Raw genomic sequence first — 115,343 nt, 5'->3', positions numbered from 1 at the left:
GTTATAGCTTTGATTCAATGGACGGTGATCCTGACCAAATTAACGAAATGGTCAATGATATGGTGAAGGAAGGCATCACGACGGTCTTTCCGACGACCATGACGCAATCTACTGAAAACATTAACCACGCGATGTCGGGTATTAAGACGGCGGCTGCAAAAAATCCCGTGATTCAGGGTGTCCACTTGGAGGGTCCCTTCATTGCGGCAATTTACAAGGGCGCACAACCCGAGAAGTATATTAAGGATCCGGACGTGACGTTATTGGATCATTGGAACGAATTGTCGGGCGGGTTAGTGAAGTTAATTACCTACGCGCCTGAAGACAAAGGAGCAGCTCAATTTGAGGATTACTGTCTTGCACACAACATTGTTCCATCAGTGGGTCATAGCAATGCAACCCGTGAGCAGATGCTGGCAAGTCGAGCAACTCACGTCACGCACTTGTATAACGCACAACGTGAATTTAAACACCGTGAGCCCGGCGTGACCGGCCACGCAATGCTTGAAGAAAATATGTACGCTGAACTGATCTGCGACGGTTTTCATATCGTCCCAGACATGATTAAATTAGCTTATGAACAAAAGGGACCAGAGCGTATTGAGTTAGTAACTGATTCCATGCGGGCGAAAGGGATGCCTGAAGGAATCAGCGAACTTGGTGGACAAAAGGTCATCGTTAAGGACAAGCAAGCCCGTTTAGAGAGCGGCAACTTAGCTGGGTCCGTTCTTAGATTTGACGATGCCTTTCGCAACATCATGAGTTTTACCGGCTGTGGCATTGCGGATGCTGTCCAAATGACTTCCGTCAATCAGGCTGAAGAATTTGGCCTGACACAAAAGGGAACCCTTGAACCAGGTAAGGATGCTGACTTCAATGTATTTGACCGGGCCCTTAATCTACAAACTACTTACAGTTTTGGTCGGCGGTTTGCGACAGATGAAACTGATTAAGTAAGTCAGAAAGGTCGTTGGTTTTATGGGATCACCAGTTTATATTCAAATTCATAATGACATTAAGCGGTCAATCGAGAGTGGTAAGTGGTCCGTTGGCGACCGCATTCCCTCTGAACGTGAACTTGCGGTTGAGTTTAATGTGAGTCGAATGACGTTGCGTCAAGCGATTCAGACGCTTGTTGAAGAGGGAATCTTGGAACGTTTTGTTGGGTCTGGCACATTTGTTGCTAACCAAAAGGTGCAGGAAAAAATGTCCGGTGTCACTGGGTTTACCGATGTGATGCTGGCTCAGGGTAAGAAACCGTCAAGCAAAACAGTTTCTTACCACATCATGAGCCCTTCATTAAGTGAAGCGGAAAAATTGAAACTCAAAGATGGTGACCAAGTACTGCGGATGGAACGAATCCGTTATGGTGATGGTACGCCAATCAGTTTTGAAGTCGCCACGATTCCTGCAACCATTGTGGAGGGCTTATCAAAGCCGGAAGTGACGGACTCCCTGTATCGGACACTGGAAACTAAGAAGAACATGATTCCAGGTCGTGCAAAACAAAACGTCTCGGCATCCTTAGCTTCAGAACGTATTGCTGAATTTCTGGATATTAAGCGCGGTGATGCCATTCTGCGACTGTGGCAAATTTCCTATCTCCAAGATGGCACGCCATTCGAATATGTGCGTACCCAGTATGTTGGGGAGAGATTTGAGTTTTATTTGGAGAAATAGCGTGCGGAGGAGCGTCCTTAAGGGGAAAAGGTTTCCTACGCATTAGCCCTGTGCCCTGTACGACTAGTTTCGACAAGGTCAGTGCCTCGCAGTATTACCGGCTTCACAAACAAATATAAAAAAGGATTGCACCGACCGATCAAAGTCGGGCGCAATCCTTTTTGCTATTCAGCAACTTCTCACACATTTCTGGGTTGCAATCCGGTCGTGTCGTGATGGTATGCCTTGATCAGAAATCATTTTTGACAATATTGACGGTGCTAGCTAAGCTTTAGGCGCCCTGTTTTGAGCGCTGCTTCTTCACTGCCCGTAAGTATTTCGGTAACGCCAGCATTCGTTTAAATCGTGTTGGTTCGCTGATCAGCCGATAGAACCACTCAATGTGATGCTTAATAAAGAATTCTGGTGCGCGTTTAGTCATGCCGCTCAACACGTCAAAGCTGCCGCCGACACCCATCCACAAACCGTTGTTTTGGTGACGGTAATCGGCAATGAGCTGTTCTTGTTTGGGAAAGCCGACAGCCAAGAAGACCATGTCCGGTTGCTTGGTGGCAATATCTGCAGCAATCGGTGCAAAGTCGTCGAAGTATCCGTTACGAATGCCCTTAACGTTTAAGTTAGGGTATTTGGTCGCCAGGATTGGCGTTAGGGCATCGATGACCGATTGTTTTGCACCCACGAAGTAGGCAGAACGATGGGCATCGTTTCCCCATTTCAACAGGTCCAACAGGACATCGTAACCGGTAATGCGTTCCGGCAGGGTCGTTCCTAAAATTGCGGCACCTTTAATGATACCAATACCATCTGGGGTCACATAATCTGCATTCTGCAGCAGCGACATGTAGTGGGCATCATCCTGCGCATACATGACGATTTCTGGGTTAGCGGTCACCACAAACGTATTTTTTCGCGTCGTTACTCGATCTTCTACCGCGCTTAGAAAGGCTTCCTGGGTCGTATTAATAAATGGTACTGTTAAAATGTCGATCGTGTTAAATGTTGTTGACAATAAAATCACCTATTCGTTTTATTATGTTTGATATCTGTCAGTTTAAATGACGGCACTCGTGATTAATGATAAAATAATGAATAATTGACGCAAACAAAGGAGTTGCAGACATGGCAAAGCAGTATCCAGATGATAGTACCACATTACACACGGATGCGTACGAGCTCAGTATGATTCAGACTTATTTCGAAAAAGGTATTCAGAATAAAAAGGCCATTTTTGAAGTTTATTTTCGAGATATGCCATTTAAAAACGGGTATGCCGTTTTCGCAGGTCTCGAACACATTATTCATTATATCGAAAATTTACACTTTACTGATAGCGACATTGATTATTTAAAGGAAAACGAGGATTTTTCGCCCGCTTTTCTTGAGTATTTAACGCATTTTCAGTTTAAGGGAACAATACGTTCCGCCGTTGAGGGTGAATTAGTATTCCACAACGAACCGATTATGCAAATCGAAGGGCCGCTGGCGGACTGCCAATTGGTGGAAACCGCGATTCTCAACATCGTTAACTACCAAACACTAATTGCGACGAAGGCCGCTAGAATTCGGTCAGTTGCCGGAAACGATGGCATCATGGAATTTGGCACTCGACGCGCGCAGGAATTTGATGCCGCCATTTGGGGCACTCGGGCGGCGTACATTGGCGGCTTTGATGCCACCTCTAACGTGCGGGCCGGCAAGTTGTTTGGCATTCCGATCAGCGGTACCCACGCTCACGCACTCGTTCAGACGTACGGTAATGATTACGATGCCTTTAAAGCATATGCTGACACACATAAGGATTGCGTTTTCCTCGTCGACACCTATGATACCATTAAAAGCGGGGTGCCATCTGCCATTCGCGTGGCCAAGGAGATGGGTGACAAAATCAATTTCCTGGGTGTTCGTATCGATTCTGGTGATATGGCTTATCTGTCAAAGCGTGTTCGTGAACAGCTCGATGATGCCGGTTTTCCAGATGCGAAGATCTATGCATCAAATGACTTAGACGAGAAAACCATCATGTCGTTGAAGATGCAAAAGGCGAAGATCGATGTCTGGGGTATTGGGACGAAGCTGATCACGGCCTTTGATCAACCAGCATTGGGTGCGGTTTATAAAATGGTTTCCATTGAGGATGACAACGGTCACTTGAAAGATACCATCAAGCTGTCAAACAACGTGGAAAAGGTCTCAACACCCGGACGCAAGCAGGTTTGGCGGATCACCAAAAAAGCTGACGGTAAATCTGAAGGCGATTACGTCGCACTTTGGGATGAAGATCCGCGGCAAGAAGAAGCGCTGTATATGTTCCATCCAAACTATACGTACATCAATAAAACGGTAACTGATTTTGATGCCCGGCCCGTTTTACAATCCATCTTTGAAGATGGACGGCTTGTCTATCAGCAGCCAGACCTGGATGATATTCGGGAGGGCTGTAAAGAAAATGAAGAATCACTTTGGCCGGAGTACAAGCGTGATTTGAACCCGCAAAAGTATCCCGTTGACTTGTCTCAAAAGTGTTGGGATAATAAAATGAACTTAATTAATGAAATTCACGAATACGTGAAGAAATTGGACTTTGGTGATTAATATCATTAGTCGTTTCCCCGCGCAAACCAGATAAGGAAGTAACCGAGTATGAGAAAATTACAGGCTGAAATTATTGATGCCTTGAAGGTCAGTCCTTCAATTGATCCGGAAACAGAAATTCGCCGCAGTGTTGATTTTTTGAAGGCCTATTTAAAAAAATCTGGTTTAAAAGGATTAGTTTTAGGTATTTCTGGTGGACAAGACTCTACGTTAGCTGGTAAACTATCTGAACTAGCCATGACAGAACTTCGTCATGAAACGGGATCGAACGATTACAAATTTATTGCCGTTCGCTTACCCTATGGTGTTCAAGCAGACGAATCAGATGCCATGAAGGCCATCGACTTCATGGACGCTGACCAGGTGGACCGGGTGGATATCAAACCGGCCACGGACGCGATGACCCAAGCAGTCGAAGCCAACTCGGAGACAATCAGCGACTTTAACAAAGGTAATATCAAGGCGCGCGAACGTATGACAGCCCAGTTTGCCATTGCCGGTGCGAACCAAGCAGCGGTGGTGGGCACTGACCACGCTGCTGAAGCCGTTACGGGTTTTTACACCAAGTTTGGTGACGGTGCCGCTGACATTACGCCACTCTGGCGGTTAAACAAGCGTCAGGGTAAACAGCTGTTAGCTTACCTCAATGCCCCAGAGGAATTGTATAAAAAGGTGCCAACGGCTGATCTTGAAGATGATCGGCCAGCATTGCCCGATGAAGCAGCACTTGGTGTGCGTTACGATGACATTGACGACTACCTCGAAGGCAAAACAATTAGCGATAAGGCAGCTGAAACGATTGAAAACTGGTACGTTAAAACCAGTCATAAACGGCATTTGCCAATCAACGTTTACGATACATTTTGGAAATAAGGTTTTAACTAACCGGTTGTGAAAGATACCCCCTGTCCATTTGACGGCAGCTCGTACCATTTTTACAACCGGTTTTAATTTAATGAGGGAGTAACCAGCAGAATTCTTCTGTGACCGACCCGTCAGCAAGAGATGCACTATCTCCGGGGAGGTCTTAAACGGTGAGACTTATAACGTCAAGTTTAAGTTAAACAGGAGGATATTTTTATGGCAGACAAACCATGGTATCAACGGACAAACGACGATATTTTTAAAACACTGGACACGGATGAACAAGGTTTAAGCGCTGAACAGGTGACTGACCGGCGCACGCAGTATGGTGAGAATCGATTGTCGGCAAAGAAGCAGTCCAGCTTGCTTGCAAAGTTCGCTGCTCAGTTCAAGGATTTTATGATCATCGTACTGATCGTAGCGGCGGTCATAGCCGGAGCTACGGGTGAATTGGTGGACGCCATCATTATTTTGGCAGTGGTTATCCTGAACGCGGTGTTCGGTGTTTTTCAGGAATCTAAAGCTGAAGAAGCCATCAACTCGTTGAAGGAAATGGCCGCGCCGATGGCCCACGTTGAACGAAACGGTGAAACAAAGACAGTCAAGAGCGATGAACTCGTACCCGGTGATATTGTGTTCCTCGAAGCCGGCGATATAGTTCCCGCTGATATTCGTCTGCTGACCGCAAACGCGATGAAGGTCGAAGAATCTGCGTTAACAGGGGAATCAGTACCTGTTCAGAAACAGGCTAACGTTCTAGAAGCAGCTGATCTGCCGCTGGGTGATCGCAGCAACATGGCCTACATGAATGCCAATGTGACAACTGGTCGCGGGACCGGCGTTGTGGTTGGTATCGGAATGCAGACTGAGGTTGGTCGGATTGCCGGTATGTTAGACCAGGCTGAAGAAACCAAGACACCATTGCAAGAGAACTTGACCCAGCTTGGAAAATGGCTGACGGTTCTCATTCTTGCCATTGCAGTTCTAGTCTTTGTGATTGGCATGCTTCGGGGTCAAGAGACGATGATCGACATGCTGCTGACCGCAATTTCACTGGCCGTGGCAGCCATTCCAGAAGGGTTGCCGGCCATTGTGACGGTCACCTTAGCATTGGGGACACAACGAATGGCGAAGCGTCATGCGCTGATTCGAAAATTACCAGCAGTTGAGACGCTGGGCAGTACTGACATTATTGCGTCCGATAAAACGGGGACTTTGACGCAAAATAAAATGACTGTAGAACAGATATACGAAAATGGTCAGTTGACGCCAGCCCGGAATGCTGCAGTAACGATGTCCGACCCCTTAGCGTTAGCCATGGTATTGAACAACGATGGCAAGCCGGATGGGGACACGTTAATTGGTGACCCGACGGAAACGGCGCTGATCCAATACTACCTTGACCGTAAAGCACCGGCTTTGGCCACTATTAAGGCCCATCCGCGGGTGGCTGAGATTCCGTTTGATTCTGAACGAAAACTGATGTCGACCTTTAACCAGAACCATGATCAGCAAATTACGCAGTATGTTAAGGGCGCTCCTGATCAACTACTGAAACGCGTGACCCGCATTGCTGATCGTGGTCAAGTCCGCACCATCACGGATGAGGACCGGCAACACATTTTAACCACGAATCATGAACTTGCGACTCAAGCGTTACGTGTGTTGGCATTTGCCTATCAACCAGTTGATGAGGTTCCAAGTGATCTGACCAGTGAAACTGCCGAACAGAATTTAATCTTTATCGGTCTAATCGGCATGATTGATCCTGAACGACCTGAAGTGGCGCAAGCTGTGGCTGAAGCGCAGTCGGCTGGGATTCGGCCAATCATGATCACCGGTGACCATAAGGATACCGCTAAAGCAATCGCAATTCGGCTTGGCATATTGACCGACACACCGAAAGCGGATAACGCAGTGATTACCGGAGCCGAACTTGATCAGCTTTCAGACGAGACCTTCACTAAACAAGTGGGTCAGTATGCAGTTTATGCGCGAGTTGCACCAGAGCATAAGGTGCGAATCGTCCATGCTTGGCAGAAACAGGGGAAGGTTGTTGCAATGACCGGTGACGGTGTCAATGATGCGCCCGCCCTGAAAACTGCCGATATTGGTGTTGGTATGGGAATCACTGGAACCGAAGTCTCAAAAGGTGCCAGCGACATGGTGCTGGCTGATGACAACTTCTCAACAATCGTCGTGGCGGTTGAAGAGGGTCGAAAAGTGTTTTCCAACATTCAAAAATCGCTTCAATATCTGCTGTCGGCGAACATTGGCGAAGTGCTGACGCTGTTTGTTATGACCCTGCTTGGTTGGCAGATCTTGGCACCGGTCCAGATTTTGTGGATCAACCTGGTCACTGATACTTTCCCGGCCATAGCTTTGGGCTTGGAACCAGCGGAGCCGGATATTATGAAACGCAAACCTCGGGGACGTGCTTCAAACTTTTTCTCGGGCGGCGTGTTTGCTAATGTGGGCTATCAAGGGTTGCTTGAAGGTGTGATGACGCTGTTTGTGTATTGGCTTGCCGTCACTTTCCCAGTTCATACAAGTCCGGAAATGATGCACGCGGATGCACTAACCATGGCGTTTGCAACACTGGGACTGATTCAACTGTTCCACGCATTCAACTCAAAGACGATCCATCAGTCGATTTTTAAAGTTGGCCTGTTCCGCAACAAGGCGTTTAACTGGGCCATCTTGGCCGCTTTCATCCTGCTAGCTGTCACCATCATCGTGCCCGGCTTAAACGGTATTTTTCACCTGACGCAGTTGAACGGTCTGCAGTGGGGTGTGGTTCTTGGTGCGGGAGTTGCCATGATTCTGATCGTGGAAGTGGTAAAATGGGTACAACGGATGACTGGAAAGGCATAAACTGTGCGATACGAGACTCTTGTCAGCTGGCGACAGAGGCAGCCGGCAGGCACAGCAGCGCGTTTCTCAGTTTGCGTCAGACGAAATTCGGTTACGGCAAATTATTATGAAACAGTATTGAAACAGATAAAGGAGTATCCAACGATGAAACCAAACAACATGGCCGGCTATTTACAAGCACTGACCAAAATTATTGAAGCCACTGATAAAACGGGCGGCGATATGAACCCGGACTTTACGAAACTGCGCCAAGCAATTGATGATAATACGGTCGCAGATCTGGATGAGACTGCCTTAACCGATATTAAAGCAACGTTTCAAACAGGGACGGATGCCTATGTCGACAACCTCAATAAGCTGCAGCAGGCCAGTGTTCCGGTTCGAATTCTTGGGAAGCACAAGCAACTGGTAGCAGCTTATCGCAACTACTCTGAAGCTTGTCAAAATATGGTGAATGCCATTGATCCGGCCACGCAGAAGATTGATGTCGACGCGTTTGACCAGTCAGAAAAAGAACAGGAAAACATGATGGAAAAGGTGACATCTGCAACCCAGCGGATCATGTCTTCAGTGATGTAAGACAACTTGTCGTAAAGGCGCTTCAGTATCGATCTGAAAATGAGGACTTATCTAAAAACCACTTCGCCTTCTGTGCGGAGTGGTTTTTAGTGTTAAAATGAAGCACATTATTTTTGAATAACTGAGGACTTGTCTGCGTAGTTAGGGGGTATTGGCGGAGGATGAAGCATAAGCGATGGGTGTTCGTGGTTGGTTGTCTGAGATTTGGTGTCGTGTTGATAGCTGCATCCTGCCTTCTCTACGATGGTTATCGCACCACTCCTTAACCGCTTTCTGCCGCACGCATAGAATTTAATAAACTCACGAAATTTTCACAATGGTATAATAAAACCACTACTCAAGAGGAAGACAATTATGGATAAAGAAATTATTAATCTTGTTAAAAAAAGTCTCACCAACTATCAAGGCCGGCAGATCGACGCCACCCTTGAGTTGTTAGGGGATAATAACACCGTCCCGTTTATTGCCCGTTACCGGAAGGAACGGACAGGTAATTTGGATGAAGTCCAGATTCGTGAGATTCAGGATGAAGCGACCCGAATTGAAAAACTCGTTCACCGGCAAGAGGAAGTTAAAAATCAAATTGAAAGTCAGGGTAAGCTGACCCCGCAATTACGAAAGACAATTGATAGTGCAACGCAGCTGCAACAGGTGGAAGATCTGTACCTGCCCTATAAACAAAAACGCAAAACGAAGGCGACAGTTGCTAAAGACGCTGGTTTAATGCCATTTGCACAGTGGTTGCTGACCTTTCCCGCCAGCGGCCTTGAAGCAAAGACACAGACGTTTATTAACGATCAGGTGCCAGACGCGGATGCTGTTTTAGCTGGTGTGCACGAAATCCTAGCTGAGGCCATTGGGGAACGTGCCGGTTTTCGCGAATGGCTGCGAAACTATGCGCGGCGCAACGGGCAGTTAACGAGTCAGGTAAAACGTAACGGGAAGGCAAACGATGAGCAGGGCGTTTATCAGACCTACTACGATTTTACCAGTCCCTATAAAGATGTGAGTGCCTACCAGACGCTTGCTGTTAATCGCGGCGAGAAGGCTGATGTCTTGACCGTAAAATTGGCAATTGATGACCAAGCGGTTGACCAGTATCTTAATTTTCAGATTATTGGCAATCGAAAAGGCCCTGCCGTTCCGGTATTGACCGCCGCTTATCAGGACGCCTATAAACGGTTCATGGGACCCGCTATTGAGCGGGAACTTCGGCGTGAATTAACAGCGACCGCAGAGACTCACGCGATTCGGGTGTTTGGCGAAAATTTGTATCATTTGCTCATGCAGGCACCAATGAAGAACCGTGTGGTTATGGGGTTTGATCCCGCCTACCGAACGGGGTGCAAACTCGCAGTGATGGACGGCAATGGCAAGTACATGGACAAGCTCGTGATTTATCCGCACAAACCGGCGAATGCAACAAAACGAGCAGCTGCAATGCCGGCGTTTCTAAAGTTCATTGAGAAGAACCATGTTGAAATGATCGCAATTGGCAACGGAACAGCTAGCCGGGAATCAGAACAGTTTGTGGCGGATGCTATCAAACAGTTGGATTGCCCCGTTCAGTACACCATCGTGAACGAAGCGGGGGCGTCCGTGTACTCAGCCAGCAAGGTTGCCCGGACTGAGTTTCCTGATTTCAACGTTGAAGAACGGTCTGCAGTCAGCATCGGTCGCCGGTTACAGGACCCGCTTGCCGAGCTCGTTAAAATCGACCCGCAAGCAGTTGGTGTTGGTCAGTATCAGCATGACGTTGCCGGCAGTGCACTGGATGAACAGCTTGACCGGGTCGTGGAAACGGCTGTCAACCAAGTGGGCGTTGATTTAAACCGGGCGAGTGTCGAGCTGTTGGCTCACATTTCAGGGTTGAATCAGACCATTGCACAAAACGTTGTTGCTTATCGAGAAGAAAACGGCGTGTTCAGCACCCGGCCGCAACTTAAAAAAGTTCCGCGGTTAGGGCCAAAAGCATATGAGCAAGCAGTTGGTTTTTTGCGGATCATTGATGGCAAAACAATTTTAGACAATACTGATATTCATCCGGAAAGCTACGCAGTTGCTAAAACTGTTCTGGACCGCCTCGACCTCAACTTATCGGATGTCGGGACGGCAAAGGTGGCTGAGGCAGTTGCCGGAGTGTCGTTAGAGACACTTAGCAATGGACTCTCCGTTGGTAATGCAACGCTGCAGGATATTTTAGACGGTCTGGCGAAGCCTGGTCGTGATTTACGGGATAATATGCCAGCGCCGCTTTTGCGAACAGACGTGCTTAAAATGAGCGATTTAAAGCCGGGGATGAAGTTGGAAGGCACTGTCCGAAACGTCGTGGATTTTGGGGCTTTCGTCGACATCGGTGTTAAACAGGATGGGCTGGTGCACATTTCGCACCTCGCCGACAAATTTGTGAGGAATCCTGCCGCTGTCGTTTCGGTGGGCGACATTGTGACGGTCTGGGTCCTTGAAGTAGATGAAAGCCGGCAACGTATCCAGCTTTCCATGGTGGCGCCTGATGACTGATCAAGAATTACAACGACTTGTGGAGACGATTTCTGAACGCGACTTTGGGAAACCTTTTCGGCACCAAGCAGTGTTTAATGCGCGGTTGAAGACAACTGGCGGCAGATATCATCTAAAAGACCATCATATTGACATTAACCCGAAAATGCTGACTGAATTTGGTGAGTCAACGCTGGAAGGCATTATTAAACATGAATTGTGCCATTATCACCTGCATTTAGCCGGTTATTCTGGCCAGCACCGTACCAAAGCGTTCCAACAACTGTTAAAATCAGTAGGAGGACTGCGTTACGCACCGAGATTGGCAACTCAAAGCAAGCGCAAGCCAAAACGCATTTTGATTTACCAGTGTGAGCAGTGCGGACAACGATTTGTGAGGCAACGGCGGGTGGACACCACGAAATTTGTCTGCAGCCGATGCCGTGGTCGGTTACTGTTGTTGCAGATTCGTGAGGCATCGTAAAAAATAAATGTATTTGATAAATAGATGAGGTGAAGGCGGTCTTGAAGAACGTTAGAATAGGGATTGTCGGCCTGGGAACGGTTGGCAGCGGCGTCGTCCGCATATTGAAAGAAGAACAAAAATTAATTGCTCAACAAACGGGATTGTCGTTTGAAATTGTGAAGGCAATAATTGCAAATCCAGATCGCAAACGGGCAGCATACTTACAGGATGTTGCTTTAGGAACGGACATTGATCAGTTGCTGGACGACAAGTCGGTTGACATTATTGTTGAGGTCATGGGCTCAGTGAACGAAGCGAAGACTTTGATTGAACGGGCGTTAACTGTCCATAAACATGTGGTGACCGCTAACAAAGATCTCATTGCCCAGTACGGTGATGAACTGGCAGAGCTTGCAACGAAAAACGGGGTCGCATTGCGCTATGAAGCAAGTGTGGCCGGTGGAATCCCGATCCTTCAGATTCTGAGAACCGCTTATAAAGCTGATCAGGTGCATACGATTGCTGGGATTTTAAACGGAACAACCAACTTTATTTTGACCCAGATGGATGAACAGGGGCTGACTTATGATCAAGCGCTGAAGGCCGCCAAGGAAAAAGGGTTTGCTGAAAGTGATCCGACCAATGACGTGGATGGCTTTGACGCCGCTTATAAGCTTGCCATTTTGACGAAGATGGCCTTTGGTATCTCGGTTCCTCAGTCAGACATTGCCATCACTGGTATTCGTGAACTGGCGATTGATGACGTGAAAGCAGCTCAGGCCGCTGGGTACGAATTAAAATTGATCGGCTTATCTGATCTGACAGCTGAGGGTATTCGGTTGGCCGTGGCGCCGATGGTGGTGCACAAGAATCAACCGATTGCGCAGATTCGCAATGAACACAACGCGGTGTTAGTCAAAAGTCAAAATATCGGAACGGCGTTGTACGTTGGCCCCGGTGCAGGTCAGCTGCCGACTGGAAACAGTGTGGTGGCCGATTTGATCCACGTTGGGCAGACCATTACTTCAAACGGGGAAGTATACCCGTTTGCACTTAAAGTGGCTGAGACACAGCCGAAACGCGTTAGCGGCAACAGCAGTTATTGGGTATTGGTCGCGACAGACGATCCAGACAGTTTGGCAGAAAACATTAAACTATCGTTCGCAGGTGCGCAGATCAGCAACGAGATGACGATTCGCGGGTTTGACCCGCACCAAGCCTGGACGAGTCTTGAAGTCACTGCGGCCAGTCTGGTGGCAGAGGCGCACTTTACAAATACAATGCAGCGTCTAGCTGATGTTAAAGCAATTTATCCGGTATTGGAGGCGTAGAAATGGGAAAAATTATTATTCGGGTACCAGCAACTTCGGCCAACATGGGTCCGGGGTTTGATTCAATCGGCATTGCGTTTCACTTGTACATGACGGTGATCGTCGAGGAAGAGACTGAGAAGTGGCGCGTTAATCATGCGTTGGGATCGGATGTTCCGACCGACGAAAACAATTTGATCGTTCAGGCAGCCCTAAAAGTTGCCCCCGATTTGAAACCGCACCAACTGAGCGTGATGTCTGACATTCCGGTCGCCCGTGGTCTCGGCAGCTCCTCAACGGCCATTGTAGCCGGGGTTAAGATTGCGGATGCTTTAGGTGAACTTCATTTGTCGCTGGCCGACCAGGTCACGATTGCAACGAGGATGGAGGGCCATCCTGATAACGTTGCCCCAGCATTGTTGGGTGATGTGGTGGTTGCCAATTTTGATGGCGAGACTGCCACGACCGTCAAATTATCGATGCCGGAACTTAAAGTATTAACGTTTATCAAGCATGAACAACTACTAACCAGTGACAGCCGAAACGCTTTGCCGGATTCGTTGCCATTAGCGCAAGCCGTCAAGGGCAGCAGTGTTGCTAACGTGGTGGTCGCCGCTTTAGCAACGGGCAACTGGGAGCTTGCCAGTCATATGATGGAACGAGATGAATTTCACGAGACCGTGCGCACAAAATTAGTGCCGGAATTACCCGTTATTCGTGAAGCTGCACATAAGTTAGGCATCTACGGCACTTATTTGAGTGGTGCTGGGCCAACCATTGCGACCTTCGGAACGGAGCCGCAATTAATTATTTTGCGCCAGAAACTCACAGACATGAATATGACCGGCAGTATGCGGATCCTAGGCATCGATCGACAGGGTACTACAGTCAACGCAGAATAGTTTTTTATACAAATTTTGCAAAAACTATTGAAAACAAGTGATATTTTTGATATATTATTTCTTGTTGATGCGGCCATGGCGGAACTGGCAGACGCGCAAGATTAAGGATCTTGTCGGGGTTTTCCCGGTGGAGGTTCGAGTCCTCTTGGCCGCATAATTAAAAACGACTTATGATTGCTTTCGAGGCGCATAGGTCGTTTTTTTAGTACGGTAACAACTTGCTTATCTAGCGTCGGAATCGATATAATACAGACAGACGACCCACGAAAAGAGAGGAACACACATGAAGACATTTATATTTGACATTGACGGGACTTTACTTGATACGGAAAGCATGTATATGAAAGCCTTAGATAAGGTCATGATTGACCACAATTTGCCGCATACATATGAAGCGCTGACCAAGACTTTCGGCATCACGAGCCTTGATGCACTTAAACAATTAAAGGTACCGGCAGAGCAGATTCCGACAATCCTGCAGGAGTGGGCCGATGAGATTCCCAATCACCAGGATGAAGTCCGGTTGTATACCGGAATCGAAGCAATGTTGAAACAGCTTCACGCCACCCCGGGAATTGACCTGGCGATTATGACCTCGAAACAAAAATATGAATTTGAACGTGATGTGACCCCGCTAGGACTAGATCAATATTTTAGTCAATTTGTGTTCTTTGAGGATACGAAACGCGGCAAGCCTGCCCCTGACCCGATTTTATTGGCGATGAAACGTGCGCAGGCTGACCCTGATGAGACCGTCTATATTGGTGACACGCAGTACGACCTGCAGGCGGCCCACGCGGCTGGAATCAAGTTTGGACTGGTGGCCTGGGGCGCAAAAAATCAGCGCGGGGTCAGCGAGGCTGACTATGTCTTGGCATTTCCAGAAGAGATCCTCAGCTTAACGACGGCTCACGCCTAAACAGATTTGCCTTGGTTACGATCCAGTTAAACCACAACTGAAAACCGTTCCAAGTCATGACTGGAAGCACTATGGTGTGATATGATTAACGAAATGATTGCGGCGTCATTATTGGCCCGCAATTAATCAATTGATACGCAGGGGAGGACACAGCATGATCGCGATGATCGTTGCGAGTCATGGTGACTTTGCAAGCGGTATTTTACAGTCAGCAACCATGATCTTCGGCAAACAAGCCAAGGTGACGGCTGTGACGTTTCAAGCTTCTGAAGGACCAGCTGATTTGAAGAAAAAGTATGAACAGGCACTTAATGCGTTTGATAAGGACGACCAAGTGTTGTTTTTGGTCGATCTTTGGGGCGGGACGCCGTTTAACGTGGCCAGCCAGTTAGTGGCTCAAGACACAGCGCGAATGGCGTTGCTGACTGGTTTGAATTTACCAATGATGATCGATGCGTACACGTTGCGTGAGCAGCCGCTCGCCGATGTTGTCACGCACCTTGAAAATAGTGGTCGCAAGGGTATTCGCCACCTCGACCTGACAAATTCTGAAGAAGAGGATGACTTACTATGACCATGGATATTCGTTTGGCACGGGTAGACAGTCGTCTGCTGCACGGGCAGGTGGCTACGGTGTGGACAAGTACTGTGACGCCCAACAGAATCTTAGTGGTGTCAGATGGCGTGGCGCAGGACAAGTTGCGCAAAACACTGATCACCCAGGCTGCGCCCGCTGGGGTGAAGGCCAACGTTATTACCGTAAACAAGATGATTCAAATTTTCCAAGACCCGCGGTTCGACGTTTTTAAATCGTTGATTTTGACGGAAACGGTTCAGGATATGGTTGCGCTAGTTAAGGGCGGTGTTGACCTGAGTCGCACTGGCGTTAATATAGGCTCATTGTCGTATCAAGATGGGATGACCATGCTAACGGATGCGATTGCGGTAGACCAAGCCGCTGTTGATGCCATCCGGTATCTCCATGATGACGCACACCTCGATGTGTACGCCCAAAAGGTTCCGGCTGATAAGAAGCAGGATTTGAGCGTTCTATTGACGAAAAAGGGTCTTTAATAGCACTAGCGTGACGGGAGGAATCATTGAATGAGCACGCTTGTAGTGGTCAGCATGTTAATAATTGCCTTTTTGGCCGGTGTGGAAGGTATTCTTGATGAATGGGGCTTTCACCAGCCGCTTGTAGCCTGTACCTTGGTCGGGATTGCTACTGGACACATTGCAGCCGGCGTGCTGTTAGGCGGCAGTCTTCAATTGATTGCGCTGGGCTGGATGAACATTGGGGCAGCGGTGTCACCGGACGCCGCTTTAGCTTCGGTCGTTGCGGCCTACCTGGTTTGCGGGCCAGCGCACGTCAGTACTGCTATGGGAATTGCCATTGCGGTTCCTGTCGCTGTATGTGGCCAGATTTTTACGAAACTCGTGCGTATCTTAGTCGTCAAACTCGTCCACGTTGCTGATCATCAGGTAGCTCGGGGGAATCTGAACAATGTTTCCTGGCTGCACCTGACAAGCTTAGCACTGCAGGGGTTACGTGTTGCGGTGCCAATGGGCGCTGTCATGCTGATTCCTACGCAGTTGATTCATACGGGACTGGATGCCATCCCAGCGGTTATTACAAACGGGTTAGCAGTTGCGGCAGGATTCATTGTGGTCGTCGGTTATGCCATGTTGATCAACATGATGGCCAGCAAGGCACTGTGGCCGTTTTTCTTCATTGGGTTTGCCCTGGCGGCAGTCAAGGCATTGAACATGGTTGCGCTTGGGGTGATTGGCGTTTGTTTAGCCATTATTTATATTCAGTTATCACCGCAGCACCATGATAATGGGACTGGCGGCGGTTCAGCTTCCGACCCGCTTGACGAAGAGCTGGATGATCTGGATCGTGAACTAGAAGACCTATAGTGAGGCATGAACATGACAAATAAACAACAAACGCCGCGGCAATTGACCCGCGGCGATTTATTATCAGTATTTTGGCGGTCAGGTTTTGAACAGGCTTCGTGGAACTACGAGCGGATGCAAAATTTAGGGTTTGCCTACGTGATGGTGCCGGCCATCAAACGGTTATACCCGGATAAACAAGATCAGATCGAGGCCATGCAACGCCACCTGGCATTTTTTAACACGATGCCGTACATGCAGTCAACGGTAACGGGCGTTGTGCTTGCCATGGAAGAACAAAAGGCAAACGGTGCATCCATTACTGGCGATGAGATCAGCAGCACAAAAATCGGCATGATGGGGCCGTTAGCCGGTATTGGCGACCCGGTTTGGTGGGGCACGTTGCGACCGGTATTAGCGGCCTTTGCAGTCGGCTTGATCAAGGGTGGTACCGGTCTGTTAGGCCCCGCAATTTTCTTCTTTGGCTGGAATATCATGCGGTTGGTGTTTCGCTGGAAGACCCAACAGCTGGGCTACCGCGAGGGGACGGATATTGTCCGGGTTCTCAGCGGCAATCTTATTCCGAAACTGACCCAGGGGGCCTCAATCGTCGGAATGTTCATTATGGGCGTGCTGGTGCCGCGCTGGACGACCATTTATTTCCCAGGGACTATCGCTCACGTCTATGTTAATGGCCATTTAAACCGTCTGACAGGGCAGGGACTGCTAGACCAGTTAATTGCCTGGTATTGTTGCACTGGCGTTGACACTGGGCTGTTTTTGGCTTCTCAGACACCGGGTAAAACCGCTTTGGCTGATTATTGCGTTATTTATTATCGGCATCCTTGGGTACTGGTCGGGGTTACTAGGATTAGCGGCCTAATGAGGTGACGAAGATGCAAAATGACAGTGAGTACGTGACGGTCAAAGCTAATTATTTCAAAACAGGGCTTCACGCGTATGCTGGTGAGCTGACACTTGGCAATCGCGGTTTAGTGTTTGACGCGCAAACAATGGGCAAAATAACCATTCCCTACGTTCAAATGCGGGTGGTGTGGGTTCAAGTCGTCCTCCGCCATTTTTATCGCGGCATTATCGTGGAAGCACCAGACGGCCGTCAATTCCACTTTGTGACCAGCCGAACCCGTCAGCTGCTGCACGTTTTGAATCACTATTTACCGACGGGCACAGTGCGGCATTACCGCGCAAAAACAAAACGTTAACCAGTGATGGTCAAGATGGTATTTTTACTGATAAGCGACTGATAAATTATGAACACAAAAAGGACTTGGAAATTGTTTTCCAAGTCCTTTTTAGTACTACAATTAATATCCGGTATACCCGTTTGTTGACCCGCCCTGAGTTGTCGTACCGGTAGTTGAGCTCGTGTATGAACTGTCATCACCAGTACCAGTGGAACTCGAAGTGAGTTTTGATGATTTTTTCAAATCAAGCGTCGTGCGAATATGGTTTGAAATTTTTTGTAATTCAGTAAGCGTTGGAATCTGGTAGGAAATACCATCAATCATGGCATCCTCTCCCTGTAAGGTTTCAGACTTAATATGGTGCGTTGCATCGCCGTAACGGCTTCTGATCGTAATCATGTCATTAAACGTCATATCTGTCTTCAAGTTACCGTTCAATGAATTCAAAATGGTCTTATACCGGGTCAATGAGGAAATGCCCATGCCCTTGATAACCAGTTTTTGAATGATTTGCCGTTGTCGCTTCTGACGGCCGTAATCGCCGAGTGGATCTTCTTCACGCATCCGTGAATAATCCAGTGCCTGTTTTCCGTTCAGGGTCACTTTCTTCCCCTTCGTCACGTTGGCAGCACCGTACTTGAAAGTCAGCGTAGGGGTGACGGTGACGCCCCCAACTGCGTTGACCATCTTTTCCAGTCCGCCCATGTTGACGATGGCGTAAAAGTCAATTGGCACATCGAGCAACGTTTGGACAGTGTCGACTGCGGTTGATGCACCGCCGATAGTGTAGGCAGCGTTGATCTTCTCATATGACTGTGAATCGCCATCGATTTGGACCCGCGTATCACGCGGGATACTGGTCAAGTAAGCCGTTTTTTTCTGCGGATTGACAGTTGCGATGATCATGGTATCGGTCCGGCCGGTATCGTGCCGGCCTAGAGCGCCAGTATCGGTTCCCATTAACAAGATTGAAAATGGTTTACCGTTTTTTAACACGGCAGAGACGTTTCGCAACTTTTTAACATTTCCTGAATCATACGTTTTGTTAAAGGTGGTCTTTGCGGTGTTATACATATGATACCCGTAAGCAATTCCACCAGTAACGACAATCAGGACGATAATGAGCAGGCTCCACAGCAAACCATGATGTTTCTTAGGCCGTCGTTTAAAGTGTTGCGTGTCACTACGTCGTGAATATTCCCCTGGATCCTGATTCGAATTATTAGATGACATATACTTTCCTCGCCTTTTAAATCTTCCTGCATTATATGGCAAAATCTTGACAGACTCTAAACATTTGGTAAAGTTTTAAAAGATTTTAACAAATTGATGCGCCTACTTGTCTAACCTTACCATTACATCATAAAACGACTGGATAGTAAATGAATCTTTAACAAGTTGAAGTGGTTGACCGAAAAATGTCTGACTGATAAAAAATGGCATTCTGGTTCATCTTTTGACTTTTAGTGTGGGGATGCGTCCTGCGTTATTATATATTAGAAAAATTCACAGGATTCTTTTGGTGCCCGCCTATCACCGTAAGCGGTTTCCCACAAAGAATTTTGCGCGGACCTGAAATCAGGTGATAGAGTTGTGCTATAATGAAAATTAATTTTTAATGTGAGAATTGATTGGAGGTGAGTCAAAAATGTTGTTGCTGTTCGCTCATAGTGTAGCGGGCGTGGTCGAAATCTTGATAATGATTGCGTTGGGCTACCTGCTGACAAACTTGGGTTGGTTTGACGAGAAGGCAAGCAAATTAATTGCCCGGTTGGTGACCCAGGTTGCGCTGCCAGCCTATATGGCGTACACGATTGTTGATAAATTTACGTTCAAACGGCTGATCAGTACGTTGCCGGATCTCCGGTTTCCTGTCCTGTCAATGATGATCTTGTTCGTAATATCGATCGTGTTTGCTCGGGTGCTACATATTAAAAAGACTCACGTGGGCCTTTTTGAATCAATGTTCTTTAATTCTAATACGGTGTTTGTCGGTTTGCCGGTCAACGTTGCGTTGTTCGGTGAAGCAAAGAGTCTGCCATACATTTTGGTTTATTACATGGCTAACACCACGATTTTTTGGACATTGGGTGTTTATTTGATTCAACGTGATGGGCAGGGGGATTACAAATTCAGTTTATCCCAAACTCTGAAAAAGGTCTTTTCACCACCATTGCTTGGATTTATGGTCGGCGTTGTGTTGGTCTTATTGAAGATTCAATTGCCCAAATTCATTATGGCTGATTTGAACTACGTCGGCGGTTTAACAGTGCCGTTATCGATGATTTTCATTGGGATTGCCGTGGCGAATGTCAGTTTGCACGATTTGACACTCACGAGAGCCAATCTCGGTATTTTATTCGGTCGGTTTCTTGCTGCCCCTGCACTGATGTCATTGTTGGTACTGCCCACTGCAATGCCGATCATGATGAAGCAGGTCTTTATCATTCAATCCGCAATGCCAGTTATGACAAACGCGCCGGTTGTTTCAAAATTATACGGAGCGGATTCAAGTTTCGCCGCCGTTATGGTTACTGAAACAACGTTATTGAGTTTGCTGGTTATCCCGATATTGATGGTGTTGTTGAATAAGTAGCGTGGGACAGCGGTTTTTTCGCTACTATGGAAAACAGCATTGTCGCTGTTAAAATAAAAAGACGACATATAATAGGGGCCATTTGGTCTTTGTTGTAGGTCGTCTTTTTATGCAGATCAGTCAACAAAATATTCCCTAGTGGACGAAATGACACCATTTTATGCCGCCTAACTTGTTAAACGCCCCTAACCCTAGTAAAATCTGTGTATGAATGAGCATTTAGAAATGAGGGAAAGAGAATGTCTAAATTAGTAATTCTACGTCACGGTGAAAGCGAAGCAAACCGGGATAATATTTTTACCGGGTGGAGTGACGTTTCCCTAACAGAGAAGGGGATTCGTCAAGCACACGAAGCCGGTCAGCTGATTGCCCACGACGGAATCATGTTTGACCACATGCACACATCAATGCTGAAACGGGCCATAATGACTGCACACATTGTGTTGGAAGAAACCAATCAGCTGTACGTGCCTGAAACGAAATCTTGGCGGTTGAACGAACGTCATTATGGTGCCTTGCGCGGGCAGTATAAGGAGCGCGTCAGAAAAGAGGTTGGCGACAAGCAGTTTAAACTCTGGCGCCGAAGTTACAAGGTCGTGCCGCCGCTCTTGGATGAACCTGATAAGGATCCGCGTTACGTCAGTCTTGGCGTCACGGAACCGCGTGGCGAGAGCCTGGAAATGGCTTATGACCGCCTAATGCCTTACTGGCAAGATCAGATTGCCCCCCGGCTGCTGGACGGTCATAATCAGCTCGTTGTGGCCCATGGCAGTACCTTGCGCGCATTGATCAAGTATATTGAACAAATTGACGATCAGGCGATTGATCATTTGGAAGTTCCGAATGGATTGCCAATCTGTTATACGTTTGATGAGCAACTCAACGTTACGGATAAACAAATTTGGGGTCAGGCGTAAACAGCATTAAAAAGGACCTGAGAAGTCGGTTGATTTCTCAGGTCCTTTTACACATCGGTTATTTGAATCGGACAACACCCAGCCACTGAGGAACGGGGGTTCTGTGTTAGCGGATACCGCAGCGTTTAGTTTGCGGCCAAGGCACCCATTGGATCCCATGGCAACAGGACAGTTGGTTCTTCGGCTTGCGCCTTTAACTGGTCTTCGCTGAAGTACTTCTTGTTTACAACGACTTGGTAACAGAATTCATCCATCCAACGGTCGCTCATAACGAAGAAGCCCTTTGAGCCGACCTTGTCGCCCCAGCTGTTTTCAACTTTCCACTTCGTTGGCTTACCGTCAACCAAGTCAACGCCAGTTAGTACCATGGCGTGGGTCATCAAACTTTCAGCGTAGTCAAGACGTTCAGCCTTGGTCATGGTAAGATCAGTGCCGAGCAGCTCGTTTTTGTTGTAAGCATTGAGGTCCATGATACCCTTTTGACGGTCAGATGATTGGCCAACATCACAGCCGAACCAGACGCTTTGACCGTCTTGAAGCTGTTTGATAGCCAAAACCTTGAAATCGGCCATGGTCACGTTTAAATGCTTCACTTCACGACCGCCAAGAACGTTGCCTAACATTTCAATTGTGTAGGTCTTGTTGTAAGGCTTGTCATCGGTTGGCGCATTGATCACTGAAACGTAATCGTTGAGATCCCAACCAACGTACTTGTCGTAGAAACTCTTTGGAGTCAAGCCTTTGTCGAGGTGGTAATTGTGATCATCGTCTCGGTATTCAAAGTCAAAGGTTTGCGCTGGTTCGCCCAGGGTGTAGCAAAGGATATTGTACACTTCCCCGAGCATGGTGTCGCGGGCGGATGCAATATCGGCATCACTAGCATTTTCTGCACTTAATTGACGCAGTTTCACTGCATCTTTGCGTAGTTTTTTGTTAAGGACCTTGTTAAGTTCGGCCGATTTAGAACTGCTGTAGGTTTCAGGCATCACTGACTTTGGCACGATGCCGTACTTTTCAATGATGGCACACAGCATGTCCCACTGACCGCCGTCCTGTTGCGGCGTGGTCATTAAAAAGGCAACCTTTCGGCTATCGAGCGGCTGATCCGCGGTGTTGAGGACGTTTTGATAGAAGTAGTTGGCCTTTTCAAACTTGTCCCAGAAGAAGGTGTAGTTTTGAGAAAGTTCAAAGTCGGTCAGTTTGAACAGATCGGCTAAGTGATGGCGCATCGTGTTCAACGCTGCGAACATCCAACAGCGGCCACTTTGCTTTTGATTGGCCACTTTTCCAGTATCCAGATCAATTGAAAAAACGGGTGACATATCCGTATCTGACGCGTAATCGGCACTGGTAGCCAAGATGCCCTGGTGGGTCACGGCACGTTCGATGACCTTCGCATCCTTGCGCTGATTAAATTGGTCTTGGTAACGTGAAATTTGATTGCTGCTGATGGCAGCGTTAGTTGAAATTTGACTCAAACGACTCACACTCCCTTATTAGTATTCTCTCATTGTACCCCAATTTGCTGGGTCATGGAACTCAATTGACGCGTCGTTTTGCGAAACGATTCGGGGTGTTTTCGTGAGGTGGATAGTGTAAGATATAGAGAAGTGTTTTGAGTTATTTCTGAGAATTGAAAGGAGTTTATGACATGACACGGGGTTTTGAAGTTGTTTCATCATACGCGGATAAGGATGTGCATGTGCCGTACCGAACGACTAAGCAGGCTGCTGGTTATGATTTTGAAAGTGCGGTCGATTTTACAGTGCCCTCTATTTGGAAACTGAATTTTTTAAGGGTGCTGTGGGCAATCCGGCACCAGAAAGATGTGATCGAGGAAGAGGCAGTCAAGGCTAGGGCGATATTAAAACCATTCTTGATTCCAACGGGTATTAAAGCCTATATGGGCGCCGATGAGGTCCTTATTTTAGCTAACCGGTCCAGCAACCCGTTGAAACGGGGACTGGTCATTCCAAACGGTATCGGTGTGATTGATGCAGACTATTACAACAATGACAATAATGAAGGCGAAATTTTCATGCAGGTCTTGAACTTCGGTCTGACTGACACACTGGTCAAGAAGGGCGACCGGATCGGCCAAGGCATTTTTCTAAATTATCTGACAGCGGACAATGAAATTCAGCCAAAACAGCAACGCAAGGGTGGATTCGGTTCGTCCGGCCAGTAATTTTAAGAAGGGCTTAAGCCGAAACGTTAACCAGCCAAGAAGCCCGATATTATGCTAAAATAGAGATTGGTTAGTAATAGTCAAAGTGGCCAAGAATGTCTTTTTAGGAGGAACCAGATTGGCAAAAGCAAAAACGCAATTTATTTGTCAAAATTGTGGGTATCAAGCGCCCCGATTTTTAGGACGTTGTCCGAACTGCGGCAAGTGGAATACACTTGTTGAAGAAGTTGTTGAATCAACCGCATCACCTGTTTCTCATGCAAGGGTGTCCGGTACTTTGACCAAACCAGAAAAATTAGCAGCCGTTTCAACTGAGAAGGAACCGCGTGTCAAAACCAAGATGGCGGAGTTGAACCGTGTTTTAGGTGGCGGTGTCGTTCCTGGGTCACTTGTCTTGATTGGCGGTGATCCGGGGATTGGTAAGTCGACATTACTATTACAAGTTTCGGGTCAGCTCAGTCAGACCGGCGGGACCGTGCTGTATGTTTCCGGTGAGGAAAGTGCTAACCAAATTAAGATGCGTGCTAATCGCTTAAGTGTCGCAAGCGACAATCTTTACCTGTACCCGGAAACGGATATGGGCCGAATCAAGGAAAATATTGCGTCGATGAAACCGGATTATGTCGTCATTGATTCTGTGCAGACGATGTCGGAACCAGATATCCAGTCGGCTGTCGGGTCGGTTTCACAAATCCGGGAGGTCACAGCCGAACTGATGCGGATCGCAAAAACGCAAGGGGTGACCATCTTCGTTGTTGGCCATGTGACCAAGGGCGGCGCGATTGCCGGACCAAAGATCTTGGAGCATATGGTGGACACGGTGCTCTACTTTGAAGGGAATCTGCACCATACCTACCGAATCTTACGGGCCGTTAAGAACCGGTTTGGTTCAACTAACGAACTCGGCATCTTTGAGATGCAGGAGGATGGGTTGAAAGAAGTTAAGAACCCGTCAGAAATTTTCCTTGAGGAAAGATTGGCGGATGCCACTGGCTCATCAATCGTTGTTTCCATGGAGGGGACACGCCCAATCTTAGTTGAAATTCAAGCGCTGATTACACCGTCTGTCTTTGGCAACGCCCAACGCACAGCATCGGGTGTTGACCGTAACCGAGTTTCCCTGATCATGGCTGTTCTGGAAAAGCGTGCAAGCATTATGCTGCAAAACCAGGATGCTTACATCAAGGCCGCTGGTGGGGTCAAACTGGATGAACCAGCAATTGACCTTGCGCTGGCAATCAGTATTGCCAGTTCATACCGTGACCAAGGGACCAACCCGGATGAATGTTACGTTGGCGAGATTGGGTTGACCGGGGAAATTCGGCGGGTAAATCGAATTGAAACTCGGATCAACGAAGCCCAGAAACTCGGGTTCAAAAAGATTTATGTGCCAAAGAACAATTTGAAGGATTGGACCACGCCGACCGGCATTGAAGTTGTTGGTGTCACAACGATCAGACAAGCATTGAAATTGATTTTACCAAAATGATAATACGGAGGTGCATTCATTGAAGGAAAAGAAGTCGAATAAAGTACGACTCATTATTCAAATAGTTTTTGCAGTGGTCGGGCTTGGTATTGGTGCGGTATACGTACCCGTTATTTGGGCAATCGCCGGCCAAGCGGCCAATAGTTGGTACAATAACGTCTTAACAAACTCATTGATTGGGGCACTAGTGTTTTGGCTATTATCCCTATTATTATCAGGTTTCATCGAACGCCTGATCAATGATTTTGAAAAGACACTCTCGTCAAAGAGCCCAGCTTACCTGTTCTTTGGCAGTGTCTCAATGATTATTGGGTTGGTGTTAGCCATTCTGATTTCAACCCCACTGACGCGAATTGATTCTCCGCTCTTCAGCGGTATCATTCCAATCGTGTTGATGATGCTTTTTGGCTATCTCGGTTTTCGGATCGGGACGACCAAACGTGATGAATGGCGGCGCCTGTTTCAATTTCGAACACGGAAGGGTCCGGAGGGTGTCGCAGATGGCAGTGAAACAATCATTGATAAACCCATTGATAAGAACTACCACCACTACAAGATCCTCGATACGAACATCTTGATTGACGGCCGAATCTACGACCTCGTCAAAACCGGGTTCATCGAAGGCACGTTACTGGTGCCGAACTTTGTCCTGTACGAACTGCAGTACATTGCTGATTCCAGTGACAGCATCAAGCGGGTTCGTGGCCGTCGCGGTTTGGACATTTTAAACAAACTCCAGAATGAAAATATCGTCCCGATTGAAATGTACGAGGGCGATTATGATGATATTTCAGAAGTGGACAGTAAACTGATTCGGTTGGCAAAGGATGTCAACGGCATTATTGTGACCAACGATTATAACCTGAACAAAGTCATCGAGTTCCAAAACGTCCAAGTTCTGAATATTAACGCATTGGCGAATGCCTTGAAACCGCGGGTCATTCCTGGTGAACACCTGAATGTGATGGTGGTTAAGAATGGGACCGAACGGCAACAAGGGGTCGCTTACCTTGATGATGGGACCATGGTGGTCGTAGAAGACGGCCGATTCTACCTGAGCCAGCACTTAGACGTAGTAGTTACTTCAGCCATTCAAACCGATGCTGGGCGGATGATTTTTGCTAAGCCTGCCCATTCTCAAAATGAAATTACTGAGAAGTCAGAGGGTGAGAAAAAAACGACTCACCAGCAAAATAATCGGAAACAAAATGGCAAGAAGCAGGGGAAGTAACTTTTCTTTTTTAATATTCCATTGTACACTGTTATTTGATGTGACAAATTAGCGGTGAATAACCGAGAGATTAATAAATTGAGAGGCGGAAACTACATTGGCAAAAGATTCAATTCGCGTTCGTTATGCACCTAGTCCAACTGGTCACTTGCATATTGGTAACGCCCGAACAGCGCTGTTTAACTATTTGTTTGCACGGCACTACAAGGGAAAGTTCATTATTCGTATCGAGGATACCGATACGAAACGAAACGTTGCAGATGGTGAAAAAAGCCAGCTGGACAACCTGCGTTGGTTAGGTTTGGACTGGGATGAAGGTCCCGACAAACCTGGTGATGTTGGTCCCTACCGGCAATCAGAACGGACAGAAATCTACAAGCCTTACATTCAACAGTTATTGGATGAAGGAAAAGCCTACAAGTCATACAAGACTGAGGACGAATTGGAAGCTGATCGTGAAGCGCAACGCGCACGTCACGAAATGCCGCATTACGAATACGAATATGCTGGCATGAGCGATGACGAGATCCAGGCTAAGATGGCTGAAGCAGAAGCTAACGGCTTAAAGCCTGTCATTCGTTTCCGTGTTCCAGAACACAAGACCTATTCATGGGATGACATGGTTAAGGGCAAGGTGTCCTTTGAATCGGATACCATTGGTGGTGACTTTGTTATCGTGAAGGCGGATGGCATTCCAACCTACAACTTTGCGGTTGTTTTGGATGATCATTTGATGAAAATCAGCCATGTTTTCCGTGGCGACGATCACGTCGCCAACACCCCTAAGCAATTGATGGTGTACGAAGCATTCGGCTGGGAAGCACCTAAGTTCGGCCACATGAGCCTGATTATCAGTAAGGACACTGGTAAGAAACTGTCCAAGCGTGATGAAACGGTGCTTCAATTTATTGAACAATACCGTAAACTCGGTTACTTGCCAGATGCGTTGTTGAACTTTATTATTCTCTTGGGCTGGTCCCCAAAGGGCGAAGAAGAGATCTTCTCCCTGAAGGAATTTGTGAAGATGTATGATGAAAAACGGTTAAGTAAATCACCAGCAACTTTTGATAAGAAGAAGCTGGAATGGATCAACAACCAGTACGTGAAGTCCTCAGATGAGGATGTCGTCATGGATCTGGCACTTCAACAATTGATTGAAGCCGGAAACATTGAGGAGAACCCAGATGCTAAGACCGTTGAATGGGCTCGTAAACTCATCAATGTCTACAAGCAGCAAATGAGTTACATGGCGCAGATCAACGAAATGGCTGATGTGTTCTTCCATGAACCTGCTGAAGTTTCTGGCGACGCTTTAGCGGAAATTTCAAACGAGACGGCGCCGGTTGTCTTGAAGGAATTTTCAAAGCGTATCAAAGACTTACCGATCTTTGATAAGGTGAAAATTTTGGCTACTATCAAAGCAATCCAAAAGGACACCGGTATTAAGGGCCGTCAGCTCTGGATGCCGATCCGGATTGCTGTGACACACGAAATGCACGGGCCTGAATTGCCAGAATCAATCGAACTGGTTGGTCGTGACAAGACCCTGGAACACGTTGCGCAAACTTTGAAACAATTAGAAAATCTGTAAACTTTTGAGATAATTTTAGGGATATGAAAAGAATCCGTTGCCGAATGGTGCGGGTTCTTTTTTTGGGGAGCGGGGAGGGCAGCTTTAAAGACAGAGTGTCACTTAACGAATGGTGGACCCATCGTGTCAGTGCCTCATATTCAACTGCTGGCGGTTTTGGGACTAGTGAAGCGCCCGGTCACAACATGGGGTGCTTAACATGGGGTGCTTAATGTGACGTTGAACTGTTTTCAGGGAAACAAAAGGCTCCCGTATAAGCAGCTTTAGCTCTAAAAGACAAGTTCGAGATTTTAACTCTGAAGTTACTAGTACACCGCCCTTTAAACGCGCCCTTCCAAACGCCGTCTCCTTTCACACTCCCACACATTATGCTAAAATGAATTTACGATTAATCGGAAGGGGAACTGCGTACATGTTAAAAGTTTTTAATACGCTCACAAGGCAAAAAGAAGTGTTCACACCCATTACCTCTGGAATCGTGAACATGTACGTCTGTGGGCCCACAGTCTACAATTACATTCACATTGGCAACGCGCGCAGTGCGATTGCCTTTGATACGATTCGCCGTTATTTTGAATATAAAGGATACCATGTCAACTACGTCTCAAACTTTACAGATGTTGACGATAAAATGATTAAAGCTGCTAAGGCCGCTAATACCACTGTCCCGGCCATTGCTGAAAAATATATTAATGCGTTTATGGAAGACACGAATGCACTGAACATTGAGCCGGCAACGAAACACCCGCGCGCGACAGAAAACATCAAGGATATTATTGCTTTCGTGCAGGCACTGGTTGCAAAGGGTTATGCTTACGAAGCTGAAGGGGACGTGTATTACCGAGCCCGCAAGTTTAAGGACTACGGTAAGTTGTCTCACCAAAATATCGATGATCTCGAAGTCGGCGCAAGCCAGCACACTGATCCCGAAGAAGTTGCCCGCAAAGAAGACCCCATTGATTTTGCACTCTGGAAGGGTGCAAAGGGCGACGAGATCTCCTGGGATTCACCTTGGGGCAAAGGGCGACCCGGCTGGCATATTGAGTGCTCAGTAATGGCCACCAAATACCTAGGGAATAATTTCGACATTCACGGTGGCGGGCAGGACTTAACCTTCCCGCACCATGAAAATGAAATTGCCCAGAGTGAAGCAAAAACTGGCGAAAAGTTTGCCAATTATTGGCTCCACAATGGGTTTGTGACCGTGGGTGACGATAATGAAAAAATGAGTAAGTCACTGGGTAATTTTGTGATGGTCCATGATCTGCTCAAAAAAGAAGATCCGCAAGTATTGCGGTTCTTCATGGCGACCACACAGTATCGGCGTCCTATCCAATACACGCAGGCTAACCTAGAAGATGCCAATAATAATTTGAAACACCTTCAGACGGCGTTCAACAATTTGCACTATCGCCTTGATGATGCAGAAGAAGGCAACGACCCGAAAACAGAACAGGAAATTCGTCAGATCGAAGCTGATTTTATTGATGCGATGGACGACGATTTTAATGTGCAGAATGGCATTGCTGAGGTTTATGAACTTGCTAAATTGGCCAATGTTTATGCGGAACGGCCGGTTGTGTTCAAGGACAGCATCGCTTTTATTTTGAAGACGCTGACAGAATTAGTAAATATTTTCGGCATTAAATTAAAAGCCGAAACACTGAATGATGATGGGGTCGAATCCCTGATTCAGGAACGCATTGACGCGCGTAAAAATCGCGATTTTGCGCGCAGTGATGAAATTCGCGCACAGCTTAAGGCCCAGGGCATTATTCTTGAAGATACGCCTCAGGGAACCCGTTGGCATCGCGAATCGTAGAAGGGGACAGTATGAGCGAGGAAACACAAGGTAATTATCAGCAGCTTAACGGTATCGCGTTAGCTTACATGGGCGATGCCATCTATGAAGTTTTTATTCGGCGGCACCTGATTGAAGCAGGACTAACCAAACCGACTAAATTGCATCATCAGGCAACGAACTATGTGTCTGCTAAAGCACAGGCTGCGCTGATCGATAAGATGACCCAGGATGCCATTTTGACCGACACAGAGCAGGATTATTTTCACCGCGGACGTAATGCTAAAAGCTACACGCACGCCAAAAATACAAGTGTGTTAACGTATCGCGTATCCACAGGGTTTGAAGCCCTGTTCGGGTACCTTTACCTTAGTGAGCAAATGGATCGCCTTAACTGGCTGGCACACTGGTGTATTGAACAGGTTGAATCAGGGAGCTTAGTAAATGAAGACTAATAACGAAAAACCAGCAAAAAAGCCAGTCGAACCCGTCGCCGAAACCGAGGAACAGACCGATTTTATTATTGGCCGGCACCCAGCGGTATCAGCTTTGAAGAGCGACCAAGACATTAATAAGGTCTTTATTCAAGAGGGCTTGAAGAACGATATTATTGACGACATTATTAAATTAGCTAAGAAGCGGAAGCTCATTGTTCAAATGGTACCAAAGTCAAAGCTTGAGCGACTAGTCCCCGGTGAAAACCATCAGGGCGTTGTTCTGGCGGTGGCAGCGTATCATTATGCCACGATCGATGACCTTTTTGACAACGCAGCCAAGACTGACCAGCCACCGCTTTTCCTGATTCTTGATGACATTAATGATCCGCATAACTTAGGGTCAATCATGCGGACGGCTGACGCGGTTGGCGCTCATGGCATCATTATTCCAAAGCGCCGGGCTGTCGGGTTGACCTCGGTGGTTGCCAAGACATCGACCGGTGCTATCGAATACATGCCAGTTGCCCGGGTCACCAATTTAGTGAATACGGTCAAGGAATTAAAGGACCGCGGTTTATGGATCTTTGGAACCGACATGAAGGGAACGGATTATCGGCACTTTGATGCGAAGGGTCCGGTCGGCATCATCATTGGCAATGAAGGCAAAGGTATTTCACCGTTGTTGAAAAAATCAGTGGACGAAATGCTGACCATTCCGATGGTCGGCCACGTTCAGAGCTTGAATGCCAGTGTGGCAGCAAGCCTTCTAATGTATCAAGCCTTTCAATCTCGAAACCCGCTTTAGGTGAATAGAATTGAACATATGGCGCGTTTGGAAGCAGAAATTCGGCGAGAATTTTTGCTTCTTTCGCTATCTTGACTAAATATTTCGGGTCTTAAAAGTGATGAACAGAAAGCAGGTGAGACAATGAAAAAAGACGTTTTGATTGTTGATGCGTATAACATGATTGGTAACTGGCCGGATTTAAATCGCCTTAAACAGGCAAACCGGATGGAGGATGCAAGAGATCAGCTGCTCGCAACGTTATCGGAGTATCGTAAGTATTTAAAAACAACCATCATTGTGGTGTTCGATGCAATGTACGTTCCTGGTATTTCTCAAAAATATGATCATTACGGCCTGCAAGTCGTCTGGACCGGTCAGGATGAGACAGCCGATGAATACATTGAATCGTTGACTAAGGAAAAACAAACGCGGTTTACTCAGGTAACGGTTGCTACCAGTGACCAGGCAGAGCAGTGGACGATCTTTTCTGAGGGCGCGCTGCGGATTCCCGCGGGCGAATTATTGACGGACATTAATCGGACCCGTAAGGAAGTGCACACTCAAGCGGTTAAGTATGCTGATTTGGGCCAGGTCAGAAGGTCACCTTGGAGTCAGGGACAACTGCTGAAATTAGAAAAATTACGAGACCATTTGGGTGATGATGATCAGCCCGGTAAGTAAAGATTATGTAAAGGTTTCGTAAATATAAGCGTATTGCTCTTTATTGGTATAGGCCATAATCGGCAAAATTGCTGATTATAAGACAATCCCAATTAAATTGGTTTATCTTTACAATTGAATATGTCGTGCGATGTTCGCTTTTAATAATGTCAAGGCTTGATATAGTGATGCCATACATTAAAAACGGAGGGCACCAGCATGGACTACTTGAAACTCACGGATTGGCATCTTGTTACTCTGGCCAGGGATAATGATGTCAATGCATTTAACGAACTTGCAGCGCGCTATCGGCCATTGATTGTTAGTATTCATAGTAAGACACACGTCCTTGAACTTGATTTTGACGACTGGTTTCAAGAGGGTATGATGGTGCTGTGGAAAATTGTCGGGCATTTCAATGTCGCACGCGAACGTGCTTTTGGGACGTACTTAAAGCGCGCTTTGATCAACCGGCGGCGAGACCTTGTACGCCGTGAAAATGCTCAGAAACGTAAGGCAGACGAGCCCTTATTATCACTGGATTCTTTCGGCGAAGGCATGACTATCTTGGCGGATGACGCGCTTGCACTGCCTGATGAAATTGCAATCGTTCGGGAAAATAATATTAAGGTGTTACGTGATCTTTGCTCGAAACGTGAACGCGCACTGGTGGTGTTAACGATTCTTGGAAAGAACGATGACGAAATCATGCTGACACTTCATTTAACAAAGGATCAATTGCACAATACTCGTGAGCGTGTGAGGCGTAAATTTCACCAGTAATCGTGTATAATAGATTTTGATGTTTGACTGTATTTCGTGTGCATGATAGAATCGAGTTTGCTGTAAGGAGGTGTTCTCGTGGCTCAGAGAAAAGTTGCGTTAGCATGTTCTGTTTGCGGATCGCGGAACTATACCATTCCCGCTAATCCCAACCGAAAAGTAAGACTAGAAGTTAATAAATATTGTAAATATTGCGGTAAACACACACTGCATCGAGAGACCCGTTAGGCCAAGGTGTACGGTGTATCAGGAGGTTCCTATGCGATTTTTTAGATTTTTAGTGGCGGTCAAAGACGAAATGAAACAAGTGTCTTGGCCAAATGCTAAACAAACTCGAAAAGATGTCAGCAGCGTGCTTTGGCTCGCGATTTCAATGGCTATCTTTTTAGGGTTAGTTGATTACTTGGTTCAAGCAGGACTGAAGATATTAGCTTCATAAATTTAAAATTTATGATATAATAGTTTTGTTGAGAAACTTCGCGCGTTGTCGAAGTTTTTTTATTTTGACTAATTTTTGAGATGTAAACAGGTTTTAACGAGAGGATGACAACAGACATGGTTGAATCAGCTGAAAAGCAATGGTACGTCTTACATACTTATTCCGGTTATGAGAATAAGGTTAAGATGAACTTGGAATCACGGGCCCAATCAATGGGAATGGCCGACTTTATTTTTCGGGTCGTCGTTCCTGAAGAAGAGGAACGTGAAGTGAAGAACGGTAAGGAAAAAATCAAGATGGACAAGACCTTCCCAGGCTACGTCCTTGTTGAAATGGTCATGACCGACCAAGCTTGGTACATCGTCCGGAACACACCCGGTGTTACAGGGTTTATCGGGTCCCATGGGCAAGGCTCAAAGCCAACACCGTTATTACCAGACGAAGTTGACCTGATTCTGAAACGCTTAGGGATGAGCAGCCGTCACGAAGACCTTGATGTGGACGAGGGCGACACTGTGAAAATCGTCGATGGCGCTTTCTCCGGTTTGGAAGGTAAAATTACCGAAGTTGATCACGAAAAGATGAAGCTGAAGGTCAACATTGATATGTTCGGCCGTGAAACCAGTACAGAACTGAACTTCGACCAAGTGGATCCTGTCGTTTAAAACGGGTATTGCCGAGGATGTTTTCCAGATTGTTAAAGAAAACCCTTGGCTTTTGTAATGAGTTGTGGTAATTTGTATTAGTATGCGTTGCATACGGATGTGGGAGGAGAAATCAGCTCTCCATTTACCACAACACGGACTCAAGGAGGTATTGTCTCGTGGCTAAAAAAGTAGCTAACATTGTTAAATTGCAAATTCCTGCGGGTAAAGCAACACCAGCCCCTCCAGTTGGACCAGCATTGGGCCAAGCCGGAATTAACATCATGGGCTTTACGAAGGATTTCAACGCTCGTACAGCCGATCAAGCTGGGATGATTATTCCAGTTGTCATTACGGTATATGAGGATCGTTCATTCGACTTCATCACCAAGACACCACCAGCCGCCGTTCTTTTGAAGAAGGCTGCCGGTGTTGAACATGGTTCAGGCGAACCTAACACGAAGAAGGTTGCTACGGTAACCAAGGCTCAAGTTAAGGAAATTGCTGAAACCAAAATGCAAGACCTAAACGCCGCTGACGTTGAAGCAGCTATGCGCATGGTTGAAGGTACTGCTCGTAGCATGGGCTTCACTGTAGAAGGTTAATCCCAGCTATTAACACTACGGATACTTTGTAAAAACAAATGTATCAAGTGGGAGGATATTCCGTTATCACCACACTTGCAAGGAGGAAAACACAATATGGCTCATAAAAGAGGTAAAAACTATCAAGATGCTGTCAAGAATGTAGATGCCGACAAGCTTTACACGATTGAAGACGCAATTGATCTAGTAAAGAAGATCGACTTTGCTAAGTTCGATGCAACCATCGAATTAGCAATGAAGTTAAACGTAGATACGAAGCAAGCTGACCAACAATTACGTGGTGCCGTTGTTTTACCAAACGGAACTGGTAAGGATCAGACTGTTATCGTGTTTGCTAAGGGTGACAAGGCTAAGGATGCTCAAGCTGCCGGTGCTGACTTTGTTGGCGACGACGACTTGGTTGCTAAGATCCAAGACGGCTGGTTGGACTTTGACGTTGCTATTGCAACGCCAGACATGATGGCCCAAGTTGGTCGTTTAGGTCGTGTTCTTGGACCTAAGGGCTTAATGCCTAACCCTAAGACTGGGACTGTTACCATGGACGTAACGAAGGCTGTTAACGATTCTAAGGCTGGTAAGGTTACTTACCGGACTGACCGTGACGGTAACGTTGCTGTTCCTGTTGGTAAGGTATCATTCGATGCCGACAAGTTAGTTGAAAACTTGAAGACGATTGCGAACGTTGTCATTTCTGCACGGCCTGCAGCCGTTAAGGGGACTTACGTTCAACACGTTTCCATCGCTTCAACCTTTGGCCCAAGTGTCAACGTTGACGTTGCCACTCTGTAAGCCAACCCGTTAAATTAAAAATCCCATATTGACTTTTAACTGTGAATCAAGTATTCTAGTTAAGTTGATGTTTGTTCTGCCCAAGACTCAGGTGGCGAAAGCCTTAATTTACCTGCCGAGGAAGAGTTTCAGGTTTATCCTGACTTTCTCTCTATGTCTGGCGGACATAGGGATTTTTTATTCCCAGATAAAATAACAGGAGGTGACATTAATGAGTAAAGAAGCTATCGCAGTTAAAGCACAAGCCGTTGACGCCGTCGTTGAACGTTTCAACGCCGCTACCTCAGCCGTTGTGGTTGACTACCGTGGTTTAACCGTTGAAGAAGTCACCGACTTACGTAAGCAATTACGTGAAGCTGGTGTTTCAATGAGCGTTATCAAAAACAAGATCTTGACCCGTGCCGCTGACAAAGCTGGTTACGAAGGTCTTGAAGACGTCTTCGCTGGTCCTACAGCCGTTGCATTTTCTGATGAAGATGCTATCGCTCCTGCTAAGATCTTGAAGAAGTTTGCTGATAGCCACGACGCCCTTTCGATTAAGGGTGGTATCATCGAAGATAAGGTTGTTTCTGTTGACGAAATTAACACTTACGCTACGATGCCAAGTCGTGAAGAATTGTTGTCAATGCTTGCTAGTGCATTGTCAGATCCTATGCGTAAAATTGCTCGTGCCGTTAAGGCAGTTGCAGATAAAGGCGAAGGCGACGCAGCCTAAGCTACACTACTAAATCCCAATTATTGGAGGAAAATATAATGGCTTTTGATAAAGATTCTATCATTGCTTCATTAAAAGAAGCATCAATCTCAGATTTAAACGACCTTGTTAAGGCAATCGAAGAAGAATTCGACGTTTCAGCTGCTGCTCCAGTTGCAGTTGCTGCTGCAGGTGCCGATGCTGGTGCTGCTAAGGATTCATACGATGTTGAATTAACTGAATCAGGCGACCAAAAGGTTAAGGCTATTAAGGCCGTTCGTGAAATCACCGGTCTTGGTTTGAAGGATGCTAAGGGTCTTGTTGACTCAGTACCTTCAGTTATCAAGGAAGGCGTTACTGAAGACGAAGCTAACGACATCAAGGCTAAGCTTGAAGAAGTTGGTGGCGTGGTTACTCTTAAGTAATTACGTTTTAAAAAGATCCCGTTTGGGGTCTTTTTTTTTGCGCCAATTAACTTTTGCGGCAGGAGTAACTGCACAAATTGGCGATTTTAAGGACGGGCAAGTGCGACACGGTAAAAAAAGAAAATGATTAGAAAACGCTTTCGTGATTCTAATAATGAAATTCCCTTATTAGGGCATTTTTAATAATAAAAATGAGAATCATCTTTTTAACATTAGGGTTAACTAAAAACAGGGCTAAATCCGCGTCATGATGGCGATTGTCAGCTAAAATTAAGATAGTTCAATTTAAAACTATTGCACACTAGTTAAGGTACTAACAATCGCTGCGTCACCCTGAAAGGAAGCCTTTGAAATGAAGATTTTCGTTTATAATGTCCGTCCCGATGAAGTTTCATTCATTAAGGAATGGCAAACCAATCATCCCGATGTCGAAGTGGCAACAACACAAGATTTTTTTACTGTTGATACGATTGATAAGGCGGCAGGTTACACGGGCATTTCAGCCTTGCAAACGATCCCTTATCCGCGCGAACTCTTTAAAAAAATGGCCGCTATGCATATCACGTTCTTAGCTTTGCGAAACGTTGGGGTTGATAACCTTGATCTTCAGGCAGCCAGTGATTACGGCATTAAGATCAGCAACGTCCCAGCATATTCGCCGTATGCGATTGCTGAATTTTCAGTTACTCAGGTTCTCAATTTGTTACGGCGGACAAAATATATTGACCGTCAGCAGTTAGCGGGTGATTTTCATTGGTCACCGGATTTTATGGGTCATGAACTGCGTAAACAGACAGTCGGCGTGATTGGTACTGGTCGTATTGGCCGACATGCGATGGCTATCTATCAGGCGTTTGGGGCTTCGCTAATGGCTTATGATCCGACGATTGAAGCAGGGGACCATGATGGGGTGACCTACGTGGCAACACCCGAAGAAATTTTCAAGGTTGCGGACGTAATTACACTGCATGCACCTGCCGTTAAGAGCAACTTTCATTTGATCAACGCAACGACACTCAAAATGATGAAACCGACTGCCATAATCGTGAACACAGCCAGAGGTGCGCTGATCGACTTGGACGCACTGCAGAAAGCTTTGGCTAATCACGAAATTGCCGGTGCTGCGCTGGATGCTTTCGAAAATGAAACGGCCGCCATGCAACAATTCGACACCACTGAAAAATTAACGGATCCGCAACTCATCGCACTTGGGAAACTGCCTAACGTTCTGTTGTCACCACACATGGCATTCCATACAGATGTTGCGGTCAACAACATGGTAAACGGGTCATTGAATAGCCTGTTAGAATTCGGCCGTCAAAATCAGTCTGAATTTCAAGTAGGTTAGTGAGCGCTGCAGCCTATTACCGCTAAAGTGTTGGTTTAAAGGTCATATTACCTGTAAGCATGGATTACTTTATTATTGCCGGTTTATTTTAGCCTAAATGTGCAACAAAATACGACCCTTGGCCATATAAGAGCGCCCAATTAACAGTCCGAATTTGGACGATTAGTTGGGCGCTCTTAAATTCTGGAAACAAACTGTCTTTATTCCAATTTATTCTGGTAAGAGGCTAAAGTCAACAACGCGCTTTCTAGGCAACTGAGTCGAAATGAATGCCACAAACCAAAGATTGAAATAGATCAAATTGTTAATTTGTCTCCTGTTAATTCGTATATTTATCTGGCAACACATGTTTAAAGTTATCGAAGAAGGCGACCATGTCTTCAAGCGAATCCGTGCTGAGATACAAGGCACGGTTGCCGGCCGGCGCAAAACCGGCATTGTAGCTGTTTTCCAGCATCGCCGTCATTGGGTTGAAAAATCCGTCAACATTGTATAAGACGATTGGGTCTTGATGCAGATCCATCTGGCTCCATGACAGCAGTGAATTGAACTCCTCAAGGGTGCCGAACCCGCCCGGCAGTACAATAAAGGCATCGCAAAGCTGCATCATTTTTGTTTTACGTTCATCCATCGTATCGGTTTCAATAAACTCGGAAATATGCTGGTCACTGATGCCGCGTTGAATCAGGAAACGGGGCATTACACCAATGATCTTACCATTGCGGGCTGATGCAGCCGTGGCAACGGTGCCCATAAGCCCCTTACTGCCGCCACCATAGACCAGCGTGTCACCATGGTCGGCGATGTAGGTACCAACGACCTGCGCAGCATCTGTGAAGTGGGGGTTCAAACCGTGATTGGAGCCGCAAAAAACACCAATATTCTTACCAGTTTCTGACATACACATAACCTCCAAATATTAAACGTCGCTGGTGCAACAGCCAACGACTCGTTTTCATTTAGCTTACGTTGCACTCGAAAAATTTGCAAGCGTTGAAAGAGACACCTATCAATTAGGACATGTCAGGGTTGTCCATGGCAATAAAACGGGCCCATTATTGGGAAAATGGCCGTCTGATTGTTTTTACACTCAACATCACTTCATTGATCAGTTCATCTAAAAAAAGCGCACCTAAGCCAATTTTAAGCGCAATCATCCAGACAAACAAAAAGTCGCCTAAGAAATTATCTCAAGCGACTTTTTAAAATTATGAGTTAAATATCGTAATCTGAATCATTCATTGCTTCAACGTTGCCTAACAAGTACCCGTTCCCAACTTGCGAGAAGAAATCGTGGTTGGCCGTTGAAGTCGAAATCCCATTCATGACGATTGGGTTTACATCTTCCGCAGTATCAGGGAAGAGCGGGTCTTGTCCCAAGTTCATTAGGGCTTTGTTGGCGTTGTACCGGATAAAGGTTAATACTTCATCGGTCCAGCCGACTTGGTCGTAAACAAGGTGGGTATACTTCTCTTCGTTTTCGTATAGTTCATACAAGAAGTTATACATCCAGTCCTTGATTTCTTGCTGTTCGTTATCGCCCATTTGGTTGTAACCTAATTGGAATTTGTAGCCGATGTAGGTGCCATGGACGGATTCATCACGCAGGATCAACTTGATGATCTCGGCGACGTTTGGCAGCTTGTTATGTCCCAGGTAGTAGAGTGGGGTGAAGAAGCCGGAATAGAACAGGAAGGTTTCCAAGAACACGTTGGCAATCTTTTTCTTCAGCGGATGATCGTCATCGTGGTATAAGTTTCGAATGCGAATCGCTTTATTCTGTAAAAATTCCTCAGAATCGCTCCAGTCGAAAATTTCATCGATTTCATCCGGGGTGTTTAACGTAGAGAAAATAGACGAATAACTCTTGGCATGGATCGATTCCATGAATTGGATATTATTTAAAACGGCCATTTCATGTTGGGTCCGAGTGTCTTTACGCAGGGATGCCATCCCATCTTGGGACTGCAGGGTGTCCAAAAGTGTCAGGCCGCCAAAAACGTGGCCGACGACCCAGCGATGCTTATCGTCCAACTCACGCCAGTCATCCAAGTCGTTTGACAGGGGAATTCGTGTATCCAGCCAGAATTGTTCCGTTAATTTTTCCCAGGTAGCCTTGTCGATCTGGTCATCGATGGCATTCCAGTTAATTGCATGATACTGCTCAGTCATAGTGAGACTCCTTTGTATAGTTGACTAAATAACACAAGATTCACACTGGTTTGCACCGATTTCATCTTCGTCATCGGTAAAGGTCCGGACGTAGTAAATCGACTTGATGCCCTTTTTGTAGGCATAGTTGCGCAAGATGCTCAAATCACGAGTGGTCATCTTGTCAGTCCGACCATCTTTCCATTCATATAAACCGGCTGGAATCGTTGAACGCATAAACAGCGTTAAACTCATGCCTTGATCAACGTGTTTTTGCGCAGCAGCGTAAACGTCGATGACCTTCCGCATGTCAGTATCATAGGCTGACTTGTAATAAGGCATGGTATCGTTTGACAGGTATGGGGCTGGGTAATAAATGTTACCGATCTTCTTTTCCTGTCGTTCTTCGACCCGGTTAATGATGGGATGCAAACTAGCAGTTGTATCATTAATATACGAGATTGAGCCGTTCGGTGCAACTGCCATCCGGTTCTGGTGATAAAGGCCATCGGTCATGATTGCCTGTTTCAAGGCTTCCCAGTCATTCTTTGACGGCACAAAAATTCCTTTAAAAAGTGTTTTCACCTTATCGGATTTTGGTTCAAAATTGTCGCTGTCGTTTAAATACTTATCAAAGTATGATCCGTCAGCGTAAGCACTCTTTTCAAACTTGTAGAACGTTTCATGACGTTCCTTCGCAATTTCGTTTGAAGCTTTGAGGGTCCAGTAATTGAGCAGCATGAAGTAGGTGCTGGTAAATTCCAAGGAATCTTCATCGCCATAGTTCATGTGATTCTTGGCAAAGTAGCTGTGCAGCCCCATGGCACCAAGACCAATCGTGTGTGACAGGTGGTTGCCCCGTTGAATAGATGGGACAACATCGATGTCTGAGTGGTCGGTGACAAAGGTCAGAGCCCGAACCATCGTTTCAACGGAGTGTCCAAAATCAGGACTCGCCATTAAGTTAACGATGTTTGTAGAGCCCAAATTGCAGGAAATGTCTCGGCCAAGGGTACTGTAATCTTGCTTGTTATCCACCGTTGACGGCGTTTGGACCTGAAGAATTTCAGAACAGAGGTTGGACATCACGATCCGTCCATCAATTGGGTTAGCCCGGTTGGCAGTATCAATGTTAATGATGTATGGGTAGCCGGACTCTTGTTGCAGTTTACCGATTTCAGTTTCCAGTTCCCGCGCCATCAGTTTCTTTTTCCGGATGTTCTTGTTGGCAACCATGTTGTCGTATTCTTTTGAGATATCAACATAGGAGAAAGGCGTGCCGTATTCGCGTTCCACGTCATATGGACTGAAGAGGTACATTTCTTTGTTATCGCGAACGAGTTTGTAAAACTTGTCTGGCACGGTGATTCCGAGTGACAACGTCTTCAAGCGGATCTTTTCATCGGCGTTTTCCTTCTTTGCAGATAGAAAGGCGACAATATCAGGATGGAAAACACTTAGGTAAACCACGCCGGCACCCTGTCGTTGGCCTAATTGATTAGAGTACGAAAAACTGTCCTCCAGCAACTTCATGACCGGCACAACGCCGCTGGCAGCTCCTTCGACATGTTTGATAGGGTCGCCGGCACCACGAAGGTTTGAGAGGTTAATACCGACACCGCCGCCGATACGGGATAATTGCAGCGCGGAGTTAATGGTCCGGCCAATTGTGTTCATGTCGTCAGTGGATTGAATCAGGAAACATGACACTAACTCACCACGCTGTTTCCTGCCCGCACTTAAAAAGCTTGGGGTTGCCGGTTGATATCGTTGGTGAATCATTTCGTCAGCCAGATCCATGGCTAATTTTTCGTCACCATCAGCGAAGTACAGCGCGTTCATAGCAACACGGTCAATGTAGTTTTCAAGGTAGAACTCGTTGTCGTTTGATTTGAGCGCGTACTGCGCATAAAATTTGTAAGCAGCCATAAAGGACTTAAAGTGGAAATCTTGCGACTTTAAATAGGCGTAGAGCTGCCCCACAAATTCAAACGAGTACTGGTCCAGAAATTCAGCTTCAATGTAATCGTTATCGATCAGGTAATCGAACCGCTCACGTAACGTTTTAAAAGTTTTGGTATTAGGTTGGACGTTTTCCTTCAAAAAAGCTGCTAAGGCTTCTTGATCCTTATTCAACGGAATTTGCCCATTGACTGGAATGTTAATTTCGTTGTTCAGATCGTAGTAGGTGACGTCTTTCAAATCTTTCAGAGACATTTGGTAAACTCACTCTTTTCTTTAGTTGATCAGTTCGTTAAAATAGATTAGTCGATTAGAATAGAAAAGTGACGACTCATCAAAGTTCATCGTCACCTTAGCTCGGTTCAATTATATAGGTACTAAACGGCTAATTGTTGTAATTTAGCTGGTTGGAAACCACTGAATTGAAGATCACCATTGGCTTCAACGACTGGTAATGATTGAAAGCCATGTTCCTTAAGGTAATCTACATATTGGGGTTCCTCATTGATGTTTCTTTCATCAAAATCAACGTGGTGTTCCATGAGAAAACGCTTTGTCATCTTGCATTGCATGCAGTTGTTACGTGAATATACTGTTACTTTTGCCATTCCTATCACACTCCTATGTGCTATGTAGCTTGTTAATAATTAGAGTTTACACCAGATATAGAAAATAGCAACTATTCTAACACCATATTTAGTGTATTTTCTGATTGTAGCCCGTATAAATAGCGTGCCAACTGTATTTTAGTAAGTAAATTACTTTTGTGTGTCAAAATCGGCGTCGTGATCAAAACCGTGAGAAGAGGATAACTCATTGAGAGCTGAAGACGAAAATTTTATGAACGCAGCGTTAGAAGAAGCCGACAAAGCGGCGCTTATCGGCGAGGTACCGATTGGGGCAGTGATCGTGCATGACGGTGTTATTATTGGCCGCGGGCACAACCTTCGCGAGCACAGCCAAGATGCAGCAGACCATGCGGAAATGATTGCGATTCGTGAAGCCAACGCTGCGTTACACAGCTGGCGACTGATCGATTGTACGCTGTATGTGACGCTGGAACCCTGCGTGATGTGCAGCGGCGCAATCATCAATGCCCGCGTTGATCGGGTCGTTTTTGGAGCCCGAGATCCCAAGGCCGGCGGAACAAAGAGTTTATATGAAATTTTAACCGATGACCGCTTGAACCACCAGGTCAGCATTGAAGAGGGCGTTTTAGCGAATCGTGCATCCCAGCAGCTCAAACGTTTTTTTAAAGCGGCGCGCAAACGGCGAAAAAAAGTGAAACAGGAAAAAAGGGCGCGGGAGAAAAAACAGGACTAGCGTTCACATCATAACTGTGTTATTCTAGTAATTGCCGTAAGGCCTTGAAGCAAGGGCGGACTAACGAATCGTGTCAGGTCCGGAAGGAAGCAGCACTAAGTTTGCTCTGCTTTGTGCTTCAAGTTGATATGATCTTAAACGAGAGCTGACCCAATAATGATTGTGGTTGGCTCTTTTCTTGTGGTATAACCCACATTGACGACTAACGCGTACTGGTTGGGTGCAGACAGACAAACGATTCAAATACAAAATGCGCATCGAAAAGTCAATCGTTATGTTAAAGTTAAATCTAAATGCAGTTTGGGGTCACGAGTAGAATTTTTGGCATAAACACTATATAATGAAAGTTCAAGAAATAAACTAAGAAGGAATGTAGTCATGAGTTACCAAGCCTTATATCGGGTATGGCGGCCGCAACGTTTTGATGAAGTCATTGGCCAGTCGCTGATCACACAAACGTTGAAGAACGCAATAAAAACGCATCAAACAAGTCATGCATATTTATTTGCCGGCCCCCGTGGGACAGGTAAAACTTCCATGGCGAAAATTTTTGCGAAGGCCGTCAATTGCCCTAATCAAAAAGACGGTGAGCCCTGCAATGAGTGTGATATTTGTAAATCAATCACTCGGGGGACACTAAACGATGTTATTGAGATTGATGCTGCATCCAACAACGGCGTCGAAGAAATTCGTGATATTCGTGATAAGGTGAAGTACGCGCCGACCGAAGCCGAATTTAAAGTCTACATTATTGATGAAGTCCATATGCTGTCGACTGGTGCGTTCAACGCATTGTTAAAAACGCTTGAAGAACCACCGGCAAACGTCATTTTTATTCTGGCCACCACAGAACCGCACAAGATTCCGGCGACCATAATTTCCCGGACCCAACGCTTTGATTTCAAACAGATTCAGGCTAAGGACAGTCTGGCACGAATGACCTATATCTTGGACGAAAAACATGTCTCTTACGACGAAGAAGCCCTAAAGGTGATCGCCAAGGCTTCCGAGGGTGGGATGCGTGATGCGTTGAGTATTCTCGATCAAGCAATTTCGTTTGGTGATGATACCGTTACCGTTGACAACGCCCTGTTGGTTACCGGGTCAGTACGGAAAAAATTACTGGTGCAGTACCTGGATCAGGTTGCTGACAATGATACTCAAAACGCGCTCGTCACGATTCAAGATGTCCTGGCTGACGGCAAGAATCCCGAACGGTTTACGGAAGACTTGGTCAATCTGACCCGCGATTTGCTGCTGTATCAGCAGTCACCAGAATTGGTTGCGGAGATCGAACTCGATCAGGTTGATGATCAGTTCAAGAACTTAGCCGGTAAACTCACACCGCAACGGCTGTACGAGATGATCGATGCCTTAAACGACATTCAACAGCAAATGCGATTTACGACTCACGAGGACGTTTATCTGGAAGTGCTCACGGTGAAACTTGCTGGTATTCGCGGGGCACAATCCGTTGCTGATCAACGGACTGCCACGGCTCCAGCTGACCTAGATGTCATTACACAGTTGCAGCGTGAAGTGCAAAATCTAAAGCAAACAGTGACAGCTCTGCAGCAACGGCCAGTCGGCACTGCCCCAGCGACAGCGCAAACAGCCGCACCAACACCCAATAAACCAGCACATCGGGCCGGGGGATTCCATATCAATTTGGAAAAAATTTATCCGATCCTCGGCTCGGCGACTCGGACGGCACTGTCCGAGCTTCAGAGCAACTGGCCCGACCTGATTCAATATTTTGACAGCCCTCGAAAACGGGCAATGATGAAGATCGCAAAGCCCGTTGCAGCTAGCGAGAATGGCGCAGTTATTGCGTTTGATGACAGTTTCATCGTTGAGCGCGCTGATGATGACAACACGTTTAAGGATGATATTGAAAACGCCATGGACCGGGTGACTGGGCACGTCCCGGACATCGTGTTTGTCCCAACTGGCGAATGGCCGACGATTCGAAAGACCTATCTGAAACAACACAAGGTTCACCAAGCGGATAACGCGGCCGGCGACACGTCAACAGAAGCTGACAACCAAGAAAATGGATCGTCAAAGGACGCTGAACAGCAACCGGATAACGACCAAATGGTCAACGAAGCGCAACAGTTGTTTGGCGAAGATATCAGCGACATAATTGAAGTAAAACAAGACTAATAAAGGTGGTTAATACAATGATGCGTGGTATGGGCAACATGAATAATATGATGAAACAAATGAAGAAAATGGAAAAACAACTTGCTGAGGAGCAAAAAGTCATGGAGGCCAAGGACTTCACCGGTGCATCACCAGATGACATGGTTAAGGTCACTTTCACCGGTAAACGGGTTATGACCGATATGACCATTGATCCTAAGGCCATTGATCCAGATGATCCTGACATGTTGAGTGACCTGGTGTTAGCCGCGGTCAATGATGCATTAGGACAAATTGACGACGAAGGTAAGCAGACATTAAATAAGTACAGCAACGGCTTACCAAAGTAAGTTAAGGCAAATCGAGGTTAGTATATGCAATATCCAGAACCGATTGCCCAACTGATCGACAGTTATATGAAACTTCCCGGTATTGGTCAAAAGACCGCGACCCGACTGGCGTTTTTCACCATTGATATGAACGGTGACGACGTGACCCGGTTTGCAAAGTCTTTGATTTCAGCAAAACGGGACCTGCATTTTTGTTCGATCTGCGGCAACATTACCGAATCAGACCCCTGCGATATTTGCAGGGACAAGACCCGTGACCAGAGCCAAATCTTGGTGGTTGAACAAGCCAAGGACATCATGGTGATGGAAAAGATGAAGGAATATCACGGGCTGTACCATGTGCTTAATGGGGTATTATCTCCAATTGAGGGCAAAGGACCGGAAGATTTGAACATTTCCAGCCTGTTGAAACGTCTGCAAACCAACGAAGCTGTAAAGGAAATCATCATCGCAACCAATGCCACGCCTGAAGGTGAAGCAACGGCAATGTATCTGTCAAGGCTGATCAAACCAGCGGGCATTAAAGTGACCCGGTTGGCTCATGGTCTGTCTGTCGGTACAGACATTGAGTACGCGGACGAAATGACGTTGTTTAAGGCGGTTGAAGGCCGTACTGAAATGTAACGAAGGGACGTGTCACAATGTTTGGGTCACGAAAACAAAAAATTCGCATGCAGTTCGATGGTAAACTTTTAGCGTCAATCGATCTGGCCAAGCAAGAATGGGATCACGCAAAGGAAACCGAAGAGGCAGTATCGGACGTGGACGAAGAAATTACTGCTCAGACAGTACTAGCGCGCCAAAAGTACCTGTTTCTATACCGGGAAGCCCGTTTGCGGCAGGTGCATGGTCAGCATATTCAGTCATCGGTGTTTGACCACTAAGAGACTGAGACAAGGTGCTTAAGAGGTGGCATCGACTCGTTGTATGGTTAATCTTGACTAATATTGAGTTGAACTGCTTAACACCGGGCTGGGCAAATCTAGGGAGTCATTGTTCGCTTATTTAGATGCCAAACTGTCCTGTAACTTTATGAACACACAAAAATCCACAGTAAGACCAAGCTCCGGTGATGCAGTTGCCGTCGGGGGTTGGTCTTATTGTTTGCTTTGGAATTGATGGGGCGTGCTTTACGATGGAGCTGGTTTAAGGATAAGAGGCGGTTTCGGACTGTCTGATCTGGGGTTTATGCTTCATTGCTTAACCGCCTTTTTGCACATTAGTCTGACTCGGTTATATTTGCAAAAGACCCAATTTGTATTGGTGTTTTGCGACTATGGCGACTAAACGTGTTCCAGGAAGCAAGGGACTCCTGTGTAAGCAACTTCCGGTTCAAAATCCAAGTACGGGATTTTAAACCGAAAGTTACTTACACTCCGCCCCTTAAACGCTTCCTTCCACACTCTCTGGACTCGATTTCCTGTGCCAAAAGCCCGTCTTCCTTGGTGTTTTGCGCCTATGGCGACTAAGCGCCTTTCTCCACACTCTCCAGTTGTGCTCTCCCCCCCAATCAAGTACAATAAATCTAAATCAAAAAATTGGAGTTAAGACCATTGTCCGGATTATTTATTTCATTTGAAGGCCCAGACGGCGCGGGGAAGACCACCGTTTTAGAGGCCGTTACCAAGACGGTTCGTGCCCAGTTAGGGGACCAGCTGCTGGTTACCCGTGAACCTGGCGGCAACCAAATTTCTGAAGCTATTCGTCAAATTATTTTGAACCCAGAAAATACGGAAATGGACCCGCGGACTGAGGCGTTATTATACGCGGCGGCTCGGCGTCAACATTTATCTGAAACGATTTTACCGGCTTTGAAGCAGAACAAGGTTGTCCTTTGTGACCGTTACGTTGACAGTTCAGTGGCCTATCAAGGCGCCGGTCGTCAAATTGGGGAACAAGCCGTTTACGACATGAACACGTTTGCGACCAATGGGCTGTTACCTGATTTAACACTTTACTTTGACGTCCCATCGGAGGTCGGCATTGCGCGAATCAAGGCGCACCGGCAAAACGATGTGGATCGGTTAGATCAAGAAGCACTTGCTTTTCATAAATTAGTGCGGGCAGGATACTTACGGTTACGCGATGCTGATCCAGAGCGGATCACGACTGTCGATGCAACGCAACCGCTGGATACTGTTATTCAGACCGCTACTGATCTGGTCAACCGGGCAATCGCGAGCCGCTAACACAGGAGGAACGAATATGAAATTAATTATTGCAGTCGTTCAAGACAAAGATTCAAACCGTCTTCGAAATGAATTTATTAAAGCCAACATTGGGGCTACACGATTGTCAACGAGCGGCGGCTTTCTGAAGTCTGGTAATACAACTTACATGGTTGGGATTGCGGATGACCGAGTTCAAGAAGTACTTGATATTATTCACGAAACGTCACGGACGCGGCAACAGTTCATGACCCCACAGGTTAACTTGGATGCTGAAGACACAACGGCCAGTTATCCGGTAGAGGTTCAAGTTGGCGGTGCCACTGTCTTTGTCGTGCCAGTTGACCAATTTCACCAATTTTAGTAGGGGGTCGTTGTGATTACAAAAACGACGATTAACGAAGCACAAGAAAAACAACCAAAACTCTATTCTCACTTCCTGCATCTCGTTCAGCAGACAAGGCTGAGTCACGCTTATCTGTTTGCGGGACTAGCGGGATGCGGCAAAAAGGCAGTTGCACAAGTTGTTGCCATGGCGCTGTTTTGTGAGAATCCAGGTGCCGATGGTGCGCCATGTGGCGAATGTACAGAATGCCAGCGAATCTTAGCTGGTGATAACCCGGATGTGGTTATGGTTGCCCCGGATGGTCAACGTATTAAGGTTGACCAGGTGCGTTATATTAAGGATGAATTTGCCAAAAGTCCGGTTGAGGGCAATATGAAAATCTTCATTATTGAAGGTGCTGATACCTTGACCACCAATGCGGCCAACAGTTTGCTGAAATTTATCGAGGAACCAGTCGCAAACCGGGTGATTTTTTTGCTGACAACGAATAAAAGCCTGATTTTGCCGACGATTATCTCGCGGACGCAACTGGTGGAATTTTCGCCAGTTCCGGCTGATGTTTTTGCGACTGAGTTGGCCAGCGAGGGCATTTCCCAAAAACAAACGGTGCTGCTGAGTCAATTAACCAATAGTCTTGAACAGGCTAAGCTATTGACGACGGATGATTGGCTGGGGCACTTGCAACACGAATTGGCACGATGGTTTGCGCAACTCGCTAAACGGGATGCAACAGCGTTTGTGACGGTTCAAACCGGCTTAATGCCACTGGGACCCGATCGCGACAAACAAGGCATCATTCTCGATGCAATCATTATTTTATGGCAGACAACGCTAATGGTGAAGTACCAGCAACCCAATCTGGATCAGCCGTTTCCGGACAGTCAGGCGGATATGGAAGCGGTGGCGCAATCAATTACCCAACAAGATCTGCTAGCTATTGTGACCCAGGCGCTGGCAACTAAAAAGGCGTTGAATGGGAACATGAATTTTCAGAGTATTGTTGAAACACTATCATTATCTGCACTGGACGATTTAGCCGAATGATAAAGGAGCGTGCCAATTTGGAAAATCAGGATGTTTATGATTACATGAAAAATATGCAGTCCGAAATGGCGCAAATGACCACTAAATTCGCGGACTTGCAGGATAAAGTGACAGCAACTTTGGAACAAAATGCAGAGTTGCAAATTGAGAATCAGCATTTGCGAGATTTGATCAAGTCGACCCACGATGCTGAAACACTCACTGAAAATGGGAAAGAACCGCAGTTATCAAAATCGCGTCAGAACCTAGAAAAATTATACGAAGAGGGATTCCACGTCTGCAACTATGAGTATGGCAAGCGGCGAGAAAATAACGAACCCTGCGCGTTTTGTGTGGAAGTCATTTATGGTGAACGATAGGGAAGGAGACTGGGGTTTGCAGTCACAATTAAGTTTTCAAAAACGCGACACCGGGACGCTTTTTCTGGTGCCGACACCAATCGGCAATTTAGGCGATATGACCTATCGCAGCGTTGAAACGCTGAAGAACGTGGCGCTCATCGCAGCGGAAGATACAAGAAACACGCAAAAACTGCTGAACCACTTCGAAATCGAGACACCCCAAATTAGTTTTCACGAGCACAACACGCAGGAGCGCATCCCGCAGTTGCTTGCCAAACTTCGAGCGGGGGAAGACATTGCTCAGGTCAGTGATGCTGGCATGCCTTCAATCAGCGATCCCGGCCAGGAACTTGTGAAGGCCTGTGTGGCGGCTAATTTAACTGTTGTTCCGCTGCCTGGTGCCAATGCTGGGCTAACGGCATTGATTGCCTCGGGAATCACGCCGCAGCCGTTCTATTTTTATGGTTTTTTAGACCGTAAACCCAAGCTGCAACGTGAGGAGCTGACGGCTCTGGTCAACCGGTCAGAAACATTGATCTTTTATGAAGCACCGCATCGTTTGGCCAAAACATTGACTAACATTTCCCAATCACTGGGTGAACAGCGGCCCGCTGCACTGTGTCGCGAACTGACCAAGAAACACGAAGAATTTATTCGCGGGACGCTTTCAGAGCTAGTAACTTGGGCAACGACTGATCAGGTCCGCGGTGAATTTGTCATCATTGTCAGCGGCAATCCGAACCCGGAAATCGAAACGCCAGCTGATGATTTTAGTCAGCTCACGATTGAAGCACACGTTGACCAACTGATTGATGGCGGGTTACGCACAAATGATGCAATCAAACAGGTGGCTCATTTACGTCAGTTAAAAAAGCAAGATGTTTACAACACGTACCACCATATCGAAAAGAAGTAGAGGAAATCAGATGCCAGCTAAGGAATTTGAAGAAACACACCGCGTGACTTTTTATGAAACGGATGTTACAAATACGGTAACACCAGCTATGCTGATCAACATGATTATTTTGGCGTCTGAGGACCAGACCAACTCATTGGGCGTTGGTGCAAAAATGGTCACGGAACTGGGCATTGGCTGGGTGGTCACGCAGTACAAAATTGATATTACGCGGATGCCGACAATTGATGAGACCATCAAATTAAAGACCCAGGCAAGCTGTTACAACCGCTACTTTGCCTTTCGGGAATTCTGGGTGCATGATGCCTCAGGTGCCGAGTGCGTTCACATTGAGAGTATCTGGGTGACGATGAATCACCATACTAGAAAAATCGTTTCGATTCCGGAAGAGGTTATTACGCCGTTTGAAACGGAGCAGGTCAAAATGATTCCCCGGCTTGGTCGGCCTAAGCGTTTGGACGATGCCGATCAATTAATGACCAAAGATTACCGGGTCCGTTTTTTCGACATTGATGGCAACGGTCACGTGAATAATTCACGGTACTTTGACTGGTTATTGGACGCGTTGCCGATGAGTTTCCTGACACGTCATCGCTTGGTCTCAATGAACATTCGCTTTGAAAACGAAGCTCAGTATCACCATGATGTGAAGAGCGAAGCGGCGCTGGTCACTGATAGTAATGATCCGATCGTTACTAAGCACCACATCCTGCTGGATAATGGTGACGTGGCGACTGAGGCTGAATGTCATTGGCAGCCGATTATGAATTAATACTTGTTAAAGTCGCGGTCGTCCAGAGATGGGGGACGGCGGTTTTTATCATCTGGCATCCGTTGTCCAGAAAGCACTTAGCCAGTGGGTGTCAGAAACGGCATTCAGCTCGGATGCTTTCATTAGCATATAGGTAGTGGATTATGGCATCCACCGGCTTGCCGGCTGTACTCTTCTTTGCTTCCCACTAGGCAGGGTGGTATGATAGTGGCTGGATAATTACAAGAAACGAAGGGACTTAACGACTAACTATGAAACTATTAGCATTGGATACGTCCAATCAACCGTTAAGTGTGGCACTAATGGATGATGATCAGCTGTTGGCGCAGACCACAGTGACGGTTCACCCGAAACACGCGTCGTATTTGCAACCAATTATTGAATCATTGATGACTTCTGTGCACCTTGAACCAGAAGATTTGGACCGCGTTGTTGTAGCCGATGGTCCCGGTTCATACACGGGTCTGCGGACGGCAGTGACTACTGCAAAGACGCTGGCAGCAACCTTAAATATTGATCTGGTTGGCATCTCCAGCATTGCATCTATTGCTGCAAATGTCTTCACGGAAGGGCAACTTGTGACCGTGTTGTTTGACGGTCGAAATGATAAAGTCTTTACCGGGCTGTATCGCATTCAAAATGGGGTACCAGTTCAAGTCATTGCCGATCAGCATACGGCATTTGACCAATGGTTACCACAATTAGCGGCAACTGGCGAACCGGTCGTTGTTTTAGGTGATTTAGCTAATTTTCGGGATCGGCTAGCAGCCGAATTGAAAACAAACTTTATGAGCTTGCCGGCGATCATGAGCATCCCGCAAGCACAACAGATTGGGCGGCTAGGATTGAACATGACCCCAGTTGCGAATATTAACGGTTTCGTCCCCCGGTATCTCCGGTTGACCAAGGCTGAGGCGGATTGGCGCCAACAGCATCCAGAAGAGGATAGTGGCAACTATGTTGAAAAAGTTTAAGCACTGGTACCGCCAACTCTTTCAGGTTCAAGAGGCGAAGTACCAAGACATTTTAGATATTAAAAACCACCAGGTCACGATTCAGGATGTGGATTATTTTTTGGCGAAGGCTCAATTTACGGATATTCCAGAAATGCTGGGGATCGAACGTGCCGTATACGGCGGTAAGACGCCGTGGGATTCTTCGGCGTTTGCCAGTGAACTGAAACGCGGACAGGATCGCCTGTACTTAGTTGTTCGCCGGCATGACCGCTTATTGGCGTTTATTGGCTGTACCTTTAATGAGGTCAAAAGTGATGCGCACATTACGAATATCGCGGTTGTACCAGACTTTCAAAGTCGTGGACTGGGACACTACCTGATTGCCATCATGGTCAAAAAGGCGCGCAATCTGTCATTGAAACAGGTCTCACTGGAAGTTCGAGCCAGCAATACGCGGGCTCAACAACTTTACCAGGACTTGGGCTTTGAAAAAAAGGGTCTCAAGAAGGGGTACTACTTTGGTGATCACGAAGACGCTGTTGACATGGTCTTAATGACCGGAGCGGAGTCAAGTGATGACTAATGCACAAACACAAGTGATCAGTGCGCCGAAGTTAGGCCAGATGCCTGACTTAGCGAAGCGGTGTGCGGCTATCGCGCAGGCTGCTTATCCAAAGGATGCTGCCTGGTCACAAGCAGTATTTGCCCAGGATCTAACGACGGAAAAGCGCGTGTATGCGCTGACCTATTACGAGGGGCGGCTGGTGGGGTACCTCGGTGCTATTAAGGTGCTCGACCAGGTTGACATCACGGGTATCGCGATTCATCCTGAGCTGCAGCGGCGCGGGCTCGCATTTAAACTGATGGCCGCCTTTTTAGCAACGCTTGAATCAGCCACCGAAGTATTTTTAGAAGTACGCGTTTCAAACGTACCGGCCCAGGGTCTCTATCGTAAACTTGGGTTTAAAAAAATCGGCGTACGACCAGAGTATTACACACACCCAGTGGAAGACGCACTATTAATGAAAGCCGTCATTAGCGGCGATTAGAAAGGATCTCATACACGTGGAACGCAATTTAATTTTATCGTTTGAATCCAGTTGTGATGAAACCAGCGTGGCCGTCATTGAAAATGGCGACCATATTTTATCAAACATTGTGGCGACCCAGATTAAAAGCCACCAACGCTTTGGCGGGGTGGTACCAGAAGTTGCCAGTCGTCATCACATCGAACAAATTACAAGCTGTATTGAAGATGCCTTGACTGAAGCCCAGGTTGGCTATGACGACCTTGATGCCGTTGCGGTCACGTATGGGCCAGGGTTAGTCGGCGCATTATTGATCGGTGTCACCGCAGCAAAGACGGTGGCGTTTGCCCATCATTTACCGCTCGTTCCAGTAAATCACATGGCCGGTCACATTTACGCGGCCCGTTTTCTGAAGCCCATTGAATTTCCAGCTATGGCGCTGCTGGTTTCCGGCGGTCACACTGAGCTCGTCTACATGGCGGAACCCGGGAAGTTTGAAATCATTGGGGAGACCCGTGATGACGCTGCCGGTGAAGCTTATGACAAAATTGGGCGGGTACTGGGCATCAACTATCCGGCTGGAAAAGAAGTCGATCGGTTGGCTCACCTTGGAAAAGATACCTTTGATTTTCCACGGGCAATGGATCAGGACGATTCCTTTGACTTCAGTTTCAGTGGCTTAAAGAGTGCCTTCCTCAATACAACTCACCACGCTGACCAAATTGGAGAAACGCTGAGTCGAGAAGACCTCGCCGCCAGTTTTCAACAAGCGGTCGTGGACGTTTTAGCAGACAAAACGGTGCGCGCCTTGCGTGAATTTCCGGTTAAGCAATTGATCCTGGCCGGCGGTGTCGCTGCTAACCTTGGTCTTCGCGAACGCTTGACGACGGAACTTGAAGCTTTTGACCAAACGGAATTGTTGTTAGCACCGCTGAAGCTGTGTGGTGACAACGCGGCCATGATTGGTGCCGCTGGCTACGTCTTTTATAACCAGCAGAAGTTTGGGGATGCCAGCTTGAATGCCGATCCTAGTTTGGAATTTGATTGGCTAGCAAGCGGTGCAACCGTCTAAGCCCGAAGGTTAACTACACAATCTAATAACATCAAAAAAGCCACCGTGATAAGCGATGGCTTTTTTAGTTGGAAAGTGTGATGATACGAACGGTGCACAGGGAAACAAGACGGTACCTGTTTCACGGCTAACCCTGCATTTCTTCAAGTTCCATCGAGACTTCTTCCCACTCAGTTTCCGTGGCACTGATTTTGTCATTAACATCAGTCAGCTGTTCTTGTAGCTTGGTGAGTTTTTCGATATCGGAGAAGACATCCGGTTGCGTCATGGTGGTCTCTAATTCATCTTTTTTATCGGATAACTCAGTCAGCTGCTGCTCCAATGCATCGGCTTGGCGGGAGAGTTTCCGTTCCTTCTTCTGCTGGTCCTTTGACTGCTGGTATTGCTGTTTGTTCTGACTGGTCGTTGAAGTTGGGGCATCGAGTGGTTTACCCGCGGCTTCAGCCTCTTCTGCAGCTTTTTGGGCAGCAAGTGCTTCCTGTTCCTCTTTTTTATCGATGTAGTAGTCGTAATCACCTAGATACAGCTCGGAACCCGCTGCCGAGAGTTCAACTACCGAAGTCGCAACTTGGTTAATAAAGTACCGGTCATGGGAAACAAAAAGCACGGTGCCCTCGAAATCATTTAACGTATTTTCCAGCACTTGCCGACTGTCGATATCCAAATGGTTGGTCGGTTCATCCAAAATTAGAAAATTATCGTGGCACATTGCCAGTTTTGTTAACAGCAGGCGGGCTTTTTCACCACCACTTAGGCTGTGAACCATCTTATCGACGTCCTCGCCGGTGAACAGAAAACTGCCAAGGATTGTGCGGATATCGCCTTCCGGGGTTGTTGGGTGATCATCCCAGAGTTCGCTTAAAACGGTTTTTTCACCATGCAGTGATTTTTGCTCTTGATCGTAATAGCCAGTTTCAACGCCGGTTCCGAAACGTACCTCACCTTTGACTGCTGGAATTTTACCCAGGATTGTTTTAAGCAGGGTGGACTTGCCGACCCCGTTTGGTCCGACAATGGCAATTGCCTGATGCTTATTTACATCCAAGTTCACGGGCTGCGCTAAAATATTATCCGGCGTATACCCAATCGCGAGATCAGTCGTTGTCAAAACAATATTGCCGCTTTCCTTTTTGGGGACAAATTCAAAATGGGCAACTTTATCCGCGCCCTCTGGCCGGTCGACCCGGTCCATTTTGGCCAGTTGTTTGCGTCGGGCTTGCGCCCGTTTTGTTGTTGACGCGCGAACAATGTTGCGATTCACGAAATCTTCAAGTTTGGAAATCTTGGCTTGTTGTTTGTCGTATTCTTTCCACTCACGCTTTAACTTAGCGGCTTTTTGATCCACGTAATTTGAGTAGTTGCCATGGTAGTGGGTGAGCGTCCCAGATGACATGTCATAGACTTCGTTGACGATGCGGTCCAAGAAGTAACGGTCATGAGAAACAATCAGCAGGGCACCCTTATAGGACTGAATATAGCCTTCCAACCACGTTAACGTTTCAACGTCCAAGTGGTTCGTTGGTTCGTCCAAAATCAGAAGATCCCGTTTTTCCAACAATAATTTAGCTAATGCAAGTTGCGTTTTTTGGCCGCCGGATAATTCATTCACAGAGCGGTCATAATCGGGTTCATTAAAGCCGAATCCGTGCAGAACACCACGGATTTCAGCGCGATAACCATACCCGTTTTTAGCTTTGAAATCACTTTGCAGGCGATCATACGTTGTTGTAACCTGTTCAAATTGCTCAGTATCAGCTATAATGTCAGGGTCGCTCATTTGTGCTTCAAGTTCATGCAATTGATTCTCCTGAGCTTGTAAAGCGGCGAACACGCTGGCCATTTCTTCCCAAATTGACTTGTTGGAATCTAGTCCTGTATCTTGGGCCAAATAACCCATGGTCAATTTCTTACGGGTTACAATCTGGCCTTCATCAGGAGCATCAATTCCGGCAATGATGCGGATCAGTGTTGATTTACCGGCACCATTGCGACCAACAAGTGCCACCCGGCCATTATCCGGGATATCCATATTGACGTCGGCGAAGAGCGTTTCAGCACCAAAGCGCCGCGTCACTTGCTGGACTTGTAATAACATACGAATCACTCTACCTTTCTTCGTGAAACTATTTTACCATAATAGGCGTTGATAAACCGGTAAATAAGAGTTTTCACAGTCTTTTTATTGAAAATTATTTCACAAGATAAGGCATTATGCTATAATGAACGTGGATGGCTATTTCACAAGCCCCAGAATTAAGAGTAGAATACACGCACTTATTCTAATTCAATTCATTCACATTACTAAAATTCACAAGGAGGAGTTACTGTGGCAGAAACAAAGATTCCAAAGGCAACTGCTAAACGCTTGCCGATCTACTACCGCTACTTAAACATCTTAAAAGATGCAGGCAAGACCCGTGTCTCGTCAACTGAATTATCAGAAGCCGTTAAGGTTGATTCAGCTACGATTCGTCGCGATTTTTCATACTTTGGTGCCCTGGGTAAGCGGGGGTACGGTTACGATGTTGATAGTTTGTTGAAATTCTTCAAGAAGATCCTTAACCAGGATAAATTGACTAACGCCGCATTGATCGGGGTTGGGAATCTTGGGAACGCGCTGTTGAACTTTAACTTCCATCAAAACAGCAATGTACGCATTAGCGCAGCATTTGATGTGAAGTCAGACTTGGCCAACACGGTGAAGAGCGGCGTGCCAGTTTATCCAATGGCCGAACTCGAAAAGCAATTGAAGGACCAGCAGATCCAGGTTGCGATTATTACGGTGCCGGCCGACGTGGCTCAATCTGTAACGGATGAAGCCATCGCAGGCGGTATTCGCGGCATTTTGAACTTCACGCCATTGCGCGTATCCGTCCCAAACAACGTTCGCGTGCAAAACGTCGACTTGACTAACGAATTGCAAACATTGATCTACTTCTTAGATCACTACAACGAAGAAGCATAATAAGAACTGACTGATTACATTGATGTGATTGGTCAGTTTTTTTAGAGTGTGGAGAAAGGTGGTTAAGGAGTGGAGCCTAGTGGACTTTGCCCGCAAAAGCCCGGGCCTGGCTTTTGCGGGCGAAGTCCACTAGGTGCAACTCCTTGCCTTTCGTAACACGTTTCGACGCCGGAGAAGGGCACCCACAATGTTGGCCGGGGTCTTTAGGGAAAGTGGTCGAAGTCCACTAGGTGCAACTCCTTGCCTTTCGTAACACGTTTCGACGCCGGAGAAGGGCACCCACAATGTTGGCCGGGGTCTTTAGGGAAAGTGGTCGAAGTCCACTAGGTGCAACTCCGTGCCTTTCGGAACACGTTTCGAAGCCGGAGAAGGGCACCCACAATGTTGGCCGGGGTCTTTAGGGAAAGTGGTCGAAGTCCACTAGGTGCAACTCCGTGCCTTTCAAAACACGTTTCGACGCCAGAGAAGGGCACCCACAATATGGACCGAAATCTTCAGGGAAAAGGCCCGCTGCATCAGAAAACTTCATAAACGTGCGCATTACATAAATAACATCTGGTGCCAATAAATGAAAACGAGGATTGAAGACAATCCCCAAAGTGTCGTTTGCTTCTACAAAAAGAAAAAGAGTAAAAAGAAAAAGAGTGACATTTTTGCGTTTACCAAATGCCTCTTTGACATCGTTCATAGATGTTTCGAAACAAGTGTGATGGCAAAAAAACTTTCGAAATGTGTTTGAAAAACGAAGAACTCCTCCATTAATGGCTTCAACTCCAAAGACAAAACCGATTTTTTAGTCAAGCTTACCTAAGCGTCAACCATTTAACTGCTTTTCACCACACTCTTTTCAACTTTCTAGTCAATATAACTTGCAATTTACCCAGATTAATTTTATAGTATTAATTGTTGATTAGCACTTGTGTTAGATGAGTGCTAAGAGTGCTAAATCTTTAGATTTATTGGAGGGATTCAAGTGTTAAAACCATTAGGAGACCGTGTGATCTTACAAGCTCAAGAAGAAGAAGAAACCACTGTTGGTGGTATCGTATTAGCAAGTAACGCTCAAGAAAAGCCGCAAACTGCAAAGGTTGTAGCTGTTGGCGATGGCCGTGTACTTGATAACGGAGAAAAGGTTGCCCCAAGTGTTAAGGAAGGCGACACCGTATTGTTTGACAAGTACTCAGGGACTGAAGTTAAGTACGAAGATGCTTCTTACCTTGTCGTTCACGAAAAAGATTTAGTCGCAATTGTAGACTAAAACTGGTCAGCCTGAAAAAGGCAGACACCAAACAAAAATTAACAATTAATCATATGAGGTGAAAAATTAATTATGGCTAAAGAGTTAAAGTTCTCTGAAGACGCCCGTGGCGCAATGCTTCGCGGTGTAGATAAATTGGCAGATACTGTTAAGACCACCATTGGTCCTAAGGGTCGTAACGTTGTTTTGGAACAATCATACGGCAACCCAACCATCACTAACGATGGTGTGACGATTGCTAAAGCAATTGAATTGTCCGATCACTTTGAAAACTTGGGTGCTAAGTTAGTTGCCGAAGTTGCTTCAAAGACGAACGACATTGCTGGTGACGGTACAACTACTGCTACCGTTTTGACCCAAGCAATCGTTAACGAAGGTATGAAGAACGTTACTGCCGGTGCCAACCCTGTTGGTATTCGTCGCGGGATCGAAAAGGCTACTAATGCTGCTGTTGAAGCATTGCACAAGATGAGCCACAAGGTTGCTACTAAGGACGATATCGCCCAAATCGCTGCCATTTCTTCAGCAAGTGAAGATACTGGTAAGCTGATTGCTGACGCCATGGAAAAAGTTGGTAACGATGGTGTTATCACCATTGAAGAATCACGTGGTGTTGAAACCAGCCTTGACGTTGTTGAAGGGATGCAATTTGATCGTGGTTACATGTCACAATACATGGTTACTGACAACGATAAGATGGAAGCTAACCTTGATAACCCATACATCCTGATCACTGTCAAGAAGATCTCAAACATTCAAGATATCTTGCCATTGCTGCAATCCGTTGTTGAACAAAGCCGTTCACTGTTGATCATCGCTGATGACATCACTGGTGAAGCACTGCCTACCCTTGTTTTGAACAAGATGCGTGGGACGTTCAACGTGGTTGCTGTTAAGGCACCTGGCTTTGGTGACCGTCGTAAGGCGCAATTACAAGATATCGCTGTATTGACCGGTGGTACTGTAATCACCGACGACCTTGGCTTGAACCTGAAGGACGCTACCATTGATCAATTAGGTCAAGCTAACAAGGTTAACGTCACTAAGGACAACAGTACGATCGTTGAAGGCGCTGGTTCCAAGGAACAAATCGAGGAACGTGTTGCCGAAATTAAGACTCAGATCGATGCCACTACTTCAGACTTTGACCGTGACAAGTTAAAGGAACGTTTGGCTAAGTTGGCCGGCGGTGTTGCTGTGGTTCGTGTCGGTGCTGCAACTGAAACCGAACTGAAGGAACGTAAGTACCGGATCGAAGATGCCTTGAACGCGACTCGCGCAGCCGTTGAAGAAGGCTTCGTTGCTGGTGGTGGTACTGCATTCATCAACGTGATCGGTGATATCGATAAGGTTGAAGCCGAAGGTGACGAAGCGACTGGTGTTGCCATTGTCCGTCGTGCTTTGGAAGAACCTGTGCGTCAAATCGCTGAAAATGCCGGCGTTGAAGGCTCTGTTATCGTTGAACACCTGAAGGGCTTGGAAGCCGGTGTTGGTTACAACGCCGCTACAAACAAGTTCGAAGACATGGTTAAGGCCGGAATCGTTGACCCAACCAAGGTTACTCGTTCAGCCTTACAAAACGCTTCATCAGTATCAGCATTGCTGTTGACAACTGAAGCCGTTGTTGCTGACGAACCAAAAGATGATTCAGCTGCACCTGCAGCACCAGCCCAACCAGGCATGGGCGGCATGATGTAATCTTGTCTCATCCTAAATTAAATTGACTTTAGAACGCTGCGAGTTGATTACAACTTCGCAGCGTTTTTTGTATACTCAGACCATGGTTGGCGTTTCTTAGGCGCCAAATAACTTCAGCCGAAATTTCAGTGAATAATGAGATGAGGGGATTTTGGAAGTTGTTTGTGAGAGAATTCTGAGGTACTGCCAAGCATGATACTTTCCGTATGAATTGGCAATTGATAGCGTTATCGAAAACATAATGTGACATCTCGGTGTAAATTTAGCTCTTTTCAAACTCTCATTTACATGATACAGTAGAGACACATACGAAACAGACGAAAAAACAGAAGGATAAGTAAGTCTTTTCGACCTGACAGTGAATCGGGGTTAGTGGAAAACCGATGAGGTATCGAAAAAACTGAATAACACTTTCTGAGATTGCTACCCCAAATGGCGTTGCCAAAGTAGGCGTAGACGTGACCGGCCCGTTATTGTCCGGAGGCGCATGATTGTGCGTCGTAAGGTGGTCTATTTAAAATAGACAAACTGGGTGGTACCGCGAAAAGTCTTTCGTCCCTTTAGCTGGGGACGGAAGGCTTTTTTCGTTTCCCAGTGTCGTACAAAATTTCAAAGGAGTTTTTTGTTATGCATTTGATTGTCCCAAAGGATTATGATCCGAAATTATCTGTTAAAGATACTGAAGCTGCTATTCGTTACATTCGTGAAACATTCCAGGATGAATTTGGAAAAGAAATGGGTCTGCAACGGATGTCCGCGCCAATGATGGTTGAAAAATCAACCGGACTAAACGACAACTTGAACGGTGTTGAATCACCGGTTTCGTTTAAGATGAAGGACGTGCCGGGTGAAACGATGGAAATCGTGCATTCACTCGCAAAGTGGAAGCGGATGGCATTACACCGTTACGGTTTTAAGATGCACGAAGGCCTATATACCAATATGAACGCCATTCGGAAGGACGAAGATCTGGATAATTTCCATTCGATCTACGTGGACCAGTGGGACTGGGAAAAAATCATTGCTAAAGAAGAACGCAATACGGATACGTTGAAGACCACTGTGCGACGCATTTTTAAGGTCATTAAGCACATGGAAGACGAGGTTTGGTATAAGTACCCAAAGGCGGTTCATCACCTGCCTGATGACATTAAATTTGTCACGACACAGGAGCTGGAAGACCGCTGGCCTGATAAGACCCCTAAGGAGCGCGAGGACGCCATCTGTAAAGAAGACGGGGCAGTCTTTTTGATGCAGATCGGCGGCCCGATGAAGTCTGGCAAACGCCATGATGGCCGGGCACCTGACTACGATGACTGGAAGTTAAACGGAGATATTCTGTTCTGGTATGAACCGTTGAACTGTTCGCTTGAAATTTCAAGTATGGGTATCCGGGTGGATGAGACAGCAATGAAGGCTCAACTGAAAGCAGCTGACGCTGAAGACCGCGTCAACCTGCCATTCCATAAAAAACTGCTCGCTGGTGAACTGCCATACACCATTGGCGGCGGTATTGGTCAATCACGGCTGTGCATGCTGCTATTAGGCAAGGCACACGTTGGCGAAGTTCAAGCCAGTGTTTGGCCACAGTCTATGTTGGACCAGTGTGACGCGGCAAATATTCACTTACTTTAATTTAACACAATAAAATGCACTAGGAAGCCTCTACGGTACCGTCAATAAACTAACGGTCCCGTAGAGGCTTTTTTTCGGTAAAGCCCTTGAAAGACTTGAAGCTACCCGTCAGTTTTGTTAAGTTGAAGGCGGATGTTTGATAAATTTAAAACCGCGTCTCTTTTTTTTGAAAGATAACCAAAAAGAAGCAGACATGAAGCCGGTTTCTTGCCCTTTTAGGACTGGATAGTGGTAAAATTTGCGTATGAGCATCTTACTCAAAATGCCGATATAGCGGGCTTTAGTGTTATTATCTTTGACAAATTCTCATATGGTTCCCATTCTTTTTAAAATAAATAGTAATTAATGGTGGAATGGTGTACAATACCTAATGATTTTGCGTGATTATTATTCGTGCAGAAATAATAGATATCGAATATTGGGGATTAAAAAAGCTATCAGTTATGCTTCTTTGTAGTTGATAGCTCTTATTAGTCGGAAAAGGAGTAAAGAAAATGTGGCGTTATTTGAAACGGTTGATAATTGGGAAACCGTTAAAGACCACAGATGAAGGCGGTCAGGCTTTGACGAAGTTCAAAGCTCTTGCATTACTTTCTTCTGACGCACTTTCATCAGTGGCTTATGGGACCGAACAAATTACGACAGTTCTGATCACATTATCCGCTGCAGCCTTAATGTATCAAATGTGGGTTGCACTGTTAGTGCTGGTTTTACTGTTTGCTATCACACTGTCTTACCAACAGATCATTCACGCATATCCATCTGGTGGTGGGGCTTACGTGGTTGCGTCAACTAACTGGGGGACTTCGGCTGGCTTGGTGGCCGGCGGGTCGCTGCTTGTTGATTACATGCTGACCGTGGCGGTATCTGTCACCTCTGGTGTTGATGCCATAATTGCTGCGATACCGGCTTTGAGTCATTATCAAGTCATTGTTGCCATTATTATTGTGTTGGGTATCATGGCCATTAATTTGCGAGGGATGCGGGATTCTGCTTCCTTCCTCACGTTCCCAGTTTACTTCTTTATCGTTATGATCATTGGCATGGTCGTCTGGGGTCTGTTCCGGATTGCCACTGGGCAGATTGCATACCATGCTTCGGCGGGGCTGACAACGTCCGTTAGCGGCATGTCTGTTGTTTTGTTCCTGCGGGCATTCTCATCCGGGTCATCTTCTTTGACCGGTGTCGAAGCCATTAGTAATGCGGTACCAAACTTCAAGAAGCCAAAGAGTCACAATGCTTCCGCCACTTTGGCCATTATGGCGACCATCTTGGCCTTCTTCTTTGCCGGTATTACCTACTTAAGTTACTACACAGGAATTCGGCCGGTGGCTGACAACACCGTGCTATCGCAAATCGCACAGACGGTGTTCGGACACGGGTTGATCTATTACTTGATTCAACTGTCTACCGCCCTGATTTTAGCGGTGGCTGCCAATACCGGGTTCTCTGCCTTTCCGATTCTTGCATACAATCTTGCAAAGGATAAGTTCCTGCCGCATGCTTACTTAGATCGTGGCGACCGTTTGGGCTATTCGAATGGGATTATTTCATTGGCGGTCGGTGCCATCGTTTTGATTATTATCTTTAATGGGAAAACGAGTTTGCTGATTCCGCTGTATGCCATCGGGGTGTTTGTGCCGTTTACCCTCTCACAATCAGGGATGATCAAGCACTGGTTCCGCGTTCGTGAGGGTGTTTGGCAGGTCAAGGCCATGATCAACTTCCTTGGGGCCTTTATCTCAGCCTCTCTGGTTGTTTGTCTGTTCTTCCTGCATTTCGGCAACGTATGGCCTTACCTGATCGTGATGCCATTACTCTACTACATGTTCTACCGGATCCACTTGCATTACGATAACGTGGCGCATCAGCTTCGAGTCAGCGAGAAATTTACTCCTGAAAATCACCACTATGATGGGGCAACTGTGATCGTCCTTGTCAGCAACGTGACGAAAGTGACCGCCAACGCGATCGATTACGCGCGGTCAGTCGGCGACTACGTGATTGCCATGCACGTTTCCTTCGATGAAAATCCGCGTAAGGAACATAAAACGGCTCAGGAGTTTAAGGTGAAGTTCCCAGACGTTCGTTTTGTGGACATTCATTCTTCTTACCGGTCCATTGTCACACCGACCATGCGGTTCTGTGATGTGATCGCAAAACGGGCCGCTGAGCGAAACTTTACGACAACGGTTCTCGTCCCGCAGTTCGTGCCGCGTCACCCATGGCAAAATGTTTTGCATAACCAAACCGCACTGCGTCTGCGTGGTGCTTTAAATACACGTCAAAATATTATTGTTTCTACCTATAGTTATCACCTGAAACGATAGTTGTTTGGCAAAAAAGCTCTGGATCAGCTGATCCAGAGCTTTTTTATGGACTGAATTGGGGAGTCAACTAATTTAACACGGTCAGTGGGTTAAACAGGAGTGCGGTGTGTCTGCAGCGTTTAATGGGGAATACACTGAGAAAATGAATGGAACGCGTTACCATCACATAGTTTGAAAGCGGTGATTGTAAGACGAGCCGATCGGTTGAGACAAGTGTGGTTGATTCTAGCCATATTGAGATGAGACAGGTCAACCAGTTCCTTGCACAAGGCCCTAGTTGTCAGTATCAACAACCTAATACTTAAAAGGCTGATTACGGCCGTGTACGACCACCGGGAGAATCGTTGGGCTGACCAATCTGATAAGTCAATGAAGTGGGCGTAACGCATTTTTATGCTCCATTTAAGGTAGTCTCGGTATCCTGAAACAGGATCAGGACAGCGGGAAACATACATAAATAGGGGAACATAAAAAAGCCCCGAACCGAAGTCCGAGGCTAATATGACGTTCAAATAAATGCGTTTTTAGAACAGGTGCATCATTGATGCAAATGGTGGAACCACGATATCAACAACGATTGAAATAACAACAACCGCGATAGAAGCCATGGCACCTTGGACAGAACCTAATTGAACGGCTTTGGCAGAACCAACGGTATGTCCGGCAGTCCCTAAACCTAAACCAGCACCAACAGGGTCGCTGTTCAAACGGAAGACCTTGATCAAAACGTCAGCTAAGGCGTAGATCAAGACGGCGTTTAAGATACATGCCATCGCGGTAACGGCTGAGTTCCCACCAACAGCGGCGGAAATAGGCATTGCGACGGCGGTAGTAGCAGCTTGTGGCAACATTGATGAAATCATTGCGTTGTTCAGACCAGCAGCCTTGGCAACGAAGTAGATAACGACCAATGAAATAACCATCCCGACGATTAATGATAGCACAATTTCAAGCCAGAACTTCTTGAAAACATCGTTCCGACGATAAAGCGGAATGGCAAACGCAATGGTGGCAGGGTTCAAGAACCAGAACAGGATGTCACCACCTGGTTTGTAAGCTGCTTGATAGAAGGTTGGCAGTGAAACGCCGAACCACTTTGATAACAGCCACAGAATAAAAATACCAAGTACCATACCAACGAACAAAGGTTGGCATAAGAAGAAACCATTAGTAATTTTGAACAACCATTGCCCAATTAAGAAGACAACGAGCGATAGGAAGATACCGAAGAAAGCAATCCCACCGACTTTCGGGTCTAAGGCATTACCGAAAAAGTTAACCCAAGTCATTTAACTCAATCCTTTCTATATTGAGAGCTATCGAAAAACTACTGAACATCAGTACTCTTGTGGAAGACCTTCCGGCTGATCCACATAAAGCATGCAGTAGTGTAAGCGATAACGACTAACAAGATGATGGTTGCTAAAACAATAACAACGATCAACATAACCCCAGTCAAAGCACCGTCGTCGGTGAAGACGTTAAGGGAATTAGCCATTTGCACCCCAGATGGGACGAATAAGAAGGCGATTAAACTAATTAAGAAATCAGCCATCTTTTCAACTTGGTAAAGCTTAATCGCGTGTGATGCCAATAAAACGTACATGAGAACCAAACCAATAACCGGTGTTGGAACAGGGAACGATGCCGGGAATAATGGTGAAATTAATGATGACACAAACAGAACGCAGGCGAAAATCGCCATTTGTTGTAAGATCGGTGCTGGTTCGTGCTCAGCCTCCGTTGTCTTGGCACTTTGTTGATTGCTTGCCATGGAAAAACACTCCTTTCAAAAATATATAAAACACTTTTCACAAACTTGCAAAGCGTTTTCACTTCACAGGTAAATTATAATAAGTTTTCGTTAAAAAGGCAAGGGGATAGTGATAAACAGTTAACAAAGATACTAATTTCAATTGTGAAAAAGGTTGCTATATCAACATGTTTGCTCAAAACATAATTAACAAAAATAAGATTTATTGACTGGAAGATTGTCTTTACTGAAAGCGATTTGTATAATAGGAGACAGTATTTCACAGAAAGGAAGACGCTATGAAGTTCGAGATTATTGTCAGTTTGATGGCAACGATGATTTTTGCTGCCATTTTGACACCGTTCATTCGTAAACTGGCATTTCGGGTCGGGGCGGTGGATAAACCTAACGCCCGCCGAGTCAACAAGGTACCCATGCCGACAATGGGGGGCTTAGCCATCTTCCTGGCGTACACTTTTGCAACCGTGTTTTTATTGCGCCAACAGATTCCTACTAAACAACTGTGGGGGGTCTTCGGTGGCGAATGTATCATTATTTTGACGGGGATCATTGATGATATTTTTGAATTGAAACCACGGCAAAAAGTGCTAGGCATTTCAATTGCTGCTTTAGAGGTTTATTTTGTGGCCGGCGTAAAAATGGCACACGTTACGTTACCTTTTTTGGGTAATGTTTCACTTGGCTGGTTAAGCTTACCCGTCACTTGGATCTGGATTCTAGCCATTACCAACGCCGTCAACCTGATTGATGGACTTGATGGGTTGGCAACCGGGGTCGGCATCATTGCGCTGTCGACAATGGGTATTACTGGGTTCTTCTTTTTAAATGTTGCCAATACATTTGTCAGCATCAGTATCTTTGCCCTCGTGTTCGCGATGGTTGGTTTTCTGCCATATAACTTCTTTCCGGCACGGATTTATTTAGGCGATACGGGATCACTATTCATTGGTTTTATGATTTCAGTGTTTTCACTCTACGGCTTGAAAAATGTCACATTTATTTCAGTCATCATTCCAGTTATCATTTTGGGTGTCCCAATTACGGATACGGTGTATGCCATCCTGCGACGGATGTTGAATCGACAGCCGATTTCGCATGCTGATAAGCATCACTTGCATCATCGGCTGATGCAGTTAGGCTTGACTCACCGGCAAACGGTGATGGTCATATACGGTATCGCGCTCATTTTCGCGTTCATTTCATTACTGTACCCCATTTCCCCAATGTGGGGTGCCATCCTGCTGACAATTGCCAGTCTGGTTGGCTTGGAGTTGTTTGTTGAAGCAATTGGCTTGGTGGGTAAAAACCGTCAGCCGCTGCTGAACTGGATCAATAAAATGGTTAAAAATACGACTTCTAAAAATTCGCACTAAGAGCACGCCACGCCCCTCATGATGAGGAATAGGTGACGTGCTCTTTTTGAACGCTTTAAAGGACATTCCTTGTTCCAGAAATGAAAGGGGACTCTGTCATTTAAAACGATATATTTTCGTGCGTGCGCTAACACAACACCGGTAAGAATAATCAACAGAACGTGGCGTAAAAGCGTAACGCACCCACTGAAAATTGCGATTCAATTTTCAGTGGGTGCGTTAATTTGGTTCTGGATTTCCCAACGTCTAAACGGGATAGTTTAATAGTTTATACGATGAACATGACAATTTCTTCTCGAATATGGTTTTATTCTGCCGCACTAATGGCCGTCCCGATACACGGGGACGGCCACCTCATTATACCGCATATCACCCAGTTCAATAAGAACCTGACCGGCCAAACGATTGGTGATCGCCGCTTGAACCGTTTCAAGCTGGTCAAGGTTGATGGCAATGTGGACGGTGACATCTGTTCCGTATTCGGTACTAGCTGTCGGTAAGTCTTGCTGCGTCAAAAAGTAAGAAAGTTTATCAAAATTAGCATAGGAGACCGTCACTGTTAGGTCACGCTGCATCACTTTTTTTACGAGCCCGACTTGTTCGATTGCCCTGGATGTTGCGTTGCTGTATGCCCGAATCAGGCCGCCTGCGCCAAGCTTGGTGCCGCCAAAGTAGCGGGTCACAACAGCACAGACATCGTGCAGGTGCATCATTTTAAGAACCTCTAGGATGGGCACGCCCGCTGTTCCTGAAGGCTCGCCATCATCACTTTCACGTTGAATTTCATCTTTTTGTCCGATCATATACGCAAAACAGTTGTGATTGGCTTTTGGATTGTCATCCCGAACGGTTTGAATGAACGCATCCGCAGCTTCTTTGCTGGTAACGCGTTCAAGACTGCAAATAAATTGTGATTTTTTTATTTCAATTTCATGTTGGCCAGAAGCTTTAATCGTTAAATAATCTGAACTCATGAAACAAAACCTCTTTTTTTCATAGTTATTGGTATCAAGGAGGAACTTATGTTAATTCAAGATATTGAGCAGCTATACGGCAGACAACTGCCAGAACCGGATCTGCACCCGAAGATGTGCACTTTGCCCCAGCTTGAGCGGCGGCCTGCAGTCATTAACGTCGGCAAACAATTTAAGTGCCAGCGCTGTGGTCAGCTGATTGAGCGCCGGGAAACGCTATTGCCAGATGGCAGCTGCTACTGTGCGGCATGCATCCAATTGGGTCGGATGCGGTCAACTGAACAGCTTTGTACGCTGCCGGAACCAAATTTATTCCCGCAAAATGGCGCGCCGCTCACGTGGAAGGGACAGCTGACAGCGTCACAAGCTAAGTGCAGTCGGCAGATTGTTGCCCAGTTCAAGGCGCAAAAGGACCATCTCATGTGGGCGGTAACCGGTGCGGGTAAGACAGAAATGCTGTTTGAGGGCATCGCATGGGCAATCGCTAACGGGTTGCGCGTTGCGATTGCCTCGCCGCGAGTCGACGTTTGTTTGGAGTTAGCGCCACGGTTAAAACAAGCTTTCTTAGAAACTGATCAAATCGTGTTGTACGGCGACATGCCGGATGAGTACCGCTACTGCCAACTGACCATCTGTACAACACACCAGCTACTACGATTTTACCATGCTTTCGATGTTTTAGTGATCGATGAAGTGGATGCCTTTCCGTTTGCAGCAGACCCAGGATTGCATTTTGCAGTTGAACAAGCCAAAAAGCTAACCGGTGCTGCTCTGTATTTAACCGCCACTCCCAGTCGACAATTGCTGCGTCAGGTGAAACGACATGAGTTAGCAGTCAGTTACTTGCCGATGCGTTACCATGGTCATCTGCTGCCTACTATTCGCGTCACATCAGTGGGACAATGGCGTCAGAAATTGGCCAAGCACCATTTGCCAAACGCGGTGATGCGGCAACTAAAGCAGGAATTTGTCCGTCACCGGCGTTTCTTGATATTTGTCCCGCACATCAGTGATCTGGACCCGATTGCGAAGGCTATTGAAGCACAGTTTGAAGGACAGCGGGCGACCACTGTCTATTCTGCTGATCCGGATCGGCATGAAAAGGTGCAGCGGATGCGAGACGGGCAGATCAATTTTTTGCTGACAACTACGATTCTAGAACGCGGGGTGACTTTTCCAGACATTGACGTGCTTGTAATCGGCGCCGATAATCGGGTGTTTTCGACGGCTGCGCTGGTGCAGATCGCTGGTCGGGTCGGACGGAGCGCCGAGGCACCAAAGGGGTTGGTCCAATTTTACGTTTCCGCAAAAACGGCCACGATTCGCCATGCTCAACAGCAAATCGACTTTGTTAACAGAAAAGCGCGGAAGTTACTGACGGAGGTGGGGCAAATATGACGAGTTGTCTCCTTTGCGGCAGCCAACTGATGCCAGTGATTGATTTACGAGTGCTGTTATCCTTTTGTCCGTTACAGAAATCGGAAACCTGTCAGCGATGCTGGCAAAAATTTACCCCGATTCAACAAACACATTGCTGCCCAGAATGCGGTCGGCAACAGTCGGGCACAACGCAATGTTCGGACTGCCGGCGGTGGGGGAGAACTGACGGTTTTGTCAATCGGGCGCTCTTTGCGTACGATGAGGTCATGCAAGCCTTCATGGTTCAGTATAAATTTCGCGGTGATTATCGGTTACGGCGGGTTTTTCAGTCCGCGTTCATCGATGCTGTTAAAACACTTGAACCAGACTTGGTCGTTCCCATTCCTGTGCACCCAGATACATTACGTACACGTGGTTTCAACCAAGTTGCGGGATTTCTCGAAGGTGTGTCTTGGCGTGATATGCTGACAACGGTTGCCGAAATAAAGCAAACGCCCCAGTCAAGTAAGCAACGAGCGGATCGTTTGGTGACGCCTCAGCCGTTTAAATTAAAAGATGAGCAAAAAAATATATGTGTTGGCAAGCGTGTTTTGGTGGTCGATGATATCTACACAACCGGTACTACAATAAGGTTTGCAGCCGATATCTTACGTCAAGCAGGTAGCCTCGAGGTCCATGGATTGACCCTTGCCCACGGATAAACTTTTATGCAATTCATTGTTAATTGTAGCGTTTTCATTTATAATAAATATAACAAAACAACATTAAGCTGAGTTAACATACTTGCTTAAATTAGCTTTTGTTTGTGTGGAAGGGAGAGAAGTTCTATGCTCACATTCAATATTCGTGGAGAAAACATCGAGGTTACACAATCCATTCGCGACTACGTTCAAAAACGGATCAGTAAACTCGAAAAGTATTTTGAGCAAAGCGTTGATTCGACTGCTCACGTTAATTTAAAGGTTTATCAAAATAAAGATTCGAAGGTGGAAGTTACAATTCCACTACCTTATTTAACGCTGAGAGCCGAAGAAACTTCACCAGATCTGTATGCTAGCATTGATTTGGTCACCGACAAACTTGAGCGTCAGATTCGCAAGTACAAGACCAAGGTGAACCGCAAATCTCGTGAAAAGGGCTTTAAGAACTTTGAGTTTACACCAAGTGAAGCAGCCGACACTGATAACAAGGATGAAGAATCCAAGTTAGAAGTTGTTCGGACGAAGCGGGTCTCTTTGAAGCCAATGGATAACGAAGAAGCCATTCTGCAAATGGACATGCTTGGGCACGACTTCTTTATCTATGAAGACGCTGAGACCGATGGCGTCAACATTGTTTACCGTCGTAACGACGGGCGCTACGGCTTGATTGAAGCCGATAATGAATAATTGTTAACGAAAAACACTCAGGACATTTGTTCTGGGTGTTTTTTTAGCGCGTGAAACCCGGTATCAACGACAGATGTTCGCTGTATGCAAGCTTGTATCCATGATACCAATAGCAAATTTTTTTGTTTGATTTTCTAACCAATTATATGATATCTTAAAACAACAACGTGCGTATAACTGATCAGCGCGGGGACTTTATTGTCCTCGCGCTGATTTTTTTGCCGCCAAATGAAAGGATGAGTTATTTGAGTTACACACAACGTTTGCCGCAAACTGGCAAAGAAACAGTTTTATTTATGGGCATCATTTCTCTGATTTCGGTCAATCTGATTGCGCCGGTCATTACCGGTCTCGAGGTTGGGTTTTCACTTGCACACTGGCTGATGGTTTTACGTCAGCTGCCGCTTTTGTGGCTCTGTGTGATTGTTTTAGTGGTGGTGACCCAACGACCGGCCCAACGACTTGCTGGTTTGTTGCTCGAACGCAATGATGGGTTTAAGGCCACCATGCTGATCACCGCACTATGCAACGTCTTTTTGATGTCACTGGTGTTGACCATCGTGGGTACTTGGATTGGAACCGGCGCGATAACAGTGTCGCCAATCGTTCATTTTTTTGCGAAATGGCCACGAAATTTCACGATTGCGTTTATTGTTGAGGGATTTATTGCCCAGCCGTTTGCACGCAGCGTCATGGCTTGGTATCACCGTTCAGCCCAAACGGCATAGAACTCGCCGGTGACTTGTGACGGGGTGGACGTTACAGCCAAAGAGAAAATTTGGGGTGACAAAATGGGGCCAAGTATGAGTCTGCGAAGATGCCCCAAACGTCGTATGCTAAGCGCTTTCTTTCACTCATTGACATTAAATTTATCTTACAAACTAATCCAGATGAGTTTTCAATCTGGGCTATAAATGTTAAACTTATTGCTAGTATGCAATAAAACTCAAATTCAGCACAACATAAGTTAAAAACGAGATTAATTTTGGAAGGAACTTAATATGCCTAACGTTTTAAAAAAATGGGTCGAAAGTGATAAGCGCGAACTTCGGCGAATCAGCAAATGGGCTGACCAAGTCAATGACCATGCTGAAGAGTACGCAGCACTTTCTGACGAAGATCTACAAGCAAAAACCCCTGAATTCCAACAACGCTATCAAGATGGCGAAACGTTGGATGACTTATTACCAGAAGCTTTCGCCGTTGCTCGTGAAGGCGCTAAGCGGGTATTAGGCCTCTATCCATTCCACGTGCAAGTCATGGGTGGAATCGTTCTTCATGAAGGTAACATTGCCGAAATGAAGACTGGTGAAGGAAAGACCTTAACCGCAACCATGCCCGTTTACCTGAATGCCATTTCCGGTAAAGGCGTTCACGTTGTTACGGTTAACGAATACCTATCTTCACGTGATGCCACTGAAATGGGTGAACTCTACAAATGGTTAGGTCTGACAGTTGGGCTGAACCTGACTGAAATGTCACCCGAAGAAAAGCGGGACGCCTATAATTGTGACATCACCTATTCAACCAACTCAGAAATTGGGTTTGATTACCTGCGTGATAACATGGTCGTCTATAAGGAAGATATGGTTCAACGACCATTAAACTTTGCCATTGTCGACGAAGTGGACTCCATTCTGATCGATGAGGCCCGGACACCGCTGATCATTTCTGGCCAATCAGAAGGTACTTCACAGCTCTACATTCGAACTGACCGGTTTGCAAAGACCCTTCATGAAGATGACGATTTCAAGATCGACTTGGAATCAAAGAGTGTTGCGCTGACTGAACAAGGTATCGAGAAGGCTGAAAAATACTTCAACTTGGATAACCTGTACGACACGGACAACACTGCCCTGACCCACCACATGGATCAGGCGTTGCGTGCCAACTTTATCATGTTGCGTGATAAGGATTACGTGGTTGATGATGGCGAAGTTAAAATTGTTGATTCCTTTACTGGCCGGGTGATGGAAGGCCGTCGTTATTCTGATGGCTTGCACCAAGCTATTGAAGCCAAAGAAGGCGTGGACATTCAAGAAGAGTCAAAGACCATGGCGAACATTACGTATCAAAATATGTTCCGGATGTACCAAAAACTTGCCGGGATGACCGGGACCGCTCGGACAGAAATTGAAGAATTCCGGGAAATTTACAACATGGAAGTTATTTCAGTGCCAACCAACAAACCCGTTGTGCGGATTGACGAACCTGACGTGCTGTACCCAACGTTGAAGTCAAAATTCGACGCTGTTGTTAACCGTATTCGTGAGCTTAACGAAAAGGGTCAACCCATCTTAATTGGGACGGTTGCCGTTGAAACGTCTGAATATTTGTCTGACCAGCTTGATCAGGCGGGTATCGACCACGTTGTTTTGAACGCCAAGAACCACGCCAAAGAAGCCGACATCATTATGAACGCCGGCCAACGCGGCGCCGTTACGATTGCCACCAACATGGCTGGTCGTGGGACTGATATTAAGCTTGGACCTGGTGTCCGTGAGCTTGGCGGTCTCGTTGTTTTGGGGACTGAACGACATGAATCACGACGGATCGATAACCAGCTTCGTGGCCGTTCCGGCCGTCAAGGTGACCCTGGTTTGACCCAGTTCTACCTGTCACTTGAAGATGATCTGATGCGGCGTTTTGGGACTGACCGGGTCAAGGCGTTCTTGGAACACATGAACGTGGAAGGCGAAGATGCAGTTATCAAGAGCCGAATGATCAGTCGTCAGGTTGAGTCTGCGCAGAAACGTGTTGAAGGGAACAACTATGATTCCCGGAAGAACGTTTTACAGTATGATGACGTAATGCGGGCACAACGTGAAGTTATTTACGGCCAGCGTCAGCAAGTCATCGACGAAACGGATTCCTTGAAGTGGGTCATGATGCCAATGTTCCAGCGGACGATTGACCGGGTCGTTAACCTGCATACACAGGGTGAAGACAAGGATTGGGACTTAAGCACGGTTCTCGATTTCGCCATTTCTGCTTTGGTCAGTCCTGATAAGATCAAGTTAGATGATCTGAAGGGTAAGACGGCCGATGAGATCAAGGCGTTCTTGATGAGCTTAGCTGAAGGTGTCTACGAAGAAAAGAAGCAACAACTTTACGATCCGGCACAGATGCTGGAATTCGAAAAGGTTGTTATTTTACGGGTGGTCGACGCACACTGGACCGATCATATTGATGTCATGGACCAATTACGTACTTCAATTGGACTGCGTGGTTATGGCCAATTGAACCCACTGGTTGAATACCAACAAGATGGGTACCGGATGTTTGAAGAAATGATTGCCGACATCGATTATGATGGTACACGGCTGTTCATGAAGTCAGAAATTCGTCAAAATATTACCCGTGAATAAGACGACAGACTAAACAAGAAGGGGTTGGGCAGGTTGAACAAGGCCGCCAACCTCTTTTATTGAATAATGGAGTGACAACACATGGAAATCAGCGACATTAAACGCGAATTAAAAGCCATGGCAGACGAGATTGCCGGCTTTGGGAGGTCGCTTTGACTTAGATGCCCTCAATGAGAGTATCTCGATCAATGAATCAAAGATGGCCGAACCCGGCTTCTGGGACAACCAAGCGGCTGCTCAAAAATTAATTGATGAAAATAATCAACTTAAGAGCAAGGTGGATGCGTACCATGATCTGACGGATCAGCTGGAGAACATCCAGGTAGCCATTGAGTTATTAGAAGATGAAGCCACCCCAGATCCGGATATGAAGGCGGAGCTTGATGAGAGCTTTAAAAAGTTGCAGCACGATCAGCAGCAATATCGTTTAGGCTTATTGTTAAACGGACCATACGACCATAACAATGCCATTCTGGAAATTCATCCGGGCGCAGGCGGCACTGAATCTCAAGATTGGGGTTCTATGCTGTTGCGGATGTATACGCGCTGGGGCGAACAACACGGATTCAAGGTCGAGACACTGGACTATCAAGCTGGTGACGTTGCCGGTATTAACAGCGTTACGTTGCTGATTTCCGGTCATAATGCCTATGGGTATTTGAGGTCAGAAAAGGGCGTTCATCGACTGGTACGAATCTCACCATTTGATTCGGCAGGTCGTCGGCACACGTCATTTGCATCCGTGGATGTGTTGCCGGAACTTGACGACTCGGTCAATATTGATATCAATCCGGCAGATTTAAAAGTCGATGTGTATCGGGCTAGCGGAGCCGGCGGGCAACACGTCAACAAAACCTCCTCCGCTGTTCGAATCACCCACCTGCCTACCGGCATCGTGGTGGCCAGCCAAGCCCAGCGGTCGCAGCTCCAAAACCGGCAAACGGCATTGGGCATGTTGCGGGCAAAGTTGTACGAACGTGAAGAAGAGAAAAAAGCCAAGGAAAAAGCGGCGCTGGAAGGCGACCAAATGGACATTGGCTGGGGCTCACAAATTCGGTCATACGTCTTCCATCCCTATACGATGGTCAAGGATCACCGAACCAACTATGAGACTGGAAATGGACAGGCTGTGATGGATGGAGATCTGGATCCGTTTATTAATGCTTATTTGCAGTATCAGTTGGAAAAGGATAACCCGAGGTAGAGCATTAAGGAAAGCGTTTGGGGGTGTAGGGAAACTCAAGCCTAACCACTGCCACTGCTTGGAAACCTGCTTTCGGTTTAAGAGCACCAACCCACAAATATAAACATGTGTGTAATAAACTAGCCTTTAATAATAGCCAATCAGAAAAACACTCCCGCAATTTTCGTCGCTGATAGACGTTTTTGCGGGAGTGTTTTTTATCTGTATCCATTCTGGTGGGTATTGTTTGGTTGGTTGCTCGAAGTATTCTACAAGATTTCAATGATGAAGTGGTTTTGCTAATTTAACTTGTGAAGATTCGTCAACTATCCCGCTTTTTAAAACAATAGTCGAAACGTGTTCCAGGAAGCAGGGGGCTACCGCGTAAGGGTCTTCCGGCACAAATTTCAAGCCCGGAAATTTCTGCCGGAAGACCCTTACACTCCGCCCCCAAACGCCTCCTTCCACACTCTGCGTGGCTCGTGAACTTAAGCTAATTCGTCAACTATCCCGCTTTTTAAATCAATAGTCGAAACGTGTTCCAGGAGGCTGAGGGCTACCACGCAAGGCAACTCTGGCACAAAGCCAGAACCCGGGCTTTCTGCCAGAGTTGCCTTGCGCTCCGCCCTCAAAACGCCTCCTTCCACACTCTGCAGACTATTTCAACATAGCAAGAACATCAGCTATCCCGCACTTAATATCAATAGTCGAAACGTGTTCCAGGAAGCAGGGGACTACCGCGTAAGAGCCTTCCGGCACAAATTTCAAGCCCAGAAATTTCTGCCGAAAGGCTCTTACACTCCGCCCCCCAAACGCTTCCTTCCACACTCTGCACTTGGTTCCCCCTCAATTTACTGGTATCATGATGTGGTATAGGCAATAACATAACTTAAATAAAATGTAGGTGTGGTCAGTGATGAGGATAATTTTACTAGTCTTGACCCTAGTTGCCCAGCCCGTTTGGTGGCTTGGGTTGATTCGGGAGTGGTTTACGGCGGATCGGCGGCTTACCGCTGAACGTCGGTTTTTTGGGAGCGCAGTTTATCAGGATAAGTTTGAAGTGCGGCACTTTGTTTTACTCAGTTTGAGTTACGGTGTTTTAGCGTCTGTTATTTCAGTCGTTTTAGGCATTACGATTCCGCTGAGCTGGGCTTTGGGTTACGTGGTCTTGAGCGCAATTGCAGTGTTAATAGGTCCGGCGGCGGGGGTGCCGGTCACGGTGATGACACTTGCGGTTTTGATTTATCAAGTCTTTGATCCGGTCAAACATTTTTCAGGAATTAGCGGCACGTTGCGAGATGCGGGTATTCGCACTGCAAGTACCCCGATGATTGGATTATTAGCAGTGATGGTCATGAGCCTGTTCATTGGCGGCCTGTGGTTGCGCCGAATCGGTGGTCGCTTTGAGGCACCGCGCATTTACGCGCAACGGCGTGGTAAACTGATTGCGGGTTACCGTTTTAATGAATTATTGGTCGTCCCGATGCTGGTTCTAGTACCCGGTAACTGGTTTACCAGCCACTTTGCGTTTTGGCCGGTCTTAACTATCAATCACCAGTCAGTGACTTTTCTGTTTTTACCGTTGCTGATAGGGTTACGGATGACTATTTTTAAACAGATGCAGCGCGTTGCCATTGGTCGGTTGGCCAAATGGGTGCTCATGTTAAGCGGTTTGGGCGTTTTAATGCTGATTCTAACTTACTTTTACCCAGCAGCCTTTTTACCGGCAATCGTCGGTCTTTATCTGTTTTATTTACTGCTCATCGTTTGGACACGGTGGCACGACCGGCACCAGTCCTTCTGGTTTTCTAAAGTGGATCGGGGTGTGCGGGTGCTTGGCATAAAACCTGAGACGCCAGCAGCTAAAATGGAAATTGACACAGGTGACATCATTATTGAATGCAACCACGAGTCAGTAAACTCTGAAACAGAATTTTACGAAGCACTGTTAAGTAATTCAACGTATTGTCATCTGCGACTGCAAACGCCAAATGGGGATTTGAAAGTTACCGAAACCGCTATTTTTGCTGGGTCGCCACATGAAATCGGTATCGTTGTTTTTCGAGATAAGACTTATTAGAATAGATATGTAGTGTCGATTCAAAAACTGATTTTTTAGGAATTTCGCCTAGGAGGGCCCTTATGCAGAAAATTTTAGTTGTTGATGATGAACCGGCAATTGTGACGTTGCTCAGTTATAATTTGACGCAAGCAAACTACGACGTTGAATCCGCGACGAACGGAAACGATGCTTTGGCACTGGCGACCAGTCAATCCTTTGATGCAATCCTGCTTGACTTAATGTTGCCAGGAATGGATGGCGTTGAAGTCACTCGCAAACTGCGTCAGGAACGGATTGCAACGCCAATTATCATGATTACGGCTAAGACAGATGAATTTGATAAAGTTTTTGGATTAGAAATTGGGGCCGATGATTACATTACGAAACCGTTCAGCCCCCGAGAGGTCGTTGCTAGGCTTAAGGCAGTACTGCGCCGTTATCAAAATGTGCCTGATGATCAAGCCGCCAATTTGTCCTCTGAAATGATTAAAATTGGTGACATTGTCATCGATCAATCCAAGGTGACCGTTCGCCGCCGCGGTGAACGGATCCAACTCACCCCTAAAGAGTATGAGCTCTTGCTGTACTTGGCAAAGCGGCCCCATCAAGTACTTAAACGTGATCAACTGCTTGAAGGGGTTTGGGGGTTTGATTACGCTGGGCAAACTAGAATGGTGGATGTGCATATGTCACACTTGCGGGACAAGCTGGAACCGGATCCGAAAAATCCCATCTATATCCAAACGGTGCGTGGTTTTGGTTATCGGTTAGAGGCACCTAACAATGATTAAGCGCATTTCAGCAGCCTATGCTATTTTTCTAGGCAGCGATTTGATTATCAGCTGGTTCATTATCGGTATGGTCCTTCGTGAACACTTAACGTGGCATGAGTGGGGCCAAATATTAGCAATCAACCTTGTGATTGCCCTTATCGAAATGGTTGGTGCAGTCCGGATATTGCACGTGCGAGAACTAAAAATTACCGCCATGACGCGCAAGGTTCAGGGGATGCTCCGAAACGAAGAACCGGCACATATTTTATTGAAAAAAACGGATGAGTACTACGCGCTGACGATGGCCATTAATCAGTTACAAACGCACCAGCAGAAGTTACTCCGGGCAAAAGCGCAACAGGGCGAAGAATTGAAGCTCCTATTATCTTACTTGCCGATTGGTGTCATGGTGATCGATAACTATCGAAAAGTTGAATTGGCGAACCCGGCAATGGCAGAACTGTTGCAAACGCCAATCAGCAGCCATCGTCACCCGTTTGTCCAAGACATTCAACAATTTGAATTGGTGGCGTTGATCAACAAAGTTTTTGAAGATAAGACTACGCGCCGGCAGGTCATTACATTACCGGGCATGCCCACTGAGAAACGGGTGGAGGCCACAGTCGTTTACACGTCGACTAGTGAAGATTTCTTTCAGATTCTCGTGTTGCTGTATGATATTACGGAAATTTCGACCGTCGAACAAATGCAAATGGATTTCTTAACAAATGCATCGCATGAATTGAAGACACCCGTGACAGCCATTAACGGGTTTGCTGAAACGTTATTGGCAGGTGCCAAAAATGATCCGGCAACACTGGACCAATTTTTGAATATTATTCAACAAGAAAGCCAGCAGCTTTCTGAATTGGTTCAGGATATTTTGTCATTATCGCGCATTGAATCTCAGTCAGTGACCCAGCACGACTTAACTTCAGTCAACCTGGCCGATTTAGTTGACGACCAGTTAGCGGTCCTGCAGCAACTTGCTGGCGTTAAACAAGTGACGTTGCACAATGAGGTTCCCGCTGACAGTCAAGTCACAACCGATCAGAAAAAAATGGTCGAAGTGCTAAAAAATTTGTTGTCCAACGCGATTAAATACAATCAGGATGCGGGCCAAGTTGTGGTGACTTTTGAGCAGTCGGCCACTAGTTGGCAGCTCCACGTTAAGGATTCTGGGATCGGCATTAGTCAAGAGGACCAGAGCCGCATCTTCCAACGTTTCTACCGTGCGGATGATTCAAGAACCAAGCAGGTCGTTAGCGGTACTGGACTTGGCTTAGCCATCGTAGCGGAGCTGGTCGCTGCGATGAATGGTCAGATCAGTGTGAAGAGTCAAAGAGGTGTTGGGAGCACCTTCACCATTGAGATGCCGAATAATGGGTCAAAATAGTGGCCGATGGTGACTGCGTACTGGGATCACCCAGATAAAAAAATTAAAGCAAATAACCGTTTTACATGCTGTCATTGAGCCCCGATTCAGGCGCCTCAATGGTGGCATTTTTTTGGCGACGAATTTGCAGTGTTTTGCTTGATGGTAAAGCACAGGTTACGAAAGAGTTTCTGAATTTGGTTTTATTTCTTTAGCAGATGAAGGATTCAAAAATGGAATTTATTGGCAAAAATACCGCTATAACAGTGCTTTCAGCAATAGTATGCTCACTACTTCTCAAAAATCTTTACACAACCTTTACATAGATATGTAGTAGACATTTACAAAGTGCCGATATACTTAATCTTGAATGAAAGAAAGAGCGGGAGGTCGCGGAGATGAAAAAACGGTGGCTAGCAGGGTTACTGGTTGTCATTTTGATCGTATTAGGCGTTGTTGGGTACCAGAATCGCCAGGTCACTAAAGCCGATATGTCCATTACTGCAGTGGGATCAACTGCTTTGCAACCACTGGTGGAAGCGGCCGGTGAAGACTATAGCGGTACCCAGCTTGGAAGTTTTATTAACGTTCAAGGTGGCGGTTCAGGTACTGGTTTGAGTCAGGTCCAAGAAGGCGCCGTTGAAATCGGTAACTCCGATGTATATGCAGAGGAACAAAAGGGGATCAATGCCGCTAAACTGGTGGACCACAAAGTCGCCGTAGTCGGTATCACGCCAATCGTCAATAAAGAAAATGGAATCAAAAATTTAACAACAAAACAACTGATTGCCATTTTTACCGGTAAAGTCACCAACTGGCGACAGGTCGGCGGCCACAATCAGAAAATCGTGATCATCAACCGTGCACAGGGAAGCGGTACGCGGGCCACGTTTGAAAAATGGGCGCTGAACGGGCATCAAAGTGAACCTGCGCAGGAGCAGGATTCGTCAGGTATGGTTCGGCAAATTGTCGGCACGACTCCAGGCGCAATCAGCTACGTTGGGTTCTCTTACGTCAATAAGACGGTGCAAGCGGTGAACATCAACAACGTTGCCCCAACCGACAAGAACGTTGAAACGAATAAATGGCCGGTTTGGTCTTATGAACACATGTATACTCAAAAAAATGCCAATCAACTGACTCGGCGATTTATTAAATACGTTCAATCCAGCAAAATACAACATACGCTGGTGCGCCAATTAGGCTACATCAGTATGGATCAAATGGACGTCACAAGAACTGTTCAGGGACATGTGCGGAAAGTAGAGGGAAGCCATGAATAAGCAGTTAGCAGAACAGTTACGAAAACGGTCAAAAGCCGCGTGGCTGGAACGCATCGGAAAAATTGTCAGTTTTTCGGCACTGGCTTTGATTACGCTGACCGTTTTTGCCATTATTATTTTCGTGGCATCTAAGGGGTTGGCAACGTTCTTTGATAACCACGTGAATTTTTGGAATTTCTTAACGGGCAAGAATTGGAACCCGACAATTACAGATAAAAGTGGTCAGCCAGAGGTCGGCGCCTTGCCAATGATCACCGGCTCGTTTGTGGTCACACTCCTGTCAGCGTTGTTGGCCACACCGTTTGCCATTGGAACAGCCATCTTTATGACGGAAATTTCACCTAGACGCGGGGCACGGATCCTTCAACCCGTCACTGAACTATTAGTTGGGATACCCTCCGTTGTTTATGGCTTTATTGGTCTTACGGTGGTCGTACCAGTTATTCGGACGATCTTTGGGGGCAGCGGTTTTGGGATATTGGCAGGAACCTTTGTCCTGTTTGTAATGATTTTGCCAACGGTCACGTCAATGAGTGTCGACGCTTTAAAAACGGTTCCCAGATATTATCGCGAGGCTGCCTTAGCCTTAGGCGCGACCCGCTGGCAGACGATTTACAAAGTCATTCTGCGGGCTGCAACACCCGGCCTTCTAACCGCCATTGTTTTTGGGATGGCGCGTGCGTTCGGCGAAGCGCTCGCCGTTCAAATGGTGATCGGTAATGCAGCTTTGATGCCAAGTAGCTTAGTGTCACCATCTTCGACCCTGACGTCAGTGCTAACAACGGGCATCGGCAACACGGTCATGGGGTCACTGGACAACAACGCACTTTGGTCGTTGGCACTGGTACTGCTGGTAATGTCACTGATTTTCAACCTCATTGTCCGCTTGATAGGCCGGAAGGGAGCGATGCATAAATGAATCCGAAAACCGCAAACAAAATTGCCACGGGTGTCCTTTATGGTACCGCTGGAACGATTGTTTTAATATTGGCCGCTTTATTGGGTTACATCATCGTGACCGGTCTGCCGCATATCAGCTGGCATTTTCTTACGTCGCCCTCCAAGGCTTTTACAGCTGGCGGCGGGATCGGCATTCAATTGTTTAACTCTTTTTACCTATTAGTATTAACGTTGTTGATTTCGTTTCCAATCGCGTTGGGGGCTGGCATTTATCTGAACGAATACGCGCCCAAAAACGCACTCACGAGTCTGATTCGAACAGCTATCGAAATTCTGAGTTCATTACCATCCGTTGTTGTCGGGTTGTTCGGATTTTTGATCTTCGTTGTTCAGTTTGGTTTCGGATTTTCGATTCTGTCCGGAGCGTTTTCACTGACTTTCTTCAACCTACCGTTGCTGACGAGAAGTATTGAAGAGGCACTTGCAGCAGTGCCGGAGACACAACGAGAAGGTGGGCTTGCGCTGGGCCTTTCACGCTGGGAAACGGTGATTTATATCATTTTACCAGCAGCTTTGCCAAGCATTTTGACTGGGGTTATTCTCAGCGCGGGCCGAATTTTTGGGGAAGCCGCTGCCTTGATTTACACAGCGGGTCAAAGCGCTCCTGCACTGGACTTTGCAAACTGGAACCCGTTTGACATCAGCAGCCCGCTCAATCCGATGCGGCCGGCAGAAACGTTAGCGGTCCATATTTGGAAAATTAATTCTGAGGGCATTATGCCGGATGCGAAAGCTGTCTCATCGGGGGCATCAGCAGTGCTTGTCATTGCTGTGCTTCTATTCAACCTATCTGCGCGTTACATTGGTCGACGGTTGTTTAAAAAATTAACTGCGGCTGATTAAAGCCGAGTATTGTTAGCAACGTATTTCACACTGCAGAAAGCGGGGAACCTAAATTGTTCATTAATCCAACAAGTCAACATCAGCATAACGATAATACGGCGTGGCTTGACCGCAATATTGTGGCACCGGCAGCAACCGCTGAAACACCCGTTGTGCTGGAAACTAAGGGGATGCACGTTTATTATGGCGGCAATGAAGCTTTGTACGAGGGCGACCTGCAGTTTTTGGAACATCAAATTACGGCACTTATCGGCCCCAGTGGTTCGGGAAAATCAACTTTTCTGCGTTCGCTGAACCGGATGAACGACAATGTGGCGAAGGTCACGGGTCAGATTCTCTATCGCGGCGTGGATGTCAACCAGCCCGACATTGATGTTTATGAAATGCGGCGACGCATCGGAATGGTGTTTCAACGACCTAATCCGTTTGCAAAATCAATCTACGAAAATATTGTTTTTGCGCTGCGACGTCGGGGCATGACTGATAAGAAGCAGCTTGACGAGATCGTGGAGACCAGTCTTAAACAGGCGGCCATTTGGGAAGAAGTCAAGGATAAACTCGATCAAAGCGCCCTTGCATTGTCCGGAGGCCAACAGCAGCGGTTGTGTATCGCGCGGGCACTGGCGGTAAAGCCGGATATTTTACTGCTGGACGAACCGGCTAGTGCATTGGATCCGGTATCAACCAGTCAGTTGGAAAATACGTTACTCAAGTTGAAGGCGTCCTATACCATCATCATAGTCACCCATAACATGCAGCAGGCGGCACGAATTAGCGATTACACCGCATTCTTCAACTTAGGCCGGGTGCTTGAATATGATGAGACGTCAAGAATTTTCACCTCGCCAAAGGTACAGTTGACGAATAACTACGTTGCCGGCGATTTCGGATAGGGGGCTACACAAGTGACAGCATTAATTTCAACTCAGGGTCTGCACGTCTATTATGGTAACAATGAAGCCTTGAAGGGTATTACTTTGGATTTTCCAGCAAAGGGGATTACAGCCCTGATCGGCCCTTCAGGCTCAAGCAAATCCACTTATTTGCGGACGCTGAACCGGATGAATGATTTGATTCCAAACGTGACGATTACGGGTAAAGTCACCTTTAAGGGTCAGGACATTTATGCGCCCCAAACCGACATGGTAAATTTACGCAAACAGATCGGCATGGTGTTCCAGCAACCCAACCCATTCCCGTTTTCAATTTATGACAACGTGGCGTTCGGTGTAAAAATTGCCGGTAAAACCAGCAAGGAAGAAATGGATCAGATTGTCGAAACGAGTTTGCAGGAAGCAGCGGTTTGGGACGAGGTCAAGGATCACCTGCATGAGAGTGCGCTGTCGTTATCTGGCGGCCAGCAACAGCGGGTCTGCATTGCCCGGGTGCTTGCCGTGTCACCGGAAATTATTTTGTTAGATGAGCCAACAAGCGCCCTTGACCCAATTTCCAGTAGTCAAATCGAAGCAACTTTGCTAAAATTAAGAACCAACTACACGATTATTACCGTGACCCACAACCTCCAGCAGGCATCTCGTATTGCTGACAGAACCGTTTTTTTCATGAACGGGGAAGTGGTGGAAGCTGACGACACAAAGCGAATCTTTATGAACCCAGCCAAGAAGGCAACCGAGGATTATATTAGCGGCCGATTCGGCTAGCGGAGGAGGCATACGATATGCGACGACTTTTTGATGATGAATTAGATGAGCTGGATAATGGCTTTACCGAAATGGGGGTCCTGGTTAGCCACACGGTTCAAAAAGCCGTGGCGGCCTTTATCAACCACGACCGGGAAGCGGCCCAGCAAATTATTGCTGAGGATCACCAGATTAACGACCGAGAGATTGACTTGGAATCAAAATCCTTTGAAATGATTGCGCTGTACCAGCCAGTGACGACTGATCTGCGGGAAGTAGTCACAATATTAAAGGCTGTGTCAGATCTGGAACGCGCTGGCGACCACGCCCGTAATATTGCCCACGCAACCATTGAAGTGAAGGGCCAGCACCGGTCCCCAGAAGTGGAGAGCCAACTGGCAACCATGGGCGAGCAGACCACGGAAATTGTGAAACAGGCCATTCAAGCCTATGTCAATAAGGATGAACAAGCTGCCCGTGATCTAGTGGCAATCAACAACCAGCTTGCAGCCATTAACGAGCGGCTATTGCGCGAGGTCTATAATCAGGCACAGGCCGATAGCAATGTGATTCTTGCAGCAATGAAGTATAGCGCTGTGGCAGCGGATTTGTTACGGATTGCCGACTACATGATCAACGTTGGCGAATGGATCGTCTACCTTAAGACGGGTCAGATTGTTGAATTGAAGTTGATGCAAAATAACGATTAAACCGGTGACAAGACTTTTGACAAGACCCTGAACCGATTATTTGGCGAGTCGAATTGCCATCCACAACAACGTGGACGCCTGAACATTGTTAACAACAATGAACCAAGTTTGCCTAGACTGATTAACAGTTTTGTCAGTAAACAGTCATGGCAGCAAATTATTACCAAAAATTAAATCATTCATCGGGGTTGGAAGCTTGATTTCAGCCCTTTTTTTCTCTATTCTGGTAACAGAAAGTTTCTGTATGACCCATTTTAGAAATGAGGTGGACAAATGAGTCAACGTCGACGTTTAACACGGTCGTCCAATAAAATTATCAGCGGGGTGCTTGGCGGGATCGCTGAGTACTTCGGTTTTAGTGCAACCATTTTACGGGTGGTTTTTGTCATTCTAACGATTTACCCTGGACATATTTTGTTTGGGTTACTGGTGTACCTGCTGTTGATGACCCTGATTCCCCGCGACACGGATCATCATGGTTCGAACCAGCCCCATAACCCGTTCAGCGGTTTTGGCGGCGGTTCTGGTAAACAACCGCGCAAGACACTTCACGATGTATCTGAAGAAGATTCTGATGAAAGATGAGTGGTGGTAGATGAAATTTTGGGTACGTATACTCGTGAACGCTGTTTTATTTGTCGCCTTAGCCGGCTTCTTTCACAGTAGTTTTTACGTTGCCAGTATCTGGGTGGCGTTGCTGGCAAGCGTCGTTTTGGCGATACTGAACGCAGCGGTCAAACCATTTTTGATCCTGTTGTCACTGCCAATCAATATTGTGACCCTTGGGCTGTTCAGTATTGTGATTAATGGCTTTCTCTTACAGCTGACCGCTTTTTTTGTCGGCAGTAATTTTCACTTTTCCTCGTTTGGCATGTCAATGCTGATCGCGGTCATCATGTCGCTCTGTAACGCCATTATCTCCAGTTACTTTGGCGGCCGGTCAAGTGATTAATGTAAGAGCTATCATAAAAGGGGTTATAAGTGATAAACTAGACTCAATAGTGTGACAAGGAGGGATTCAAATGGCAGATAGCGTGACGGTTGCTGATCTGGTCGACAACATTCGGCTGGACGTGCTGTACGGCGAGAATTTGCTGGCCGACCGCAAGATAACTACCAGCGACATTTCACGGCCCGGCCTGGAACTAACGGGGTATTTTAACTATTATCCAGCCAAACGGGTCCAGTTACTCGGGATTACGGAAACGTCCTTTGCGAAGGGCATGACAAGTGAAACATTATTACAGGTCATGCGTCAGATGTGTCAACCAGAGACACCGGCGTTTGTGATTTCGACGCAGCTTGAACCGCCGGAAGAGTTGCTGCAAGCAGCCCAGGAAGCTAAGATTCCGGTGCTGGGGACGAAAATGACGACTTCTCGTGTTCTGAGCAACATGACCAACTACCTTGAAGGCCAATTGGCCGAACGCCAGTCCCTGCATGGGGTTCTGGTGGATATTTACGGGGTCGGCGTTTTAATTACCGGCGACTCAGGTGTCGGCAAAAGTGAAACTGCGTTGGAACTCGTTAAACGGGGCCACCGGTTGATTGCCGATGACCGGGTCGAAGTTTACCAGCAAGATGAACAGACGTTAGTGGGTCAAGCACCCGCAATTTTAGCGCACCTGTTGGAAATTCGCGGCATCGGAATTATTGATGTGATGAATCTATTTGGTGCCGGCGCGGTCCGCAGTGAGACCGATATTGACCTCATTGTGCACCTGGAGTCCTGGTCTCCCGAAAAGCGGTTCGATCGGTTGGGCAACGGTGATGAGACTCAGAAGATTTTTGACGTCATCGTGCCAAAAATTTCCGTTCCCGTTAAAACTGGGCGGAACCTTGCCATCATCATTGAAGCTGCATCCATGAACTTTAGAGCCCGTTCCATGGGTTACGATGCGACGAAGGTGTTTGATGATAATCTGAACCGGTTAATCAAACAAAATTCAAAAAATAACAAGTGAGGGGTGGAACCTTGAGGGGAATGTTAGCTGCACTTAATCCAATCGCCTTTCATTTAGGCCCCATTCAGGTGCATTGGTACGGCATTTTCATCGCGAGTGCGGTTGTGATCGCAGTCACCCTGGCTGTGCGTGAAGGAAGACGTCGGGGCATCGATCCCGACGATATTTATGACATGATCCTGTGGGCACTGCCCGCTTCGATCATCGCGGCGCGGCTTTACTACGTCGGCTTTGAGTGGTCCTATTACTCACAGCATTTGAACGAAATAATTGCGGTCTGGGACGGCGGAATAGCCGTTTACGGGTCGTTGATCGGGGCAGGTCTGGTGGTCTACTTCTTCTGTCGATCGCGGTTTATCCCGGTTTGGCTGATGTTGGATGTGGCTGCACCGACCGTCATTATGGCGCAAGGAATCGGCCGCTGGGGCAACTTTATGAATCAGGAAGCCTTTGGTCAAGTGACCAGTTTGAGTTTCTTGCAAGGGTTGCATTTACCTCATTGGTTGATCTCCCAAATGTTCATCAGCGGCGCATACCGCCAGCCCACATATTTATATGAATCAGTATGGGACATTTTAGGATTCATCTTCCTGATGTCTCTGCGGCATCAAAAAGGGTGGTTCAAGCAGGGTGAAGTCTTCTTGGGCTACGTGATGTGGTACTCGTTTGGCCGGTTCTTCACTGAAGGCATGCGGACAGATAGTCTCATGCTGTTTGGCAACATTCGAGTGTCGCAGTTGTTATCAGTCATTTTGTTTATTGGTGCCATCGTTATTATCATTTACCGGCGACGGTTGGGCAATCAAGTGCCCATGTATCTTGACGGTAATCCATTTCGCAAAAAAGCCCAAGTGGCAAAAAAATAAGGAGTAATCACTATGTCTGAAAAAATTGCAGTTTTAGGTGCGGGGTCTTGGGGCAGTATTTTAGCAAACTTACTCGATGAAAACGGCAACCAGGTTTCTCTGTGGTCGTACAACCCAAAGCAGGTTGAAGAACTCAACACCAAGCACACCAACACCCACTACATTAAAGACTTTACCTATTCCGAAACTTTGATTGCTTACGCGGATCTTAAAGAAGCATTGACTGATGCAACCACGATCCTGTTTGTCGTCCCAACTAAGGCGGTTCGTTCTGTTGCAGGCCAAGTGAAGGCCGTTTTAGCAGAAACACATGCTAAGCCAGCATTGATTCATGCCAGCAAGGGAATCGAACAGGACACCTACAAACGGGTTTCCGAAATTTTAGCAGAAGAAATCCCGGCCGAAAACCGCAGTTCGATCACGGTGCTTTCTGGACCGAGTCATGCGGAGGACGTTGCAAAACGGGATATCACGTTGATTACAGCTGCCAGCACCGACTTAGACGCTGCTAAACACGTACAGAACCTATTCATGAATCACTATTTCCGGGTCTACACGAACAGTGATGTGATTGGCGTGGAAATTGCGGCGGCGTTGAAGAACATCATTGCGTTAGGTACCGGTGCTTTACACGGGCTGGGCTACGGCGACAACGCTAAGGCTGCGTTGATGACGCGGGGATTAGCTGAAGTATCCCGGTTAGGCGGTTCTTTTGGTGCCAACCCGCAAACCTTTATGGGCCTCGCCGGTGTCGGTGACATTATCGTTACTGGGACCAGCTCTAACTCACGAAACTGGCGCGCTGGCGATCAACTTGGTAAGGGCAAGTCCCTAGACGAAGTTATCAAAAACATGGGCATGGTCATTGAAGGGGTTGCCACGACAAAGGCGGCGTATGAATTAGCTAAACAACGCGGCGTTGATATGCCGATCACCGAGGCCATCTACCAAGTCCTGTATGAAGGTAAGGAGATTCGTCAAGCCATCTCCGACCTGATGCAACGTGAAGGGCGTTCTGAATTTTAGTGATAGAAACAAACTACTAGACATTTTTACTGATTTATAGTAAGTTAGTCAAAGATTTTATTTGCCAGCTCGTATCGTTGGCTAAGAGAGAAGGAAAACGTATGGCAAAACAGTATGATGTGATCGTTGTTGGGGCTGGCCCTGGCGGCATGACGAGTGCTCTCTATGCATCCCGGGCTAACTTGTCAGTGCTTTTACTCGACCGTGGGATCTATGGCGGCCAAATGAACAACACGGCCGCTATCGAAAACTACCCTGGGTTTTCATCAGTTCTTGGCCCAGATTTAGCTAAGGATATGTACGATGGTGCCACGCAATTTGGTGCTGAATATGCTTACGGCAACGTTCAGGGTATTGAAGACAAGGGCGCCGTTAAGGTCGTCACGACCGACACTGAGACCTATGAGGCTAAGGCAGTTGTGCTCGCTATGGGGTCTGAATACCGGAAACTCGGTGTACCCGGCGAAGAAGAATACGGTGGCCGGGGTGTGTCCTACTGTGCAGTCTGCGATGGTGCGTTCTTTAAGAACCGCGAAGTCATCGTGGTCGGCGGTGGTGATTCCGCCATTGAAGAGGGCCTTTATTTGACCCAGCTGGCTTCAAAAGTGACCGTTATTCATCGGCGCGACCAATTACGGGCTCAAAAGATCATTCAAGATCGGGCCTTTGCTAATGACAAAATGAACTTTGTTTGGAACAGCAACGTCACCGAAGTGTTAGGTGATGATCAAAAAGTCACCGGTGTTAAGGTGGTCAACAACCAAACAAATGAAGAAACAGTTATCGATGCCAGTGGCGTCTTCATCTATGTTGGTATTCTGCCTAAGACGGAAGAAATTGCCAGCTTAGGTGTTACTGACGCAGATGGCTGGATCGCAACCAACGACAAGATGGAAACTAAGGTTCCCGGAATCTTCGCCATCGGCGATGTCCGCGCCAAGGATCTTCGTCAAATTACTACCGCTGTTGGCGATGGCGGTGTTGCGGGACAACAAGTGTTCAAGTACATTGAATCACTCAGCGACACAGGTGTTAAAGCATAAAAAAGATAAGTCCACACCGGGTGAGGTGTGGACTTTTTTTGTCCTGATACAGGTCATTTTCTTCAGTGACTTTGGGCCGTGTCGTTATTGAGGGCGCTCCGCTATCTAACAACAGACCCTTTATTTGGTTTTTTGCGCATTCGGGAGCTGGTTTCGTTGACTGACACCCACATTACACTAGCGTTATTCGGTCGTTCAGTAGTGACAGTTAATCAGTGCAGAACATTGATTGTTTGCTCACCACCTGTTCGGGCACTATAATATGAAGATAAAGAAAAGTGAAACGAGGTATTCTAATGGCATCTCAGTTAGCAACATCATTAAATCAGCAGGTGGCTTATCAAGTTCGCGTTTTGACCCACGAAGACGATGACCAAATATACGCACTTCAAAAGGCAAATCAAGCGTTCTTTAGTTTGTTCATGGATCATCATTTGACTCAAAAAGAGGCCGTTGCTGATTTGGACAACGTGGCGACCCAAGCAAAGCAGGAACAAAAACACTACCTTGGTTTTTTTGACGGTGATACACTGATTGCGAGCTTGGATTTGACCATTGATTATCCAGGACCCAAAATCGTGTGGGTCGGGCAGTATTTGACGGATGAAGCAGTGTTGACAGACGCGCAGAAGACAGACTTGCTCAATCAGGTTTTGGAAACTTTGCGGCAACTTGCTGCGCAAACCGTTCAGTTAATTTTGCCAAAACGTGATAAATCTGGTCAAAAATTTTATGAAGGATTAAAATTTGAGACCGTTTCAGAAACTAAAGCGCCGTTGGCTGGGAGCAGTGTTGACGTGGTCGTTTACCAGCGGCAATTATCGTAAATGTCCTTGGTGGCGAAACTATGTTCGGTGTGTTAGAATAGACAAGCATTGCGTAGGGAGGCAGTTGCTTTCCTACTTTTTGAGTGTTTAAAAAAGGGGGATTTAGGATATGATCGAACGTCAAGAAGATCGAAAGTTTGACCTGGTGTCAAAATACCAGCCGACTGGTGATCAGCCGCAAGCCATTGAAAAATTGACCAAGGGTGTTGAGGCTGGCAAGAAAGCCCAGATTTTGCTGGGGGCTACTGGGACCGGGAAGACCTTTACAATCTCAAACGTGATTAAAAATGTCAATAAACCGACCCTGATTCTGTCACACAACAAAACGCTGGTTGGCCAACTGTATGGTGAATTTAAGGAATTCTTCCCGAATAACGCGGTGGAGTATTTCGTGAGTTACTACGATTACTACCAACCAGAAGCGTACGTGCCGTCAAGTGACACCTACATTGAAAAAGATTCATCGGTGAACGATGAAATTGATAAATTGCGGCACTCGGCTACGAGTTCTTTGTTGGAACGAAACGATGTGATCGTAGTGGCATCCGTCTCTTCCATCTTTGGTTTGGGGGATCCTAGCGAATATAAAAACCACACCGTTTCGTTACGCGTGGGTCAAGAAATGGAACGTAATGATCTTATGCGCAAACTAGTGGATATTCAATTTGAGCGCAACGACATCGACTTTCAACGGGGCCGGTTCCGGGTACACGGCGACGTTGTGGAGATCTTCCCGGCGTCTCGTGATGAACGCGCCTTACGCGTTGAGTTCTTTGGTGATGAAATTGACCGGATCCGTGAAGTAGACGCGTTGACTGGTGAAATTATCGGTGACCGTGACCACGTGGCCATTTTTCCGGCGACCCACTTTATGACCAATGATGATATTATGTCACACGCCATTGATGGTATTGCGGATGAACTGAAGTCGCGTCTTGCCGAACTGGAGGGTGAAGGTAAATTACTGGAAGCTCAGCGGCTCAAGCAGCGGACGACTTACGACATTGAAATGCTGCGGGAGATGGGGTACACCAACGGTATCGAAAACTATTCACGGTTTATGGATGGTCGAAAACCCGGTGAACCGCCCTATACGCTTCTAGATTTCTTTCCAAAGGACTTCTTGCTGATCGTGGACGAATCGCACGTGACGATGCCGCAAGTGCGCGGTATGTATAAGGGTGACCGGTCACGGAAACAACAGCTGGTTGACTACGGTTTCCGGCTTCCCAGCGCGTTGGATAACCGGCCGTTACAACTAAATGAATTCGAGAAGCACGTTAACCAAGTGATTTACATGTCAGCAACACCCGGGGACTATGAAATGGCCCAGACGAAGGATGTCATCGAACAAATTATTCGGCCAACTGGACTGCTGGATCCCACCGTTGAGGTTCGGCCTATCATGGGACAAATGGACGATTTGGTTGGTGAAATTAATAAGCGTATCGATGCCGACGAGCGGACGTTTGTCACGACGTTGACGAAGAAGATGGCGGAAGATCTGACCGACTACCTTAAGGACCTCGGTATCAAAGTCGCGTACCTGCATAGTGATATCAAGACGCTGGAACGAACGCAGATTTTGCGAGATCTCCGGTTAGGCAAGTACGATGTGCTGGTCGGCATTAACCTGTTACGTGAGGGTATCGACGTTCCGGAAGTCTCGTTAGTTGCCATCTTGGATGCCGATAAGGAAGGCTTCTTGCGTAACGAACGGTCCTTGATTCAAACTATGGGACGGGCGGCCCGTAACGTGCACGGGTCGGTTATTATGTATGCCGATTCGGTAACGGATTCCATGCAAAAGGCAATGGATGAAACGGCCCGTCGTCGTGAAATTCAAGATAAATATAATAAGGAACACGGCATCACACCAACGACCATCAAGAAGGAAATTCGTGACCTGATCAGTGTGACGAAAACCGATGAGCACAGCGGTGAAAAGGACGACTTTGTCGAAAGCGACTTTGAGGCCATGAGTAAAAAAGATCAAACGGCCATGGTTGCCCGATTGGAAGACGAAATGCGGGCAGCAGCCAAGAAGCTGGATTTCGAACACGCTGCCACACTGCGTGATACCGTACTTGAACTGAAAGCAGAAATGGACGCTTAGCGGCAGACCCGCGGCAATTGCTGATACCGAAGGAGGATTCGTTCTTGGCAAACGATTATATTGATATCCATGGTGCCCGAGCGCACAACTTAAAAAATATTGATGTTAAGATTCCAAAAAACAAACTGGTCGTTGTGACCGGTCTATCAGGGTCAGGGAAGAGCTCCCTAGCCTTTGATACCCTTTACGCGGAAGGCCAACGCCGTTACGTGCAGAGTCTTTCTGCCTATGCACGGCAATTTTTGGGTCAAATGGATAAACCGGATGTGGACTCGATCGAAGGGCTCTCACCAGCGATTTCCATTGATCAAAAAACGACCTCCAAGAACCCGCGGTCAACTGTGGGAACCGTTACTGAAATCAACGATTACTTGCGGCTGCTGTGGGCACGGGTCGGCACGCCAATCTGTCCCAATGACGGGACGGAGATCACCAGTCAGAGTGTTGAACAGATGGTTGATAAAGTTTTATCACTACCGGAACGCACGAAGCTGCAGATCTTGTCGCCAATTGTGCGTGAGAAAAAGGGTCAGCACAAGAAAGTCTTCGATAAAATTAAGCGCGAAGGTTTTGTTCGGGTTCGCATCGATGGTGAAGTTCATGATGTTGACGAAGAAATAGATTTAAACAAGAATCAGATGCACTCTATCGATATCGTTGTGGACCGGATCGTTGTTAAAGATGGCATTCGGTCACGTCTGTTTGATTCTTTTGAAGCGGCCTTGCGGTTGAGCGGCGGATATGCCGTTGCTGATTTGATTGACGGCGAACCAATCCTGTTTTCAGAACACTATGCTTGCCCAGTTTGCGGTTTTACCGTTGGCGAATTGGAACCGCGCTTATTCTCATTCAACGCACCGTTTGGCGCCTGTCCTGACTGTGATGGTTTGGGTATGAAGCTTGAAATAGATCCTGATTTGATTGTGCCAGACGACACGAAGACACTGAGTGAAGGTGCAATTGCGCCCTGGAACCCAACCAGCTCGAAATACTATCCGGACATGCTGGCTCAAGCTTGCGCCCAGGCCGATATCGACATGGACACACCTTGGAAAGACCTATCAAAGGATGATCAACACTTTGTGCTGTACGGCTCATCAAAAGTGATGCACTTTGAACTGAACAGTGATTTTGGCGGTGTTCGGGAAACGGATACGGCATTTGAAGGCGTTATTAACAATGTTGACCGGCGTTACCACAATGGTTCTGACTTTACACAGGGTCAGATGCAGCAATACTTCCGTGAATTGACCTGCCAAACGTGCCACGGCTACCGGTTGAACCGCAAGGCGTTGGCAGTTAAAATCGGCGGCAAACACATTGGCGAAGTGTCGAACTTTGCGATTGGTGATGAACTGCCATTCTTTGACCAGCTGAAATTCAGTGACCAGGATCAAACGATTGCGAAACCGATTCTGAAGGAGATTCGTGACCGGTTGACCTTCCTTGAGAATGTTGGTCTGGATTATTTGACCTTGAGTCGGGCCGCCAGGACACTTTCTGGTGGTGAAGCACAACGGATCAGGTTGGCCACGCAAATCGGGTCAAATCTGTCTGGTGTGCTCTACATTTTAGACGAACCATCCATCGGGTTGCATCAGCGCGATAACGATCGGTTGATTGCTTCATTGAAAAAAATGCGTGATCTCGGGAACACGCTGATTGTGGTTGAACACGATGAAGATACAATGAAAGCTGCCGACTATTTGATTGATATTGGACCCGGTGCCGGTGAACATGGTGGTGAAGTGATGGCGGCAGGAACGCCTAAGCAGGTGATCCGAACCAAGAAATCACTTACCGGCCAATACCTGTCTGGCAAAAAGTTTATTCCGGTTCCGACGACGCGAAGCAAGGGTAACGGCAAGAAGATCACGATTAAAGGTGCTGCCGAAAACAACCTCAAGAACATTGACGTTGATTTTCCTCTGGGCGAATTTGTGGTGGTTACCGGCGTTTCTGGTTCTGGCAAGTCAACGCTTGTTAACACGATTTTGAAGCGGGTTCTAGCCCAAAAAATTAATCATAATTCTGAAAAGCCCGGAAAATACAAGTCAGTTTCCGGTATTAAAAACATTGAAAAGGTCATCAATATTGATCAAAGTCCAATTGGCCGGACACCACGTAGCAACCCTGCAACCTATACCGGCGTGTTTAATGACATTCGCGGCTTATTTGCGCAAACGAGCGAGGCTAAACTGCGTGGTTATCAACAGGGCCGTTTCAGTTTCAACATCAAGGGTGGTCGTTGTGAGGCCTGCCATGGTGACGGGATTCTAAAAATTGAGATGAACTTCCTGCCTGATGTTTATGTGCCTTGTGAGGTTTGTCATGGTAAACGCTACAATTCTGAGACCCTTGAAGTGGAATATAAGGGGAAGAATATTGCTGAAGTCCTTGATATGACTGTTGATCAAGCATTGGACTTTTTCAGTGCCATTCCAAAGATCACCCGCAAGCTGCAGACCATTCATGATGTTGGTTTGGGTTATGTCTCATTGGGACAATCAGCCACAACCTTGTCTGGTGGGGAAGCTCAACGGATGAAGTTGGCTTCTGAATTACAGAAGAAGGCTAACGGCCAGAACTTCTATATTTTGGATGAACCAACGACTGGGTTGCATGTCGATGATATTAAGCGACTGCTGGATGTTTTGCATCGGCTAGTGGACAACGGTAACACGGTCTTAATTATTGAACACAACCTGGACGTTATCAAAACGGCTGATCATCTGATCGACCTTGGACCTGAAGGCGGTGATGGCGGCGGCCAAGTGGTCGCGACTGGAACGCCTGAGGAGATAGCCGCGGCAAAGGGCAGTTATACCGGGAAATACCTTGGCCCCATTTTGGAACGGGATAAGGCGCGGGCTGCTGGAAAAACTGTTTCCCATGTGTAGTGCCTGATACTTTAAGGACACTAGTCGCTTGCGAGTCTTGTATGATGGTCGCATGATATAGACAAGTAACGATATGATATTTAAATGAGTTGCACCACGATTTCTACAAAATTGGGTCCCGTTGACAAAGCCAACTTGGCATTTTGTCAATGGGACCTCTTTTTGCGAATGAAAATCATTTAGTAATGCTGACAAATCATGGCAGCCGACTACAACAGTATCGTAATTAGAATCAACGCACTGGCGACCTGAACAATCAGCACCCCACCGCCAAAGTACGCAAGTTTACGACCGGCCTTGATAAAGGCGGCAAAGTTTAACCGCAGACCGATGGCAGCTAATGCGGTTACCTCGCACCAGCCGCTAAGCAGGTGGGCGCCGTCTGATATGATTGGGTTAAACGTTAGCCACGAGTTAAGTGCACACAGGGCAACGAAACCGACAACGTACCATGGTAACGCCCGCTTGGCACTATCAGCGATACTGATTTTTTGATGATCCTGAGGCTGGTTGCGACGGTGAATTTGGCTGAAAATCAGGACGACAGCAATCAGCATGATGATCCGTAGAATTTTAAACAGTGTCGCAAAGGTCGTGGTCTCTTGATTGACCATGGTGGCACTAGCAATGACTTGGCCAACGGACTGAACGGTGCCGCCGATGAGGGCACCGCGAAGGAAGTTATCGTGGTGGAACGCCAGCAGGCTGATCAGTGGCAGGGTGAGCATGAGAACCGTTCCCATTAAATTAACCAGGGTGATGGCCAGTCGTTTGTCATCGTCCTTGGCTTCAATGGTCGGCGCAATGGCGGCAATCGCTGAGGAGCCGCAAACGGCGTTACCACCAGCCATCATGAGGGTCATGCCCTCCGAAAAGTGCAGTCGTTTGCCTAGTAATAGGGCAAACACAATGGTAATGGTCATCTGAAGTAGGATAAAAACGATCCCGCTGCCTTTTAATTGTTGAATCGTTTGAAATGTAATGGTGGCACCCAGCAGCATCACGGAATATTCCAATAACCGTTTCTCTGACCAAGCTGTTCCGCTATACCACAGAGGTTGACGGATAATCGTATTTCCAAGCAAGACGCCAATCAGCAGGGCAACAGTGGGGGCACCGATGCCTTTGATGAAGTCGGCGTTGATCCACTGACTAATGATGGCAATTAAAAAACTTAAGCTGAATCCCGGCAATACGGCACGAACAGGTTTCATAATCATCTCTCCCTTATCGTTTCTCTCTTTTAAGCACCCAATCAGTATACCGGCTTATTTGCCATTAATGAAATACTGATTTATAATGAAAACTATTAATATTTTTAATTGAAAGGAGTGAGTTGATGGAGAAAGATGTGCAAGCATTTATGGCAGTGTATGAGACGCGCAATTTTTCGGTGGCTGCTCGACAATTGTTTATTTCCCAACCCAGCGTTTCCGTGCAAATCAATCGTCTGGAGCATTCACTGGATATGACGCTGTTTGTTAGGAACGGCCGACGTCAAGTACAGCCGACACCGGCTGCAGATCAACTTTATCTTGCCTATAAACGTCTCAATGACGAATGGCAACAAACGTTTATGGCAATCAAACAGTTGAGTGAGCACCCGCAAATGCCGGCACCGCTCGGATTTTCTCAGACAACAGCCGTGACCGTGATGCCTGCGTTGATGGCCATATTATTACCACATACCAACTACCAGTTTGATGTCCAGACGATGAATTCAGAAGCTGTGTTAAACGGTGTGGTGAGCCATAAATTGGCCTTTGGGTTAATTGAAAAACCTATGCTAGCAGATACCGTCAGTCAAAGTGAGCTGCCGGGCGATCAACTCGTCTTGGCGGGGCAACCGAACGCAGATCTCTGGTTACTGCGTGAACCAGGTTCAGGAGTGCGGCACTATACGGATGCCTACCTGCGTCAGCAAGGCATCACGCCCGCACACAGTCTGGTGGTTGATACCAATCAGAGCATCATGGGGTTATTACAGGCAGGCATTGGGAAAACCATTTTTTCAGAGGCACTAGTCCCAAGTGGTGTGCCGTATACGGAAATTGGGGCGGCCTTTCACCGCAATTTTTACTTGATTGGCCTTGAGCAGCAGCCAAACGCAACGTTGCGTGAACTGCGAGTCCTGATTGAAAACACATTAAAATCGGCAAATCTTAAGTGATTGTTGCTTTGTTAAAAATTCAGTTTAATGCTGATCCCATAGCTTGTGTTAACAGTTTTAAATCGGTATGATGGATTCAGAATAGGTAAAGAAAATGAGGTGAGTGTCATGTTTAGTATGCGTCCTAGATGGGGCTTTGACTGGCATGAATTGATTACTGGAATTCTGTTTATCTTGGCAGCTCTGGTACTCTTGTTTGAACCGCATGTCGGAGTGACTGCACTAGCCATTGTATTTGGTTTTGTAGCCATCATCAGTGGGTTAACAACGATTTCGGGTTTTTCGAAACTGCGTGATCTTGTGGGTAACGTTGCCATCTTTGCGCTGGTGATCGGCATTATCGATTTATTGATCGGGCTATTATTTATTATCAAACCGACCAGCGGCATTATGACCATCGGGTATCTGTTTGCCTTCTGGTTTATTCTGGATTCCATTGAACGGTTGCTGGTGATTGGTCACCTGCGGCAGTTTGGAACCGGGTACTACTGGGTGTCGTTGATTTTGGATATTTTGTCGTTACTGCTGGGAGTCCTGTTATTAGTCAACCCCGTTGTAGCTGCAATATCAATGACTTGGATGATTGCAATCTACCTGATTATATTTGGCGTGAACGCAATCGTGCTGGCATTTGCACGCCGGTAAGCGAGTGACTGACATGATTTGAAGCTTGGCTGAATAGGCTGGGCTTTTTTTTGTTTGGTTTTTAGGCTGATTTTATTCGGGATTGTTGTTGCATATCGAACACAGTGGTTATCGGGTTTTACTTTGTTGTGTCACTCTTGTTTGATTAGCTCCAACTGTATAGGGGTTAGTCTACCGAGTGGCTCGGCTTTATTTTAATTTTTCAAAGATCCGGTCACTCGTGGTACACCACTGGTTAACTCGGGTCTCTTTTATTTTCTAAAGGCCCCGTCCACCGAGGCGCTTTGCTAATTTGGCGTCGAAACGTGTTCCGAAAGGCAAAGGGCTCCTGCGTAAACAATTTTTGGCACGAAATCCAGACCGGGGATATTGCGGTCAGATATATTTGACCTATCGGCTTAGTGGGGCGGCACTGGTTAACTCGGCTCGGTTTTATTTTCTAAGGGCCCCGTCCACCGAGGCGCTTTGCTAATTTGGCGTCGAAACGTGTTCCGAAAGGCAAGGGGCTCCTGCGTAAACAACTTTTGGCACAAAATCCAGGCCCGGGATTTTATGCCAAAAGTTGTTTACGCTCCGCCCCTTATGCGCCTTTCTCCACACTCTCTTACAACACACCCGGCAATTATTGTAAATGGCACACCAGGTATGTTACACTGTAAGTCTTAGTGCAGAAAGATAATTGATGGGAGAATGCCATGACCGATAATGAAAAAATTAAATTAGTCATTATTTCAGGGATGAGTGGTGCCGGGAAAACCGTTGCCATGCAGGCTTTTGAAGACTTAGGATACTTTTGTATTGATAACATGCCGCCTTCGTTAATGACCAAGTTTTGGGAACTTGTTCAAGAATCTGGCAACATAAAGAAGGTTGCGGTCGTGATCGATCTTCGGTCGCGGGCCTTTTATGATGAAATCATGCAGATGACTAATGATATCTCTGACCTGACGAATGCCGACCTTGGTCAAGTGGTCTTCTTGGAAGCTGACGATGAGACGCTGGTTTCACGTTACAAGGAGACACGGCGGTCACACCCGCTTGCCCGAAACGGCCGCGTTGTCGATGGTATTAAGGCTGAGCGCAAACTGCTGGCACCTCTTAAACAGGCGGCTCAGCTGGTGATAAACACTTCGAAGCTCACACCGCGTAACCTGCGGGAAGAAATCTTTCACAACTTTGAGACGGGTGATACGGAGACTTTCCACATTGAATTGATGTCGTTTGGCTTTAAATATGGATTACCGATTGATGCCGACGTTGTGATGGATGTCCGTTTTCTGCCGAATCCTTATTACTTGCCGGAACTCCGGCCACAAACCGGGAAGGACAAAGCCGTCTATGACTACGTTATGGCGCAACCCGAAACTGAGCAGTTCTACACGCAATTTTTAGGGTTGCTTCAGACAACGGTTCCCGGGTACAAGCGCGAGGGCAAGACCAATTTGACCATCGCCATTGGCTGTACCGGTGGCCAGCACCGTTCCGTTGCACTCGCGGAGCGTTTGGGGAATGATCTCGGGGAACAATATCCCGTTCACGTGACCCACCGTGACATTGATAAACGAAAGGAATCACATTAGATGAGAACAGAGGAAAGACGCCGGCCTAAGATTGTCGTCATGGGTGGTGGGACAGGACTGCCCGTCATCTTGCGCAACCTTAAGGATCAGGACGTCGACATTACAGCGGTGGTCACCGTTGCGGATGACGGCGGTTCATCCGGCATTATTCGAAATTACGTTAACGTTGTCCCGCCTGGCGATATTCGAAACGTCATGGTGGCACTATCCGCACTGCCAAAAGTGGACCTGGATCTTTTCCAGTACCGTTTTGATAGCAGTGATCAATTCTTTGCCGGTCACGCCATCGGTAATTTAGTTATTGCCGCCTTATCAGAGATGCGAAACGGTATTTTTGGTGCCGTACAGGAACTGTCATCAATTATGAAAGTGGAAGGGCATATTTATCCGGCAGCCAATGAACCACTGGAGCTTAACGCTGAATTTTCAGACGGGTCTACGCTGACAGGTGAGTCAGAAATTACGGCTGCCCATAAGCTGATCAAACATGTGTGGGTGACACCCAGCGATAAGAATGGCCAGAAACCTCAAGCTGTTAAAGAAGTCATTGATGCCATTATGACGGCCGACCAGATCGTCCTTGGACCTGGGAGTTTGTTTACCAGTATTTTGCCTAACTTGATGATCAGCAACGTGGGTGATGCGCTTCGCCGAACACCCGCTGAAGTTATCTATATTTGTAATATCATGACCCAAAAGGGTGAAACTGAGAAATTTACCGACGCCGACCACGTTCGGGTGCTTAATGAACACCTGCAGCAAAACGTCATTAACACGGTATTAGTCAACACACAAAAGGTCCCTGACGAATACATTGATTATCAACGTTGGAATGAAATGTCGCGGCAGGTCAACCACGATTTCAAAGGGTTGCGTGAACAGGGCTGCCGGGTTGTTTCCGCAGATTTTCTGGAATTGCGCGACAACGGGGCCTTTCATAACGGCGAATTAGTCGTTAATGAGTTAATGAACTTATTGGGACAGGTTGATTCACGAAATACCGAGGGGAGGTAACGCCATGTCATATGCCAGTGATGTAAAAAAAGAACTGACGATGTTGGAAGTTCACCGGGAAAACGCCAAGGCAGAGTTAATTGCTTTGATTCGGATGAACGGCGCCATGTCGCTTGCAAACCACCATTTCGTTTTGAATATTCAAACGGAAAATCCTGCCATTGCCAGACGCATCTACCAGCTGCTCAAACAGTTTTATGATTTGGAGAGTGAACTGCTGGTGCGGCGCAAGATGAAGCTGAAGAAAAACAATTTGTACATCGTGCGGGTCAACGCGGGGTCAGAAATGGTCTTGAAGGACCTGGGTATTTTCAAGGACGGTCAACTGATAGAAGAAGTACCGGCCAGTTTATTTGAAAACGACGGACAGGTTCGTTCCTATCTTCGTGGCGCTTTTCTCGCTGGTGGGTCCGTCAACAATCCGGAGACGTCCCGGTACCACTTGGAAATATACTCTCTGTATGAGGGACACAATGAAATGATTGCCAACATGATTAACAAGTATGACCTCAACGCCCGGACGACCGCACGACGGGGCGGATTTATTACGTACCTTAAAGAGGGCGAACGAATCGCTGATTTTCTCTCACTGATTGGAGCGACCAGCGCCATGCTGAAGTTCGAAGATGTCCGAATCATGCGCGACATGCGTAATTCGGTTAATCGCTTAGTGAACTGCGAGAATGCCAACCTGGATAAAGTGGCGAACGCGTCTAGTAAACAGATCGAAAACATCAAATTTATTGACGAGATGGTCGGCTTGGGCCAGCTGCCGCCAAAGTTACGTGAAGTCGCCGAAGTGCGCCTAGCTAACAAGGAAGTCAGCTTAAAGGAACTCAGTACCATGATTCCCAGCGGAACAATCTCCAAATCAGGCATCAATCACCGACTGCGTAAGATCAACGAATATGCTGATAATCTGCGTGGTGCGGAAGCGATGTAACTAAAAAAAGATGATTCAGCAGTCAGCTGAATCATCTTTTTTTATGGTAACGGGATGAATAAAATGATCCACATCCTGAAAGGCAAGCAAACGGGGATGCTGCCCAATTGCTGGGAAGTGACGATTTTGCCACAAAAAAACGATTCAGACAATTGTCTGAATCGCTAAAGATTGCAATTACTTGCGTTCTTTTGAGCTGGTCATGATGGCATCGATCAAACCGTAATCCACGGATTCTTGTGCAGATAAGTAGTGGTCACGTTCGGTGTCAGCATTGACACGTTCAATTGGTTGACCGGAGTTGTCAGCCAAAATTTGGTTGATCAACTTACGAGTCTTCAAGATTTCAGTAGCTGCAATTTCAATTTCAGTTTGTTGACCTTGGGCACCACCAGATGGTTGGTGAATCAGGACTTGTGAATGCGGTAAAGCAAACCGCTTGCCCTTAGTACCTGATGAAGCTAAGACACTGGCCATTGAAGCGGCCATACCCATAACGATGGTTTGAACGTCAGATTGGATGAAGTTCATGGTATCGTAAATGGCCATCCCAGAGGTAACCACACCACCAGGAGAGTTGATGTAAAGATAAATATCCTTCGTTGAATCTTGCGCGTCCAAGAACAAAAGTTGGGCGATGATGGCGTTGGCCATGTCGTCTTCGATTGGACCGGAAAGCATGATGATTCTGTCCTTTAATAGGCGAGAGTAGATGTCGTAAGCACGTTCGCCACGGCTGGACTGCTCAATAACTGTTGGGACTAAGTTCATAGCTTTGCAGCCTCCTTATTTCGCTTTATTGTTAGTATAACTTTGCTAACTGAATTGTAGTTTAAACCAATGGTCAAAAAAGGTCAAACAAAAAGGCCTCAGATTTTTAACCAACAATCAGCAAGGTTAAACCAGCTAATTCTAGAATACCATAAAAACTGGAAGTCTGGGGGTTGGAATCCCCTCGAGGACAGAGTCCCTTTCGGTTTTGCTGGTATGAGAAACGTCTTGCAATTCTTATCTAAAAAGGCATTGGTAAACATAATTACCCGTTTTTGTAGTCTGAATTAGAAATGGACGCAGCAATGTTACAAATTAAAAACAAATTAGTGAAAACGATAACAATATTCTTGACTTGGTGTGCAAAATCAGTTATTATAACGACATCGCAAGGATAATCAATTTAGGTTTTATATGTTGATTGCATTGCTATAACACACTTTTCTGAAGGGAAGCCTGCCGCTCACAGACTTTCTTTTTTGTTATAACAATTTGTGATTTAATTAACTTGATAATTCAATTGATTAAAACGAAGGGCCTTTATTTTCATTTTTCGGGTTTGTAATTTGGCACGGTTAGGTGATTTGTTTAGTTGCTACTGAATAAAATGATAATTGTCTGCAAGCTGCCGTCTGTTCATAACGGGGCGCTGAATTCGAAACCAAATGCATTAATTAAGACCAAAAAAATAGGAAGCCGACCAGCTGGTCAGCTCCCTTGCACCGCTTTGTTCTCTTATGCGCCCGGAGGGAATCGAACCCCCATTTCAAGAACCGGAATCTTACGTGCGATCCATTACACTACGGGCGCAAAGCAAATATGTCCTTTCGAACACTAAATTACTATAACTGAAATTGGATAATAATACAAGGGAAAAACCAAAATATTCTGAAAATCGGTTGTAAAATAACTTTACCAATATTTTACCGGCATACCGTTTGCAATGGCACAAGGTGCCTGTTATAATGCACTTGTGGGTGAAAACCCATTGTTTTTTGACCTTGATGGGTCACAATAAGCATCGCTGGGACAATTGCTGTCCCAGCAACCATAAGAGAGTTGGTTAGAAGATGAACATCGAGTGGAGATGGGTTAATGCGGTCGTGCCAAAAATGACCCAGGAACTAATCGACCGTTACTCGTTGTTACGAACTATCAATTTGATGCAGCCGGTTGGTCGCCGGCTTCTCGCCGAAAAATTAGGGGTTTCTGAACGGAGTGTTCGGACCGACTTGGAGGCACTGGAGGGCAGCCAGTTGGTGGCGATGCAGTCAAAAGGGGTTGTGTTAACGCCTGATGGCGAGCGTGCCGCGGACCAGCTGCTGCCGCTGATCCAGAATCTTACCGGGATTCATAAAAAAGAGGAAGCCTTGAAAACCAGACTTGGTTTGAAGGGCTGCCGAATCGTGAGCGGTGATTCTGATAATCAGCCGGAGATCAAAACAGCCATGGGTAAACTCACAAATGAGTTAATGCAGGCAGACATGCCGCTGGGGCCAAGTATCGTTGCTGTAATGGGCGGTACCACTATGGCGGCCGTTGCCTCAACACTGACTCAGGAGTTGTCGGAACAGCGCCAACTGACGTTTGTGCCGGCTCGTGGCGGCATGGGAGAGTCACCTGACATTCAGGCGAATACCATTTGTGCCAAAATGGCTGCGCGAACTGATAGTACGTTTCAAGCGCTGTACTTGCCGGAGTTGGCCTCGGGTTCCACATACGCTACGTTGCGTTCTGAACCAATGATTGCTAAAACACTGGCAACCGTTGATCAAGCCAACGTAGCACTGCACTGTGTGGGCGATGCGATGGCCATGGCAAAGCGGCGTCAAATGCCAGCCGACGTGATTGCAACCTTACGGGAACGACACGCGGTAGGCGAGGCGTTTGGTGACTTTTTTGACGAGCATGGTCAAATTGTTTACCAGGTACCAAAACTTGGGCTCTCCATTTCAGATCTAGAGAGAATGGATCTGGTTGTGGCAGTTGCGGGTGGTCACACCAAGGCAGCCGCCATCGAGGCCTATTTCAAACTCCCGCCGGCACCAACATTTTTGGTAACTGACGAGGGAACTGCTGACACGATTTTAAAGAAGTGATACTATATTATCTGGTATTACTGCTTAAAATATATTTTTTTATTTCCTAAAGGAGGAAATCACAGTATGACTGTAAAAATTGGTATTAATGGTTTCGGACGCATTGGTCGTTTAGCGTTCAAACGGATCCATGAACTACATTCTGACGACATTGAAGTCGCTGCTATCAACGATTTAACTACTCCTTCAATGTTAGCTTACCTTTTGAAGTATGATTCAACCCATGGTCGTTTCCCTGGCGAAGTTTCTGCTACTGATAAGGGTATCGTTGTTGACGGTAAGGAAATCCCTGTATATGCAGAACCAAAGGCTCAAAACATTCCTTGGGTTAAGAACGACGGCGTTGACTTCGTTCTTGAATGTACTGGTTTTTACACTTCAGAAGAAAAGTCACAAGCTCACTTGGACGCTGGCGTTAAGCGTGTCCTTGTTTCAGCTCCAGCTGGTGATGTCCGGACTGTTGTTCCTGGTGTTAACTTGGATACCTTACAAGCTAGCGACAAGATCGTTTCTGCCGGTTCATGTACCACTAACTGTTTAGCACCTATGGCTTACTTCTTGAACGAAGAATTTGGCATCAAGGCCGGTACTATGACTACCATTCACGCCTTCACTGCTACTCAACAAATTCTTGATGGCCCTCGCGGCAAGAAGATGCGTAACAACCGTACTGCAAGCATCAACACCATTCCTCATTCAACTGGTGCTGCTAAGGCTATCGGTTTGGTTATCCCAGAATTGAACGGTAAGTTACAAGGCCATGCACAACGTGTTGCCGTTGTTGATGGTTCATTAACTGAATTAGTTTCAATTCTTGACAAGAAGGTTTCAGCTGACGAAATTAACGCAGCAATCAAGAAGCACACTGAAAACAACGATGCTTTTGGTTACAACGATGACGAAATCGTTTCAACTGATATCATTGATGACCCTCATGGCTCAGTATTCGATCCTACCCAGACTGAAGTTACAACTAATGGCGATGCCCAATTAGTTAAGACTGTTGCTTGGTACGACAACGAATGGGGCTTCACTTGCAACATGGTACGTACATTGTTGCACTTCGCTTCACTTTAAGATTAACCTTAAACGTTAATAGTTGAACCAAATAAAAGGCGGAGGGAGGATACTTCTTCCGCCTTTTATCATTTTTCGCAATTAACACTTAAAATTTGGTGTTGTTTCAGTCTGAAACGACACCCACTCGTACCCAGGAGGGATTTAGAATTGGCTAAATTAACTGTTTCTGATTTAGACTTAGATGGTAAGAAAGTCCTCATGCGTGTCGACTTTAACGTCCCGATCAAGGACGGCGTTATTGGTAACGACAACCGGATCGTGGCTGCTTTACCAACAATCAAATACGTGATCGAACATGGTGGCAAAGCCATCTTGCTCTCTCACTTAGGCCGGATCAAGAAGGAAGAAGACAAGCCTGCCTTGTCAATGCGTCCAGTTGCTGAACGTCTTTCTAACTTGTTGAACAAGCCGGTTACCTTCGTGCCTGTAACTGAAGGTGCACAACTTGAAACCGCCATCGATAAGATGAACAACGGTGACGTTCTAGTAATGGAAAACACCCGTTATGAAGACGTTAAGGACGGCGAAAACGTTAAGCGCGAATCAGGTAACGACCCTGAATTAGGCAAGTACTGGGCATCACTTGGTGACGTCTTTGTTAACGATGCCTTCGGGACTGCTCACCGGTCACACGCGTCAAACGTTGGGATTGCTTCCAACATGCCGCAGACCGCTGCTGGCTTCTTGATGGAAAAGGAAATCAAGTTTATCGGTGGTGCCGTTTCTAACCCAGAACATCCATTTGTTGCCATCTTAGGTGGTGCCAAGGTTTCTGATAAGATCGGTGTTATCGATAACTTGCTGGACAAAGCCGACAAAGTCATTATTGGTGGTGGGATGACCTACACCTTCTACGCCGCAAAGGGTATGAAGATTGGGAACTCACTCGTTGAAACTGACAAGATCGACTTAGCTAAGGAAATCATGGAAAAGGCTGGCGACAAGCTGGCACTGCCTACTGATTCCGTTGTTGCGGCTAAGTTTGATAACGATGCTGACCACAAGACTGTCGATGGCGACATTCCTGATGGTTACATGGCGCTTGATATCGGCCCTAAGTCAGTTGCTGAATTCAAGGATGTTTTGAAGGATGCTAAGTTAGTCGTTTGGAACGGCCCAATGGGTGTGTTCGAAATGTCCAACTATGCCGAAGGAACCCTCGAAATTGGTAAGTTCTTAGGCACTTTGAGCAATGCGACAACCATCGTTGGTGGTGGTGATTCAACAGCTGCTGTTCAACAATTAGGTGTCGGCGACCAATTGACCCACATCTCAACTGGTGGCGGTGCTTCCCTTGAATACCTCGAAGGTAAGACTTTACCTGGGATTGCTGCAATCAGCGATAAGTAAACTTTTTTGAAGCTGGGGCCCGTGTGTCCTGGCTTCTTTACTATCAGTTTCATCAGCATGATAAGATTTGAAAATGGTGTTTACTAGTAAAACCGGTTTCATTTCGATAGAATAGGTCATGTGAAATTGATTTAAAAAGGAGCGTTCAACTGTGCGAATACCACTAATTGCGGGTAACTGGAAAATGAACAAGACGATTGATGAGGCGAAGGCCTTCATGCAGGCCGTCTCGGACCAGGTGACTGATCCGGCAGAAGTCGAAACGGCAATTGCCGCGCCGGCCATTCTGTTGTCCACCATGTTAGCCAATAATCCGGGTCACAGGTTGCGAATCGCAGCTGAAGACTGTTACTGGGAAGACTCTGGCGCCTTTACGGGAGAAACGAGTCCCCAGGCGCTGGCTGCAATGAAGATCACCTACGTTATTGTGGGTCATTCTGAACGGCGAGCCTACTTCAACGAAACTGATGACACTATCAATCGCAAGGTACATGCTGTGTATCGTAACCAGATGACGCCGATTCTTTGCTGTGATGAAACGATGGGCCGTTTAGAAGCCGGTGAGAAGATCCACTGGGTCGTTAGTCAGGTGACTGGCGCCTTGAAGGGCATTACAGAAGAACGGGCACGGCAGTTGATCATTGCTTATGAGCCCAGTTGGGCAATCGGCAGCGGCAAGTCTGCTTCGGCTGAACAAGCTGAAGAGGGCTGTTACCTCATTCGGCAGACGGTTGCTGATTTATACAGCGATGACGTCGCCAATGAGATGCGGGTGTTGTACGGCGGCAGTGTGAATCCGGAAAACATCGATTCAATCATGGCTAAGCCAAACATTGACGGTGTGTTAGCTGGCGGTGCCAGTTTGAACGCCGAAACTTATTTGCAATTGGTACACTACCAAAAATAAGTGAAATAGTAATTGCAAGTTCAAGAGTAAACTTATAAAATAGACACGGGGAAAATTGTTTCCCGTTAGGTAAAACTTTCATAAGGAGAGAATATAATGTCAATTATTTCTGATATTTACGGACGTGAAGTCTTAGATTCACGTGGTAACCCAACTGTTGAAGTCGAAGTCTACACTGAGGCCGGTGCAGTTGGGCGCGGTATCGTTCCTTCAGGTGCCTCAACTGGTGAACACGAAGCTGTTGAATTACGTGACGGCGACAAAGACCGTTTCGGCGGCAAGGGTGTTACTAAGGCTGTTGACAACGTTAACAACATCATCGCTAAGGAAATCGTTGGCTACGACGTCACTGACCAAGTGGCTATCGACAAAGCTATGATTGCCTTGGACGGTACCCCTAACAAGGGTAAGTTAGGCGCCAACGCTATTTTGGGTGTTTCATTAGCTGCAGCCCGTGCTGCTGCCGATGAATTGGAAGTTCCTTTATACAACTACCTTGGCGGCTTTAACGGCCACGTACTGCCAACGCCAATGATGAACGTTATCAATGGTGGGAAGCATGCTAACAACAAGGTTGATTTCCAAGAATTCATGATCATGCCTGTTGGTGCGCCTTCTGTTAAGGAAGCTATTCGGATGGGTGCAGAAACTTTCCACGCCTTGAAGGCTATCTTAAACGACCGCGGCTACTCTACTGCCGTTGGTGACGAAGGTGGTTTTGCTCCTGACTTGAAGAACAACGAAGAACCATTCGAAATCTTAGTTGAAGCTATCAAGAAGGCTGGTTACAAGCCAGGCAAGGACGTTGCTATCGCCTTTGACTGTGCCTCATCAGAATTCTACAACACTGAAACTAAGACTTACGACTTAGTTGGTGATGGCAAGTCATACACTGCTGACGAATTTGTTACCTTACTTGAAGGTATCGTTGACAAGTACCCGGTTATTTCCATCGAAGACCCATTGGATGAAAACGAATGGGAAGACTGGCAGATGGCCACTGAACGCCTTGGCAAGAAGGTTCAGATCGTGGGTGATGACTTGTTCGTTACCAACACTGACTACTTGTCAAAGGGTATCAAGATGGGCGTTGCCAACGCTATCTTGATCAAGTTGAACCAAATCGGGACCTTGACTGAAACGGTTGAAGCCGTTGAAATGGCCAAGGAAGCAGGTTACACTGCTATCATCTCACACCGTTCTGGTGAAACTGAAGATACCACTATCGCTGACTTGGTTGTTGCATTGAACGCCGGCCAAATCAAGACTGGTTCAATGAGCCGTGGCGAACGTATCGCTAAGTACAACCAATTAATGCGGATCGAAGACCAACTTGGTTCAGTTGCAGACTACAAGGGCATCAAGTCCTTTTACAACTTGAGCGAACAAGCTCGGGATGCTATCCAAGCAAAATAATAATCGACATTAAATCTCGATTTATCAAACCGTCCAGTTATGCTGGGCGGTTTTTGTTTGGTTCTTTTGCGACTGAATTTCAGTGCCCAGAATCGAACTGTGAGACAGATTGCTTAGCTAAGCATTGTTCCCCGCCACATTCAGATTTTTCACAAGGCACTGAATATGCTAAACTTAACCATAGTATTTTGCGGAAAAAGAGGTTATGTAATGGAATCAAAAGAGGGAAGACAGCGGGATTATTCGCGGTTGGCTGCCGTGGGCCGCGGACTTGTGATCGGATTATTTGTCGGTGTTGTCATTAGTTTATTTCGGTTACTGATCATGAATGGCTTGCTGCTGGTGCAATGGTTCTTTGGTCAGGCACACCACCATGTGTGGCTGTTAGGCGTGTGGGTCATGATTAGTGTCGCTTTGACCTTAATTACCGGCGTTCTTATCAAACAAACCCCGGAAATTAAGGGTTCGGGGATCCCACAAGTTGAAGGGCAGCTCATGGGGGAACTTGATTATCACTGGTGGCCGGTTCTTTGGAAAAAATTCGTCGGTGGTGTCTTAGCTATCGGGTCCGGACTGTTTTTAGGACGGGAAGGCCCTTCGATTCAGTTAGGTGCAACAGTTGGGCAGGGCGTGGCTGCGGTCACGCATAACACCGGCAGTCAACGGCGACTGATGATTGCTAGCGGGGCGTCGGCTGGCTTGTCAGCGGCCTTTAACGCACCGATTGCCAGTACCTTATTTATCCTAGAAGAGGTTTATCATAACTTTTCCACGTTGATCTGGTTATCGGCGTTGGCTAGCGCGCTTGCAGCCAACTTCGTGTCGACGGCCGTTTTTGGCCTCACACCGGTTTTACATATTAGTTACTTTGCCTCGTTACCGCTCAGACAATATGGCTTGTTAATCGTTCTTGGCATTGCCCTGGGGCTTTTAGGACGGTTGTACCAGAGCGTTGTCCTGCGGGTTGGGGATTGGTATCATAAAATAACCTGGCTCCCCGACCAGTATTACAGTATTATTGCGTTGATTTTGCTCATGCCGGTTGCTTGGTATCTACCTAGCGTGCTCGGCGGTGGGAACGGGCTGATCGTGTCTTTAGGTATGCATACCCCGACCGCACTTATTTTGCTCGGTATCTTTGTGCTACGGTTTGTTTATTCAATGATTGCTTATGGGACGGGGCTGCCAGGTGGCATTTTCTTGCCAATCTTGACCCTGGGAGCGGTATTTGGCGCCTTTTTCGGTAAATTGATGGTGCTCTGGCAGCTGACGAAGCCGGAATACGTCCCAATATTCATTATTGCAGCGATGGCGGGTTACTTTGCGGGCATTAGTAAAGCCCCCTTTACCGCAATCCTATTGATTACTGAGATGGTGGGGTCACTCCACCATTTGATGCCGTTGGCTGTAGTCTCACTGATTGCCTACATGACAGTGGACCTGTTAAACGGGGCACCCGTCTATGCGGCCATGTTGGAGAAAATGCAGACGCCTGCGCAACGGCATCTGACTGACGAGGTGGGGCACATGGAGATTCCTGTGTTTGCCAATTCGGTCTTAGATGGCAAACAGGTGCGGGAAGTCAATTGGCCACAGGGTGCGTTGCTGACGGAAATTCAGCGCGGCGAACGCCGTATCGTACCGCGGGGGGATACCCTGGTTCGAGTGGGCGACTTGTTAATCGTCCATACGCCGTTAGATCAACATGAAAACGTACGTCAGGCGCTGTTAAAAATGAATGGCAGTTAAATCTTCTGCGCGCACGGGTGGTAATTACTTGCGTTTTATGATAAATTGTATAAAGGTATTGTCGGAGAAATGTGTAATATAGGAGGCAATTTCTTGAGTAATTTATTGTTAACAGGACTGATGATTGATAGTGTCCTTATCATTGTCGCTGTGTTGATGCAACCTTCTAAGCAAGATGACGCGATGTCCGCTCTTAGTGGTGGCTCACCGGATCTTTTTCAACAACAAAAAGCACGTGGATTTGAAGCCTTTATGCAACGGGTAACTGTCGTATTAGGTGTTATTTTCTTCGTTTTAGCGTTGGCTTTAGCTTACTTATCATCACACTAGCAATTGGATCCTCCTGTGAATTCGCAGGAGGATTTTTGTGAATTTTTTGAATCTTTGGCGTAGTTGTTATTGGAGGTGAACACCATGATTCAAATGCCAAAACCGTTTTTCTTTGAAAACGACGGCCCGAAAGCCATCGTTTTGATGCATGCATATGCTAGCAGCAGTAACGATGTCCGGATGTTAGGTCGTCATTTGCAGAGTGAAGGGTACACCGTGTTAGCATCCATGTTTACAGGTCACGCAACGGGAGAGCCAAAGGATATTTTGACCCAGGGTTCACCTGCTGCTTGGTGGCAAGACACACTTGCTGCCATTCAACAATTACGCGACAAAGGGTATCAGCAGATCAGTATCTTTGGGTTGTCACTCGGCGGCATTTTTGCCATGAAGGCACTGGAAACTGATCCGGATCTCATTGGCGGCGGCTCGTTTAGTTCCCCAGTCGTCCGTTCCCGGGGGTCTAACCTGGTACCGGAATTCATCAAGCTAGCCGCGGCAACTTACAAGTACACTGATTTGACTCAGGATGAGATTAACGCTGATCTGGACTGGTTAAGGGCCAATGTTCCAGCTCAACTAGCGCAAGTGAACACGTTTGCCCAAACGGTAACGGACGATTTGCCCGCCATCCATAAGGCCGTTTTTGTAGCGCAGGGCGGCGAGGATGAACTCATCGACGCTAACTGTGCTTACGACCTGAAAAAGGCGCTCACAAACGCCCAGGTCGACTTTCATTACTATGAGCATGCTGGCCACGTCATTACGGTCAACAGTGCCCGCCATGAACTCATGGCAGATTTAGATACTTACTTAACGACAATCTATAATTAAATGAGGAATAAACTTTGGAAGATAACAACTTAAAGCAACAAATTGAGGATCTGCTGCGCGCAAATCCAACCAAAAAATTTCGCGTTGAAGATGTTTCTGACGCCCTGCACTATCACGGCTCAGCGGCTTTTAAACTGATCGTGCAGGAACTCGCACGTCTCGAACGTGACAAGGTGGCAGTGGTCACCGGCGACTCTGAATTTCAATTAGACCCGAAGGCTCGCGTGCTGACTGGGATTTTTCACAGTAACGACAAGGGCTTTGGCTTTGTTGCTTACGATGATGACTTGCCAGATGCTTACATCGCACCAGATAACACGAAGTTAGCGCTGAACGGTGATGAAGTTGAGATGGAGATCGTACGTCCAGCTGACCCGCGTTCTGACCGCGGTCCTGAAGGAAAAGTTACCGGTATTGCAACCCACCACTACACCCAAGTTGTAGGTGAATTCTTGCAGACGGATGACGATAAGGGCTATTACGGTCAGGTTCGGTTAACTGACAAGAAGTTGAAACGGTACAGTTTCTACGTTGTAGATACCGGATTAAAGCCTACTCCAGGGGAAGTTGTCACAGCGGAAATCACTGAATTTCCAACTACGGAACACCCACTGGCTATGGTGGGAATCGCAAAACAGATCATTGGGAGTGTGGACGATCCCGGCATTGATATTCTGTCGATCGTATACGCCCATGATATTCCGTCTGAATTCCCAGAAGACGTTTTGGAAGAAGCTGACGCGATTCCAGACCATGTTACTGATGAAGAATTAAAGGGACGCGAAGACGTCACTGACCAGAATTTGGTCACCATTGACGGCGAGTCCTCAAAAGACTTGGATGATGCCGTTACCGTTTGGAAAATGGACAACGGCAACTACCACTTAGGGGTGCATATTGCTGACGTTTCGCACTACGTTAAAGAGGGCACACTGCTTGATCAGGAAGCCTACAAGCGAGGTACCAGTGTCTACTTGACCGACCGTGTGATTCCAATGCTCCCGCGTCGTTTATCAAACGGTATTTGCTCGCTGAACGAAGGCGTGCTGCGGCTTTGCATGTCCTGCGAAATGGAAATTGATTCTGAGGGGAACGTGGTTAACCACCGCATCCATCCTAGTGTGATGAAGTCTAAAGCACGGATGACCTACACCGATGTCAACAAGATACTGGAAGCCCACGATGAAGCAACCCGTGACCGCTACGGCGAATTAACGCCAATGTTTGACCAAATGGCTGAACTGCACAAGATCTTGTACAAGTCTCGTAAACGCCGTGGTGCGATTGACTTTGATGACACCGAAGCAGAAATCATTGTTGACGACAAGGGCCACGCAATCGATATTAAGCTGCGGGTCCGCGGTGTCGCTGAACGGATGATTGAATCCTTCATGCTGGCTGCAAACGAAACCGTTGCTGAACACTATAACAAGGCCAAAGCACCATTTATTTACCGGGTCCACGAAACGCCAGATGGCGAACGTGTGAAGAGCTTCTTTGAGTTCCTGACGGCGTTTGGTATCAACGTCAAAGGTGATCCAGATCACTTGCGGCCAAAGATGCTGCAAAACGTGTTAAAGGGCGTTGCCGGCCAACCGGAAGAAGCCGTTGTTTCAGTAATGATGCTGCGGAGTTTGAAACAAGCCAAGTATACTGACCAATCCCTGGGTCACTTTGGGTTAGCAGCTAAGTATTACACCCACTTTACATCGCCAATTCGGCGTTACCCTGACACCATGGTGCACCGGTTGATCCACTACTACGAAGACCATGGTATCAACGCTGAATCTAAGGCACGCTACGCCAACCTTTTGGAAGAAATTGGTGTGCACAGCTCTGAAATGGAACGGCGGGCAATCGATGCCGAACGTGACACGGATGCTATGAAGAAAGCTGAATACATGGCTGATCACATTGGCGAAGAATTCGATGCCACGGTCAGCTCTGTCATGAAGTTTGGGATGTTCATCGAACTGCCAAACACCGTTGAAGGTTTGATTCATATCAGCCGGATGCAGGACGACTATTACGAGTACGTTGAAAAGTTCCTGGCACTTGTTGGCCGGACAACGAAGCGGACTTACCGGATCGGCCAACCAGTTCGGGTGAAAGTCGTCAACGTCGATAAGGAACAAAGCCAAATTGATTTTGACTTGGTCAACCCTGAAAAGGCGCCAACGTCTGATCTGCTGCCAAAACGTGAGTCACGCAGTCGCGGTGGTCGTAACGGCGGTTCATTTGGACATGGAAATAACCGTAACGGTAATAACAATAATCGCAACCACAGCAACAATAACCGTGGAAGCAACAATCGTGGCGGCAATAACCACGGCGGCGGTAACCGTAACAGTAATGGCAGTGGAAATAACCGCAACCATAACAATGGCGGCAACCACAACAATAACAACCGTAACCAGCCACGAAAGCACAACTAAACTTAACGATAAGTCAGGTGAGGATTGATGGCTAAAAAGAAAAAGACGCCTAACGATAAAAACGTGATGGCGCAAAATAAAAAAGCCCGTCATGATTATGCGATCCTCGATACGTACGAAGCCGGCATGGTCTTAACGGGTACCGAGATCAAATCGGTCCGGGCAAGACGAATCACCTTGCAGGATGGATTCGCCCAGATTCGCAATAACGAAGCATGGTTAATGAACGTCCACATCGACGAATATGCCGAGGGGAACCGGTTTAACCACGACCCGTTGCGGAACAGAAAACTCCTGCTGCATAAAAAAGAAATTAAGAAACTGCAGGATGCTGCATCTGATAAGGGTATCACGCTGATTCCATTGCGAGTTTATCTGAAAAATGGTGTCGCAAAGGTGTTGATTGGCGTCGCGAAAGGGAAGCACGAGTACGATAAACGCGAGACCTTGAAGCGAAGAGATCAACAGCGGCAGATTGATAGGGTGATGAAGAGGTACTAGAGCATGGAGCAAGGCGCC

108 protein-coding genes, 2 tRNA genes, 1 other RNA gene, 1 pseudogene and 2 other annotated features (1 of these 114 cut by a window edge) are annotated in these 115,343 nt (G+C 46.8%); of the genes and pseudogenes, 97 read left to right on the top strand and 15 right to left on the bottom strand.

All coding sequences use genetic code 11. The features are described 5' to 3' along the window. Together nagA and FC82_RS09435 are read left to right on the top strand one after the other, a co-directional pair. Positions 1 to 953 carry the 3' portion of an N-acetylglucosamine-6-phosphate deacetylase gene (gene nagA / locus FC82_RS09440; protein ID WP_056996847.1) on the top strand. The gene continues 193 nt to the left of window position 1, outside the view, so 953 of the gene's 1,146 nt are visible here — the last part of the coding sequence; its start codon lies beyond the left edge, outside the window; it ends in the stop codon at positions 951 to 953. Between the two features lie 25 nt (positions 954 to 978). Then, positions 979 to 1,680 carry a GntR family transcriptional regulator gene (locus tag FC82_RS09435; protein ID WP_056996846.1) on the top strand — a complete coding sequence of 234 codons (702 nt, stop codon included), beginning with the start codon at positions 979 to 981 and terminating at the stop codon, positions 1,678 to 1,680. A gap of 271 nt (positions 1,681 to 1,951) precedes the next feature. Here FC82_RS09435 and FC82_RS09430 read toward each other — a convergent pair whose 3' ends face one another. Further along, positions 1,952 to 2,689, bottom strand: a complete 738-nt coding sequence (locus FC82_RS09430; RefSeq protein WP_056996845.1) for a WecB/TagA/CpsF family glycosyltransferase — start codon at positions 2,687 to 2,689, stop codon at positions 1,952 to 1,954. Positions 2,690 to 2,799: 110 nt separating this feature from the next. Between FC82_RS09430 and FC82_RS09425 the strand changes: the two genes are divergently transcribed. The 15 genes and pseudogenes from FC82_RS09425 (at position 2,800) to FC82_RS09355 (ending at position 17,807) form a co-directional block, all read left to right on the top strand. Continuing rightward, positions 2,800 to 4,272, top strand: coding sequence for a nicotinate phosphoribosyltransferase (locus FC82_RS09425; protein ID WP_054760035.1), 1,473 nt, complete (start codon positions 2,800 to 2,802; stop codon positions 4,270 to 4,272). Positions 4,273 to 4,320: 48 nt separating this feature from the next. Beyond that, positions 4,321 to 5,145, top strand: a complete 825-nt coding sequence (gene nadE, locus FC82_RS09420; RefSeq protein WP_056996844.1) for an ammonia-dependent NAD(+) synthetase — start codon at positions 4,321 to 4,323, stop codon at positions 5,143 to 5,145. Between the two features lie 207 nt (positions 5,146 to 5,352). Further along, positions 5,353 to 8,010, top strand: a complete 2,658-nt coding sequence (locus FC82_RS09415; RefSeq protein ID WP_054760038.1) for a calcium-translocating P-type ATPase, PMCA-type — start codon at positions 5,353 to 5,355, stop codon at positions 8,008 to 8,010. A gap of 144 nt (positions 8,011 to 8,154) precedes the next feature. Next, positions 8,155 to 8,589: a hypothetical protein gene (locus tag FC82_RS09410; protein WP_054760040.1), complete on the top strand. Its 435-nt coding sequence runs from the start codon at positions 8,155 to 8,157 to the stop codon at positions 8,587 to 8,589. A gap of 354 nt (positions 8,590 to 8,943) precedes the next feature. Continuing rightward, positions 8,944 to 11,109, top strand: a complete 2,166-nt coding sequence (locus FC82_RS09405; RefSeq protein ID WP_056996843.1) for a Tex family protein — start codon at positions 8,944 to 8,946, stop codon at positions 11,107 to 11,109. Continuing rightward, complete coding sequence (locus tag FC82_RS09400) at positions 11,102 to 11,572, top strand: SprT family protein (protein ID WP_056996842.1); 471 nt, start codon at positions 11,102 to 11,104, stop codon at positions 11,570 to 11,572. The genes FC82_RS09405 and FC82_RS09400 overlap by 8 nt, the downstream gene beginning before the upstream one ends. A 41-nt stretch (positions 11,573 to 11,613) precedes the next feature. Next, positions 11,614 to 12,885, top strand: a complete 1,272-nt coding sequence (locus FC82_RS09395) for a homoserine dehydrogenase (RefSeq protein WP_065101460.1) — start codon at positions 11,614 to 11,616, stop codon at positions 12,883 to 12,885. A gap of 2 nt (positions 12,886 to 12,887) precedes the next feature. After that, positions 12,888 to 13,766 carry a homoserine kinase gene (thrB, locus tag FC82_RS09390; RefSeq protein ID WP_054760046.1) on the top strand — a complete coding sequence of 293 codons (879 nt, stop codon included), beginning with the start codon at positions 12,888 to 12,890 and terminating at the stop codon, positions 13,764 to 13,766. A 69-nt stretch (positions 13,767 to 13,835) separates the two neighbouring features. Further along, a tRNA-Leu gene (locus tag FC82_RS09385) sits at positions 13,836 to 13,920 on the top strand. 129 nt (positions 13,921 to 14,049) lie between these two features. Beyond that, positions 14,050 to 14,685 (top strand): HAD family hydrolase, encoded by a 636-nt coding sequence (locus tag FC82_RS09380; RefSeq protein WP_056996841.1) that lies wholly within the window; start codon positions 14,050 to 14,052, stop codon positions 14,683 to 14,685. Positions 14,686 to 14,839: 154 nt separating this feature from the next. Next, positions 14,840 to 15,259: a PTS sugar transporter subunit IIA gene (locus tag FC82_RS09375; protein ID WP_054760050.1), complete on the top strand. Its 420-nt coding sequence runs from the start codon at positions 14,840 to 14,842 to the stop codon at positions 15,257 to 15,259. Then, complete coding sequence (locus tag FC82_RS09370) at positions 15,256 to 15,759, top strand: PTS sugar transporter subunit IIB (RefSeq protein WP_054760051.1); 504 nt, start codon at positions 15,256 to 15,258, stop codon at positions 15,757 to 15,759. Before FC82_RS09375 ends, FC82_RS09370 begins: the two co-directional genes overlap by 4 nt. A 30-nt stretch (positions 15,760 to 15,789) precedes the next feature. After that, the gene (locus FC82_RS09365) at positions 15,790 to 16,605 is read left to right on the top strand and encodes a PTS mannose/fructose/sorbose transporter subunit IIC (RefSeq protein ID WP_056996840.1); all 816 of its coding nucleotides are present in this window, start codon (positions 15,790 to 15,792) and stop codon (positions 16,603 to 16,605) included. A gap of 12 nt (positions 16,606 to 16,617) precedes the next feature. After that, positions 16,618 to 17,467 (top strand): annotated as a pseudogene (locus FC82_RS09360) (PTS system mannose/fructose/sorbose family transporter subunit IID). Between the two features lie 13 nt (positions 17,468 to 17,480). Then, a complete protein-coding gene (locus tag FC82_RS09355; RefSeq protein WP_054760053.1) occupies positions 17,481 to 17,807 on the top strand; it encodes a DUF956 family protein in 327 nt (108 codons plus the stop codon). 102 nt (positions 17,808 to 17,909) lie between these two features. Here the strand turns inward: FC82_RS09355 and FC82_RS09350 are convergent, their stop codons facing one another. Then, positions 17,910 to 19,022: an LCP family glycopolymer transferase gene (locus tag FC82_RS09350; RefSeq protein ID WP_056996839.1), complete on the bottom strand. Its 1,113-nt coding sequence runs from the start codon at positions 19,020 to 19,022 to the stop codon at positions 17,910 to 17,912. 415 nt (positions 19,023 to 19,437) lie between these two features. Here FC82_RS09350 and FC82_RS09345 point away from each other — a divergent pair, with 415 nt between their 5' ends. Together FC82_RS09345 and FC82_RS09340 are read left to right on the top strand one after the other, a co-directional pair. Further along, on the top strand, positions 19,438 to 20,385 hold the full coding sequence (locus FC82_RS09345) for an AEC family transporter (protein WP_153020988.1): 948 nt from the start codon (positions 19,438 to 19,440) through the stop codon (positions 20,383 to 20,385). 239 nt (positions 20,386 to 20,624) lie between these two features. Beyond that, positions 20,625 to 21,302: a 2,3-bisphosphoglycerate-dependent phosphoglycerate mutase gene (locus tag FC82_RS09340; protein WP_054760055.1), complete on the top strand. Its 678-nt coding sequence runs from the start codon at positions 20,625 to 20,627 to the stop codon at positions 21,300 to 21,302. A 125-nt stretch (positions 21,303 to 21,427) separates the two neighbouring features. Here the strand turns inward: FC82_RS09340 and FC82_RS09335 are convergent, their stop codons facing one another. Further along, positions 21,428 to 22,780 carry a C1 family peptidase gene (locus FC82_RS09335; protein WP_082620282.1) on the bottom strand — a complete coding sequence of 451 codons (1,353 nt, stop codon included), beginning with the start codon at positions 22,778 to 22,780 and terminating at the stop codon, positions 21,428 to 21,430. A gap of 173 nt (positions 22,781 to 22,953) precedes the next feature. On the opposite strand from FC82_RS09335, the gene FC82_RS09330 reads away from it, so the two are divergent. The 17 genes from FC82_RS09330 to FC82_RS09255 all read left to right on the top strand — a co-directional run bounded on the left by FC82_RS09330 (position 22,954) and on the right by FC82_RS09255 (position 37,213). Further along, entirely contained in the window at positions 22,954 to 23,490 is a 537-nt protein-coding gene (locus FC82_RS09330) for a dCTP deaminase/dUTPase family protein (protein ID WP_056996838.1), read from the top strand. Between the two features lie 118 nt (positions 23,491 to 23,608). Next, positions 23,609 to 24,979, top strand: coding sequence for a DNA repair protein RadA (radA, locus tag FC82_RS09325; RefSeq protein WP_056996837.1), 1,371 nt, complete (start codon positions 23,609 to 23,611; stop codon positions 24,977 to 24,979). Positions 24,980 to 24,998: 19 nt separating this feature from the next. Continuing rightward, entirely contained in the window at positions 24,999 to 26,210 is a 1,212-nt protein-coding gene (locus FC82_RS09320; RefSeq protein ID WP_054760057.1) for a PIN/TRAM domain-containing protein, read from the top strand. A 97-nt stretch (positions 26,211 to 26,307) separates the two neighbouring features. After that, positions 26,308 to 27,801, top strand: coding sequence for a glutamate--tRNA ligase (gene gltX, locus FC82_RS09315; protein WP_054760059.1), 1,494 nt, complete (start codon positions 26,308 to 26,310; stop codon positions 27,799 to 27,801). A gap of 412 nt (positions 27,802 to 28,213) precedes the next feature. After that, positions 28,214 to 29,623, top strand: coding sequence for a cysteine--tRNA ligase (cysS, locus tag FC82_RS09310; RefSeq protein ID WP_056996836.1), 1,410 nt, complete (start codon positions 28,214 to 28,216; stop codon positions 29,621 to 29,623). A gap of 11 nt (positions 29,624 to 29,634) precedes the next feature. Continuing rightward, positions 29,635 to 30,057, top strand: coding sequence for a Mini-ribonuclease 3 (locus tag FC82_RS09305; RefSeq protein WP_054760061.1), 423 nt, complete (start codon positions 29,635 to 29,637; stop codon positions 30,055 to 30,057). Further along, entirely contained in the window at positions 30,047 to 30,844 is a 798-nt protein-coding gene (rlmB, locus tag FC82_RS09300) for a 23S rRNA (guanosine(2251)-2'-O)-methyltransferase RlmB (RefSeq protein WP_082620281.1), read from the top strand. The genes FC82_RS09305 and rlmB overlap by 11 nt, the downstream gene beginning before the upstream one ends. Positions 30,845 to 30,967: 123 nt before the next feature. Further along, positions 30,968 to 31,507, top strand: a complete 540-nt coding sequence (locus FC82_RS09295; RefSeq protein ID WP_056996835.1) for an NYN domain-containing protein — start codon at positions 30,968 to 30,970, stop codon at positions 31,505 to 31,507. A gap of 198 nt (positions 31,508 to 31,705) precedes the next feature. Then, positions 31,706 to 32,269: a sigma-70 family RNA polymerase sigma factor gene (locus tag FC82_RS09290; protein ID WP_054760063.1), complete on the top strand. Its 564-nt coding sequence runs from the start codon at positions 31,706 to 31,708 to the stop codon at positions 32,267 to 32,269. Between the two features lie 78 nt (positions 32,270 to 32,347). Beyond that, positions 32,348 to 32,497, top strand: coding sequence for a 50S ribosomal protein L33 (gene rpmG, locus FC82_RS16520; RefSeq protein WP_082409422.1), 150 nt, complete (start codon positions 32,348 to 32,350; stop codon positions 32,495 to 32,497). A gap of 31 nt (positions 32,498 to 32,528) precedes the next feature. Further along, entirely contained in the window at positions 32,529 to 32,708 is a 180-nt protein-coding gene (gene secE, locus FC82_RS09285; RefSeq protein ID WP_054712617.1) for a preprotein translocase subunit SecE, read from the top strand. Between the two features lie 116 nt (positions 32,709 to 32,824). Then, a complete protein-coding gene (nusG, locus tag FC82_RS09280) occupies positions 32,825 to 33,373 on the top strand; it encodes a transcription termination/antitermination protein NusG (protein WP_056987372.1) in 549 nt (182 codons plus the stop codon). 158 nt (positions 33,374 to 33,531) lie between these two features. After that, a complete protein-coding gene (gene rplK, locus FC82_RS09275) occupies positions 33,532 to 33,957 on the top strand; it encodes a 50S ribosomal protein L11 (protein WP_056946227.1) in 426 nt (141 codons plus the stop codon). Between the two features lie 96 nt (positions 33,958 to 34,053). After that, complete coding sequence (rplA, locus tag FC82_RS09270) at positions 34,054 to 34,746, top strand: 50S ribosomal protein L1 (RefSeq protein WP_056996834.1); 693 nt, start codon at positions 34,054 to 34,056, stop codon at positions 34,744 to 34,746. A 61-nt stretch (positions 34,747 to 34,807) separates the two neighbouring features. Beyond that, positions 34,808 to 34,934, top strand: a sequence feature (ribosomal protein L10 leader region). Between the two features lie 23 nt (positions 34,935 to 34,957). Continuing rightward, positions 34,958 to 35,461, top strand: coding sequence for a 50S ribosomal protein L10 (gene rplJ, locus FC82_RS09265; RefSeq protein WP_054760066.1), 504 nt, complete (start codon positions 34,958 to 34,960; stop codon positions 35,459 to 35,461). A gap of 38 nt (positions 35,462 to 35,499) precedes the next feature. Then, positions 35,500 to 35,865: a 50S ribosomal protein L7/L12 gene (gene rplL, locus FC82_RS09260; protein WP_054760068.1), complete on the top strand. Its 366-nt coding sequence runs from the start codon at positions 35,500 to 35,502 to the stop codon at positions 35,863 to 35,865. Positions 35,866 to 36,217: 352 nt separating this feature from the next. Beyond that, a complete protein-coding gene (locus tag FC82_RS09255) occupies positions 36,218 to 37,213 on the top strand; it encodes a D-2-hydroxyacid dehydrogenase (RefSeq protein WP_056996833.1) in 996 nt (331 codons plus the stop codon). A 319-nt stretch (positions 37,214 to 37,532) separates the two neighbouring features. Here the strand turns inward: FC82_RS09255 and FC82_RS09250 are convergent, their stop codons facing one another. The 4 genes from FC82_RS09250 to nrdH form a co-directional block, all read right to left on the bottom strand. Beyond that, positions 37,533 to 38,114: an LOG family protein gene (locus FC82_RS09250; protein WP_056996832.1), complete on the bottom strand. Its 582-nt coding sequence runs from the start codon at positions 38,112 to 38,114 to the stop codon at positions 37,533 to 37,535. A gap of 314 nt (positions 38,115 to 38,428) precedes the next feature. Next, the gene (nrdF, locus tag FC82_RS09245) at positions 38,429 to 39,385 is read right to left on the bottom strand and encodes a class 1b ribonucleoside-diphosphate reductase subunit beta (RefSeq protein ID WP_056996831.1); all 957 of its coding nucleotides are present in this window, start codon (positions 39,383 to 39,385) and stop codon (positions 38,429 to 38,431) included. Positions 39,386 to 39,409: 24 nt separating this feature from the next. Further along, on the bottom strand, positions 39,410 to 41,581 hold the full coding sequence (gene nrdE / locus FC82_RS09240) for a class 1b ribonucleoside-diphosphate reductase subunit alpha (RefSeq protein WP_056996830.1): 2,172 nt from the start codon (positions 41,579 to 41,581) through the stop codon (positions 39,410 to 39,412). Between the two features lie 122 nt (positions 41,582 to 41,703). After that, the gene (gene nrdH / locus FC82_RS09235; protein WP_054760072.1) at positions 41,704 to 41,934 is read right to left on the bottom strand and encodes a glutaredoxin-like protein NrdH; all 231 of its coding nucleotides are present in this window, start codon (positions 41,932 to 41,934) and stop codon (positions 41,704 to 41,706) included. A 208-nt stretch (positions 41,935 to 42,142) separates the two neighbouring features. On the opposite strand from nrdH, the gene tadA reads away from it, so the two are divergent. The 16 genes from tadA (at position 42,143) to tsaD (ending at position 53,787) form a co-directional block, all read left to right on the top strand. After that, the gene (gene tadA / locus FC82_RS09230; RefSeq protein WP_268873500.1) at positions 42,143 to 42,649 is read left to right on the top strand and encodes a tRNA adenosine(34) deaminase TadA; all 507 of its coding nucleotides are present in this window, start codon (positions 42,143 to 42,145) and stop codon (positions 42,647 to 42,649) included. Positions 42,650 to 42,685: 36 nt separating this feature from the next. After that, positions 42,686 to 42,785, top strand: an RNA gene (gene ffs, locus FC82_RS16515) — signal recognition particle sRNA small type. A gap of 242 nt (positions 42,786 to 43,027) precedes the next feature. Next, positions 43,028 to 44,815: a DNA polymerase III subunit gamma/tau gene (gene dnaX / locus FC82_RS09225; RefSeq protein WP_056996829.1), complete on the top strand. Its 1,788-nt coding sequence runs from the start codon at positions 43,028 to 43,030 to the stop codon at positions 44,813 to 44,815. Positions 44,816 to 44,832: 17 nt separating this feature from the next. After that, positions 44,833 to 45,144, top strand: coding sequence for a YbaB/EbfC family nucleoid-associated protein (locus FC82_RS09220; protein ID WP_054760074.1), 312 nt, complete (start codon positions 44,833 to 44,835; stop codon positions 45,142 to 45,144). A gap of 24 nt (positions 45,145 to 45,168) precedes the next feature. Next, positions 45,169 to 45,768, top strand: a complete 600-nt coding sequence (gene recR, locus FC82_RS09215) for a recombination mediator RecR (RefSeq protein ID WP_054760076.1) — start codon at positions 45,169 to 45,171, stop codon at positions 45,766 to 45,768. 17 nt (positions 45,769 to 45,785) lie between these two features. Further along, positions 45,786 to 46,028, top strand: coding sequence for a YaaL family protein (locus tag FC82_RS09210; protein ID WP_056996828.1), 243 nt, complete (start codon positions 45,786 to 45,788; stop codon positions 46,026 to 46,028). A 669-nt stretch (positions 46,029 to 46,697) separates the two neighbouring features. Next, complete coding sequence (tmk, locus tag FC82_RS09205; protein ID WP_054760078.1) at positions 46,698 to 47,333, top strand: dTMP kinase; 636 nt, start codon at positions 46,698 to 46,700, stop codon at positions 47,331 to 47,333. Positions 47,334 to 47,349: 16 nt separating this feature from the next. After that, positions 47,350 to 47,676: a cyclic-di-AMP receptor gene (locus FC82_RS09200; RefSeq protein ID WP_054760080.1), complete on the top strand. Its 327-nt coding sequence runs from the start codon at positions 47,350 to 47,352 to the stop codon at positions 47,674 to 47,676. Positions 47,677 to 47,688: 12 nt separating this feature from the next. After that, a complete protein-coding gene (holB, locus tag FC82_RS09195) occupies positions 47,689 to 48,702 on the top strand; it encodes a DNA polymerase III subunit delta' (protein ID WP_056996827.1) in 1,014 nt (337 codons plus the stop codon). 17 nt (positions 48,703 to 48,719) lie between these two features. After that, a complete protein-coding gene (locus FC82_RS09190; protein ID WP_065101459.1) occupies positions 48,720 to 49,061 on the top strand; it encodes a DNA replication initiation control protein YabA in 342 nt (113 codons plus the stop codon). A gap of 16 nt (positions 49,062 to 49,077) precedes the next feature. After that, positions 49,078 to 49,959, top strand: a complete 882-nt coding sequence (gene rsmI / locus FC82_RS09185; RefSeq protein ID WP_056996826.1) for a 16S rRNA (cytidine(1402)-2'-O)-methyltransferase — start codon at positions 49,078 to 49,080, stop codon at positions 49,957 to 49,959. A gap of 10 nt (positions 49,960 to 49,969) precedes the next feature. Then, on the top strand, positions 49,970 to 50,731 hold the full coding sequence (locus tag FC82_RS09180) for an acyl-[acyl-carrier-protein] thioesterase (protein WP_054760084.1): 762 nt from the start codon (positions 49,970 to 49,972) through the stop codon (positions 50,729 to 50,731). Between the two features lie 251 nt (positions 50,732 to 50,982). Continuing rightward, positions 50,983 to 51,705 carry a tRNA (adenosine(37)-N6)-threonylcarbamoyltransferase complex dimerization subunit type 1 TsaB gene (gene tsaB, locus FC82_RS09175; protein ID WP_054760086.1) on the top strand — a complete coding sequence of 241 codons (723 nt, stop codon included), beginning with the start codon at positions 50,983 to 50,985 and terminating at the stop codon, positions 51,703 to 51,705. Further along, positions 51,689 to 52,270 (top strand): ribosomal protein S18-alanine N-acetyltransferase, encoded by a 582-nt coding sequence (gene rimI / locus FC82_RS09170; RefSeq protein WP_056996825.1) that lies wholly within the window; start codon positions 51,689 to 51,691, stop codon positions 52,268 to 52,270. The genes tsaB and rimI (FC82_RS09170) overlap by 17 nt, the downstream gene beginning before the upstream one ends. Continuing rightward, positions 52,263 to 52,736, top strand: a complete 474-nt coding sequence (gene rimI / locus FC82_RS09165) for a ribosomal protein S18-alanine N-acetyltransferase (RefSeq protein ID WP_056996824.1) — start codon at positions 52,263 to 52,265, stop codon at positions 52,734 to 52,736. Before rimI (FC82_RS09170) ends, rimI (FC82_RS09165) begins: the two co-directional genes overlap by 8 nt. A gap of 10 nt (positions 52,737 to 52,746) precedes the next feature. Then, complete coding sequence (gene tsaD, locus FC82_RS09160) at positions 52,747 to 53,787, top strand: tRNA (adenosine(37)-N6)-threonylcarbamoyltransferase complex transferase subunit TsaD (RefSeq protein ID WP_153020986.1); 1,041 nt, start codon at positions 52,747 to 52,749, stop codon at positions 53,785 to 53,787. A gap of 127 nt (positions 53,788 to 53,914) precedes the next feature. Here tsaD and FC82_RS09155 read toward each other — a convergent pair whose 3' ends face one another. After that, complete coding sequence (locus tag FC82_RS09155) at positions 53,915 to 55,882, bottom strand: ABC-F family ATP-binding cassette domain-containing protein (RefSeq protein ID WP_056996822.1); 1,968 nt, start codon at positions 55,880 to 55,882, stop codon at positions 53,915 to 53,917. Positions 55,883 to 56,113: 231 nt separating this feature from the next. On the opposite strand from FC82_RS09155, the gene FC82_RS09150 reads away from it, so the two are divergent. Further along, entirely contained in the window at positions 56,114 to 56,752 is a 639-nt protein-coding gene (locus FC82_RS09150) for a redox-sensing transcriptional repressor Rex (RefSeq protein WP_056996821.1), read from the top strand. Positions 56,753 to 57,149: 397 nt separating this feature from the next. On the opposite strand, the gene FC82_RS09145 is transcribed toward FC82_RS09150, so the two are convergent. Beyond that, positions 57,150 to 57,440, bottom strand: a complete 291-nt coding sequence (locus FC82_RS09145) for a hypothetical protein (protein WP_054760090.1) — start codon at positions 57,438 to 57,440, stop codon at positions 57,150 to 57,152. A gap of 285 nt (positions 57,441 to 57,725) precedes the next feature. On the opposite strand from FC82_RS09145, the gene groES reads away from it, so the two are divergent. From groES to FC82_RS09125, 4 genes are all read left to right on the top strand, one after another. After that, a complete protein-coding gene (gene groES, locus FC82_RS09140; protein ID WP_054760092.1) occupies positions 57,726 to 58,010 on the top strand; it encodes a co-chaperone GroES in 285 nt (94 codons plus the stop codon). A 72-nt stretch (positions 58,011 to 58,082) separates the two neighbouring features. Then, positions 58,083 to 59,708 (top strand): chaperonin GroEL, encoded by a 1,626-nt coding sequence (gene groL / locus FC82_RS09135; RefSeq protein ID WP_056996820.1) that lies wholly within the window; start codon positions 58,083 to 58,085, stop codon positions 59,706 to 59,708. 321 nt (positions 59,709 to 60,029) lie between these two features. Then, positions 60,030 to 60,271 (top strand) — a binding site (T-box leader). Between the two features lie 64 nt (positions 60,272 to 60,335). Next, on the top strand, positions 60,336 to 61,343 hold the full coding sequence (gene asnA / locus FC82_RS09130) for an aspartate--ammonia ligase (protein ID WP_056996819.1): 1,008 nt from the start codon (positions 60,336 to 60,338) through the stop codon (positions 61,341 to 61,343). Positions 61,344 to 61,837: 494 nt separating this feature from the next. Next, positions 61,838 to 63,673, top strand: coding sequence for an APC family permease (locus FC82_RS09125; RefSeq protein WP_054760094.1), 1,836 nt, complete (start codon positions 61,838 to 61,840; stop codon positions 63,671 to 63,673). A gap of 524 nt (positions 63,674 to 64,197) precedes the next feature. Here the strand turns inward: FC82_RS09125 and lrgB are convergent. Both lrgB and FC82_RS09115 read right to left on the bottom strand, forming a co-directional pair. Then, positions 64,198 to 64,962, bottom strand: a complete 765-nt coding sequence (gene lrgB, locus FC82_RS09120; protein WP_054760096.1) for an antiholin-like protein LrgB — start codon at positions 64,960 to 64,962, stop codon at positions 64,198 to 64,200. 38 nt (positions 64,963 to 65,000) lie between these two features. Further along, complete coding sequence (locus tag FC82_RS09115) at positions 65,001 to 65,447, bottom strand: CidA/LrgA family protein (RefSeq protein ID WP_054760098.1); 447 nt, start codon at positions 65,445 to 65,447, stop codon at positions 65,001 to 65,003. Positions 65,448 to 65,725: 278 nt separating this feature from the next. Here FC82_RS09115 and FC82_RS09110 point away from each other — a divergent pair, with 278 nt between their 5' ends. Beyond that, positions 65,726 to 66,820, top strand: coding sequence for a glycosyltransferase family 4 protein (locus FC82_RS09110; protein ID WP_056996818.1), 1,095 nt, complete (start codon positions 65,726 to 65,728; stop codon positions 66,818 to 66,820). A 320-nt stretch (positions 66,821 to 67,140) separates the two neighbouring features. Here the strand turns inward: FC82_RS09110 and FC82_RS09105 are convergent, their stop codons facing one another. Then, the gene (locus FC82_RS09105) at positions 67,141 to 67,794 is read right to left on the bottom strand and encodes a YigZ family protein (RefSeq protein WP_056996817.1); all 654 of its coding nucleotides are present in this window, start codon (positions 67,792 to 67,794) and stop codon (positions 67,141 to 67,143) included. A 48-nt stretch (positions 67,795 to 67,842) separates the two neighbouring features. On the opposite strand from FC82_RS09105, the gene FC82_RS09100 reads away from it, so the two are divergent. The 24 genes from FC82_RS09100 (at position 67,843) to uvrA (ending at position 95,501) form a co-directional block, all read left to right on the top strand. Then, entirely contained in the window at positions 67,843 to 69,192 is a 1,350-nt protein-coding gene (locus tag FC82_RS09100; RefSeq protein ID WP_056996816.1) for an ATP-dependent helicase ComFA, read from the top strand. Beyond that, on the top strand, positions 69,189 to 69,875 hold the full coding sequence (locus tag FC82_RS16510) for a ComF family protein (protein ID WP_054760100.1): 687 nt from the start codon (positions 69,189 to 69,191) through the stop codon (positions 69,873 to 69,875). Before FC82_RS09100 ends, FC82_RS16510 begins: the two co-directional genes overlap by 4 nt. 126 nt (positions 69,876 to 70,001) lie before the next feature. Then, on the top strand, positions 70,002 to 70,562 hold the full coding sequence (hpf, locus tag FC82_RS09090) for a ribosome hibernation-promoting factor, HPF/YfiA family (RefSeq protein ID WP_054760102.1): 561 nt from the start codon (positions 70,002 to 70,004) through the stop codon (positions 70,560 to 70,562). A 245-nt stretch (positions 70,563 to 70,807) separates the two neighbouring features. Continuing rightward, a complete protein-coding gene (locus FC82_RS09085; RefSeq protein WP_056996814.1) occupies positions 70,808 to 71,290 on the top strand; it encodes a DUF2798 domain-containing protein in 483 nt (160 codons plus the stop codon). 273 nt (positions 71,291 to 71,563) lie between these two features. Continuing rightward, a complete protein-coding gene (gene secA / locus FC82_RS09080) occupies positions 71,564 to 73,930 on the top strand; it encodes a preprotein translocase subunit SecA (RefSeq protein ID WP_056996813.1) in 2,367 nt (788 codons plus the stop codon). Positions 73,931 to 74,011: 81 nt separating this feature from the next. Then, positions 74,012 to 75,134, top strand: a protein-coding gene (gene prfB, locus FC82_RS09075) for a peptide chain release factor 2 (RefSeq protein WP_169790576.1) whose coding sequence is annotated in 2 segments (ribosomal slippage) — positions 74,012 to 74,083 and positions 74,085 to 75,134 — 1,122 coding nt in all. Because the reading frame shifts where the segments join, the coding sequence is not laid out codon by codon here. An 895-nt stretch (positions 75,135 to 76,029) separates the two neighbouring features. After that, positions 76,030 to 77,193, top strand: coding sequence for a PDZ domain-containing protein (locus FC82_RS09070; RefSeq protein ID WP_065101458.1), 1,164 nt, complete (start codon positions 76,030 to 76,032; stop codon positions 77,191 to 77,193). A 62-nt stretch (positions 77,194 to 77,255) separates the two neighbouring features. Further along, the gene (locus FC82_RS09065) at positions 77,256 to 77,966 is read left to right on the top strand and encodes a response regulator transcription factor (RefSeq protein WP_054761129.1); all 711 of its coding nucleotides are present in this window, start codon (positions 77,256 to 77,258) and stop codon (positions 77,964 to 77,966) included. Next, on the top strand, positions 77,959 to 79,344 hold the full coding sequence (gene pnpS / locus FC82_RS09060; protein ID WP_056996810.1) for a two-component system histidine kinase PnpS: 1,386 nt from the start codon (positions 77,959 to 77,961) through the stop codon (positions 79,342 to 79,344). The genes FC82_RS09065 and pnpS overlap by 8 nt, the downstream gene beginning before the upstream one ends. A 377-nt stretch (positions 79,345 to 79,721) precedes the next feature. Beyond that, the gene (locus FC82_RS09055) at positions 79,722 to 80,606 is read left to right on the top strand and encodes a phosphate ABC transporter substrate-binding protein PstS family protein (RefSeq protein ID WP_056996809.1); all 885 of its coding nucleotides are present in this window, start codon (positions 79,722 to 79,724) and stop codon (positions 80,604 to 80,606) included. Then, the gene (pstC, locus tag FC82_RS09050) at positions 80,599 to 81,525 is read left to right on the top strand and encodes a phosphate ABC transporter permease subunit PstC (protein ID WP_054761133.1); all 927 of its coding nucleotides are present in this window, start codon (positions 80,599 to 80,601) and stop codon (positions 81,523 to 81,525) included. Before FC82_RS09055 ends, pstC begins: the two co-directional genes overlap by 8 nt. Then, the gene (gene pstA / locus FC82_RS09045; protein ID WP_056996808.1) at positions 81,522 to 82,409 is read left to right on the top strand and encodes a phosphate ABC transporter permease PstA; all 888 of its coding nucleotides are present in this window, start codon (positions 81,522 to 81,524) and stop codon (positions 82,407 to 82,409) included. Before pstC ends, pstA begins: the two co-directional genes overlap by 4 nt. 116 nt (positions 82,410 to 82,525) lie before the next feature. After that, the gene (gene pstB, locus FC82_RS09040; protein ID WP_054761196.1) at positions 82,526 to 83,302 is read left to right on the top strand and encodes a phosphate ABC transporter ATP-binding protein PstB; all 777 of its coding nucleotides are present in this window, start codon (positions 82,526 to 82,528) and stop codon (positions 83,300 to 83,302) included. A 12-nt stretch (positions 83,303 to 83,314) separates the two neighbouring features. Next, positions 83,315 to 84,070 carry a phosphate ABC transporter ATP-binding protein PstB gene (gene pstB / locus FC82_RS09035; protein WP_054761136.1) on the top strand — a complete coding sequence of 252 codons (756 nt, stop codon included), beginning with the start codon at positions 83,315 to 83,317 and terminating at the stop codon, positions 84,068 to 84,070. Positions 84,071 to 84,087: 17 nt separating this feature from the next. Further along, positions 84,088 to 84,759: a phosphate signaling complex protein PhoU gene (gene phoU / locus FC82_RS09030; RefSeq protein ID WP_054761138.1), complete on the top strand. Its 672-nt coding sequence runs from the start codon at positions 84,088 to 84,090 to the stop codon at positions 84,757 to 84,759. Between the two features lie 273 nt (positions 84,760 to 85,032). Continuing rightward, positions 85,033 to 85,344: a PspC domain-containing protein gene (locus FC82_RS16505; RefSeq protein WP_082620279.1), complete on the top strand. Its 312-nt coding sequence runs from the start codon at positions 85,033 to 85,035 to the stop codon at positions 85,342 to 85,344. Between the two features lie 10 nt (positions 85,345 to 85,354). Next, positions 85,355 to 85,711 carry a phage holin family protein gene (locus FC82_RS09020; RefSeq protein WP_054761140.1) on the top strand — a complete coding sequence of 119 codons (357 nt, stop codon included), beginning with the start codon at positions 85,355 to 85,357 and terminating at the stop codon, positions 85,709 to 85,711. A 70-nt stretch (positions 85,712 to 85,781) separates the two neighbouring features. Further along, on the top strand, positions 85,782 to 86,723 hold the full coding sequence (gene hprK / locus FC82_RS09015) for an HPr(Ser) kinase/phosphatase (RefSeq protein ID WP_056996807.1): 942 nt from the start codon (positions 85,782 to 85,784) through the stop codon (positions 86,721 to 86,723). A 20-nt stretch (positions 86,724 to 86,743) separates the two neighbouring features. Continuing rightward, the gene (gene lgt / locus FC82_RS09010; protein WP_056996806.1) at positions 86,744 to 87,589 is read left to right on the top strand and encodes a prolipoprotein diacylglyceryl transferase; all 846 of its coding nucleotides are present in this window, start codon (positions 86,744 to 86,746) and stop codon (positions 87,587 to 87,589) included. Positions 87,590 to 87,601: 12 nt separating this feature from the next. Beyond that, on the top strand, positions 87,602 to 88,615 hold the full coding sequence (locus tag FC82_RS09005; protein ID WP_056996805.1) for an NAD(P)H-dependent glycerol-3-phosphate dehydrogenase: 1,014 nt from the start codon (positions 87,602 to 87,604) through the stop codon (positions 88,613 to 88,615). Positions 88,616 to 88,716: 101 nt separating this feature from the next. Continuing rightward, positions 88,717 to 89,658, top strand: coding sequence for a thioredoxin-disulfide reductase (gene trxB, locus FC82_RS09000; protein WP_054761147.1), 942 nt, complete (start codon positions 88,717 to 88,719; stop codon positions 89,656 to 89,658). A 296-nt stretch (positions 89,659 to 89,954) separates the two neighbouring features. Next, complete coding sequence (locus tag FC82_RS08995; RefSeq protein ID WP_054761149.1) at positions 89,955 to 90,485, top strand: N-acetyltransferase; 531 nt, start codon at positions 89,955 to 89,957, stop codon at positions 90,483 to 90,485. Between the two features lie 109 nt (positions 90,486 to 90,594). After that, a complete protein-coding gene (gene uvrB / locus FC82_RS08990; protein WP_056996804.1) occupies positions 90,595 to 92,601 on the top strand; it encodes an excinuclease ABC subunit UvrB in 2,007 nt (668 codons plus the stop codon). Between the two features lie 44 nt (positions 92,602 to 92,645). Next, entirely contained in the window at positions 92,646 to 95,501 is a 2,856-nt protein-coding gene (uvrA, locus tag FC82_RS08985) for an excinuclease ABC subunit UvrA (RefSeq protein ID WP_056996803.1), read from the top strand. 209 nt (positions 95,502 to 95,710) lie between these two features. Here uvrA and FC82_RS08980 read toward each other — a convergent pair whose 3' ends face one another. Continuing rightward, positions 95,711 to 96,721 carry a YeiH family protein gene (locus tag FC82_RS08980; protein WP_420806430.1) on the bottom strand — a complete coding sequence of 337 codons (1,011 nt, stop codon included), beginning with the start codon at positions 96,719 to 96,721 and terminating at the stop codon, positions 95,711 to 95,713. A gap of 119 nt (positions 96,722 to 96,840) precedes the next feature. Between FC82_RS08980 and FC82_RS08975 the strand changes: the two genes are divergently transcribed. The 5 genes from FC82_RS08975 to whiA all read left to right on the top strand — a co-directional run bounded on the left by FC82_RS08975 (position 96,841) and on the right by whiA (position 101,853). Continuing rightward, entirely contained in the window at positions 96,841 to 97,671 is an 831-nt protein-coding gene (locus FC82_RS08975) for a LysR family transcriptional regulator (protein WP_054761151.1), read from the top strand. Between the two features lie 108 nt (positions 97,672 to 97,779). After that, positions 97,780 to 98,316 (top strand): HdeD family acid-resistance protein, encoded by a 537-nt coding sequence (locus FC82_RS08970; RefSeq protein WP_054761153.1) that lies wholly within the window; start codon positions 97,780 to 97,782, stop codon positions 98,314 to 98,316. Between the two features lie 695 nt (positions 98,317 to 99,011). Beyond that, positions 99,012 to 99,896, top strand: coding sequence for an RNase adapter RapZ (rapZ, locus tag FC82_RS08965; RefSeq protein WP_056996801.1), 885 nt, complete (start codon positions 99,012 to 99,014; stop codon positions 99,894 to 99,896). Then, the gene (locus FC82_RS08960; RefSeq protein ID WP_054761155.1) at positions 99,897 to 100,910 is read left to right on the top strand and encodes a gluconeogenesis factor YvcK family protein; all 1,014 of its coding nucleotides are present in this window, start codon (positions 99,897 to 99,899) and stop codon (positions 100,908 to 100,910) included. 4 nt (positions 100,911 to 100,914) lie between these two features. Then, positions 100,915 to 101,853, top strand: a complete 939-nt coding sequence (whiA, locus tag FC82_RS08955; RefSeq protein WP_054761157.1) for a DNA-binding protein WhiA — start codon at positions 100,915 to 100,917, stop codon at positions 101,851 to 101,853. 177 nt (positions 101,854 to 102,030) lie between these two features. On the opposite strand, the gene clpP is transcribed toward whiA, so the two are convergent. Together clpP and FC82_RS08945 are read right to left on the bottom strand one after the other, a co-directional pair. Continuing rightward, positions 102,031 to 102,624, bottom strand: coding sequence for an ATP-dependent Clp endopeptidase proteolytic subunit ClpP (gene clpP / locus FC82_RS08950; protein ID WP_054761159.1), 594 nt, complete (start codon positions 102,622 to 102,624; stop codon positions 102,031 to 102,033). Between the two features lie 738 nt (positions 102,625 to 103,362). Continuing rightward, positions 103,363 to 103,434 (bottom strand) — tRNA-Arg (locus FC82_RS08945). Between the two features lie 302 nt (positions 103,435 to 103,736). Here FC82_RS08945 and FC82_RS08940 point away from each other — a divergent pair. The 10 genes from FC82_RS08940 (at position 103,737) to smpB (ending at position 115,325) form a co-directional block, all read left to right on the top strand. Next, on the top strand, positions 103,737 to 104,723 hold the full coding sequence (locus tag FC82_RS08940) for a sugar-binding transcriptional regulator (protein ID WP_162260939.1): 987 nt from the start codon (positions 103,737 to 103,739) through the stop codon (positions 104,721 to 104,723). Positions 104,724 to 104,789: 66 nt separating this feature from the next. After that, positions 104,790 to 105,800, top strand: coding sequence for a type I glyceraldehyde-3-phosphate dehydrogenase (gene gap / locus FC82_RS08935; RefSeq protein WP_054761167.1), 1,011 nt, complete (start codon positions 104,790 to 104,792; stop codon positions 105,798 to 105,800). A 150-nt stretch (positions 105,801 to 105,950) separates the two neighbouring features. Beyond that, positions 105,951 to 107,153: a phosphoglycerate kinase gene (locus tag FC82_RS08930; protein ID WP_056996799.1), complete on the top strand. Its 1,203-nt coding sequence runs from the start codon at positions 105,951 to 105,953 to the stop codon at positions 107,151 to 107,153. A 151-nt stretch (positions 107,154 to 107,304) separates the two neighbouring features. Further along, on the top strand, positions 107,305 to 108,060 hold the full coding sequence (gene tpiA / locus FC82_RS08925; RefSeq protein WP_054761168.1) for a triose-phosphate isomerase: 756 nt from the start codon (positions 107,305 to 107,307) through the stop codon (positions 108,058 to 108,060). Positions 108,061 to 108,156: 96 nt separating this feature from the next. Further along, a complete protein-coding gene (eno, locus tag FC82_RS08920; protein ID WP_054761171.1) occupies positions 108,157 to 109,476 on the top strand; it encodes a phosphopyruvate hydratase in 1,320 nt (439 codons plus the stop codon). A 210-nt stretch (positions 109,477 to 109,686) separates the two neighbouring features. Continuing rightward, a complete protein-coding gene (locus tag FC82_RS08915) occupies positions 109,687 to 111,225 on the top strand; it encodes a ClC family H(+)/Cl(-) exchange transporter (protein WP_056996798.1) in 1,539 nt (512 codons plus the stop codon). A 93-nt stretch (positions 111,226 to 111,318) separates the two neighbouring features. Next, positions 111,319 to 111,555, top strand: coding sequence for a preprotein translocase subunit SecG (secG, locus tag FC82_RS08910; protein WP_054761173.1), 237 nt, complete (start codon positions 111,319 to 111,321; stop codon positions 111,553 to 111,555). A gap of 84 nt (positions 111,556 to 111,639) precedes the next feature. After that, complete coding sequence (locus FC82_RS08905; RefSeq protein ID WP_054761175.1) at positions 111,640 to 112,389, top strand: alpha/beta hydrolase; 750 nt, start codon at positions 111,640 to 111,642, stop codon at positions 112,387 to 112,389. A gap of 14 nt (positions 112,390 to 112,403) precedes the next feature. Beyond that, positions 112,404 to 114,824, top strand: a complete 2,421-nt coding sequence (rnr, locus tag FC82_RS08900; protein WP_056996797.1) for a ribonuclease R — start codon at positions 112,404 to 112,406, stop codon at positions 114,822 to 114,824. 27 nt (positions 114,825 to 114,851) lie between these two features. After that, complete coding sequence (gene smpB / locus FC82_RS08895) at positions 114,852 to 115,325, top strand: SsrA-binding protein SmpB (protein WP_054761177.1); 474 nt, start codon at positions 114,852 to 114,854, stop codon at positions 115,323 to 115,325. Positions 115,326 to 115,343: the final 18 nt, after the last annotated feature.

Source organism: Secundilactobacillus collinoides DSM 20515 = JCM 1123, assembly GCF_001435975.1.
Lineage (GTDB): Bacteria > Bacillota > Bacilli > Lactobacillales > Lactobacillaceae > Secundilactobacillus > Secundilactobacillus collinoides.
This window is presented reverse-complemented; position numbering and strand designations above follow the sequence as displayed.

Coding starts and splice junctions, on each gene's coding strand:
- FC82_RS09435 (WP_056996846.1), top strand. CDS start 979: ATGGGATCACCAGTTTATATTCAAATTCATAATGACATTAAGCGGTCA.
- FC82_RS09425 (WP_054760035.1), top strand. CDS start 2,800: ATGGCAAAGCAGTATCCAGATGATAGTACCACATTACACACGGATGCG.
- nadE (WP_056996844.1), top strand. CDS start 4,321: ATGAGAAAATTACAGGCTGAAATTATTGATGCCTTGAAGGTCAGTCCT.
- FC82_RS09415 (WP_054760038.1), top strand. CDS start 5,353: ATGGCAGACAAACCATGGTATCAACGGACAAACGACGATATTTTTAAA.
- FC82_RS09410 (WP_054760040.1), top strand. CDS start 8,155: ATGAAACCAAACAACATGGCCGGCTATTTACAAGCACTGACCAAAATT.
- FC82_RS09405 (WP_056996843.1), top strand. CDS start 8,944: ATGGATAAAGAAATTATTAATCTTGTTAAAAAAAGTCTCACCAACTAT.
- FC82_RS09400 (WP_056996842.1), top strand. CDS start 11,102: ATGACTGATCAAGAATTACAACGACTTGTGGAGACGATTTCTGAACGC.
- thrB (WP_054760046.1), top strand. CDS start 12,888: ATGGGAAAAATTATTATTCGGGTACCAGCAACTTCGGCCAACATGGGT.
- FC82_RS09380 (WP_056996841.1), top strand. CDS start 14,050: ATGAAGACATTTATATTTGACATTGACGGGACTTTACTTGATACGGAA.
- FC82_RS09375 (WP_054760050.1), top strand. CDS start 14,840: ATGATCGCGATGATCGTTGCGAGTCATGGTGACTTTGCAAGCGGTATT.
- FC82_RS09370 (WP_054760051.1), top strand. CDS start 15,256: ATGACCATGGATATTCGTTTGGCACGGGTAGACAGTCGTCTGCTGCAC.
- FC82_RS09365 (WP_056996840.1), top strand. CDS start 15,790: ATGAGCACGCTTGTAGTGGTCAGCATGTTAATAATTGCCTTTTTGGCC.
- FC82_RS09355 (WP_054760053.1), top strand. CDS start 17,481: ATGCAAAATGACAGTGAGTACGTGACGGTCAAAGCTAATTATTTCAAA.
- FC82_RS09350 (WP_056996839.1), bottom strand. CDS start 19,022: ATGTCATCTAATAATTCGAATCAGGATCCAGGGGAATATTCACGACGT.
- FC82_RS09345 (WP_153020988.1), top strand. CDS start 19,438: ATGTTGTTGCTGTTCGCTCATAGTGTAGCGGGCGTGGTCGAAATCTTG.
- FC82_RS09340 (WP_054760055.1), top strand. CDS start 20,625: ATGTCTAAATTAGTAATTCTACGTCACGGTGAAAGCGAAGCAAACCGG.
- FC82_RS09330 (WP_056996838.1), top strand. CDS start 22,954: ATGACACGGGGTTTTGAAGTTGTTTCATCATACGCGGATAAGGATGTG.
- cysS (WP_056996836.1), top strand. CDS start 28,214: ATGTTAAAAGTTTTTAATACGCTCACAAGGCAAAAAGAAGTGTTCACA.
- FC82_RS09305 (WP_054760061.1), top strand. CDS start 29,635: ATGAGCGAGGAAACACAAGGTAATTATCAGCAGCTTAACGGTATCGCG.
- rlmB (WP_082620281.1), top strand. CDS start 30,047: ATGAAGACTAATAACGAAAAACCAGCAAAAAAGCCAGTCGAACCCGTC.
- FC82_RS09295 (WP_056996835.1), top strand. CDS start 30,968: ATGAAAAAAGACGTTTTGATTGTTGATGCGTATAACATGATTGGTAAC.
- FC82_RS09290 (WP_054760063.1), top strand. CDS start 31,706: ATGGACTACTTGAAACTCACGGATTGGCATCTTGTTACTCTGGCCAGG.
- secE (WP_054712617.1), top strand. CDS start 32,529: ATGCGATTTTTTAGATTTTTAGTGGCGGTCAAAGACGAAATGAAACAA.
- nusG (WP_056987372.1), top strand. CDS start 32,825: ATGGTTGAATCAGCTGAAAAGCAATGGTACGTCTTACATACTTATTCC.
- rplA (WP_056996834.1), top strand. CDS start 34,054: ATGGCTCATAAAAGAGGTAAAAACTATCAAGATGCTGTCAAGAATGTA.
- rplJ (WP_054760066.1), top strand. CDS start 34,958: ATGAGTAAAGAAGCTATCGCAGTTAAAGCACAAGCCGTTGACGCCGTC.
- rplL (WP_054760068.1), top strand. CDS start 35,500: ATGGCTTTTGATAAAGATTCTATCATTGCTTCATTAAAAGAAGCATCA.
- FC82_RS09255 (WP_056996833.1), top strand. CDS start 36,218: ATGAAGATTTTCGTTTATAATGTCCGTCCCGATGAAGTTTCATTCATT.
- FC82_RS09250 (WP_056996832.1), bottom strand. CDS start 38,114: ATGTCAGAAACTGGTAAGAATATTGGTGTTTTTTGCGGCTCCAATCAC.
- nrdF (WP_056996831.1), bottom strand. CDS start 39,385: ATGACTGAGCAGTATCATGCAATTAACTGGAATGCCATCGATGACCAG.
- nrdE (WP_056996830.1), bottom strand. CDS start 41,581: ATGTCTCTGAAAGATTTGAAAGACGTCACCTACTACGATCTGAACAAC.
- nrdH (WP_054760072.1), bottom strand. CDS start 41,934: ATGGCAAAAGTAACAGTATATTCACGTAACAACTGCATGCAATGCAAG.
- dnaX (WP_056996829.1), top strand. CDS start 43,028: ATGAGTTACCAAGCCTTATATCGGGTATGGCGGCCGCAACGTTTTGAT.
- FC82_RS09220 (WP_054760074.1), top strand. CDS start 44,833: ATGATGCGTGGTATGGGCAACATGAATAATATGATGAAACAAATGAAG.
- recR (WP_054760076.1), top strand. CDS start 45,169: ATGCAATATCCAGAACCGATTGCCCAACTGATCGACAGTTATATGAAA.
- FC82_RS09210 (WP_056996828.1), top strand. CDS start 45,786: ATGTTTGGGTCACGAAAACAAAAAATTCGCATGCAGTTCGATGGTAAA.
- FC82_RS09200 (WP_054760080.1), top strand. CDS start 47,350: ATGAAATTAATTATTGCAGTCGTTCAAGACAAAGATTCAAACCGTCTT.
- FC82_RS09180 (WP_054760084.1), top strand. CDS start 49,970: ATGCCAGCTAAGGAATTTGAAGAAACACACCGCGTGACTTTTTATGAA.
- tsaB (WP_054760086.1), top strand. CDS start 50,983: ATGAAACTATTAGCATTGGATACGTCCAATCAACCGTTAAGTGTGGCA.
- rimI (WP_056996825.1), top strand. CDS start 51,689: ATGTTGAAAAAGTTTAAGCACTGGTACCGCCAACTCTTTCAGGTTCAA.
- rimI (WP_056996824.1), top strand. CDS start 52,263: ATGACTAATGCACAAACACAAGTGATCAGTGCGCCGAAGTTAGGCCAG.
- FC82_RS09155 (WP_056996822.1), bottom strand. CDS start 55,882: ATGTTATTACAAGTCCAGCAAGTGACGCGGCGCTTTGGTGCTGAAACG.
- FC82_RS09145 (WP_054760090.1), bottom strand. CDS start 57,440: ATGAACGATGTCAAAGAGGCATTTGGTAAACGCAAAAATGTCACTCTT.
- groL (WP_056996820.1), top strand. CDS start 58,083: ATGGCTAAAGAGTTAAAGTTCTCTGAAGACGCCCGTGGCGCAATGCTT.
- asnA (WP_056996819.1), top strand. CDS start 60,336: ATGCATTTGATTGTCCCAAAGGATTATGATCCGAAATTATCTGTTAAA.
- FC82_RS09125 (WP_054760094.1), top strand. CDS start 61,838: ATGTGGCGTTATTTGAAACGGTTGATAATTGGGAAACCGTTAAAGACC.
- lrgB (WP_054760096.1), bottom strand. CDS start 64,962: ATGACTTGGGTTAACTTTTTCGGTAATGCCTTAGACCCGAAAGTCGGT.
- FC82_RS09115 (WP_054760098.1), bottom strand. CDS start 65,447: ATGGCAAGCAATCAACAAAGTGCCAAGACAACGGAGGCTGAGCACGAA.
- FC82_RS09110 (WP_056996818.1), top strand. CDS start 65,726: ATGAAGTTCGAGATTATTGTCAGTTTGATGGCAACGATGATTTTTGCT.
- FC82_RS09105 (WP_056996817.1), bottom strand. CDS start 67,794: ATGAGTTCAGATTATTTAACGATTAAAGCTTCTGGCCAACATGAAATT.
- FC82_RS09100 (WP_056996816.1), top strand. CDS start 67,843: ATGTTAATTCAAGATATTGAGCAGCTATACGGCAGACAACTGCCAGAA.
- FC82_RS16510 (WP_054760100.1), top strand. CDS start 69,189: ATGACGAGTTGTCTCCTTTGCGGCAGCCAACTGATGCCAGTGATTGAT.
- hpf (WP_054760102.1), top strand. CDS start 70,002: ATGCTCACATTCAATATTCGTGGAGAAAACATCGAGGTTACACAATCC.
- secA (WP_056996813.1), top strand. CDS start 71,564: ATGCCTAACGTTTTAAAAAAATGGGTCGAAAGTGATAAGCGCGAACTT.
- FC82_RS09070 (WP_065101458.1), top strand. CDS start 76,030: ATGAGGATAATTTTACTAGTCTTGACCCTAGTTGCCCAGCCCGTTTGG.
- FC82_RS09065 (WP_054761129.1), top strand. CDS start 77,256: ATGCAGAAAATTTTAGTTGTTGATGATGAACCGGCAATTGTGACGTTG.
- pnpS (WP_056996810.1), top strand. CDS start 77,959: ATGATTAAGCGCATTTCAGCAGCCTATGCTATTTTTCTAGGCAGCGAT.
- FC82_RS09055 (WP_056996809.1), top strand. CDS start 79,722: ATGAAAAAACGGTGGCTAGCAGGGTTACTGGTTGTCATTTTGATCGTA.
- pstC (WP_054761133.1), top strand. CDS start 80,599: ATGAATAAGCAGTTAGCAGAACAGTTACGAAAACGGTCAAAAGCCGCG.
- pstA (WP_056996808.1), top strand. CDS start 81,522: ATGAATCCGAAAACCGCAAACAAAATTGCCACGGGTGTCCTTTATGGT.
- phoU (WP_054761138.1), top strand. CDS start 84,088: ATGCGACGACTTTTTGATGATGAATTAGATGAGCTGGATAATGGCTTT.
- FC82_RS16505 (WP_082620279.1), top strand. CDS start 85,033: ATGAGTCAACGTCGACGTTTAACACGGTCGTCCAATAAAATTATCAGC.
- FC82_RS09020 (WP_054761140.1), top strand. CDS start 85,355: ATGAAATTTTGGGTACGTATACTCGTGAACGCTGTTTTATTTGTCGCC.
- hprK (WP_056996807.1), top strand. CDS start 85,782: ATGGCAGATAGCGTGACGGTTGCTGATCTGGTCGACAACATTCGGCTG.
- lgt (WP_056996806.1), top strand. CDS start 86,744: ATGTTAGCTGCACTTAATCCAATCGCCTTTCATTTAGGCCCCATTCAG.
- FC82_RS09005 (WP_056996805.1), top strand. CDS start 87,602: ATGTCTGAAAAAATTGCAGTTTTAGGTGCGGGGTCTTGGGGCAGTATT.
- trxB (WP_054761147.1), top strand. CDS start 88,717: ATGGCAAAACAGTATGATGTGATCGTTGTTGGGGCTGGCCCTGGCGGC.
- FC82_RS08995 (WP_054761149.1), top strand. CDS start 89,955: ATGGCATCTCAGTTAGCAACATCATTAAATCAGCAGGTGGCTTATCAA.
- uvrB (WP_056996804.1), top strand. CDS start 90,595: ATGATCGAACGTCAAGAAGATCGAAAGTTTGACCTGGTGTCAAAATAC.
- FC82_RS08980 (WP_420806430.1), bottom strand. CDS start 96,721: ATGATTATGAAACCTGTTCGTGCCGTATTGCCGGGATTCAGCTTAAGT.
- FC82_RS08975 (WP_054761151.1), top strand. CDS start 96,841: ATGGAGAAAGATGTGCAAGCATTTATGGCAGTGTATGAGACGCGCAAT.
- FC82_RS08970 (WP_054761153.1), top strand. CDS start 97,780: ATGTTTAGTATGCGTCCTAGATGGGGCTTTGACTGGCATGAATTGATT.
- rapZ (WP_056996801.1), top strand. CDS start 99,012: ATGACCGATAATGAAAAAATTAAATTAGTCATTATTTCAGGGATGAGT.
- FC82_RS08960 (WP_054761155.1), top strand. CDS start 99,897: ATGAGAACAGAGGAAAGACGCCGGCCTAAGATTGTCGTCATGGGTGGT.
- whiA (WP_054761157.1), top strand. CDS start 100,915: ATGTCATATGCCAGTGATGTAAAAAAAGAACTGACGATGTTGGAAGTT.
- clpP (WP_054761159.1), bottom strand. CDS start 102,624: ATGAACTTAGTCCCAACAGTTATTGAGCAGTCCAGCCGTGGCGAACGT.
- FC82_RS08940 (WP_162260939.1), top strand. CDS start 103,737: ATGACCCAGGAACTAATCGACCGTTACTCGTTGTTACGAACTATCAAT.
- gap (WP_054761167.1), top strand. CDS start 104,790: ATGACTGTAAAAATTGGTATTAATGGTTTCGGACGCATTGGTCGTTTA.
- eno (WP_054761171.1), top strand. CDS start 108,157: ATGTCAATTATTTCTGATATTTACGGACGTGAAGTCTTAGATTCACGT.
- FC82_RS08915 (WP_056996798.1), top strand. CDS start 109,687: ATGGAATCAAAAGAGGGAAGACAGCGGGATTATTCGCGGTTGGCTGCC.
- FC82_RS08905 (WP_054761175.1), top strand. CDS start 111,640: ATGATTCAAATGCCAAAACCGTTTTTCTTTGAAAACGACGGCCCGAAA.
- smpB (WP_054761177.1), top strand. CDS start 114,852: ATGGCTAAAAAGAAAAAGACGCCTAACGATAAAAACGTGATGGCGCAA.